This is a genomic window from Streptomyces olivochromogenes (assembly GCF_001514115.1).
GTDB classification, from domain to species: Bacteria; Actinomycetota; Actinomycetes; order Streptomycetales; family Streptomycetaceae; genus Streptomyces; species Streptomyces olivochromogenes.
Genome location: NZ_KQ948458.1, coordinates 273617 through 388959 on the forward strand (window position 1 = coordinate 273617; position 115343 = coordinate 388959).

The 115343-nt window shown below is 71.4% G+C and carries 96 protein-coding genes and 3 pseudogenes (1 of these 99 cut by a window edge); 58 read left to right on the forward strand and 41 right to left on the reverse strand.

What is annotated here, in order from left to right:
• Positions 1-665 carry the final stretch of a PAS domain-containing protein gene (locus AQJ27_RS23255; protein WP_067372478.1) on the forward strand. It extends 721 nt beyond the left edge of the window, so only the last 665 of its 1386 coding nucleotides appear in the window; the start codon falls outside the window, past its left edge; its stop codon occupies positions 663-665.
• A gap of 370 nt (positions 666-1035) precedes the next feature.
• On the opposite strand, the gene AQJ27_RS23260 is transcribed toward AQJ27_RS23255, so the two are convergent.
• Positions 1036-1791 (reverse strand): SIS domain-containing protein, encoded by a 756-nt coding sequence (locus AQJ27_RS23260; protein ID WP_067371967.1) that lies wholly within the window; start codon positions 1789-1791, stop codon positions 1036-1038.
• A 275-nt stretch (positions 1792-2066) separates the two neighbouring features.
• Here AQJ27_RS23260 and AQJ27_RS23265 point away from each other — a divergent pair, with 275 nt between their 5' ends.
• Complete coding sequence (locus tag AQJ27_RS23265) at positions 2067-2759, forward strand: iron-dependent transcriptional repressor DtxR (protein ID WP_054235646.1); 693 nt, start codon at positions 2067-2069, stop codon at positions 2757-2759.
• A gap of 989 nt (positions 2760-3748) precedes the next feature.
• On the forward strand, positions 3749-4624 hold the full coding sequence (locus AQJ27_RS23270; RefSeq protein WP_067371977.1) for an alpha/beta fold hydrolase: 876 nt from the start codon (positions 3749-3751) through the stop codon (positions 4622-4624).
• A gap of 186 nt (positions 4625-4810) precedes the next feature.
• Here AQJ27_RS23270 and AQJ27_RS23275 read toward each other — a convergent pair whose 3' ends face one another.
• The 3 genes from AQJ27_RS23275 to AQJ27_RS23285 all read right to left on the reverse strand — a co-directional run bounded on the left by AQJ27_RS23275 (position 4811) and on the right by AQJ27_RS23285 (position 7991).
• Positions 4811-6433 carry a transporter gene (locus tag AQJ27_RS23275; protein WP_067371980.1) on the reverse strand — a complete coding sequence of 541 codons (1623 nt, stop codon included), beginning with the start codon at positions 6431-6433 and terminating at the stop codon, positions 4811-4813.
• Positions 6430-7224: an ABC transporter ATP-binding protein gene (locus AQJ27_RS23280; RefSeq protein ID WP_067371983.1), complete on the reverse strand. Its 795-nt coding sequence runs from the start codon at positions 7222-7224 to the stop codon at positions 6430-6432. The genes AQJ27_RS23275 and AQJ27_RS23280 overlap by 4 nt, the downstream gene beginning before the upstream one ends.
• 104 nt (positions 7225-7328) lie before the next feature.
• Positions 7329-7991, reverse strand: coding sequence for a bifunctional DNA primase/polymerase (locus AQJ27_RS23285; protein WP_067371986.1), 663 nt, complete (start codon positions 7989-7991; stop codon positions 7329-7331).
• A gap of 298 nt (positions 7992-8289) precedes the next feature.
• Here AQJ27_RS23285 and AQJ27_RS23290 point away from each other — a divergent pair, with 298 nt between their 5' ends.
• The gene (locus AQJ27_RS23290; protein WP_067371989.1) at positions 8290-9675 is read left to right on the forward strand and encodes an NsdA family TPR-like regulatory protein; all 1386 of its coding nucleotides are present in this window, start codon (positions 8290-8292) and stop codon (positions 9673-9675) included.
• Between the two features lie 225 nt (positions 9676-9900).
• Positions 9901-11664, forward strand: coding sequence for a hypothetical protein (locus AQJ27_RS23295; RefSeq protein WP_067371992.1), 1764 nt, complete (start codon positions 9901-9903; stop codon positions 11662-11664).
• Positions 11665-11706: 42 nt separating this feature from the next.
• Here the strand turns inward: AQJ27_RS23295 and AQJ27_RS23300 are convergent, their stop codons facing one another.
• The gene (locus AQJ27_RS23300) at positions 11707-13035 is read right to left on the reverse strand and encodes an ABC transporter substrate-binding protein (protein ID WP_079065176.1); all 1329 of its coding nucleotides are present in this window, start codon (positions 13033-13035) and stop codon (positions 11707-11709) included.
• Positions 13036-13206: 171 nt separating this feature from the next.
• Between AQJ27_RS23300 and AQJ27_RS23305 the strand changes: the two genes are divergently transcribed.
• Both AQJ27_RS23305 and purU read left to right on the forward strand, forming a co-directional pair.
• Entirely contained in the window at positions 13207-13653 is a 447-nt protein-coding gene (locus AQJ27_RS23305) for an SCO4402 family protein (RefSeq protein ID WP_067371995.1), read from the forward strand.
• An 86-nt stretch (positions 13654-13739) separates the two neighbouring features.
• Positions 13740-14621: a formyltetrahydrofolate deformylase gene (purU, locus tag AQJ27_RS23310; protein ID WP_067371997.1), complete on the forward strand. Its 882-nt coding sequence runs from the start codon at positions 13740-13742 to the stop codon at positions 14619-14621.
• Positions 14622-14685: 64 nt separating this feature from the next.
• Here the strand turns inward: purU and AQJ27_RS23315 are convergent.
• Together AQJ27_RS23315 and AQJ27_RS23320 are read right to left on the reverse strand one after the other, a co-directional pair.
• Positions 14686-15992, reverse strand: a pseudogene (locus AQJ27_RS23315) (maleylpyruvate isomerase N-terminal domain-containing protein).
• Positions 15993-16195: 203 nt separating this feature from the next.
• Entirely contained in the window at positions 16196-16777 is a 582-nt protein-coding gene (locus AQJ27_RS23320) for a sigma-70 family RNA polymerase sigma factor (protein WP_067372000.1), read from the reverse strand.
• A 395-nt stretch (positions 16778-17172) separates the two neighbouring features.
• On the opposite strand from AQJ27_RS23320, the gene AQJ27_RS23325 reads away from it, so the two are divergent.
• Positions 17173-17556 (forward strand): STAS domain-containing protein, encoded by a 384-nt coding sequence (locus AQJ27_RS23325; protein ID WP_180293995.1) that lies wholly within the window; start codon positions 17173-17175, stop codon positions 17554-17556.
• A 172-nt stretch (positions 17557-17728) separates the two neighbouring features.
• On the forward strand, positions 17729-18241 hold the full coding sequence (locus AQJ27_RS23330; RefSeq protein WP_067372006.1) for an EF-hand domain-containing protein: 513 nt from the start codon (positions 17729-17731) through the stop codon (positions 18239-18241).
• A gap of 19 nt (positions 18242-18260) precedes the next feature.
• Here AQJ27_RS23330 and AQJ27_RS23335 read toward each other — a convergent pair whose 3' ends face one another.
• Complete coding sequence (locus AQJ27_RS23335; RefSeq protein ID WP_067372009.1) at positions 18261-19802, reverse strand: class I adenylate-forming enzyme family protein; 1542 nt, start codon at positions 19800-19802, stop codon at positions 18261-18263.
• A 160-nt stretch (positions 19803-19962) separates the two neighbouring features.
• Between AQJ27_RS23335 and AQJ27_RS23340 the strand changes: the two genes are divergently transcribed.
• From AQJ27_RS23340 to AQJ27_RS23355, 4 genes are all read left to right on the forward strand, one after another.
• Positions 19963-21156, forward strand: coding sequence for an amidohydrolase family protein (locus AQJ27_RS23340; RefSeq protein WP_067372012.1), 1194 nt, complete (start codon positions 19963-19965; stop codon positions 21154-21156).
• Between the two features lie 7 nt (positions 21157-21163).
• On the forward strand, positions 21164-22318 hold the full coding sequence (locus AQJ27_RS23345) for an acyl-CoA dehydrogenase (RefSeq protein ID WP_067372015.1): 1155 nt from the start codon (positions 21164-21166) through the stop codon (positions 22316-22318).
• A 10-nt stretch (positions 22319-22328) separates the two neighbouring features.
• Positions 22329-23258, forward strand: a complete 930-nt coding sequence (locus AQJ27_RS23350; protein ID WP_067372018.1) for an acyl-CoA dehydrogenase family protein — start codon at positions 22329-22331, stop codon at positions 23256-23258.
• A gap of 476 nt (positions 23259-23734) precedes the next feature.
• Positions 23735-24217: an ATP-binding protein gene (locus AQJ27_RS23355; RefSeq protein ID WP_079065178.1), complete on the forward strand. Its 483-nt coding sequence runs from the start codon at positions 23735-23737 to the stop codon at positions 24215-24217.
• Positions 24218-24612: 395 nt separating this feature from the next.
• On the opposite strand, the gene AQJ27_RS23360 is transcribed toward AQJ27_RS23355, so the two are convergent.
• A complete protein-coding gene (locus tag AQJ27_RS23360; protein WP_067372029.1) occupies positions 24613-25539 on the reverse strand; it encodes a cyclase family protein in 927 nt (308 codons plus the stop codon).
• A gap of 98 nt (positions 25540-25637) precedes the next feature.
• Here AQJ27_RS23360 and AQJ27_RS23365 point away from each other — a divergent pair, with 98 nt between their 5' ends.
• From AQJ27_RS23365 to AQJ27_RS23380, 4 genes and pseudogenes are all read left to right on the forward strand, one after another.
• Positions 25638-26552, forward strand: coding sequence for an SDR family NAD(P)-dependent oxidoreductase (locus AQJ27_RS23365; RefSeq protein ID WP_067372032.1), 915 nt, complete (start codon positions 25638-25640; stop codon positions 26550-26552).
• 93 nt (positions 26553-26645) lie between these two features.
• Entirely contained in the window at positions 26646-27791 is a 1146-nt protein-coding gene (locus tag AQJ27_RS23370; protein WP_067372034.1) for an acyl-CoA dehydrogenase family protein, read from the forward strand.
• A 10-nt stretch (positions 27792-27801) separates the two neighbouring features.
• A complete protein-coding gene (locus AQJ27_RS23375) occupies positions 27802-28851 on the forward strand; it encodes a Zn-dependent alcohol dehydrogenase (protein ID WP_067372036.1) in 1050 nt (349 codons plus the stop codon).
• A gap of 211 nt (positions 28852-29062) precedes the next feature.
• A pseudogene (locus AQJ27_RS23380) lies at positions 29063-30214 on the forward strand (MFS transporter); the annotation flags it as partial.
• 42 nt (positions 30215-30256) lie between these two features.
• Here AQJ27_RS23380 and AQJ27_RS23385 read toward each other — a convergent pair.
• Positions 30257-31351, reverse strand: coding sequence for a GlxA family transcriptional regulator (locus tag AQJ27_RS23385; RefSeq protein WP_079065179.1), 1095 nt, complete (start codon positions 31349-31351; stop codon positions 30257-30259).
• A 71-nt stretch (positions 31352-31422) separates the two neighbouring features.
• Here AQJ27_RS23385 and AQJ27_RS23390 point away from each other — a divergent pair, with 71 nt between their 5' ends.
• Positions 31423-32856, forward strand: coding sequence for an MFS transporter (locus AQJ27_RS23390; RefSeq protein WP_067372043.1), 1434 nt, complete (start codon positions 31423-31425; stop codon positions 32854-32856).
• Between the two features lie 37 nt (positions 32857-32893).
• Here AQJ27_RS23390 and AQJ27_RS23395 read toward each other — a convergent pair whose 3' ends face one another.
• On the reverse strand, positions 32894-33511 hold the full coding sequence (locus AQJ27_RS23395; protein WP_079065180.1) for a flavin reductase family protein: 618 nt from the start codon (positions 33509-33511) through the stop codon (positions 32894-32896).
• A gap of 103 nt (positions 33512-33614) precedes the next feature.
• Here AQJ27_RS23395 and AQJ27_RS23400 point away from each other — a divergent pair, with 103 nt between their 5' ends.
• Positions 33615-34574, forward strand: a complete 960-nt coding sequence (locus tag AQJ27_RS23400; RefSeq protein WP_067372485.1) for a hypothetical protein — start codon at positions 33615-33617, stop codon at positions 34572-34574.
• A gap of 1 nt (position 34575) precedes the next feature.
• Here AQJ27_RS23400 and AQJ27_RS23405 read toward each other — a convergent pair whose 3' ends face one another.
• On the reverse strand, positions 34576-35433 hold the full coding sequence (locus AQJ27_RS23405; RefSeq protein ID WP_079065181.1) for an enoyl-CoA hydratase/isomerase family protein: 858 nt from the start codon (positions 35431-35433) through the stop codon (positions 34576-34578).
• Positions 35434-35524: 91 nt separating this feature from the next.
• On the reverse strand, positions 35525-37750 hold the full coding sequence (locus AQJ27_RS23410; RefSeq protein WP_067372052.1) for an acetate--CoA ligase family protein: 2226 nt from the start codon (positions 37748-37750) through the stop codon (positions 35525-35527).
• Between the two features lie 395 nt (positions 37751-38145).
• Between AQJ27_RS23410 and AQJ27_RS23415 the strand changes: the two genes are divergently transcribed.
• The gene (locus tag AQJ27_RS23415; protein ID WP_067372055.1) at positions 38146-39489 is read left to right on the forward strand and encodes a COG1361 family protein; all 1344 of its coding nucleotides are present in this window, start codon (positions 38146-38148) and stop codon (positions 39487-39489) included.
• A 43-nt stretch (positions 39490-39532) separates the two neighbouring features.
• On the opposite strand, the gene AQJ27_RS23420 is transcribed toward AQJ27_RS23415, so the two are convergent.
• Positions 39533-40825: a flavin-containing monooxygenase gene (locus tag AQJ27_RS23420; RefSeq protein ID WP_235613642.1), complete on the reverse strand. Its 1293-nt coding sequence runs from the start codon at positions 40823-40825 to the stop codon at positions 39533-39535.
• A 107-nt stretch (positions 40826-40932) separates the two neighbouring features.
• The gene (locus tag AQJ27_RS23425) at positions 40933-42465 is read right to left on the reverse strand and encodes a glycosyltransferase family 39 protein (protein WP_079065207.1); all 1533 of its coding nucleotides are present in this window, start codon (positions 42463-42465) and stop codon (positions 40933-40935) included.
• Positions 42466-42762: 297 nt separating this feature from the next.
• Here AQJ27_RS23425 and AQJ27_RS23430 point away from each other — a divergent pair, with 297 nt between their 5' ends.
• The 3 genes from AQJ27_RS23430 to AQJ27_RS23440 all read left to right on the forward strand — a co-directional run bounded on the left by AQJ27_RS23430 (position 42763) and on the right by AQJ27_RS23440 (position 44431).
• Entirely contained in the window at positions 42763-43215 is a 453-nt protein-coding gene (locus tag AQJ27_RS23430; protein ID WP_067372062.1) for a DoxX family protein, read from the forward strand.
• A gap of 112 nt (positions 43216-43327) precedes the next feature.
• The gene (locus AQJ27_RS23435; protein WP_067372064.1) at positions 43328-43777 is read left to right on the forward strand and encodes a Zn-ribbon domain-containing OB-fold protein; all 450 of its coding nucleotides are present in this window, start codon (positions 43328-43330) and stop codon (positions 43775-43777) included.
• Between the two features lie 30 nt (positions 43778-43807).
• Positions 43808-44431: a GNAT family N-acetyltransferase gene (locus AQJ27_RS23440; protein ID WP_067372066.1), complete on the forward strand. Its 624-nt coding sequence runs from the start codon at positions 43808-43810 to the stop codon at positions 44429-44431.
• Between the two features lie 55 nt (positions 44432-44486).
• Here the strand turns inward: AQJ27_RS23440 and AQJ27_RS23445 are convergent, their stop codons facing one another.
• A complete protein-coding gene (locus AQJ27_RS23445; RefSeq protein ID WP_235613641.1) occupies positions 44487-46019 on the reverse strand; it encodes a metallophosphoesterase family protein in 1533 nt (510 codons plus the stop codon).
• Between the two features lie 176 nt (positions 46020-46195).
• On the opposite strand from AQJ27_RS23445, the gene AQJ27_RS23450 reads away from it, so the two are divergent.
• Positions 46196-47089: a GNAT family N-acetyltransferase gene (locus AQJ27_RS23450; RefSeq protein ID WP_067372493.1), complete on the forward strand. Its 894-nt coding sequence runs from the start codon at positions 46196-46198 to the stop codon at positions 47087-47089.
• Here AQJ27_RS23450 and AQJ27_RS23455 read toward each other — a convergent pair.
• Complete coding sequence (locus AQJ27_RS23455) at positions 47071-47976, reverse strand: SDR family oxidoreductase (RefSeq protein WP_067372068.1); 906 nt, start codon at positions 47974-47976, stop codon at positions 47071-47073. The genes AQJ27_RS23450 and AQJ27_RS23455 overlap by 19 nt on opposite strands.
• A gap of 191 nt (positions 47977-48167) precedes the next feature.
• Here AQJ27_RS23455 and AQJ27_RS23460 point away from each other — a divergent pair, with 191 nt between their 5' ends.
• The gene (locus tag AQJ27_RS23460) at positions 48168-49145 is read left to right on the forward strand and encodes a LysR family transcriptional regulator (RefSeq protein ID WP_067372070.1); all 978 of its coding nucleotides are present in this window, start codon (positions 48168-48170) and stop codon (positions 49143-49145) included.
• On the opposite strand, the gene AQJ27_RS23465 is transcribed toward AQJ27_RS23460, so the two are convergent.
• Positions 49082-49753 carry a pyridoxine/pyridoxamine 5'-phosphate oxidase gene (locus AQJ27_RS23465; RefSeq protein WP_067372072.1) on the reverse strand — a complete coding sequence of 224 codons (672 nt, stop codon included), beginning with the start codon at positions 49751-49753 and terminating at the stop codon, positions 49082-49084. The two genes, AQJ27_RS23460 and AQJ27_RS23465, sit on opposite strands and share 64 nt — an antisense overlap.
• Positions 49754-50427: 674 nt before the next feature.
• On the opposite strand from AQJ27_RS23465, the gene AQJ27_RS23470 reads away from it, so the two are divergent.
• The 3 genes from AQJ27_RS23470 to AQJ27_RS23480 all read left to right on the forward strand — a co-directional run bounded on the left by AQJ27_RS23470 (position 50428) and on the right by AQJ27_RS23480 (position 53129).
• Positions 50428-51381 carry an RNA-guided endonuclease InsQ/TnpB family protein gene (locus tag AQJ27_RS23470; protein WP_235613640.1) on the forward strand — a complete coding sequence of 318 codons (954 nt, stop codon included), beginning with the start codon at positions 50428-50430 and terminating at the stop codon, positions 51379-51381.
• Between the two features lie 374 nt (positions 51382-51755).
• Positions 51756-51986, forward strand: a complete 231-nt coding sequence (locus tag AQJ27_RS57930; RefSeq protein WP_067372074.1) for a hypothetical protein — start codon at positions 51756-51758, stop codon at positions 51984-51986.
• A gap of 168 nt (positions 51987-52154) precedes the next feature.
• A complete protein-coding gene (locus AQJ27_RS23480; RefSeq protein ID WP_079065183.1) occupies positions 52155-53129 on the forward strand; it encodes an AraC family transcriptional regulator ligand-binding domain-containing protein in 975 nt (324 codons plus the stop codon).
• 64 nt (positions 53130-53193) lie between these two features.
• Here AQJ27_RS23480 and AQJ27_RS23485 read toward each other — a convergent pair whose 3' ends face one another.
• Positions 53194-54360, reverse strand: coding sequence for a thiolase C-terminal domain-containing protein (locus tag AQJ27_RS23485; protein ID WP_067372076.1), 1167 nt, complete (start codon positions 54358-54360; stop codon positions 53194-53196).
• A 114-nt stretch (positions 54361-54474) separates the two neighbouring features.
• Between AQJ27_RS23485 and AQJ27_RS23490 the strand changes: the two genes are divergently transcribed.
• Entirely contained in the window at positions 54475-55665 is a 1191-nt protein-coding gene (locus AQJ27_RS23490) for an acyl-CoA dehydrogenase family protein (protein ID WP_067372079.1), read from the forward strand.
• Entirely contained in the window at positions 55665-56186 is a 522-nt protein-coding gene (locus AQJ27_RS23495) for a nitroreductase family deazaflavin-dependent oxidoreductase (RefSeq protein ID WP_067372082.1), read from the forward strand. Before AQJ27_RS23490 ends, AQJ27_RS23495 begins: the two co-directional genes overlap by 1 nt.
• A 56-nt stretch (positions 56187-56242) precedes the next feature.
• Here the strand turns inward: AQJ27_RS23495 and AQJ27_RS23500 are convergent, their stop codons facing one another.
• The gene (locus AQJ27_RS23500) at positions 56243-56878 is read right to left on the reverse strand and encodes a TetR family transcriptional regulator (protein ID WP_054234406.1); all 636 of its coding nucleotides are present in this window, start codon (positions 56876-56878) and stop codon (positions 56243-56245) included.
• 166 nt (positions 56879-57044) lie between these two features.
• Between AQJ27_RS23500 and kbpA the strand changes: the two genes are divergently transcribed.
• Together kbpA and AQJ27_RS23510 are read left to right on the forward strand one after the other, a co-directional pair.
• Positions 57045-57797, forward strand: a complete 753-nt coding sequence (gene kbpA / locus AQJ27_RS23505) for an AfsK-binding protein KbpA (protein WP_067372090.1) — start codon at positions 57045-57047, stop codon at positions 57795-57797.
• A gap of 160 nt (positions 57798-57957) precedes the next feature.
• On the forward strand, positions 57958-60282 hold the full coding sequence (locus AQJ27_RS23510) for a serine/threonine-protein kinase (protein WP_067372093.1): 2325 nt from the start codon (positions 57958-57960) through the stop codon (positions 60280-60282).
• 155 nt (positions 60283-60437) lie between these two features.
• Here AQJ27_RS23510 and AQJ27_RS23515 read toward each other — a convergent pair whose 3' ends face one another.
• From AQJ27_RS23515 to AQJ27_RS23525, 3 genes are read right to left on the reverse strand one after another with little or no spacing between them, the layout of a single operon-like run.
• Positions 60438-61241 carry an enoyl-CoA hydratase/isomerase family protein gene (locus AQJ27_RS23515; protein ID WP_079065184.1) on the reverse strand — a complete coding sequence of 268 codons (804 nt, stop codon included), beginning with the start codon at positions 61239-61241 and terminating at the stop codon, positions 60438-60440.
• A complete protein-coding gene (locus AQJ27_RS23520) occupies positions 61217-61648 on the reverse strand; it encodes a Zn-ribbon domain-containing OB-fold protein (protein ID WP_067372099.1) in 432 nt (143 codons plus the stop codon). The genes AQJ27_RS23515 and AQJ27_RS23520 overlap by 25 nt, the downstream gene beginning before the upstream one ends.
• Positions 61649-61657: 9 nt before the next feature.
• Positions 61658-62806 (reverse strand): lipid-transfer protein, encoded by a 1149-nt coding sequence (locus AQJ27_RS23525; RefSeq protein ID WP_067372101.1) that lies wholly within the window; start codon positions 62804-62806, stop codon positions 61658-61660.
• Positions 62807-62908: 102 nt separating this feature from the next.
• Between AQJ27_RS23525 and AQJ27_RS23530 the strand changes: the two genes are divergently transcribed.
• A complete protein-coding gene (locus AQJ27_RS23530; protein WP_067372104.1) occupies positions 62909-64531 on the forward strand; it encodes a FadD3 family acyl-CoA ligase in 1623 nt (540 codons plus the stop codon).
• 4 nt (positions 64532-64535) lie between these two features.
• Here AQJ27_RS23530 and AQJ27_RS23535 read toward each other — a convergent pair whose 3' ends face one another.
• The 4 genes from AQJ27_RS23535 to afsR form a co-directional block, all read right to left on the reverse strand.
• Entirely contained in the window at positions 64536-64805 is a 270-nt protein-coding gene (locus AQJ27_RS23535) for a hypothetical protein (RefSeq protein WP_067372107.1), read from the reverse strand.
• A complete protein-coding gene (locus AQJ27_RS23540; RefSeq protein ID WP_067372110.1) occupies positions 64798-65157 on the reverse strand; it encodes a hypothetical protein in 360 nt (119 codons plus the stop codon). Before AQJ27_RS23540 ends, AQJ27_RS23535 begins: the two co-directional genes overlap by 8 nt.
• Positions 65158-65318: 161 nt before the next feature.
• The gene (locus AQJ27_RS23545; protein ID WP_054234399.1) at positions 65319-65498 is read right to left on the reverse strand and encodes a hypothetical protein; all 180 of its coding nucleotides are present in this window, start codon (positions 65496-65498) and stop codon (positions 65319-65321) included.
• Positions 65499-65714: 216 nt separating this feature from the next.
• Positions 65715-68672 (reverse strand): SARP-family global regulator AfsR, encoded by a 2958-nt coding sequence (gene afsR / locus AQJ27_RS23550; protein ID WP_067372113.1) that lies wholly within the window; start codon positions 68670-68672, stop codon positions 65715-65717.
• Positions 68673-69057: 385 nt separating this feature from the next.
• Between afsR and AQJ27_RS23555 the strand changes: the two genes are divergently transcribed.
• The 7 genes from AQJ27_RS23555 (at position 69058) to AQJ27_RS23585 (ending at position 77316) form a co-directional block, all read left to right on the forward strand.
• Positions 69058-70329: an amidohydrolase family protein gene (locus AQJ27_RS23555; RefSeq protein ID WP_067372116.1), complete on the forward strand. Its 1272-nt coding sequence runs from the start codon at positions 69058-69060 to the stop codon at positions 70327-70329.
• Positions 70330-70367: 38 nt separating this feature from the next.
• Positions 70368-71273: a TIGR03619 family F420-dependent LLM class oxidoreductase gene (locus AQJ27_RS23560; RefSeq protein ID WP_067372497.1), complete on the forward strand. Its 906-nt coding sequence runs from the start codon at positions 70368-70370 to the stop codon at positions 71271-71273.
• 116 nt (positions 71274-71389) lie between these two features.
• Entirely contained in the window at positions 71390-72166 is a 777-nt protein-coding gene (locus tag AQJ27_RS23565) for an SDR family NAD(P)-dependent oxidoreductase (protein ID WP_067372119.1), read from the forward strand.
• 99 nt (positions 72167-72265) lie between these two features.
• On the forward strand, positions 72266-73384 hold the full coding sequence (locus AQJ27_RS23570) for an LLM class flavin-dependent oxidoreductase (protein ID WP_079065185.1): 1119 nt from the start codon (positions 72266-72268) through the stop codon (positions 73382-73384).
• 13 nt (positions 73385-73397) lie between these two features.
• A complete protein-coding gene (locus AQJ27_RS23575) occupies positions 73398-75128 on the forward strand; it encodes an N-acyl-D-amino-acid deacylase family protein (RefSeq protein WP_067372126.1) in 1731 nt (576 codons plus the stop codon).
• A complete protein-coding gene (locus AQJ27_RS23580) occupies positions 75125-76600 on the forward strand; it encodes an aldehyde dehydrogenase family protein (protein WP_067372130.1) in 1476 nt (491 codons plus the stop codon). The genes AQJ27_RS23575 and AQJ27_RS23580 overlap by 4 nt, the downstream gene beginning before the upstream one ends.
• A gap of 134 nt (positions 76601-76734) precedes the next feature.
• Positions 76735-77316, forward strand: coding sequence for a hypothetical protein (locus AQJ27_RS23585; RefSeq protein WP_096240066.1), 582 nt, complete (start codon positions 76735-76737; stop codon positions 77314-77316).
• Between the two features lie 286 nt (positions 77317-77602).
• Here AQJ27_RS23585 and AQJ27_RS23590 read toward each other — a convergent pair whose 3' ends face one another.
• A complete protein-coding gene (locus tag AQJ27_RS23590) occupies positions 77603-77815 on the reverse strand; it encodes a hypothetical protein (protein WP_159064384.1) in 213 nt (70 codons plus the stop codon).
• Positions 77816-77877: 62 nt separating this feature from the next.
• Positions 77878-78498, reverse strand: coding sequence for a helix-turn-helix domain-containing protein (locus AQJ27_RS23595; protein ID WP_067372139.1), 621 nt, complete (start codon positions 78496-78498; stop codon positions 77878-77880).
• An 85-nt stretch (positions 78499-78583) separates the two neighbouring features.
• Here AQJ27_RS23595 and AQJ27_RS23600 point away from each other — a divergent pair, with 85 nt between their 5' ends.
• The 5 genes from AQJ27_RS23600 (at position 78584) to AQJ27_RS23620 (ending at position 82469) form a co-directional block, all read left to right on the forward strand.
• Positions 78584-79429, forward strand: a complete 846-nt coding sequence (locus AQJ27_RS23600) for an alpha/beta fold hydrolase (RefSeq protein WP_067372142.1) — start codon at positions 78584-78586, stop codon at positions 79427-79429.
• Between the two features lie 95 nt (positions 79430-79524).
• Positions 79525-80283, forward strand: coding sequence for an SDR family oxidoreductase (locus AQJ27_RS23605; protein WP_067372146.1), 759 nt, complete (start codon positions 79525-79527; stop codon positions 80281-80283).
• A 35-nt stretch (positions 80284-80318) separates the two neighbouring features.
• Positions 80319-81260, forward strand: coding sequence for an SDR family NAD(P)-dependent oxidoreductase (locus tag AQJ27_RS23610; RefSeq protein WP_079065186.1), 942 nt, complete (start codon positions 80319-80321; stop codon positions 81258-81260).
• Between the two features lie 29 nt (positions 81261-81289).
• Positions 81290-82060 (forward strand): TetR/AcrR family transcriptional regulator, encoded by a 771-nt coding sequence (locus AQJ27_RS23615; RefSeq protein ID WP_235613639.1) that lies wholly within the window; start codon positions 81290-81292, stop codon positions 82058-82060.
• Positions 82061-82142: 82 nt separating this feature from the next.
• Positions 82143-82469 (forward strand): hypothetical protein, encoded by a 327-nt coding sequence (locus AQJ27_RS23620; RefSeq protein ID WP_067372155.1) that lies wholly within the window; start codon positions 82143-82145, stop codon positions 82467-82469.
• On the opposite strand, the gene AQJ27_RS23625 is transcribed toward AQJ27_RS23620, so the two are convergent.
• Together AQJ27_RS23625 and AQJ27_RS23630 are read right to left on the reverse strand one after the other, a co-directional pair.
• Positions 82449-82805: a winged helix-turn-helix transcriptional regulator gene (locus AQJ27_RS23625; protein WP_067372158.1), complete on the reverse strand. Its 357-nt coding sequence runs from the start codon at positions 82803-82805 to the stop codon at positions 82449-82451. The genes AQJ27_RS23620 and AQJ27_RS23625 overlap by 21 nt on opposite strands.
• A 221-nt stretch (positions 82806-83026) precedes the next feature.
• Complete coding sequence (locus AQJ27_RS23630; RefSeq protein WP_159064385.1) at positions 83027-84175, reverse strand: ABC transporter permease; 1149 nt, start codon at positions 84173-84175, stop codon at positions 83027-83029.
• Between the two features lie 124 nt (positions 84176-84299).
• On the opposite strand from AQJ27_RS23630, the gene AQJ27_RS23635 reads away from it, so the two are divergent.
• Complete coding sequence (locus tag AQJ27_RS23635) at positions 84300-84905, forward strand: TetR/AcrR family transcriptional regulator (protein WP_067372163.1); 606 nt, start codon at positions 84300-84302, stop codon at positions 84903-84905.
• 71 nt (positions 84906-84976) lie between these two features.
• Here AQJ27_RS23635 and AQJ27_RS23640 read toward each other — a convergent pair whose 3' ends face one another.
• On the reverse strand, positions 84977-86512 hold the full coding sequence (locus AQJ27_RS23640) for a CehA/McbA family metallohydrolase (RefSeq protein ID WP_067372166.1): 1536 nt from the start codon (positions 86510-86512) through the stop codon (positions 84977-84979).
• 240 nt (positions 86513-86752) lie between these two features.
• On the opposite strand from AQJ27_RS23640, the gene AQJ27_RS23645 reads away from it, so the two are divergent.
• The 4 genes from AQJ27_RS23645 (at position 86753) to AQJ27_RS23660 (ending at position 93905) form a co-directional block, all read left to right on the forward strand.
• Positions 86753-89338, forward strand: coding sequence for a bifunctional FO biosynthesis protein CofGH (locus AQJ27_RS23645; RefSeq protein ID WP_067372178.1), 2586 nt, complete (start codon positions 86753-86755; stop codon positions 89336-89338).
• A 93-nt stretch (positions 89339-89431) separates the two neighbouring features.
• Complete coding sequence (locus AQJ27_RS23650; RefSeq protein WP_067372181.1) at positions 89432-90007, forward strand: L,D-transpeptidase; 576 nt, start codon at positions 89432-89434, stop codon at positions 90005-90007.
• Positions 90008-90035: 28 nt separating this feature from the next.
• A complete protein-coding gene (locus AQJ27_RS23655; protein WP_067372184.1) occupies positions 90036-92669 on the forward strand; it encodes a tetratricopeptide repeat protein in 2634 nt (877 codons plus the stop codon).
• Positions 92670-92789: 120 nt separating this feature from the next.
• Positions 92790-93905 carry an ADP-ribosylglycohydrolase family protein gene (locus tag AQJ27_RS23660; RefSeq protein WP_067372187.1) on the forward strand — a complete coding sequence of 372 codons (1116 nt, stop codon included), beginning with the start codon at positions 92790-92792 and terminating at the stop codon, positions 93903-93905.
• 250 nt (positions 93906-94155) lie between these two features.
• Here AQJ27_RS23660 and AQJ27_RS23665 read toward each other — a convergent pair whose 3' ends face one another.
• Positions 94156-95730 carry a sodium:solute symporter family protein gene (locus AQJ27_RS23665; RefSeq protein WP_067372193.1) on the reverse strand — a complete coding sequence of 525 codons (1575 nt, stop codon included), beginning with the start codon at positions 95728-95730 and terminating at the stop codon, positions 94156-94158.
• A 358-nt stretch (positions 95731-96088) separates the two neighbouring features.
• Positions 96089-96874: an SDR family oxidoreductase gene (locus tag AQJ27_RS23670; RefSeq protein ID WP_067372203.1), complete on the reverse strand. Its 786-nt coding sequence runs from the start codon at positions 96872-96874 to the stop codon at positions 96089-96091.
• 91 nt (positions 96875-96965) lie between these two features.
• On the opposite strand from AQJ27_RS23670, the gene AQJ27_RS23675 reads away from it, so the two are divergent.
• Positions 96966-97805, forward strand: coding sequence for a hypothetical protein (locus AQJ27_RS23675; protein ID WP_054234377.1), 840 nt, complete (start codon positions 96966-96968; stop codon positions 97803-97805).
• 294 nt (positions 97806-98099) lie between these two features.
• On the opposite strand, the gene AQJ27_RS23680 is transcribed toward AQJ27_RS23675, so the two are convergent.
• The 3 genes from AQJ27_RS23680 to AQJ27_RS23690 form a co-directional block, all read right to left on the reverse strand.
• A complete protein-coding gene (locus AQJ27_RS23680; RefSeq protein WP_067372206.1) occupies positions 98100-98309 on the reverse strand; it encodes a DUF397 domain-containing protein in 210 nt (69 codons plus the stop codon).
• A 248-nt stretch (positions 98310-98557) separates the two neighbouring features.
• Positions 98558-99415 carry a helix-turn-helix domain-containing protein gene (locus tag AQJ27_RS23685; protein ID WP_067372209.1) on the reverse strand — a complete coding sequence of 286 codons (858 nt, stop codon included), beginning with the start codon at positions 99413-99415 and terminating at the stop codon, positions 98558-98560.
• A 406-nt stretch (positions 99416-99821) separates the two neighbouring features.
• The gene (locus AQJ27_RS23690; RefSeq protein ID WP_067372212.1) at positions 99822-100577 is read right to left on the reverse strand and encodes a GOLPH3/VPS74 family protein; all 756 of its coding nucleotides are present in this window, start codon (positions 100575-100577) and stop codon (positions 99822-99824) included.
• Between the two features lie 230 nt (positions 100578-100807).
• Between AQJ27_RS23690 and AQJ27_RS23695 the strand changes: the two genes are divergently transcribed.
• On the forward strand, positions 100808-103501 hold the full coding sequence (locus AQJ27_RS23695) for a D-alanyl-D-alanine carboxypeptidase (protein WP_067372215.1): 2694 nt from the start codon (positions 100808-100810) through the stop codon (positions 103499-103501).
• Positions 103502-103809: 308 nt separating this feature from the next.
• Entirely contained in the window at positions 103810-105888 is a 2079-nt protein-coding gene (locus tag AQJ27_RS23700; protein WP_067372218.1) for a hypothetical protein, read from the forward strand.
• Positions 105889-106213: 325 nt separating this feature from the next.
• Here the strand turns inward: AQJ27_RS23700 and AQJ27_RS23705 are convergent.
• A pseudogene (locus AQJ27_RS23705) lies at positions 106214-107073 on the reverse strand (MerR family transcriptional regulator).
• An 87-nt stretch (positions 107074-107160) separates the two neighbouring features.
• Positions 107161-107667, reverse strand: coding sequence for a glutathione peroxidase (locus AQJ27_RS23710; protein WP_067372221.1), 507 nt, complete (start codon positions 107665-107667; stop codon positions 107161-107163).
• 111 nt (positions 107668-107778) lie between these two features.
• Between AQJ27_RS23710 and AQJ27_RS23715 the strand changes: the two genes are divergently transcribed.
• Positions 107779-108711 carry an SMP-30/gluconolactonase/LRE family protein gene (locus AQJ27_RS23715; protein WP_235613638.1) on the forward strand — a complete coding sequence of 311 codons (933 nt, stop codon included), beginning with the start codon at positions 107779-107781 and terminating at the stop codon, positions 108709-108711.
• 47 nt (positions 108712-108758) lie between these two features.
• Here AQJ27_RS23715 and AQJ27_RS23720 read toward each other — a convergent pair whose 3' ends face one another.
• A complete protein-coding gene (locus tag AQJ27_RS23720; RefSeq protein ID WP_067372223.1) occupies positions 108759-109724 on the reverse strand; it encodes an ArsR/SmtB family transcription factor in 966 nt (321 codons plus the stop codon).
• Between the two features lie 103 nt (positions 109725-109827).
• Between AQJ27_RS23720 and AQJ27_RS23725 the strand changes: the two genes are divergently transcribed.
• Together AQJ27_RS23725 and AQJ27_RS23730 are read left to right on the forward strand one after the other, a co-directional pair.
• Positions 109828-111030, forward strand: coding sequence for an MFS transporter (locus tag AQJ27_RS23725; protein ID WP_067372226.1), 1203 nt, complete (start codon positions 109828-109830; stop codon positions 111028-111030).
• A 149-nt stretch (positions 111031-111179) separates the two neighbouring features.
• Positions 111180-112022 carry a calcium-binding protein gene (locus AQJ27_RS23730; RefSeq protein ID WP_067372232.1) on the forward strand — a complete coding sequence of 281 codons (843 nt, stop codon included), beginning with the start codon at positions 111180-111182 and terminating at the stop codon, positions 112020-112022.
• A 93-nt stretch (positions 112023-112115) separates the two neighbouring features.
• On the opposite strand, the gene AQJ27_RS23735 is transcribed toward AQJ27_RS23730, so the two are convergent.
• The gene (locus tag AQJ27_RS23735; RefSeq protein WP_067372233.1) at positions 112116-112799 is read right to left on the reverse strand and encodes a GntR family transcriptional regulator; all 684 of its coding nucleotides are present in this window, start codon (positions 112797-112799) and stop codon (positions 112116-112118) included.
• Between the two features lie 211 nt (positions 112800-113010).
• Here AQJ27_RS23735 and AQJ27_RS23740 point away from each other — a divergent pair, with 211 nt between their 5' ends.
• Positions 113011-113745: a rhomboid family intramembrane serine protease gene (locus AQJ27_RS23740; protein ID WP_067372236.1), complete on the forward strand. Its 735-nt coding sequence runs from the start codon at positions 113011-113013 to the stop codon at positions 113743-113745.
• Positions 113746-114127: 382 nt separating this feature from the next.
• Positions 114128-115255, forward strand: coding sequence for an acyltransferase family protein (locus AQJ27_RS23745; protein WP_235613637.1), 1128 nt, complete (start codon positions 114128-114130; stop codon positions 115253-115255).
• The last annotated feature ends 88 nt before the right edge of the window (positions 115256-115343 follow it).

Below are 115343 nucleotides of genomic sequence, written 5' to 3' on the forward strand. Positions count from 1 at the left end.
GGTTCGTGCGGCTCGCCTCACCGCTCGCGGAGGAACCGGTTCCGCTCGGGGTCGGGTGGCTCTTCCAGGACGTGACCGAGGCCAAGCACACCGAGCAGGAGGCGAACCTGCTGCGGTTCCGGGCCAACCAGCTGCACCGGGCCGCCCGGGCGGCGGCCGAGTGCGAGGACCCCGGTGAGGCCGCCACCGTCCACCTCGACTTCGCGCTCGCCGGGTTCGCCGACCACGCGCTGATCGACCGGGTCGCGACCGGGTGGTCGGCGGGGGACGACGACGGGCCCGTACGGCTGGTACGCGCCGTCACCACACCCGCCGGGGCGCCCGGGCCGAGCCTGCTCACCGGGAAGGCCGGACTGCCCGTGCGGTACGCCGAGGGGCATCCCGCGCTCCAGTGCGTGGAGCGGGCCGGGTCCGTGCGGGCCAGCTCCGGTGAGAGCACCCCCGAGCGGAAGCGGGAGTGGGCCACGGCCCGCCAGTGGCCGCCGGACTCGGTGCACGCCCTGTGCGCGGTCCTGCGCAGCCGGGGGCGCACGCTGGGCGTCGTGACGTTTCTGCGGGGGGCGGGGCGCAGCCAGTTCGAGCGCACGGACGCGACGTACGCGGAGGACGTGGCGGTACGGATCGCCACGGCGCTGGATCTGGAGGGGCTGGCGGCACGGACGTAGCACCGCCGCGCGCACCCACTCCCCACCCGATCGGCCCAGTGCGGGGGCAGGATTCCAGGTCGGCCCAGCGTGGGTGGAGGACTCCCGGTCGGCTCGGCGGGGTTGGAGGATCCTGGTGGGTCCAGCGAGTGGAGAGTCTCGGTCGGCCCAGTGTCGGTCGAGGATCCGGGTCGGCTCAGCGGCGTGGGGGATCTCGGTCGGCCCAATCACGGTGAAGGATCTCGATCGGCTCAGCCACGGTGAAAGGCCCCGATCGGCCCAGTCACGGTGAAAGGTCCCGGTCGGTCCAGCCGGGCTGAAAGATCCCGGTCGGCCCAACCGCGGTGAAAGATCCCCGTCGGCCCAGTCCCGCTGAAAGATCCCCGTCGCCTCAGCGGCGGTAGAAGATCCGGTCGCCGTACTCCGTCATCACCCGGCCGTTCCACTCGTGGCCGCCGTCGACGTTGCCCGAGCGGAGCAGGGGCGGTTCGATGCCCCGGTCGGCCAGCGCGCCCGCGGCCGTGGCCATGACGGCCTGGAGGAGGGCCGTCGTGACCACCGTGGAGGCGGGAGCGAAGGGCGCCTCGATCGTCTCCAGGGTCAGTTCCGCGTCGCCGACCGCGATCCTCGAGTCGAGGACGATGTCGCAGTGGTCCTTCAGATACGTCCCCGAGACGTGCCGGGACTTCGTCTCCGAGGCGTAGGCGACCGAGGTGACGCCGATGACCTTCACGCCCAGGGCACGCGCGTTCATGGCCATCTCGACCGGGAGCGCGTTGCGGCCGGACAGGGAGATGATCACGAGTACGTCGCCGGCGCGCACCGGGCTGGAGTCCAGGACCGCGCTCGCGAGGCCGTCGACCCGCTCCAGGGCCGAGCCCAGCGTCGCCGGCATGACATCGACACCGACCACGCCCGGCACGGCGAGCAAATTCATCAGGGCGAGGCCACCCGCGCGGTAGACGACGTCCTGCGCGGCGAGCGAGGAGTGCCCGGCGCCGAAGGCGAAGAGCCTGCCGCCGTCCGCGACGGTGTCGGCGATCAGGATGCCGGCCGCCTCGATGTCTCCCGCGTCCTCGTCCCGCACCCGCTGGAGCAGGCCGATCGCCGCGTCGAAGAACTGCCCGGCCAGCTTGCGGTCGCTCATCGGCGAAGCCCCTTAGAAGTCTCGTCGGCGTCGGGTGGGCGCTGGGTCACGCTCCGTGTCGCGGATCACGTTGCGGTCTGGACCAGTGTGCTGTCAATACGGCCTGCGGAGGTGGCCGCGGAGGCCCCCGGTGGGGCGTCCGCGGGGGCACTCGTAACCCTGCGGTTTCAACGGCGAGGCACGCTTGTCAGTGGTATGCGTCAGAATTGGGTTCAGGGCCAGCGCACACGCCGGTGAGCCACCGAGCCTTCGGCAGAGCTAATCAAGGGGCACGTATGTCCGGACTGATCGACACCACGGAGATGTATCTCCGCACCATCCTCGAGCTGGAGGAGGAAGGCGTGGTCCCCATGCGCGCCCGGATCGCGGAGCGGCTCGACCAGAGCGGGCCGACGGTCAGCCAGACGGTGGCGCGCATGGAGCGCGACGGTCTGGTGGCGGTCGCCACCGACCGGCACCTGGAGCTGACCGAGGAGGGCCGTCGTCTCGCCACCCGCGTGATGCGCAAGCACCGCCTCGCGGAGTGCCTGCTCGTCGACGTGATCGGTCTGGAGTGGGAGCAGGTGCACGCCGAGGCGTGTCGCTGGGAGCACGTGATGAGCGAGGCGGTGGAGCGGCGCGTGCTGGAGCTGCTGCGCCATCCGACCGAGTCGCCGTACGGCAACCCGATCCCCGGACTGGAGGAGCTCGGCGAGAAGGACGGCGCCGACCCGTTCCTGGACGAGAGCATGGTGTCGCTGGCCGAGCTCGACCCCGGTCTCGACGGCAAGACCGTCGTCGTACGCCGGATCGGCGAGCCCATCCAGACGGACGCGCAGTTGATGTACACGCTGCGGCGCGCGGGTGTGCAGCCCGGCTCCGTGGTGAGCGTGACGGAGTCGGCGGGCGGCGTGCTCGTCGGCAGCGGTGGTGAGGCGGCGGAGCTGGAGTCGGACGTCGCGTCCCACGTGTTCGTCGCCAAGCGCTGACATCCGGTGATCGTGGGAGGCCTCGCACTCCGGTGCGGGCTTCCCGGCCCTGAGCCCGCGAGGGGCAGCTCCCGGGGGTGGGCCACGGGGTCCGGCATCCGTCGAACCCCGGGTCGACCTCCGGGCGCCCGCCGACCGTCGTGGGCAGGCGTCCCCCGGTCGGCCCACTGCCCGTCGGTGGCGATCCGGCCCGCGCGCAGCGCCGCCGCTCGTCGGTGGCGATTCCGGCTCGCGCGCAGCGCCGCCGCTCGTCGGGGACGACTCGGCGCTCCGTTCGATGCGCCGGGCGCAGGCGTGGGCGCCATGGCGCAGGTCGCTCGCCGTGGAGCGTGTCGTCCGCCCGCGGTGACCCAACACTCCACCCCCTTCCCGTACCTCCGTCGACTCACCTCGGTCATGTCAACTCCCGCGACCACAGGGGCAGTTGTGATGTTTTCGCTACATGGCCGAAACCAAGATTCAGTGTGCGGAATCGCAGCGCCGCGACCGTTTGCGTGCGAGGCTGGCCCGTGAGGCATATGACCTGAGGGCTCTTGACCGTGTCCAAGAGGGATGTCGCACGGTTGGGGAGGGGGCGGGGAGGATGTGCCGTAGATGTGGAGAGGGCCCCGGCACCTTACGGCGCCGGGGCCTGTCCTCCCCTGTGCTGACCCGGAGCCCCGAGCTCCCAGGGTCATCCCCTTCGGACCGATGTCCCCGAGCGGTCCGCCTCCCGCTGAAGATCTCCCCTCGGCGGCGGCGGTCAATCCCCGAGCGTGGTCACTCGAACGAGGGGTGTTGGCACTGAGAGGAGTATTTTCGAATACTCATTCGATAACCTGGCGGCGTATCACAGGCAAATCGGGTACACGTAGAGCAGCACATCAGCAGACTCAACGGCACGAAAGCGCCACGACAGCAGCAGCAAGCGCGGCAGGAAGCGGTACGAGTGGACCGGCCGACTCGAGCGGGAGCGAGCGGTCCGAGCGAGCTAGGGGGGTGCCAGACCTATGGTGCGGCGCATCGACGTGACGGGCGCGGGCGGCCTACGCCTCGCTGCGTGGGAGTTCGCCGATCCTCCCAAGACCGACCCTCCCAGGACCCCGCCGGCCCCCGGCGTGCTGCTTCTGCACGGCCTCATGGGCCGCGCCTCCCACTGGGCGTCCACCGCCCGCTGGCTCTCCGAGCGGCACCGAGCGGTCGCCCTCGACCAGCGCGGCCACGGCCAGAGCGACAAGGCGCCGGAGGGGCAGTACACGCGGGAGGCGTACGTCGAGGACGCCGAGGCCGCTCTCGAGCAGCTGGGTCTCGCCCCGACCGTCCTCATCGGCCACGCGATGGGCGCGCTGACCGGCTGGCAGCTCGCCGCCAAGCGTCCCGACCTCGTCCGCGGGCTGATCATCTGCGACATGCGGGCCTCGGCGTTAGGGGCCGCGTCGCAGCGTGAGTGGGAGGACTGGTTCAAGGCCTGGCCCGTGCCCTTCGCCACGCTCGCCGACGTACGGAAGTGGTTCGGCGAGGACGATCCCTGGGTGGAGCGCCCGAACCCGTCGCGCGGTGAGTTCTACGCCGAGGTGATGCACGAGTCCGCCGACGGCTGGCGCCCGGTCTTCGAACCCGAGCAGATGCTCAAGTCCCGCCAGACCTGGGTGTACGACGCCCACTGGGAGGAGCTCGCCCAGGTCCAGTGCCCCGCACTGGTCGTACGGGGCCTGGACGGCGAGCTCGGCCGGGCCGAGGCCCAGGAGATGGTCCGCGTCCTGCCGCACGGCCAGTACGCGGAGGTGGCCGACGCCGGTCACCTCGTGCACTACGACCAGCCGGAGGCGTGGCGCGCCGCGATCGAGCCCTTCCTCGACGGTGTACTCACCGGCCAGGACCGCTAGGGCCTCCGGCGGATCATGCGGGAGACGCGGGGCTTATGAGGCACCGTAGCTTCCCTCCGACCTGATCCGCCGGACAGGACCTAGGGCCCGTCGTTTGGACCGGGCCTGGGCCGCGGGGCGCCGACCGGGCAGCTCGCCCTCCCCGTCGCCCTTCCCGGCGGCCTCCTCATCGGCCTCCCCGTCGGCTCAGCCCTTGCTGACCGCCGCCAGGATCTCCGGCAGCCGCCGGGCCGTCCGCGGCGCCGCCATCCGCAGCCCGAACGCCGTGATCAGCGCCCCGTATCCGGCCCCCAGCGGCAGCAGCAGCCAGCTCCACCGGTCCCCGTCCGCCGTCACGTTCAGCCAGATCGTGAGGGCGATGACGGGAGCGGTCAGCAGCGCCGCCGAGACCATTCCGCCGAAGATGGCGATCCAGGCGAGGCCCGCCTGCCCGGGGGCCACGTTCTTGTAGCCCTCCTGCGGGATCGAGTACGGGAAGCGGGCCGAGGACCAGGCGCCGGTGGCCAGCATCGCTCCGAGCAGCGCGAAGGACAGGCCGAGCACCTCGGGCAGCTTGGACCAGTCGTCGAGCATCGCCGTCGTCAGCACGGTCACGAGGGTCGCGTACGGCAGGGTGATGACCAGCAGCGCCAGCGCACGCCCGCGCAGTTCGACGTACGCGTCGTGCGGGGACGCGATGGTCATCGCGACCATCCAGAACGCGGAGGTGTCCTGACCGAACTGGTTGTACATCTGGATGCCGAGCATCCCGGCCGCGAAGCACGCGAAGTAGATCGAGCCGGTGCCCTGGAGGGCGTTGAACACAGGCACGATCAGCCCGATCGCCAACGAGGTCACCCACGCGGCCTTCGTCTTCGGGTCGCGCCACACGTACCGCAGGCTGCGCTCCATCACGGTCCCGGTGCGCCCCGAGGGCAGCAGCCGGCGCAGCCCGCCCGTCGGGATCCGCTCCCGCGCCGCACTTTCGCCCGCCTGCAACGTCGACCCGTCCGGGGAGGTCATCAGCTGGGTCAGGTGCCTCGACCAGAGCGCCAGCAGCCCGACCAGCGCCGCCACGCTCAGGACGAGTTGGGCGACCCCCACCCCGTACGAGCCCCTGCTCATCGAGTCCACCGCGCCGATCGCCGACCCGGGCGGCACCCAGCGCAGCACGTCCGCCGCCGGGTCGAGCCGGGACAGTCCGCCCGCCGAACCGAGTCGCTGTGCGCCGAAGTTGACGAGCTGCGCGCCGATCGCGATGACGAGGCCGCTCAGTACGGCCAGGTCGCGGCCCTTGCGGCTGGACAGCAGCCGGATGTTGGCGGCGGCGACGGCCCGCGCGAGGGCCACACAGACGAGCAGCGCGAGCGGCACGGCCACGACACCGGTGACGTACGCCGCCGTGCCGTGCGCCACGGAGATCACGGAACCGACCAGCAGGCACAGGGTGAACAGCGGTCCGATACCGACAAGCGAGGCCACGAGCAGCGCCCGGACCAGCGGGTCCGGTCGCAACGGCAGCATGACGAGCCGGGTCGGGTCGAGGGTCTCGTCGCCGCTGGGGAAGAACAGCGGCATCACGGCCCAGCCGAGCGCCATGACCGCGATCAGCAGGACGGTGACGGACGCGGCGTGCGCGTTGCCGCGCAGGGCGATGAGGCCGAGCAGTTGGAGGGCGGCGAAGAGGAGGACGACGACGACCGAGGTGATGTACGCGGCCCGCCGCCCGGCCGACTGCCGCAGCCCGTTGCGCAGCAGCGACAGCTTCAGCCGTACGACGACGGGGGTGATCGAGGCCTCGGAGGAGACTCCGGAGGTGCTCGTGCTCATCGCATCGCCCCGCCGCCCAGCCAGTCCAGGTCGGACCCGCGGTCGCGACCCTGTGCGCCGACCAGTTCCAGGAACGCCTGCTGGAGGGAGGGCGCGTCGCCGCGGACCTCCGCGAGCGGCCCGTGCGCGCGGATGCGCCCCGCGACCATGACGGCCACCCAGTCGCACAGCGATTCGACGAGTTCCATGACGTGGGAGGAGAAGACGACCGTGGCGCCCGATGCTGTGTAGCGCTCCAGGACGCCGCGGATGGTCTGCGCGGAGACGGGGTCGACGCCCTCGAACGGCTCGTCGAGGAAGAGGACCTCGGGGTTGTGGAGGAGAGCGGCGGCGAGGCCGATCTTCTTGCGCATGCCCGTCGAGTAGTCGACGACGAGTTTGTGCTGGGCGCCCGCGAGGTCGAGGACGTCGAGGAGCTGGGTGGTGCGCTTGTCGACCTCGGCGCCGGGCAGGCCGCGCAACCGGCCGGTGTAGGCGAGGAGCTCACGCCCGGAGAGCCGTTCGAAGAGCCGCAGGCCCTCGGGGAGTATGCCGATCCGGGCCTTCACCGCCGCCGGGTCGCGCCAGACGTCATGGCCGACCACCTCGACGCCGCCCTGGTCGGGCCTGAGCAGCCCGGTCACCATCGAGAGGGTGGTCGTCTTGCCCGCGCCGTTGGGCCCTACGAGCCCGATGAACCGCCCCGCGGGCAACTCCAGGTCGATCCCGGCGACGGCGACCTGCTCCCCGAACCGCTTCCAGAGCCCTTGCACACGTACGGCGGGCGCACTGCCCCCTGCTCCCTCGGCCATACGAGCACCCTAAGGGGAAGCGCCCTGTTTTTGGGTTTTCGGGGGCGCGGGGAACTGCGCGACCAGCCACAACGAACCCGCAGACGAATACGCGCAGACCAGCGTCAGCGATCCCGTCCGCACGCATAGGCGAGCGGCGAGATCAATTCCTCCGCGTCCGGCAGCCACCGGTTCGCCGGCGTCGGCCGGCAGGCCCACTGCACCGCACCCCGCGAACCGAACCGGGTGGGCGGAGCCGCCACGTACGAGCCTTCGCCCAGGGTGACCAGGTCGAGGGAGGCGGGCGGCCAGCCCAGTCGGCGTACCAGGTCGGGGACCTTCACCGCCGCGCCGGGCAGGACGAAGAAGTGCATGCGCCGGTCCGGCGTGCATGTCACCGGCCCCAGCGTCAGCTCCATCCGCTCCATGCGGGCGAGGGCGAGAAACCCGGCCGTCTCCGGCACGTCGATCGCATCGAACGTACGCCCGGTGGGCAGCAGGATCGACGCGTTCGGCTGCTTCGACCACATCCGGCGCGCGACGGTCGCACTGCCCGTCGCCTGCGTGGCCCAGTCCTCGCGCGCCGCGTGCGCGCCCGGCGTGGGGCAGGTGGCCTCACCGCAGGAGCAGCGTTGCATCCCGTCGACGGCCTCCAGCCACGTGCCCGGGAACACGTCCCAATGGCGTTCTTCGGCATATCGCACGGCGGTGTCGAGCAGTGATTCGCCACGTTGCTTCGGGATTTGGACGGCCTCGGGCCCCGCGATGGTCTCTTCCACGATGAACACAACTCTAGTCGCCACAGGGGGTTACGGGGGTCCCGTGCGCGGGGGAGGGGCATCGTTCCCGCGTGTGGGGCGCATGGATGCACGGGTGGGGGCGCGCAGGGGGAACGACAGCGGGTCGTGGGTAACCAGGGGTGGGGTCGAGGCGGCCGCCTTTACCCCGGCAATCCTCACATGTCTCGCATCTTCGGTATGTCGGCGGGGCATTGATCTTCATGGCCGACTTCCTTCGCTGTGGTTGGCCGATGAGGACACGTCAACTCGGTGCGTGGGCAGGCACCGCAGCCACAGGGGGTACGCCATGGCCGCAAGGCCTCTCGTCGCCAGGCAGCCGAACGAACGGCTGCAGGCGCTCATCCAGGAAGCGGGCTGTTCCAACGCCGGCCTGGCCCGCCGGGTCAACATGTGCGGCGCCGAGCACGGACTCGATCTGCGCTACGACAAGACCTCGGTGGCGCGCTGGCTGCGCGGTCAGCAGCCGAGGGGGCGCGCTCCCGCGATCATCGCCGAGGCGCTCGGCCGCAAGCTGGGCCGTACGGTCACGATCGACGAGATCGGCATGGCCAACGGCAAGAACCTCGCGTCGGGCGTGGGGTTGCAGTTCTCGCCGACCGTCCTCGGTGCCATCGAGCAGGTGTGTGAGCTGTGGCGCAGTGACGTCGGGCGCAGGGACTTCCTGTCCGGCTCGTCCGTCGCCGCCTCCGCGCTCGTCGAGCCGAGCCGCGACTGGCTGATCTCCGCACCGGACTCGCAGGTGGCGCGTGCGGCGGGTCCACGGGTCGGGCTCTCGGACGTGGCGGCGGTCCGCGCGATGACCCAGGCGCTCACGGACCTGGACCACCAGTACGGCAGCGGGCATGTGCGCCCGGTCGTCGTGCACTACCTCAACAGCGTGGTCTCCGGGCTGCTCGCGGGTTCGTACCGGGAGGGCGTCGGACGCGAACTCTTCTCGGCGGTCTCGCGGTTGACGGAACTCGCGGGCTACATGGCCATCGACACCGGTCAACCGGGCCTCGCCCAGCGGTACTACATCCAGGCGCTGCGGCTCGCCCAGGCGGCCGGGGACCGGGGATACGGCGGGTACGTGCTGGCCGCCTCCATGAGCCACCTGGCGGCGCAGCTCGGCAACCCGCGTGAGATCGCGCAGTTGGCGCGCGCGGCGCAGGAGGGGGCGCGGGGGCGGGTGACACCGCGCGCGGAGTCGATGTTCCACGCCGCGGAGGCGCGCGGGCACGCCCTGATGGGCGACGCGCGCGCCGCTCAGGTGGCGTCCGGGCGTGCGGTCACCGCGCTCGAGGGCGCCGACGCGGCCTCGGGGGACGACCCGACGTGGATCGCGCACTTCGACGAGGCCTATCTCGCCGACGAGTTGGCGCACTGCCACCGTGACCTGGGTCAGGCGGAGGCCGCCGCGCGCTGCGCGGAGGAGTCCCTCGCCGGGCATCCGGAGTCGCGGGCCCGCCGCCGGGCCATCGGTTACGTCCTGCTGGCCACCGCGCAGGTCCAGCAGCGCGAGGTGGAACAGGCGTGCCACACGGGTCTGCGCGCGGTCGAGCTCCTCGGCACGCTCCGCTCCAACCGCGGCGCCGAGTACCTGGACGACTTCCAGCAGCGCCTGGAGCCGTACCGGGACGAGGCGGTGGTGCGGGAGTTCGGGGCGCGGCTGGAGTTGCAGGCGGCGGCGTGAGTGGATCGTGTGCGCGCCGGTGAACACGCGGTGTGCACGGGCGTGAACGCCGGGCCAACGATGGCGCTTGGAGTGGGAGGAGTCAGATACAGCGCACGGTGGGGCGTATTCGTTACCCCGGTCACAGGGGGCGGGGGTAACGCCCTGTGCTGCGTGGCACGGGCGCGTGGGGACCCGGTAGCGTGAGCCGACGATTCCGAAGGTCCCCCATTAGTAGGAGTCCCGGTGACGCAGAGTGGACAGGGCGAGCAGCCCTCGGCGCGCACGGCGCGCGAAGGCATCGTGCTGCCCTCCGACGGCGGCGAACCGCTGTTGCCGGGCATGACGGGCGACCGGGCCGTTCCGGCGGCCCCGGCGGTCCCGGCGGGCGGTCAGACCTGGGACCAGCCGTGGGGACCGGACCCGTCGGCGGCACCGGCCCCGCAGCCGTCCGAGGGCTGGGGGGCGCCCGTGAACGGCACCCAGACGTGGAGTGGCTCCGAGCCGTCCCCGTCCGGCGCCCCCACCCCGGACTGGGGCGGTCACGACCCGTCCACGCAGACCTGGGCCGCGCCCGAGCAGCCGGCGCAGGGCTGGGGCGCCGCCCCGGCCCAGCAGCAGGGTTTCCCGGCTCAGCAGGCCCCCGGTGGCCCGCTGCCGGCCGAGGGCACCCAGCCGCCGTCGTACGGGGAGCAGCGACCGTACGGGGACCAGCAGCTGCCGTCGTACGGCGGTCAGGAGACTTCCTCCTACGGCGGCCGACAGGATCCGGCGTACGGCGGCCACCAGGGCGGTGCCGTACCCCAGCAGCAGCCGCAGGGCGCGCACGCCGCCGCGCTGCCCCCCGCGGTTCCCGGGGCGTTGCCGCCCGCCGTGGACGAGGGCGCCACGCAGTACATCCCGCCGGTTCCGGCCGCGGCCGAGGGCGCGACCCAGTTCCTGCCGCCCGTCCCCGCCATGCCCGACGAGGGCGCCACGCAGTACATCCCGCCGGTGGGCCCGGGTGCGCTGCCGCCCGAGGTGTCCTCGGGGCCGCTGCCTCCGGCCGCGCACCCCGACGCCGAGGCCACGCAGTACATCGCCCCCGTGCCCGCCGAGCATGGTGCGGCGCAGTACGGGATACGTCCGGGCGGGCCGGAGGACCGGCAGCCGCCCGCGGAGTTCGACAACCTGTTCCGCAGTGCGCCGAGCGCGTCGGAGGGGCCCGCGTCCACGCAGCAGCTGCCGCGGTTCGAGGCTCCTGCCCCGCACGCCCCCCACACTCCGCACGCCCCGTATGCCGCGCAGGCCCCGGGGATGCCCGGAGCGCCGGGCGGGCGGGCCGCCACCCGGCGCGGCGCGGCCGACGACGACGGCGGTGGCCGCGGTGGACGGAACCGCTCGCGTGTCCCGCTGATCGCGGCCGTCGGTATCGGCATCGTCGTGCTCGGTATCGGCGCCGGCGCCCTGCTCAGCGGTGGCGGCGGAGGCAGCGACAGCGGCAAGGACGACAGCAGCAAGAACGTGTCGGCGACGGCCGGGGCCACGGACGGCTCGTCGTCGGCGGGGGCCGACCCGGCCAAGGCGCAGGCCGTCGCGCTGGACAAGCTCCTCGCGGACAGCAACAACAGCCGCGACTCGGTGATCAGCGCCGTGGAGAACGTGAAGGCGTGCAACAACCTGGACCAGGCGGCCAGTGACCTGCGCGACGCGGCCAAGCAGCGGTCCGAACTGGTGACCAGGCTCGGTGGTCTCTCGGTCGACAAGCTTCCGAACAACGCCCAGCTGACCGCCGCGCTGAACAGCGCCTGGCAGGCCTCCGCGTCGGCCGACAACCACTACGCGGCCTGGGCCGACCAGGTCAAGGGCAAGAAGGGCTGCAAGAAGGGCCACGCCCGCACCACCGGTCAGACCGCGGCGGCCAATCAGGCCAGCGGCACCGCGAGCGCGCAGAAGGCGAAGGCCGCCAGGTTGTGGAACTCGATCGCCTCGACGTACGGACTGACGCGGCGCACGACGACCCAGCTGTGACCGGTCGGACCGGTCGGCCGCCGACCGGTCCGAGCCCGCGTCTCAGTTCGAGTCCGCGGTCTCCAGCGTCCTCGACACGTCGATGAACCCGTTGCGCTCCGAGGCCAGCTGCCCCTTGCGTACGACCTGGAAGGTGACGTGGGCGTTGACCAGGCGCGGGAAGTCGACGGCCGCGATCAGGTCCTCGTAGCGCCAGCTGAGGGTCGGGGTGAGCCGGCCGGTGGTCACCTTGAGGCCGTTGTCGAGGGCGTGCCGGATCGCGAGCGAGGTGATCGGGCTGTCGCCCAGTGACTCGACGACCGACTTGAGCACGTTGTACGCGATCCAGGTGGTCTGCACGCCGGCGTCCGCGGGGTCGATCCGGTTGTCGCCGAAGGCCTGCTCCTTGATCACCTTGCGCATCTGGTCCCAGCGCTTGTCGCTCGCCACCGGGTACCAGCCGGTGACGTGCGCGCCCTCGTACGGGCTCGACTGGCCGCCGGTGGAATCGATCAGGGACTGGTCGAGGCTGCCCAGCACCGTGCCCGTGCCGACCTTCGGATAGTCCTGGCGGTCGCGCCGGAACGAGTCCATGAAGGTCTCCGTACGGTCCCCGAGCGCGGACACCACACAGCCCTGCTTCAGCGGGTCCGAACTCGCGCGGCCGAGCGCGAGCTCGGTCTGCCTCGAGTACTCGGTCGCGTCCTCGGCGGCCCGCTGGTCGGTGCCGGCCGCGTGGCCTTCCGCCTTCAGGCCGGCGTTGAGCAGCACCGGGAGCTGGTCGCCCGCGACGGTGTCGGGGCGCACGAGCGCCACCGGGCCGCACTTCTTGCCGAGCTGCTCCCCGAGACCGGCCAGCAGGGCGGGCTCGCCGCCGTTGATCGGATAGGAGAGCGGGCTCGAGAACTCGTCGTCGGTGACGCCGTAGCCGCCGATGTACGGGATGCCGGCGGCCTCCAGCGGGGCCAGGAAGGAACGGCCGTGCTGGCTGTAGGAGCCGACGACCGCGACCACGTTCTCGTCGGCCGCGCGCCGGGCGCACTTCGCCGCGTACACGGTGTCGTTGTGGTCGTTGCAGGTCAGGACCTTGAGCTTGTGGCCGTTGATGCCACCGTTCGCGTTGATCCAGCGCGCGTAGGCCTCGGCCATGGCGGGCATGCCGGGCTTGTTGGTCGCGGGGGTGTCCTGCGGTGCCCATGTCATGACGGTGATGGGGTCGTCCCCGGAGCCCCCCGTGATACCGGGGACGACCCCGCATCCGACAGCGATCGACGCACACGCCACCACCGCGCCCGCAATGAGTGCTCTGGCCTTGACCTTCGTCGAGACTCTGGACCCGGTCCGCTGGGGGCGGACGGGTGGGGTGGTGCTGGTGCGTCGCCTACCGGTCATAGACACGCACGATTCCGTCACATCACTAACCTTCGTGTGACCAGCGGTCAACGTGAGGTGACGCAGAGGTGAATTGCGGGGGCCGATGATCGCATTTTTGCGGGGAACGTACGATCGTCGACTGTGCAAGGTTCGGAGAACTCTTCCCGTCGCGGCCGTCGCTCCCCCACCATGGGCGGCATGCCACTGAACGACATGCCCTGGTGGCGCTGGCGCAGCAATGTGCGCTCCGCGCTGCACATGCTCTCCGACCCCACCTTCCAACGTGACGTCTGGCTCGCCGGGATCGACGGGTACGGGGACGTCACCGACGCCGTGTACCGCCTGGTCGAGGACACCTGGCTGGACAGCTGGTCCGCCGAGAAGTACGTCGGCACGATCTTCCGGGACTCCCAGGAGGCGGCCCTCGTCGACACCGCCGTGCTCCGCGTCCTGCGGATCATGCACCAGGTCGGGCCCGACGCACCCGTCTCCGCCTACCTCGACCACCAGGGGTGGCCGGAGGCACTGCGGGCGGCGCGCGACGCGCACGTACGTCTCGCGGTGAGCGACGGCGAGGATCCGGACGCTCAGCCGCGGACGCTGGAGGTCCTGCGGATCCTGACGCGGTCGGCGTAGCGTCCGCGCGGCGGGACGCCCGGTGCGGCGTCCGCGTGGCGGGACGGTTCGTCCCTCGCGGTGCCTCGTATGGGACCCTGTCCTGCATGAACGATCAGTCCACCGGCGCCGCCGCGCTCGCCGAACAGTATGTCCTGACGCTCTCCTGCCCGGACAAGCAGGGAATCGTGCACGCCGTGTCGAGCTACCTCTTCATGACCGGCTGCAACATCGAGGACAGCCAGCAGTTCGGCGACCACGACACGGGACTGTTCTTCATGCGCGTCCACTTCTCGGCGGAGGCGCCGGTGACCGTGGACAAGCTGCGCGCGAGTTTCGCGGCGATCGGTGACTCCTTCCACATGGACTGGCAGCTCAACCGGGCCGAGGACAAGATGCGGGTCGTGCTGATGGTCAGCAAGTTCGGCCACTGTCTGAACGACCTGCTCTTCCGCGCGCGGACCGGCGCGCTGCGCGTCGACATCGCGGCCGTGGTCTCCAACCACACGGACTTCGCCGAGCTCGTGGCCTCGTACGACGTCCCCTTCCACCACATTCCGGTGACGAGGGACACGAAGGAGCAGGCCGAGGCGCAACTGCTCGAACTGGTCCGCTCCGAAGGGGTCGAACTGGTCGTGCTGGCCCGCTACATGCAGGTGCTCTCGGACGAGCTGTGCAAGCAGCTCAGCGGCCGGATCATCAACATCCACCACTCCTTCCTGCCGAGCTTCAAGGGCGCGAAGCCGTACCACCAGGCGCATGCGCGCGGTGTGAAGCTGATCGGCGCCACGGCGCACTACGTCACCGCCGACCTCGACGAGGGGCCGATCATCGAGCAGGAGGTCGAGCGCGTCGGCCACGACGTGACGCCCGACGGGCTGGTCGCCATCGGGCGGGACGTGGAGTGCCAGGCGCTGGCGCGCGCGGTGAAGTGGCACGCCGAACGCCGGATCCTCCTGAACGGCCGCCGCACGGTGGTGTTCGCGTAGGACACGCGGAGGCTTCGCCCCCGCCCCCGGGGATCGTGTCGGCTGCGGGCGGACGGGGGGCGGCCTACATCCGGCTCAGGGACGCGGCGGCGAAGAGTACGTCTCTGATGGCCTCGCGGTCGCCCACCTGACCCGCCGCCGCTTCTTCCGGCGACACATGCCCCGCCGCCAGCCGGCAGAACTCCACCCCGTCCAGCGCGACATGCGCGACCTCGTGCTCGGCGGAGGCGACGCTCGCCGGGGAGTCGAGCGGGATCAGCCACTCGCCCCCGCCGGAGCCCTCGATCTCCAGACGCAGGCTGCGCCCGGGCGCCCCGGCGGCGACGAGCCTGCGGGGCGCCGGAGCCGACAGCCCCGCCCGCCGCCGCTCGGCGAGCGACACGGGCAGCATCCGCGCCGCCAGGTCGATCATCCGGTGCAGATGACGTGGCGCGGGCGGCTCGTACGGGTAGTCCACGGCGTCCGCGATGTCCCCCGCGTGCACCCAGCACTCGAAGGCGCGATCCAGCATCGAGTCGCTGAGCGGCAGTGCGAAACCGCCGTACGACACGGCGAGCCGCCCGGAACCTCCGCCCGCGAACGACACCGTCCGCACGATGTGGTGGCTCTGCTCCCGCCAGGGCGCGCGCACGGCCCGGGTGGGCGGGAAGTGCGAGGCACGCCAGTACGCCTCGGTGCGCTGCGAAGGGGTCGGGGCGCCCGCCGCCCCCTGCGCGCCTCGGTCCTCTCGGCCGTCGCGCCGCCGAGCGGGTCCTCCAGGCCCAGTGCGACCCCCACCAGCCCGTCCACGGAGAGCAGATGCGCGATGACCCCGGCCACGGTCGTACGCCGGCTCACGGGCCCGTCGCCCTCGAACCAGCGCAACCGCACCGGCGCGTGCCACTCCGCGTCCCCTATGTCCTGCAACAGCGCGTCGAGCCGCGCGGCCTCCGCGTCGTAGGGCGCCGCCCACTCGGGCACCGGGATACGCGCCGGACGCCGGTCCAGGCAGCCCTCCAGGACCCGGGTGCGCAGCGTCGGGTCGAGATCGAGGCTCTCCGGCGGGTGCAGCAGCCCGACCGCCCCGCGCAGCCGCAGCGCCTCGTCCGCGCACGCACCGCACTCCCCGAGGTGCTCCTCGACCGCCGCCGTCTCCTGCGCCGAGCAGGCGGCCAGCGCCCACGCGCCGAGCAGCGACTTCAGCACCCGGTGTTCCAGGACGAGCGGCGCGGGTTCCGGCAGCGGCAGTCCGGTGTCCTCGACGGAGGAACGCGGCATGGGGATGCGCGGCGGCTGCCCCGGCCCCGCGGGTCCGGCGGGACCGCTGAACCCACCGCCGCCGCCACCGCCGCCCCCGCCTCCGGCAGGGCCGTCACCATGACCGCCGTCGATGTCTCGGGGTCCGCCGGAACTCCGGTCGGCCGCCTCCTGCGCGCGCCCGCCTCCGTCCCCGCCGTCCCCCTCACCGCCCTGCTCCTTCGCCTCGTGCTCTTCGTGCTCTTCGCGCTCCTTGTGCTCCTCGTGTTCGTCCAGAGGCCTGTCGAAAGGCTCGTCGAAGGGCTCGTCGAAGGACTCGAACCGGTCCGCTCCTCCGCTCACCGCGCACCTCCGTATTCGGGCGGCGTGCCGGAGAGCCCGGCGTCGTGGGCGGTGGACAGCAGTTGCAGGCCGAGGCGGAGCCGGCGGCGGGCCTCGTCCTCGGTGACGCCGAGGTCGGCGGCGGCCTGGCGGTAGTCGCGGCGCTGGAAGTACGCCAGCTCCAGGGCGGCCCGCAGTGGGGTCGGCATGGACGTGACGATGTAGTCCGCGCGGGCTGCGACGGAGGCGCTGCGCACCTTGCGTTCCAACTCCTCGGTGGTGCCGCCGCAGTCCAGGGCGAGCGCGGCGGTCTCGGTGGCGCGCAGCCGCTGCACGGCGAGCCGGTGGGTCAGCGTGGCGATCCAGGAACGCAGGGGCCCCTGCTTGGGGTCGTAGGACTCGGGGCTCTGCCAGACGTGGGCGAACACCTCGCGGGTGATGTTGTCGGCGGCCCGTTCGTCGCCGAGCACGCGGTGCGCGAGGCCGTGCACGAGCGAGGCGAACCGGTCGTAGAGCTCACCGAGCGCGGCCGCCTCCCCGCGTGCGAGCCGCTGCTGCATCTTGCGGTCCCAGCGGGGCGGTGCGTCCTTCGTCGCCATGCGGCCCCCTCACTCTGCTCCTGCCCGGCGCCTGTCCCTGCGTCCCTGTCCGTACCTGTCGGCGGCCGGCGTCCCCGTCCAGCCTGTGTGCATCGCTGTCTCGAATGTAGTCGGCACGTCCGACAGCGCACGCCCCTTTACGTCAATGTGCGCCCCTGGACGGCGTACGGATGGTAGAAGCCCATCGCTTCCCCCCTTGGATTCGATCGAACTAGACCGTACGTGACCACTAGACGACCGAAACGGCTCGGTCGTCCAGCATTTTCGACCGTAGACCGACGTTTCATCGATCGCTCACCGGTGTTTCATGGAACGACGGTGGGGCAGCCGCGCTGAAAGGAAGCGTAAGAAGTGCTTCCGTTTTTCGGCGGGCGAGGCGAGCGGGAGGCGTTGTGGTGACGCTCAAGGTGACCGACGACGAGTGGGGCGAGTGGGGTGAGTGGGCCGTGCTCCGGGTGTCGGGCGAGATGGATCTCGTGACGTCTCCGGTGCTGCGCCGACGGGTGCACGAGGCGGTGGCGGAGGGTCGCCACAGTCTGGTCCTGGACCTCTCCGAGGTCCTCTTCTGCGACTCCAGCGGCGTCGGCGTCCTCATCGCGACCCGCCGCCTGGTCCGCTCCTGCCAGGGGCGCCTGCGGCTGATCCTGCCGGCCCAGGGCGCGTCCGACGGCTCCCACGTCAACCGCGTGCTCGGGGCTCTCGGTGTGCGCCGCCTCTTCGACGTCTATCCGGACGTCGTCTCGGCCGTCGACGAGGAGTCGAGCCCGCTGTCGGCGTGAGCCCGCGCCACACAGTTGTCCGCGCCATACAGTTGTCCGGGAATTCCCTCGGTCTTGGCACAACCGTCGTTTTCCCGCACCCCCGGTTGCCCGGGCGTCGTACGCTCCGTGCCAGATGAAACCGCAGTCCGGCTGAGAGTCCGGCTGAGTTGTAAGGCGGTCCGAGAAGACCATGGTCAGTACCGAGTACGAGCGCAGGATTGCCGCCCGCTTCGCCGGCTTCGACCAGGACGGCAACGGCTACATCGACCGGGAGGACTTCAACGCCGCGACGAAGGCGGTTCTCGCCGAGTTCGATACGGCGGCACGGTCGGACAAGGGTCAGGCCCTGTACGTCGGCGCGGAGGCGTTCTGGCAGGGCATGGCGGGGATAGCGGATCGTGACGGCGATCAGCGCATCACCCGGGAAGAGTTCGTGAACGGCGCCGTGAAGCGGTTGCGCGACAATCCCGGCCGCTTCGGGGAGATCGCCCGGCCCTTCCTGCACGCGGCCCTCGCCGTCGCGGACACGGACGGGGACGGCGCGGCCACGGTCGAGGAGGCCGTCCGCGTACTCAGGGCCCTGGGCGTGCCCGACGGCGTCGCAGCCCTGGCGGCCGCCGCGCTCGACACCGACGCCGACGGCCGGATCGGCGAAACGGAGGTCGTCACCTCGTTCGCCCGCTACTTCACGGTGCCGGAGTAGGCCTGCTCCGCAGTTGTCTTCACGGTGCCGGGTCCGGCCCTACGGCCCCGGCACCTCCGGCACGCTCCGAAAACCGCTCCCGGAGCTTGTACTTGAGCACCTTCCGGAGCGTCTCGTTGCGGGGGAGGGCGTCCACCACCTCCAGCTGCTCGGGGAGTTTGTGGACGGAGAGTCCTTCCTCGCGCAGGTACGAGACCACGACGGCGAGCGTCAGTTCGCCGGCGCCCGGGGGCTGTTCGACCACGGCGCAGACCCGCTCGCCGCGGTCGGCGTCCGGGAGGCCGATCACCGCGACGTCGCCGACGGCCGGGTGCCGGTGCAGCAGGTCCTCGATCTCCTTCGCCGAGATGTTCTCGCCCTTGCGGATGATGACGTCCTTCAGGCGCCCGGTGAGGACGAGGTGCCCGCTCTCCGTCAGATGTCCGACATCACCGGTGATCAGGAACCCGTCCTCGTCGAAGGCCTCGGCGGACTGCGCCGGGTCCAGATACCCCTGGCAGACGGCCTCCCCACGCAGCCGTACCTCGCCGTCCACGATCCGTATCTCCATGCCCTCCGGCGGCCTGCCCTCCGTCGTCGCGAGGTTCTCGGCCGTGTCGTCCGGCGCCCCCATCGTGATCATCGGGACCTCGGTCATCCCGTACCCGTGGGTGAGCTGCACGCCCATCTCCCGTACGACGGAGTGGTAGACCTCGGGCGGCTTCGGCGCGCCCCCGCCCGCCAGCAGCCGCAGCGTGGGGACGACCGGCTCGGCGGGCCGTTTGCGCTGCTCGGCGAGGAACATCGAGTAGAACGCCGTCGAACCGCCCGCCACCGTCACCCCGTGCCGCCGGTACTCCGCCAGCGCCTCCGGCAGCGCGAAGTGCTCGAACATCACCGCGGGGAAGCCGTACAGCAGCAGCATCACCGTGTAGTCGGGCCCGGCGATGTGCGCGTACGGGAAGGCCATCGAGCCCACGTCGGAGGCCGACAGCCGCAGCGCGTGGGCGAGACACGACCCGCCCGCGATCAGTGAACGGTCCGTGTGGAGGACCCCCTTGGGGTCGGACGTCGTCCCCGAGGTCCAGTAGATCCAGCGGACCGAGGTGCCCTCGGCGGGCGGAGCGGGCAGCACGGCGGGATCGCCGTCCGGCAGCACGTCGTACGCCTCGAAGACACCCTTCGCACCGAGCCGCCGCGCCATCGCCGTGTGGTCGAACCCGCGCCACTCGCCCGGTACGGCGAAGTACTCGGCCTTGGACTCCCTGAGCGCGAAGCCGACCTCGCGGTCGCGGTAGAAGGGGATCACCGGGGACTGCACGGCGCCGAGGCGGGCCAGGGCGAAGGACAGCAGGGCGGTCTCGATACGGGTGGGCAGCTGCCAGGCGACCACCGTGCCGGGGCGTACGCCCATGTCGTACAGGCCCGCCGCCACCCGCTCGGCGCGGTCGCGCAACTCGCCGAAGCTCAGGGTGCGGTCGCCCTGGAGGAGGACCGGGCGGTCGGGGGTGAGGTCGGCCCGGCGGGCGACCAGTTCCCAGAGGGTGCGGGATGCGCTCAGTGCGTGGGCGGTGTCGTTCACGGCGGCGGCCCCCTGTGACCGTGATGGAACTGACGGACAGTCAGATCGTGGGCAGAGCGTAGGGCTCGGCGCCTTGTCGGTCCAGGGGTGCGGGACTAGCCTGCTGGAGAAGTGAGAATCTGACGACCCATCAGATAGGTACGCCAGGCGGAGGGGAACCATGACCGAACTGCCCCGCATCATCAGCGTCGACGACCATGTGATCGAGCCCGCGCACCTCTTCGAGACCTGGCTGCCGAAGAAGTACCAGGACCGGGGACCCAAGCCCCTCACGGCCGGCATCGGTGAACTCGCCTACGTCGGCGGCAAGTACCAGATCACCATGGACCCGGACGGCCCGCCCACCGACTGGTGGATCTACGAGGACCTCAAGTTCCCGTACAAGCGCAACATCGCCGCCGTCGGCTTCGACCGCGACGAGATGACCCTGGAGGGCATCACGCGCGCGGAGATGCGACGCGGCTGCTGGGACCCCGTCGAGCGGCTCAAGGACATGGACCTCAACCACGTCGAGGGAAGCCTCTGCTTCCCGACCTTCCCCCGCTTCTGCGGGCAGACGTTCGCCGAGGCGCACGACAAGGAAGTGGCCCTGGCCTGCGTGCGCGCGTACAACGACTGGATGGTCGAGGAGTGGTGCGGCGACAGCGGCGGCCGGCTGATCCCGCTGTGCCTCATCCCGCTGTGGGACATCGAACTGGCGGTCGCGGAGATCCGGCGCAACGCCGCGCGCGGAGTGAAGGCGGTGACCTTCTCCGAGATCCCCACCCACCTCGGCCTGCCCTCCATCCACTCCGGCTACTGGGATCCGTTCTTCGCGGTCTGCCAGGAGACGGGGACGGTCGTGAACATGCACATCGGTTCCTCGTCGCAGATGCCCGCCGCGTCCCCGGACGCGCCGCCCGCCGTACAGGCCTCGCTGTCCTTCAACAACGCGATGGCCTCGATGATGGACTTCCTCTTCAGCGGGGTGCTGGTGAAGTTCCCACGCCTCAAACTCGCCTACTCGGAGGGGCAGATGGGCTGGATCCCGTACGCCCTGGAGCGCGCCGACGACGTCTGGCAGGAGCACCGCGCCTGGGGTGGCGTCCGGGACCTCATCCCGGAGCCGCCCTCGACGTACTACTACCGGCAGATCTTCTGCTGCTTCTTCCGCGACAAGCACGGCGTCGCCTCGCTGGACGTCGTGGGACGGGACAACGCGACCTTCGAGACCGACTACCCGCACGTCGACTCGACCTTCCCGCACACCAAGGAGGTCGCCCTCGACCATGTGAAGGGCCTCGACGACGAGACCGTCCACAAGCTGATGCGCGGGAACGCCATCCGCATGCTCGACCTGGACCTCGACAAGTAGCGGGCCCATGGACCTCACGTACACCCCCGAGGAGGAGGAGTTCCGCGCCCGGCTGCGGGAGTGGCTCGCCGAGGTGCTCCCGTCGCTGCCCCCGAAACCGTCCCCGGACGACTGGCCGGGCCGGCGGGCGTACGACCTCGGGTGGCAGCGGATGCTGTACGACGCCGGGTACGCCGGGCTGCACTGGCCCGTCGACGCCGGGGGCCGGGGCGCCACGCCGACCCAGCACCTCATCTACCTGGAGGAGACGGAAAAGGCGGGCGCCCCCTACGTAGGGGCCAATTTCGTCGGACTGCTGCACGCCGGGCCGACCATCGCCTCCGAAGGGACCCCCGCACAGCGGGCGCGCTGGCTGCCGCCCGTGCTGCGCGGCGAGGAGGTCTGGTGCCAGGGGTTCAGCGAACCGGACGCCGGCTCGGACCTCGCGGCACTGCGCACCCGCGCGTGGCGGGACGGCGACGACTACGTAGTGAGCGGGTCCAAGATCTGGACCTCCCACGCCGAGGTCGCCGACTGGTGCGAGCTGCTGGTCAGGACCGACCCGGCGGCCCCGAAACACCGCGGGATCTCGTGGCTCGCGATGCCGATGGACGCGCCCGGGATCACCGTCCGGCCACTGCGCACCCTCGCGGGCTCGACCGAGTTCGCGGAGGTCTTCCTCGACGAGGTGCGGGTGCCCGTCACGCACCGGGTCGGCGCCGAGAACGACGGCTGGCGCGTGACCATGGTGACCCTGTCGTACGAGCGCGGTACCGCCTTCGTGGGCGAGGTCGTCGCCTGCCGAAGGGTGCTGGGGGAGGTCGCGCGCGAGGCCCGGAAGAACGGCCGCTGGGACGATCCGGCGCTCCGACGGCGGCTGGGCGGGCTCAACGCCGAGTTCCGCGCACTGTGGCGGCTCACGCAGTGGAACGTGAGCGAGGCACAGAGGAACGGGGGAGTGCCGGGAGTCGGCGGTTCGGTTTTCAAACTGAGGTACTCCCACGCGCGGCAGGAGCTGTACGACGCCGCCGCCGAGGTTCTCGGGCCCGAGGCGCTGGACCTGGGCAGGGAGTGGACCCTCGACCGGCTCAGCTCCCTGTCGTACACCATCGCGGCCGGCACCTCGCAGATCCAGCACAACATCGTGGCCGAGCGCATCCTGGGCCTGCCGAAGGGACGGTGAGTACTTCCCCGTGGACTTCCAACTCACGGACGACCAGCGAGCCTTGAAGGCGGGCGTGCGCGAGCTGCTCGCGGCGCGGTTCGGCCGGGAACGGCTGCGCGCCGCCGTGGACGAGGGGCCGAGGCTCGACCGGGCCCTGTGGCGTGAGCTCGGCGAGGCGGGGTTCTTCGCGCTGCGCCTGCCCGAGGCGGAAGGCGGCGTCGGACTCGGCCTCCCGGAAGCGGTGCTCGCCTTCGAGGAGGCGGGACGGGTCCTGCTGCCCGGCCCGCTGATCGCCACGCATCTCGCGGCGGGCGTGGTGGACGGGGCCGCCACCGGAGAGACGGTGGTGACGGCCGTCGACGGCGGCGGCCTGGTGGAGTGGCTGGCCGAGGCGGACGTCGTACGGGGGGAGGCGACCGGCGCCGAGCCGCTGAGGTCGGTGGACCCACTGACGCCGCTGCACCGGGTACCCGTATCCGGCGGAGCCGGTCTCGCCGACGTACGCCCCATGGGTTCCACCGGCGCACTCCCCACGGCTCCCCTCACCTCGCTCTTCACGGCGGCCGAACAGCTCGGCACCGCCGCCCGCGCCTGCGAGACGGCCGTGCAACACGCCCGGACCCGCGAGCAGTTCGGGCAGCCGATCGGGGCCTTCCAGGCGGTCAAGCACCTGTGCGCGCAGATGCTGGTGCGGGTGGAACTGGCGCGCGCCGCGGTCTACGCCGCCGCCGTCACGGCCGACCCCGTGGACATCGCGGCGGCCCGGCTGCTCGCCGACGAGGCCGCCGTGCGCGGCGCCCGCGACTGCCTCCAGGTGCACGGCGGCATGGGCTTCACCTGGGAGTCCGACGTCCACCTGTGTCTGAAGCGGGCTTGGACACGGACTCAACGTACGGGATCGGCTACGGAGAGTGAGGAGTTGTTGGCGGCCGACCTGGTGTCCGGAGTGGGCCGATAGGGCTCTGTGCAGGCACGCTCCGGAAAGGGGTGCAATGAATGTCGCGGATCGTGGCATACCGGAATTACGGAGCGTTGATATCGGGTTGTGTCCTACGCGTGACTTGTCACGGCCTGGAGTCGGCGGCGGGCTCGGGTACCTTGTGTGAGATGCGAGTGGTTCCGAGATCGAGCGATCCCGGTGTTGCCTCTGAGGCCGCGCCGGATCCGGCGATGCTCGCCGCTCGCAAGGCAGTGCGGACCCCCGCGACTGCCTGTTCGACTCCCCGTGGCGAGCGTCGCACAGTATGCCGCACGCGTACTCCTTCGCGCTGGAATATGCCCGAAGCGCTTGTTGGGGTGACTGTACGTCAACCATGCTGTCTCTCAAGGGAATCACGTTCCGTGATCCTGGTTCTGGTCATGCAGGTCATGGCCACGATCGTGGCCCTCGTGAGGCGCGAGGCGATGTGTCCGCCGGTTCGGATGGTGTGAGCGGTGCAGGTGCTTCAAGTGCAGCTGGAGATCCGGCCCGACCCCGCGGAGGTGGGGCGAGCTCGGAGGTGGGCCCGTTCGCGGCTCGCCGGGTCCGGGATAGCGGTCGATGAACCGCTCGCCGAGACGCTGATCCTGCTCGTCTCCGAACTCGTCACCAACGCCGTGGTGCACACCGGCTGTCCGGCCGTGCTGCGGCTGTCCGTGCCGGGTGTCCTCGGAGAGTCCATCGGCACCGTCCGCTTGGAGGTGGCCGACTCCAGCGCCCGCCCCCCGGTACCCCGGCACGCCGAGGGCGACGAGACCAACGGCCGCGGCCTGGAGCTGGTCGACGGTCTGGCGGACCGCTGGGGCTGGAACCCCGAGGGCGCCGGCAAGAGCATCTGGTGCGAGGTCGACCGCTGTACGCAGGGCGCCCGGGCGGGGGTCGCGTACGCGGCTTCCTCCTATGAGGACTTCGCGTACGAGGCGTACGAGGCGGTCTAGTCCGCGTCCGCACTCGCTCCCGTACCTCTGGTGTCTCCGGTGCGGGAGCACGGTTCGTGCATCTGTGCACGCGTTCCGTTTCCGCGGCCCGGGTCGGGGCCGAGTGCGCCGGGATGTGCTTCCGTGCGCGCCTTCGCAAAGGGTGCGTAAGCGATAATTCCCCGATCGGGTGTTGACGTGGCGTGTCCGTTTGATCACGCTTGTGTTCAGCGATTCGCCGCGAGGGGACGACGAGGGTTTCGGTGACGGGAGCCCTCGGCGAGTGCGGGTCGTGATTCGGCGTCGGTCCCTACAGGGCCAGAGGGAGCAGGGCGAGTACGCCGGAATCGGATGGCGGCGCGCGATGCCGTGCTCGGGGCGCGCAGTGGCGCGCCGCCAGCCGACCCTTTCCCCCCTCAGAGGATGGCCACCGGCGCCACGGGGGTACCCGTGCCGCCCACGAAGGGTTCCGGCATCGCGGACAGCAGGAAGCTGTAGCGATTTTCTTGTCCACAGGCTGTGGACAACTCTTCGAGATTCCAGTTCTGGCCCTGCAACATCCCCATCTCGACCAGGTCGAGCGCGTGCACGGGCAGCCACAGGTCCTCGATTTCGGGAGGAAAGATCTCAAAAGTGAGAGTGTCGTTCGCGACAGCCGCTACATCGCGTGCGTGGAACCACTCGGGCGTACGGATCGACAGCCCGGGCGACGGATACCCGTACGCGTGCTTGTCGCCGGCCAGGTAGACCTGGATCTGCCCGGTCCGCACGAGCACGATGTCCCCGGACCGCACCCGTGTGCCCGCCAACTCCTCCGCCGCGTCCAGGTCTTCGGGGGTCACGGCGTGCCCGCCGTCGAGGCGGTCGACGCCCCGCGCGCGCGGGATGTCGAGCAGGACGCCCCGCGAGACGATGTGCCGGGGCTTGTCGATGCCGCTGAACTCGGCGCCGCCGTGCGGGGTGATCGTGCCGGCCGGGCGGCCGTTGTAGAGCTTCCCGGAGTGTGAGACATGGGTGAGCGCGTCCCAGTGGGTCGCCGCCTGGAGCCCCAGGGTCACGGCGTCGTCGCTGCACGCGACCGTGCCCGGACCGAAGATCTCCTGGTTGATCTGCACCATGACGTGCAGCGGATTGATCCGCCCGGGGATCATCCCGGTCTGCACCCCGTCCTGCTGGAGAGGGAGCGCGAGCGGAACGCGCCGCCCCGTGCGGACGCAGGCGACGGCCTCCCGTACCACCTCGTCGGTGATCAGGTTCAGGGTCCCGATCTCGTCGTCGGCGCCCCAACGCCCCCAGTTGTTCACGCGCTTGGCGATGTCGTGGAACTCGACCGGAAGTGACATGAGTCCTCCGCGGGGCTTGTCTCCGGGTATCTGACGGGTCGTAGAATCCGAGGAGACCGAATCTAACGGACCGTCAGAAACTGCGGGAGGGGCCGGACGTGGGGAACTTCTTGGCAGGAAAGGTCGTCGCCGTGACGGGGGCGGGCCGCGGGATCGGCCGCGCCGTCGCGCTCGCCGCGGCGGCCGAGGGCGCACGGGTCGTCGTCAACGACTACGGGGTGTCCATCGAGGGCGCCGAGCCGACGAGTTCGATCGCCGACGCCGTGGTCAAGGAGATCGAGGCGGCGGGCGGGGAAGCCGTCGCGGTGGCCGACGACATCTCCACGATGGCCGGCGGCCGGCGGGTCGTCGACGCGGCGCTGACCTCGTACGGACGTGTCGACGGAGTGGTGTGCGTGGCCGGCATCCTGCGCGAACGGATGCTCTTCAACATGTCCGAGGAGGAGTGGGACCCCGTCGTCGCCACCCACCTGAAGGGCACGTTCACGGTCTTCCGCGCGGCCTCGGCGGTCATGCGTAAACAGGGCGCGGGCACGCTGATCGGCTTCACCAGCGGCAACCACCAGGGCTCGGTCGCGCAGGCCAACTACAGCGCGGCGAAGGGCGGGATCATCTCACTGGTCCGCAGCGCGGCACTGGGCCTGCACAAGTACGGGGTGACGGCGAACGCGGTGGCACCGGTCGCCCGCACCCGTATGTCGGCCAATGTCCCCATGGAGCTGAAGGAGATCGGCGAACCGGAGGACGTGGCCGCGCTGGTGGTCTACCTCCTCTCCGACCGTGCCCGCGAGGAACGCATCACCGGGCAGGTCTACACGATCGCCGGCCCGAAGATCGCGGTGTGGGCGCAGCCGCGGGAGCTGCGCGCCGGGTACGCGGAGGGCGGCCCCTGGACTCCCGAGCGGATCGCGGACTTCCTGCCGGGGACCGTGGGCGTGGACCCCATGCCCCTGCTGGAACAGGTGGAGGCGATGGCGCGGGCGGCGGCGCGCAAGGCGCGGCCGAACGCGTGAGGTGCAGACGCGTGAGGTGCGGCTGAACGCGTGAGGTGCGGTCGAACGCGTGAGGTGCCGTTGTTCTGTTGGGCCCGTGGGTGAGGGGGACACATGGAGTTCGGATTCGACGCCGAGGACGAGGCCTTCCGGCGCACCGCACGGGACTGGCTGACCGCTCACCCGGTCGGTGAACCGGTCGTCCGCCAGGACTGGGAACGGGAACTGGGCCGGGGCGGCTGGATCGGTCTCGGCTGGGCGGAGGACGGCTACGGCAACCGGCGGGCGAGCCTGACCCAACAGGTCGTCTGGGCCGAGGAGTACGCCCGTTCCAAGGCCCCGGCCCGCTCGGGCCACATCGGCGAGAAGCTCCTCGCCCCCACCCTCATCGCTCACGGGACCCCGGAACAGAAGGCCCGCTTCCTGCCCCCGGTCGCCCGCGGCGAGGAACTCTGGTGTCAGGGATACAGCGAGCCCGGCGCGGGCTCGGACCTGGCGGGGATCCGTACGTCCGCGGCACGGGACGGCGACACGTACCGCGTCAGCGGCCAGAAGATCTGGACCTCGCTCGCCCACGAGGCGGACTGGTGCTTCGTCCTCGCCCGTACGGAACCGGGGTCGACCCGCCACCACGGCCTGTCCTTCCTTCTCGTCCCGATGGACCAGCCCGGCCGTGTCGAGGTCCGCCCGATCCGCCAGCTCACCGGCACGAGCGAGTTCAACGAGGTCTTCTTCGACGGGGCGGTGGCGCGCGCCGAGCACGTGGTCGGCGGTGCGGGCAACGGCTGGCAGGTCGCCATGAGCCTCCTCGGTTTCGAACGAGGGGTCTCGACCCTGGCCCAGCAGATCGGTTTCGCGGAGGAGTTGGGCCGGGTGATCGAGACGGCCGTCGCCACGGGCGCCGCGGCCGACCCCGTCGTCCGCGACCACCTCGTACGCCAGTGGGCGGAGCTGCGCACGATGCGCTGGAACGCGCTGCGGACGCTGGGCGGTTCGGGTGACGCGGGCGCGCCCAGCGTCGCCAAGCTGTTGTGGGGCCGCTGGCACCAGCGGCTCGGTGAACTGGCGGTACGGGTGCGGGGCGCGGAGGCCGCGACCGGCCCTGGGGACTGGTCGGCCGAGGCACCGTACGAACTCGACTCCTCCCAGCACCTGTTCCTGTTCAGCCGGGCCGACACCATCTACGGCGGCTCGGACGAGATCCAGCGCACGATCATCGCCGAGCGCGTGCTCGGCCTGCCGAGGGAACCCAAGGGCTGAGGGAGTCGCGATGCGAGGCGTGGTCTTCGACGGCAAGCGGACCCAGGTCGTGGACGACCTGGAGATACGGGATCCGGGACCCGGAGAGGTGCAGGTCGCGATCTCCGCGGCCGGGCTCTGCCACAGCGACCTGTCGGTCGTGGACGGGACGATCCCCTTTCCCGTCCCCGTGGTCCTGGGGCATGAGGGCGCGGGGGTCGTCGAGGCGGTGGGCGCGGGCGTCGGCCATGTCCGCCCCGGCGACCATGTCGCGCTCTCCACGCTCGCCAACTGCGGGACGTGCGCGGAGTGCGACCGGGGGCGGCCGACGATGTGCCGCAAGGCGATCGGGATGCCACGGCAGCCGTTCACGCGGGGCGGGCGGCCGCTGTACCAGTTCGCGTCCAACTCCGCGTTCGCGGAACGGACGGTGGTGAAGGCCGTCCAGGTCGTCCGCATCCCCAAGGACATCCCCCTCCCGTCCGCCGCGCTGATCGGATGCGGCGTCCTGACGGGAGTGGGCGCGGTCCTGAACCGCGCGAGGGTGGACCGGGGGGACACCGTCCTCGTCATCGGCACCGGCGGAATCGGACTCAACGTCCTCCAGGGCGCGCGGATCGCGGGCGCCCTGAAGATCGTCGCGGTCGACGCCAACCCGGCGAAGGAGGCGGTGGCCCGGCGCTTCGGCGCGACGCACTTCCTGACGTCGACGGAGGCCGTGAAGGACATCCTTCCCACGGGGGCGGACCACGCCTTCGAGTGCGTCGGCCGCGTCGAACTCATCCGCCAGGCCATCGACCTGCTGGACCGCCACGGCCAGGCGGTCCTCCTCGGCGTACCCCCGGCCACGGCCGAGGCGTCCTTCCTCGTCTCCTCCATGTACCTCGACAAGTCCATCCTGGGCTGCCGATACGGCTCCTCCCGCCCCCAGCGTGACATCGCCCTGTACGCCGACCTGTACCGAGAAGGCCGCCTTCTCCTGGACGAACTGGTCACCCGGACCTACCCGGTGGAGGACTTCGAGAAGGCGGCGCAGGATGCGGAAGGGGGGAGGGTGGCGCGGGCGGTGCTGACGTTCTAGGGGTGCGGGGTCCGGGGTGCGGGTTCGGTTCCTTCGCCCGCGGGTGGGTGGGGGCTGGTCGCGCAGTTCCCCGCGCCCCTTAAGGGCGCTGGCGCGCAACTTTCAGCCTGTCCGGCGTTTGAGGGCGAGGCCGTTCAGGCCGGTGCGGGGTTGTCCACAGGGCGGGGAAAACCCGTGGGGTGTTGTCGGACCGGTCCCCTAGCGTCGTCGCATGAGCTACCGAGACGTCGCCACCAAACGGGTCCTGGCCTGGGCCGTCGTGGCCACCGGTGCCCGTATGCCGGTCGCCATGACCCCCCTGGCCCTGGTCTTCCTCGTCCGGGAACGCCCTGCCGGCTACACCCTGGGCGCAACCCTGGCAGCGGCCTACGTGATCGGCGAGATCATCGGCGCCCCCCTCCTCGGCACCCGTATGCACCCCGACAGAGCCCGCCCCCACCTGGCCTGGGGCCTGGCGATCGGCGCGTCCGGCTTCGCCGCCCTGGCCGCGATCCCTCACGCGCCCCCACCCCTGCTCGCCGCGTTCGCCGCCCTGGCCGGCGCCGCCCCCGCCGCGGCCCCCGGCGCCCTCCGCACCCTGCTGACCAGCCTGGTCCCGAAGCGAGCGGCGGCCCAAGCACTGTCCGCCGAGTCGGTGCTGACGTTCGGGATATGGTCCCTGACCCCGGCGGCGGTCACGGGCCTCGCCCTGGGCGTCGCCCCCAGAGTCCCGCTCCTGCTCGCCGCCGCGCTGATGGCCTCGTCGGTCGCGGGCCTGTGGCTGCTCCCCGCGGGCTGGGAGGCCGACGACGGGGACCGCGCGGGCGAGTCGATGCACCGGCTACTCGCCAGAGCGTGGCCGGCGTATGTGACGGGCGCGGCCAGCCTCTCCCTCCTCGCCCTCGCCGAACTCGTCCTGCCCGCCCTGCTCGAACAGCGCGGGACGGCCGTCGGCTGGGCGGGCCCACTGCTCACGGGCCTGTCGCTGGGCTCGGCGGTGGGCGCGTTCCTGTACGGGCTGCGCTCCTGGCCGGGGCAACTGCGTACCCGAAGCGTGGTGTTGATGTGCGGCATGGCGGTCTGTCTGACGCTGGTCGCGCTGATACCGACCCTCGCCGGGATGGCGGCCGCGCTCACCGCCGCGGGCGTTCTGCAGGCGGGCGCGATGCTCACCCGCAACCTGTCGCTGCGCGAGATGCTCCCGCCGAGCGCGCTGGCGGCGGGGTACTCGGTGATGTACGCGGCCGTGGGCGCGGGTTACGCCGCGACGGGCTCCCTCGCGGGCGCGCTCCTCCACTTCGTCGCGCCCTCGACCGCGATCCTGGCCGGCGTCGGCCTCACCCTGCTGCTCACGTTGGTGGGCGCGCTGGGCGAGCACGCCCGGATCAAGCCCCCTGACCCGGCCCCCACCACCACCGGACCGCGCTCAACGCACGGCCCCAAGACGGTCGACGTCACCCCCGCCCAATCCCTCAACCGGACTCCCGCCCAATCCCTCCCCCAGACCCCCGCCGAGGCCCTCGACTGTGGAGGCCCCGGAGCTCCGGAAGGTGCGCCGATACGCGGTGGGGGTGACCCCGAGCACCGCCTGTAGGTGCTGCCGCATCGACTGGGCCGTGCCGAAACCGGCGTCCCGCGCGACCTGGTCGATGGACAGGTCGCTGGTCTCCAGCAGGTGCCGGGCCCGTTCGATGCGCTGCTGGGTCAGCCAATGCCCGGGGCTGACCCCGACCTCCTCGCGGAAGCGGCGCGTGAAGGTGCGTACGGACATGGCTTCCTGTTCGGCCATGTCACGCAGCTGGATCGGCTCGTGGAGGCGGGCCAGCGCCCAGGCACGGGCGGCGGTCGTGGTGGCCGCCTGCGGCTCCGGCACCGGCCGCTGGATGTACTGCGCCTGCCCGCCGTCGCGGTGCGGGGGTACGACGGTGCGGCGGGCCACGTCGTTGGCGACGGCGGTGCCGTGGTCACGGCGTACGAGATGGAGGCACAGGTCGATTCCCGCGGCGACACCGGCGGAGGTGAGGATGTCGCCGTCGTCGACGAAGAGCACTTCGGCGTCGACCTTGATCTTCGGGAAGAGCCGCTGGAAGTGCTCGGCGTGCATCCAGTGGGTGGTGGCGGGCCGGCCGTCGAGGTATCCGGCGGCGGCGAGGACGTAGCCGCCGGTGCAGATGGAGACGAGGCGGGTGCCGGGGCGGACGTGGGCGAGGGCGGCGGTCAGTTCGGGGGTGAGGATGCCTTCCTCGTGGACGGGGCCGAGTTCGTAGGAGGCGGGGATGACGACGGTGTCGGCGGTGGCGAGGGCCTCGGGGCCGTTCGCGACGAGGACGGCGAAGTCGGCGTCCGTCTCGACGGGGCCGGGCGGCCGGACCGAGCAGGTGACGATCTCGTACAGCGGCTGCCCGTCGGTGTCGCGCGCCTTGCCGAAGATGCGCTGCGGGATGCCGAGCTCGAAGGGCAGCAGCCCGTCGAGGGCGAGGACGACGACGCGGTGGGGAGGATGCGTACCCTGAGGGGCCATGGCCCGATCCTAGCGAATGCTGTCCTTCGGGCCACTCGTTCGCGAGAACGGCAGACCCGAAGCTCTATGTCGTGACCCAGACAACCGATGCCGCCTCTCCGGGGGGCGCCGCAGCCGCGGAGGACCCCCGCCCCACCGAGCCGAACGACTCCACCGGCTCGATCGAGCCGGCCGACTCCACCGGGCCGATCGACTCCGCCGAGCCGGCCGACTCCATCGAGCCGGCCCGCGCGTCCACTCCCCGCGTCCGCATCCACCGCGCCTGGTTCGTCGCCGCTGTCACCTTCGTGACGATCATCGGTGCGGCTGCCTTCCGTTCACTGCCGGGTCTGCTGATCGACCCGCTGCACCAGGAGTTCCACTGGTCACGCGGCACGATCGGCGCGGCGGTGTCCATCAACCTCGCGCTGTACGGGCTGACGGCGCCGTTCGCGGCGGCACTGATGGACCGCTTCGGCATCCGGCGCGTGGTGGCGATCGCCCTGATGGTGATCGCGCTCGGTTCCGGACTGACCGTGTGGATGACGGCGGCCTGGCAGCTGCTGCTCTGCTGGGGCCTGTTGGTCGGCCTGGGGTCCGGCTCCATGGCGTTGGCCTTCGCGGCGACGGTCACCAACCGCTGGTTCACGGCGCGCAAGGGCCTGGTCACGGGCATCCTGACGGCGGCCTCGGCGTCCGGCCAGCTGATCTTCCTGCCGCTCCTGTCCTGGATCGTCACGAAGCACGACTGGCGCCCGGCCGCGGTGACGGTGGCCCTCGCGGCGCTCGCGGTCGTCCCCTTCGTATGGCTGCTGCTGCGGGACCACCCGGCGGACGTGGGCGTGAAACCGTACGGGTCGGCGGAGTTCGTACCGAAGCCCGCGCCCGTGCGGGGCGCCGCCCGGCGCGCGGTGACGGTCCTGCTCTCCGCCGTCCGCACCGGACCGTTCTGGCTGCTGGCCGGCACCTTCGCGATCTGCGGTGCCTCGACGAACGGCCTGGTCCAGACGCACTTCGTGCCCGCGGCCCACGACCACGGGATGCCCATCACGGCGGCGGCCTCGCTGCTCGCGGTGATCGGGGTCTTCGACGTGGTCGGAACGGTCGCCTCCGGCTGGTTCACCGACCGCTTCGAACCGCGCCGGCTGCTCGCCGTCTACTACGCGCTGCGCGGCACCTCGCTCCTCTTCCTCCCCATGCTCCTCGCCCCCTCCGTCCATCCCCCGATGATCTTCTTCATCGTCTTCTACGGCCTCGACTGGGTCGCCACCGTCCCGCCCACCCTGGCCCTGTGCCGTGAGCAGTACGGCGAGGACAGCGCCATCGTCTTCGGCTGGGTCCTCGCCTCCCACCAGGTCGGCGCCGCCCTCGTCGCCTTCCTCGGCGGTGTGGCGCGGGACGCGTTCGGCTCGTACGACGTGGTCTGGTACGCCTCGGGCGCCCTGTGCGCGGCGGCGGCCCTGATGGCACTGGTGATCCGACGGCGCCCCGCGACGGGCACCCCCGCGGTTCCGGCGATCGCCTGACGACTCCGGTACCCCGACCGGGCGGCCTGCCACCGAACTAGAGGAACCGCCCCTTGTGGAACAGCAGCGGCGCGACGTCGTCACCGTCGCTCGCGCCGAGTGCGTCCACCCGTCCCACCACGATCAGATGGTCCCCACCGGTGTGCACCGCGTGGATCGTGCAGTCGACCCAGGCCGCGGCGCCCGCGAGACGCGGCGAACCGGAAACGGGCGCCGCGTCGTACACGACCCCGGTGAACTTGTCCGCCCCGCTCACCGCGAACCCGCGGCACAGCTCGCCCTGGTGCGCCCCCAGCACGTTCACGCAGAACACGCCCGCGCGGGCGATCCGCGGCCAGGTCGCCGACGTACGCCCCACCATGAAGCAGACCAGGGGCGGATCGAGCGAGAGCGACGCGAACGACTGACAGGCGAACCCGGCCGGACCCCCGCCACCGGCTTCGCCCTCGACGCCCGGCGCGGTGATGACGGTGACACCCGTCGCGAAGTTCCCCAACACCCGCCGAAACGCCGCCTGATCGACCGGCGCCCGCTCATCGTCCCCCACCGCGCGCAACTCCGGCCGCGGCAGCACCTCGACCTGCCCCGCGACGCTGGAAGCCCCGGCCGACCTGAGATAACGGACGGCGGCGGCCGCCATCCCTGCGTGTCCCATCACACCACCCATTGAAGCTGACGGACTGTCAGATGGGAAGGGCTGGGAGCCGAGGCGAGCCCCGTGGCGACTCCCCGTCCGGCCTGCGCGTATGTTCGCGACCATGGGGTGGGCGGACGCGGGGCGCAAGCCGGGGCGCGCGGGGCTGAAGTGGGCGGACGCCGAGGTGAACGCCGCCGCCGCGGTCTGTGCGGCGCAGCTCCCCGTGGTCGGCGCGTTGCTCTGGCTCGGGACGCTGAACGACGACCCGTACGGCGCGACGTATGACAGTTCCTTCGGCCTGGCGTGTCTGCTCCTCTTCGCGCCGCTGCTCCTCTGGGTCCTGGGCCAGTCGCACGCGGCCGTGCACACGATGCCGGCCGCGACGCTCGCCCGTCTGACGGTGCGGCGCGCGGGCGGCCGGGAGTGGGGCTGGCACCTGGTGTTCATCGGCGTGCTCGGCGCGGTCTGGTCGGTGGTCGGTGCCGCAGTCGGCGGCTGGTCATTCCTGGCCGGGACCTTGTGGATCGTGGCGTTCGGAGTGCTGCCCGCGCTCGGCGTCGCGTACGTCCGCGGGCGTACGCGGACCACGGGGCGGCCACCGCGCGGCCGACGGACGATCTGGCTGGCTTCGGCGCTCGGCTCGACCGGCCTGAGCGTGGTGGTTCTCGTCGCGGGCACGGTGGCGCAGTCCACCGGCCTCATCAAGGAGTACGAGCCGCCGAAGCTCCCGGCCGGAGAGCTCGCCGGAGTCTGGCGGGGCGGCCACGGTGCCGTACTGCGGCTCGGCACCGGCGGGCGGGCCGCTCTCACCAAGGTGGCCGCCGAACCCGGTCACCACGAGCCGGTGACCACGGAATTCAGTGTGTGCGGCGGGACCGGGACCTGGTTCCTCGACACGGACGGCGCCCACGACCACTACTCCGTGAACGGCCCCGAGGAGCGGGACGGCGTGGTCGTCACCGTCCCCGGGTGCGGGGACGCCACCTTCTGGACCATCGGCGGCAGCGAGGACGAGCCCGAGCTGTACGTCCTGTTCGGCGACCCCGACTCGGGGGACCTGCGCAGGCTGAGGCGGGACTGACTCAGCGGCCCCGGTAGTGGGGGGTTCGGCGTTCTGTGAAGGCGGCCACGCCCTCGTTCGCGTCCGTCGTGGTCATGTTGATCTCCTGGGCGGCGGCTTCGGCGGCGAAGGCGGTGGTGCGGTCGGAGTCGAGGGAGGCGTTGACCAGCTGTTTGGTGAGGGCGAGGGCGCGGGTCGGGCCGCTGGCCAGGCGCTCGGCCCAGTCGCGGGCGGTCTTCTCCAGATCGTCCGGTGGTACGACCCTGTTGACGAGCCCGAGCCGGGCCGCGTCCGCCGCCGTCAGCGCGTCGCCGAAGAACATCAGTTCCTTGGCGCGCTGGGGGCCGATGAGCCGGGGCAGCAGATACGCGCCGCCGCCGTCGGGGACCAGGCCGCGGCGTACGAACACCTCGATGAACTTGGCGGAATCGGCGGCGAGTACGAGGTCGCAGGCGAGGGCGAGGTGGGCGCCGAGGCCGGCCGCGGTGCCGTTGACCGCCGCGATCACGGGCTTCTCGCAGTCGAGGACCGCGCCGATCAGACGCTGGGCGCCGAGCCGGATCGTGCGGGCCACGTCCCCGGCCACCCGCTCCCCGGCCACTCGCCCCCCGGCCGACGGTCCCCCGCGCAGGTCCGCGCCCGCGCAGAAACCACGTCCGGTCGCCGTGATCACGACGGCCCGTACGTCCGGGTCGGAGGAGGCGTGGGAGAGGTGCTGGATGAGGCGTTCGCGCTGGTCAGGGGTGATGGCGTTGAGGGCTTCGGGGCGGTTGAGGGTGATCCACGAGACGTGATTGTCAGTGGCGTGCAGTACCAATGAGTCGACGGGATCGGCAGATTCGGCAGATTGCTCGGCAGGTTTCTCGGGGGAGGACGTCATGGGGATGCTCCGGTTTTTACGGGGGATGGTGCGGCGGGGGGTGGGGCTGCGGCCGGCGCCGGCGCCGCGGGGAGCGCTGGAGCGGCGGGGTTCAGCGGCAGACGACCAGCGCGTCCAGCGCCACCGCTCCCTGGCCCCTGGGCAGCACCATCAGCGGGTTGATGTCGAGCTCGGCGATGTCGTCCCCGAGTTCCAGCGCCATCCGCTGTACGCGCATGACGACCTCGATCAGCGCGTCCACATCAACCGGCGGCCCCCCGCGCACGCCCTCCAGAAGGGCCCGCCCGCGCAGCTCGCCGAGCATGCCCCGCGCCTGGTCCTCACCGAACGGCGGCACGCGGACGGCCGCGTCCCGCAGCACCTCGACGAGCACGCCGCCAAGGCCGACGGTCACGGTCGGCCCGAAGAGCTGGTCGTGCGTGACGCCTACGACCATTTCCACACCCCGCTCGACCATCTGGCACACCAGCACCCCGTCGAGCGAGATCCCCTCGTAGCGCGCGATGTCGGTGAGCTCGCGGTAGGCGTCCCTGACCTGGCTGGCGGAGGTCAGTCCGATCTTCACCAGACCCAGTTCGGTCTTGTGGGCGATCTGGGCGCCGGACGCCTTCATGACCACCGGGTAGCCGACGAGACTCGCCGCGCGCACGGCCGCCGCCGCGCTGGTCACCAACTGTTCGCGCGGCACCCGGATCCCATAGGCGCGCAGCAGCTGCTTCGCCGCGTGCTCGCTCAGCTGCTGCCCCGGCCGCATCAGCGCCTGCGTCTTGCGGAAGGACGGCGAGGGAGTGCGGGGAGCCTCGTCGAAGGGGGAGCGGTAGGCGGCGACGAACCGGTGGTGGTCCAGGTAGGCGCGCACGGCCGTGATGCAGTTGGCGAAGGTCCGGAAGGTGGCGACCTTCGACGAGCCGAGCAGCGTCTCGCGGTAGGCGGCCTCGGTGCCGACCGGCGAGCCCCACACCACGCACACCAGCTTGTCCGTCTGTTCCGCCGCGTCCACCAGGTCCTGCGCGAGCTTGTCGCTCATGGGAGGAAAGGGCCCGGTGATCGGACAGATCAGTACGCCGACCTCCGGGTCGGCGAGGATCGCGTCGATGATCTTCCGCCCGCGCCAGTCGCCGACCGGGTGCCCGCCGTTGTCGACGGGATTGGTCACGCTCAGGTACTCGGGTATCCACTGGTGCAGCTCGGCCTGCTTGGGGGCGGAGAGATGCGGCAGCGGCAGCCCCGCCGCCGTCGCCAGGTCGGCGAGGTGCGCCCCCGTGCCGCCCGAGATCGAATAGACGACGACACCCTCGGCCCGCGGGGCGCGGGCGCGGGCCAACAGGGCTGCGGTGTCCTGGAGTTCGTCGAGGCCGTCGACGCGGATCACGCCGTACTGCCGCATCGCCGCGTCCACCACCGTGTCGGCGCCGGTCAGCTTGCCGGTGTGTGAGGCGGCGGTGCGGGCGCCGGTCTCGGTGCGGCCGACCTTGACGGCGACGACGGGCACTCCGCGGCGGGCGGCGCGGTCGGCGGCGAGCAGAAAGGAGCGGCCGTCCTTCAGCCCCTCGACGTAGCAGGCGATCGCGCCGATCTCCGGCTGCTCGGAGAAGTAGGAGATGAAGTCGGCGGTCTCGAGGTCGGCCTCGTTGCCGGTGGGCGCCCAGTGGGAGAGCCGTACGCCCAGCTCCTGCATCGCGAACACCGGCCGGCCCTGGTGTCCGGACTGGGTGATGAGGGCGATCGCGGGACCGTCGAGATCGTCGCGGAACTTCTCGAAGGCGTTGAGGTTGGTGTTGGGCCCGAGAAGCCGGAGGCCGGCGCGGCGGACGGCGGCGGCGAGGTGGGCCTGCGCGGCGGCGCCCTCGGCCCCGGTCTCGGCGAACCCGGAGGCGAACGCGACGGCGAACTTCACCTTGGCCTCGGCCAGTTCCCCGATCACGGGGAGCGGGTCGCCGACGAGGAGCACGGCCAGATCGATCTGCTCGGGCAGGTCGGCGAGGGAAGGGGAGCAGGGGATGCCGAAGACGGACTGACGGGTGGGGTGCACGGGGTGCAGCCGGGCGCCGACCCGCTCGGCCCAGGCGATCAGCTGCCGGGTGATGCCGGTGTTCGGCCGGCCCTCGGCGTCCGAGGCGCCGACGACGGCCACGGACTCGGGACGGAAGAAGCGGTCCAGATCGGGTACGTCGGCGTACAGCGGACGGCCGCTGACGTCCAGGTCGTCGACGTCGGCCGGGCGGCCGTGCACGACGGGTGAGGGCTGCTCGCCGCAGGCGATGACGCGGGCCCGGCGGGAGTCGGTGGTGAGGGTGCCGTGGGTTGATCCAAGCATCGGTCCGCCCGCTCCTGTGTGACAGCCAATTAACTGACGCTCTGTCAGATTACTTAACTGACGCCGCGTCAGGAACCGTCGTGCAAGCAAAAGGCTGGACGGCGGGCGGTTCTCGGAGGTCGGCAGCCGCGCGGCCGGTCGTGCGGAAGGCCATGCGGGGCGTTGTGCGGAACGTTGCGCGGAACCTTGTGTGGAGCCTTGTGTGGAACGTTGCGCGGAACCTTGTGCGGCGGGGACCCGGTTCGTACCCGCCGCGCGAGGGGCCGGAACCCGTCGGGGTGCCGCACAACCATCAACTCCCGCTGATCGTCTATGACATGGCCCTGTCGGCTCGCGCCGGTGAAGCCACCGCACCTGTCCTTTTCCTCGCTTTTCTTCGCACTCTTGGGGATGTCATGAGACCTGTCTCTCTCGGCCGCGCGCTGCGGCTCGGAGCCTGTACGACGCTCGCGGCCGGACTCGTCACCGCGGGGCTCGCCGCCGCCCCCGCGTCGGCCGCGACCGAGTCCGACCAGCTGTGGATCAACGCGCCCTCCACGCAGGCCCTGCCGCTCGGCACGGACGGCGGCGCGCCGCAGAGCCGGACGATCGACGTGGGGATCTACCACGACAACAGCCACTTCACGGTGACCGACGGCAAGGTGACCGTCGACGCCTCCGGGCTGGCCGGGGTCGGAGAGGTGACCTGGCCGGACAACTGCGCGCCGAACGGGACGACCGCGGTGTGCAGCGTGCCGGACGTGCCCGTGATCGGGCCCGACTACAGCCAGCAGATCCACCTCGGGATCCGCGCGGCCGACGGTGCGCAGGCCGGGGCGCAGGGCAGGATCACCTACGGGGCGACGGCCACCGGTGGCCCCGACGGCACGCTCACCGCGCCCGAGGACAGTTTCGAGACCGACTTCACGGTCGCCTCGGGCCCCGACCTGTCCCTCGCCCCCGTGGCCGGCGTCGAGCACGCGCAGCCGGGTGGCACCGCGACGATCCCCTTCGCGCTGACCAACAAGGGCAACGAGAGCGCGCACGGCGTCACGGTGAAGATGACGGCGTCGTACGGGCTGGACTTCCTGAACAAGTACGACGCCTGCACCTACACGCGGTCGGGCGGTGACGAGTACGCGCCGATGACAGGCGCGACCTGCACGTTCGACCAGGTGCTGGCCCCCGGTGACTCCTTCGAGCTGCCCGCGCCGCTGCAGCTGGCGATCGCGCGGCACGCGCTGAACGACCGGCTGGACATCAGTGTCGACCCGGCCGACGGCGCGACCGACCTCGCGAGCCGCGACAACTACGCGGCTCTCCAGATCGGCACGGACAACACCGCCGACTTCTCGGTGACCGGCGCCGCGGTCACCGGTACGGCGGGCCAGACGGTGACCGCCCCGCTCACCTTCAAGAACAACGGTCCGGCCTGGTTCGCGAACCTCGGCTCCGGCGACCCGGCCGCCAAGGTCAGGCTGATCGTCCCGACCGGCACGACGGTCACCGGCGTCCCCGCGGACTGTGTCCCGCACACCCTCACGGGCGGGTACTACGAGAAGCGGACGGGCGCCCCGCGCTACGACTGCGCTCTGCCGTACTGGGTGTCCGAGAACACCGAGCGCACGTACGCCTTCCAGCTGCGGATCGACGCGGCGGTGCCCGGCACGACCGGTGAGGTCAGCATCCACCCCGAGTTCGGCGACTTCGCCTTCGACCCGGACACCACGAACAACACGGCGTCGCTCGCAGTCAACTGACGGTGACTCAGCGGCAGTGAGCAACGCTCAGTGATGCGGTGACTCAGCGCGCGGCGCGGGTGTCCCCCGTGTCGCGCGCTCCCGACTCCGCTCCCGACTTCGCTCCCGTCTTCGCCCCGGCTTTCGACGCCGCCTTCTCCGCCGCCCTCTCCGCCTTCTGCGCGGCCCTCGCGACCGCCTTCGCGATCTTCTCCGCGTCGAGGGCGAGTTCGCGGAACATGCCGCTGATGGGGTTGGTGAAGCCGGTGAAGTAGAGGCCGGGTGCCTTCTTCGGGGTGCGGGCGCCGTGCACGACCGGGCGGCCACGCCCGTCGAGGACGTCGAGGTGGCCGACGATGCCCTCCAGGGCGCGTGCGTACCCCGTCGCGGCGATCACGACGTCCGGGTCGATCCGCTTCCCGTCGGCGAGGACGACCTTGTCCTCCTCGAAACCCTCCACCGCGGCCACGACCTCGACCTGCCCCTTGCGGACGGCGTTGATGAGGCCGACGTCCTGGACGGGGATGGAGCCGTCGTTGACGCGGGAGTAGAGGCCGGTGTCGGGGCGGGGCAGCCCCTGCGCCGCCAGGTCCGGCACGCTGAGCTTGGCCATCGGCCCGGCGAGTGCGTCGACGAGGCGCACCGGCAGCCGCCGTACGAGGATCCCGGTGAACTGGGCGGCCCAGCCCGCCGTGGAGCGGCGCACGATGTGCGGCGCGGTGCGCACGGCGAGCCGTACCCGGGAGGCGCCGCCCTCGACCAGGTCCACGGCGATCTCGGCGCCCGTGTTGCCGACACCGACGACGAGGACGTCACGGCCGGCGTAGGGGGTGGGGTTGCGGTAGTCGCCGGCGTGCAGGAGTTCGCCGGTGTACGTGTCGCGGCCGGGCCAGTCGGGCAGGCGCGGGGTGTGGTTGTGGCCGGTGGCGACGACCACGGCGCTGCCGGTCAGTTCGCGGCCGCCGGTGGCGTGCAACAGCCAGCCGTCGCCGCCCGGGGCGGGCTCGACGCGCGAGACCTCGACGCCCGTGACGATCTCCAGCTGGTGGTACTCGACGTACTTCTCCAGGTAGCGCACCACGTTGTCGCGTGAGACCCACCGCCCGAAGGAGCGCGGCATCGCGAGGCCGGGCAGGCCGGACAGTCGCCGGGTCGTGTGCAGGTGCAGCCGGTCGTAGTGGCGCCGCCAGGACGCTCCGACCTGGTCGGACTTCTCCAGTACGACGGCCCGTACGCCCTGGGCGCGCAGCGCGTACGCCGTCGCGAGTCCCCCGGGGCCGCCGCCGATGACGTACACGGGGCGGTCTTCGTGGGACGGCACCGGGCGGGGTGTCGAGGAAGCAGTCGAGTCGGCCATGTGCGCGAGCGTAATCACGTCGTCACTTGATAGGTCTCGGTCAAGACCGGAATCGGTTGCGAACTGATCACGGCTGTAGGAGGAGTGGGTGGGGCCGGTGGCGTAGGTCACTTGGTTGTGTTCGAAGGATGGTGAGGGGTGAAGGGCACGGGTTCGCAGATTCTGGCAGCGGCCCGGCCGGGAACCCGTTCACCGATCCGGCGTACCCGACGTATGGGGCTGGGGCGGCGCTCGTACACCGTGACCCGGCGGCCGCGTTCGTCGGTTTCGGAGCAGCGGACGAAGTGCGCCTGCAGGACGCGCCGTTTGGCCCGGTCGCGTTCGGTGGTGGCGGATGCGTTCTCGTCGCTGACGACGACGATGCGACGTACGGCCAGCATGGCGTTGGTTATCTGTTCCGGGGTGCCCTCCACGCCGTTCAAGGTGCCGGATTCCAGCGGGTCGCGGACCAGCGCCAGATCTCTGATCCCGGTGAATTCGGCCGGCGAGACGAGGGCGGTGTCACGACGTGCCGCGGGGATGTACAGCACCACGTCTCCCGCCTCACGGACCGCGGCGACGTTCTCGGCGGTGGACAGCACGTCGTCGACTCGGCCGGCCGCACTGCGCAGTGACAGCTCGACGGGCAGCAGCCCGAGAAAGGCGAGAGCCATGACCACGACGATCAGCCGGCGAGGTGGCGTGCGGAGGCGGAACGCGAGTGCGCGGCACGCCGCGCCGATGAGGAGGGCGAGCCCGAGGTGGCCGAACAGGACGTAGCGAGTCAGATAGACGGGATGGGCCAGAGAGACGACGAGCAGCACGAGTGGAGGAAGGGCAAGCAGTGGCAGGGCGACCGCGGTGAGCGGGAGTCGGGCGCCGCTGGGCGTGCGGTGGCGCCCCCTCGGGCGTGCGAACCATGCGCAGAGCGCGCCGGCGAGCAGTGTCAGTAAGAGGCCGAGCAGCTTGCTCTGATTGACCGGGGGGATCCAGGCGACCTGTCCCGACTGCGCCTTGCTGGCGATGACGAGGGGCAGCGCGCCGATCGCGGCGGCGGACGAGACGGCCGCCCATCGCAGGACGATCGCGAGGGGCAGGCGGGCGAGGGCGATCGTCACCGCGTGTGCGAACAGCACCAGGAGCGAGAACCAGTTGAGCAGCGCACCCGTGAGCACAGCCATGCCGTACGCGACCCAGTGGCCGGCGTCCGGGCTGTCGACCGCCGCGACCAGCAGCCGGCAGGCCAGTGCCACACAGGCCGCGACCAGAGCGTAGGGACGTCCCTCCTGCGCATACTGCTGAACCGCGGGGATCAGGGCGAAAGCCAGTCCCGCGGCCAGCCCTGTGCACCGGTCGGCCAGGCGGTCCCCCAGGAGGGTGACCAGGGCGGCGGCCCCGGACATGGCCAGAACGGAGGGCAGTCGCAGGGCGAGGAGGCTGTCTCCGAAGACGGCGAAAACGCCGTGCATGAACAGGTAGTAGAGGCCGTGGACGACATCGACCTGGTCCAGCAGGTGCCAGATCTCGGGAAGGGTCCTGTGGGCCACCTGCCATGTCGCCGCCTCGTCGCGCCACATGCTGTTCTCGCGCCTGATCCCCCACAGACCGAGGAGGAGGGTGAGGGCTGCCGGACCGACCGCGCCGAGTGCTGTTTTGGGCATGACAAATCCCTGGATCGGCGTGAAGGAGGAGGTGAACGGGACGCCAGGCGGCCGCCTGGCGATTCCGATCATGTGCAGCACGCTAGGCGGCGGGCGGGATCGGGGTCGTCACCTGCGATGACGACCCAGGGGGTCCGTCGCGGGAACTACCGCCGACCTGGACAAGGCCGTGGGGCGTAGTCCTTCAGTGCCGGGCCGACCGGGAACCGCAGCACTTCGCGGTCCCACCTCTTGCGCGGGCGTCCTCCGTGCGCTGAACTGACGTACCGTCAGATACCGAAGGGGGCGTGGACTGCCATGGACACGATCTGGCTCGGCGGAGCGGAGTGGCTGGCCGTGCTGCGGATCGGGCTCGGGCTGTGGTGGCTGGAGAGTTGGCGGCACAAGGACAAGAAGGGCTGGTTCGAGCGGGGGACCGGGATCGCGTGGGCGGCGGACGTCGCGGGCAAGCACCGGTGGAACGCGGTGCGCTCCGGCTTCGACGCCGTGGTCGCGCCCCGGCCGCGGACGATGGCGTACGTCGTCGTGTACGCGGAGTTGGCCCTCGGGCTGGGACTGGTGGCCGGGTTCCTGACGCCGATCGCACTGGTCGGCGGACTGCTCCTCAACGTCCTGTACTTCACCCTCATGATCCACGACTGGGCCGAGCAGGGGCAGAACGCGATGATGGCGCTGATCTCGGTCGTCGCCTTCTTCGGGATGGGATGGCAGACGTGGTCGTTGGACAGTGCGATCGGGCTGTTCGCGTGAGGCGCGGGTCGATCGGGGCCGGGGTGCGCTCGTGAGCGGGGAGCGTGCGGCGGACAGGGCGCGTGTATCTGATGGGGCGCGTGTATCGGACGGGGCGCGTGTATCGGACGGGGTGCGATTCGATCTGCCCGAAGTCGATGCCTTCACCCGGCCGTACTGGGACGCGGCGGCGGAGGGCCGACTGCTGATCCGCCACTGCGCGGGCTGCGACCGGGCCCACCACTACCCCCGGGAGTTCTGCCCGCACTGCTGGAGCGAGGACGTGCGCTGGCGGCCCGCGAGCGGGCACGCCACGCTCTACACCTGGTCCGTCGTGCACCGCAACGACCTCCCGCCGTTCGGCGAGCGGGTGCCCTACGTCGCCGCGGTCGTCGACCTCGCGGAGGGGCCGCGGATGATGACCGAGGTGGTGGAGTGCGAGGGCGACGCGCTGCGGATCGGGATGGGGCTGGAGGTCACGTTCAGGGCGGGGGTGCCCGTGTTCCGACCACGGTCCGGCGCTGTCCCACCTCCTTCCTCCGCCGACCCATCACCTTCCTCCGTGTCGAAAATCGCTTCCTGAACCCCTCTGGGCCCCGTGAATAATGGCCGGATGCCCGACGTTCACGAGAAGTCCCTCGCCCATCCCTTTCCCGTGCTCGACGGCCACGGTCTGCGGCTGCGCCCCTGGGACCCGGAGTCCGAGGCCGATGTCGCGACCTGGCTGCGCGGGCTGTCCGACCCGGAGTTCCAGCGCTGGAACACCCCGGTCAAGATCGTCCGGGATCTGGGCAGCGCCCGCGACTCGCTCCGCTCGCGCGCCGAGGCCGTCGCCGACGGCACCGCTGTCACCTTCTGCATCACGGACGCGGCCACCGGTACGACCCTGGGTCACATAGGCGTCAACGACATCAACCACGTCATACGCGTCGGCATCGTCGGCTACTGGGTCCTTCCGGAGGCACGCGGCCGGCAGGTCGCCACCCGTGCCCTCGCCCTCGCCGCCCGCTATGCCTTCGGCGCCGTCCGTCTGCACCGCATCGAACTGGGCCACGCCCTCGGCCACGACGCGTCCTGCCGGATCGCCGAGCGGTGCGGGTTCCCGTACGAGGGGACGCTGCGGGAGGCGATGTTCGAGTCGGGGCGCCACGACGCGTTCCGGGACGTCCACCTGCACGCACGGATCGCGACGGACCCGGAGCCGACGCTGCCGGTGACGGGCTCCGGGCCCCGGTAGGGCCCGGTCCCGACTCTTTGACCTGCCGGTCTGCTCTTTGACCTGTCGGTCTGCCTCAATGGCAGGCGAACGACTTGTTGGTCTTGCTCGCGCTCAGCGCACAGGTCTTGCCCCGTACGGCACCGGCCGTGTCATGGAAGGTGAGGTTCCAGGTCCCGGCGTTGTCGTTGAGGACCGCGTATCCGAAGACCCCTGCCAGGTTTTGCGGCGGGTTCTGTTCCTGGGTGATCGACTGTGTGACGGCCTGCGGGGGCTGCGTGCCGATCAGCTGTCCGACGACCTTGGTGTCGTCCGGGCCGTTGTCGAGTGTTCCGCCCGAGGAGCCCACGGTCAGCTGGGGCGGGCGCGGGGAGTTGAAATCGAGCATCTGGTAGAGATGGATGTGCCCCGACAGCACCAGTCGCACGTTGTCCGCCAGCCGGTGCAGGGAGGTGTCGGCGACGGCCGCGTCGAGGACGCGAGTCAGCCATTCCGCCGAGTTGGGCGGGTTACCGGACGCTTTCACCATCCACAGCGGCTTGTGCGTGACCACGAAGAAGTCGTTGGCGGGGCTCTGGAGCGCGGCCTGGTTCACGGCTTGGAACTGCCTGGCGTAGATGCCCCGCTGGGCTGTGCTTCCGTTGTCGCTCGGGTCGGCGAACGAGGAGTCCACGGACGCGAGGGTCAGGGTGCCGGCAGGGATCAGCGAGGGCGCCGGGTACACGCTGCACGATCCGTTGGAGCGGAGATCGTCGGCGAGGTAGCGGAACCACGCGCCGCCCGCGCCGCCCGGATGCGTCGTGCAGTCTTCGTGGTTGCCCCGGGTCAACGCGATCGGCGCCGCGGCCAGCAGCTTTTCGGCGGGCCTGAAGAAGTCGGCGATCACACAGTCCCAACTGGCTCTGTCGGCGAACGTCGTGCAGCCCGGATTCGCCGCCTTGTCGTTCTCCCTGCTGGGGTCCTCCCGATAGAGGTAGTCGCCGGTGTGGATCACGAGATCCGGCTTCGTCACGGTGGCCGCGCTGTCCGCGATCCGCTGGAAGGGCCAGCCGGTCTGATGGTTCGCGCAGTTCTGCACGGGACCGGTCGCCGGGACCTCGCAGCCCGCGTCGCCGATGACGGCGATCTTGCTGGGACGGGTGTTCGAGGTCCACTTCGGCAAGGGGAGCTGACGGTTCGCGGGATGCACCGTGGCCGCCTGGATCGATGTCTGCTCGAGCACCGCGTTGGAGGCCGTGAGGGGCACCCTCAGCTCACAGACGGTGGTCGGGAACTGTGACGTCGGGCCGGGAGTGCTCACCCGATGCAGGGAGTGCGGATTCCGGTTCACTCCCAGGGTGTAGCGCACGACGGGACACGTCTGGCTGGTGTCCGTGGACACGTACCGGATCTGGGTGCCGTTGCTGGTCAGTTGGGTCCATGCCCAGGCCTCGCCGTTCGGCGCCCCGGGCGGAGGTGTCGTTCCGGGGGGAGGCGTCGGCCCGGGGGGTTTCGGCCCCGCGCTGTCGGGTGCGATCCGTGGGGGAGTCGCGTCGGCCGGGACCGCTATGGCAGGGACCGCCGTGGCCAGTGCGCTCGCCATGACGAGGGCGGCGATTCGATACCGCATGTCCAGTTGCTCCGTTCGCGTGCCCCGGACATACCGATGTATTTCACCGCCGGGGGGCACACCTGGATGGTCACCGACGGTGTCCACCCGTGCACCAGCACGGGAGCGAACGGCCTACACGGTCACGCCGGAAAACCGGAGGCGGCTGGCAGGGGATGAGCGGGATCATGCCCGGCATGACTCGTGACGCGCACGGCTGGGTGTTCACCCACGATCTGGACGAATTCCTCACGAGCGCGGGGGACTTCCTGCGCTCGCGGCCCGCGGCGCACACCGTGGCGCTGTCCGTGACCGACGCGCTGCGCAGACGAGGGCCGGACGTGTACGGGGAGGACGCACCGTTCTTCGGCCGGTTCGCCGACGGGGACGGGGACAGGGAGAACGACGGGGTCGGTGGGGTGTCGGCCGTGCTGTTCCACACCCCGCCGTACCAGCTCAACGTCACCGACCTCCCGGCGGAAGACGTCGACGCGCTGGCCGCGCGGCTCGCGGACGAGGGGTACTCGTTCCCGGGCGTCGGCGGTCCGGTGGACACGGCCGCCGAGTTCGCCGCCGCCTGGGAGCGCCACACCGGCGCGCGGGCCCAACTCAGGAGAAGGGAACGGCTGTACCGGCTCGGTACGCTCACGCCGCCGACGCCCGTTCCGCCGGGCCGCGCCCGGGTGGCCGGCGAGAGCGACCACGCGCTCGTCGCGCGCTGGTACTCCGAGTTCGCCGGGATCTTCGAGCGGAACGAGCGGCAGGACCCGGACCGCTGGGCCGAGAGCCGACTCGCGTACGGCGGTGTCACGCTCTGGGAGACGCCGGACGGTACGCCGGTGGCCATGGCCGGAGCGACCCCCCTGATCGCCGGGCAGATCCGGGTCGCCCCCGTCTACACCCCGGCACCCCTGCGCGGACGCGGCTACGCGGGGGCCGCCACCGCCGAGGTCAGCAGGGCCGCGCTGGCCACCGGAGCGGACGAGGTACTCCTCTTCACCGACCTCGCCAATCCGACGAGCAACGGCCTCTACCAGCGCATCGGTTACCGCCCCGTGGCCGACTTCGCCGTCTACGACTTCGTGAAGTAGTGGCCCTCTTCGAGGTCCTCGACGAGGCCGGGTCGCTCGGGGTGCCATCCCAACTGCTTCTGCGTGAGGGCGCTCGACGCCGGGACGTCCATCGCGAAGAAGTGTCCGAGCCAGCCGAAGTGGTCGGCCGCCTCCTCGCGGGGGACGGCGGCCACCGGCAGCTTCAGGTACCGGCCGACGGCCTCGGCGATGTCGCGGACCGGTACGCCCTCGTCGCCGACCGCGTGCAGCCGCGCGCCGCCGGGCGCCTCCTCCAGGGCCAGCCGGTACAGGTGCGCGGCGTCGAGCCGGTGCCCGGCGGCCCAGCGGTTGGAGCCGTCGCCGGGGTAGGCGGAGACGCCCTTCGCGCGGGCGACGGCGATGATCTGCGGGACGAAACCGTGGTCCTCCTCGCCGTGCACCGACGGCGGCAGCCGCACCACCGAGGCCCGCACCCCGCGCTCGGCGAACGACAGCGCCGCCGCCTCCGCCGGGATCCGGGCCGCCGCGGGCGAGGAGAGATCCTGCTCGTCGTCCTCGGTCGCGACACGGCCCGGCACGAGCGTGAGACCGGCGGTCCCGGAGGTCACGACGAAGGGCCGACCGGACCCCACGAGCGTCTCGCCGAGCGTCTGGACGGCACGGATCTCCGCCCGGGCGGCGGCCGCGAAATCGGAGGAGCCGTGCTGGAACGCCGTGTGGATCACGCCGTCCGCCGCGTCCGCGCCCGCCCCCAGACTGTCGAGGTCGTCGAGGGCGCCGCGGTGCACCTCCGCCCCCGCGGCCGTCAGCGACGCGGCGGCCCGGTCCGAGCGGGCGAGGCCGAGAACCCGGTGTCCCGCGTCCAGCAGTTCGCGTACGACGGCGCTGCCGACGAATCCGGTGGCTCCGGTGACGAACACACGCATGGTGCACTCCAAAAAGGCGATGAGGTCCGGCCCGGCGGTTCTCCGCCCGGTGGTTGCGGATCCACCGTGTGGCCACGTGGGGTTCCGCGTCCAAGGCCTGTTGCGCAACGGCACATGCGTTTCAGGTATCACCGCAGGTCAATGGTGAAGACTTGCGGTCAGTCGCCAGTCGCGGGGAATACCATCAAGGCATGACGTCCGACTCGTCACCGCAGCAGCAGCCTTCGCCTCCGGTCGACCTCGACCTGCGGCTCGTGCGGTATTTCACGGTCGTCGCCGAGCACCGGCACTTCGGCCGTGCCGCCACCGCCCTGTGCATCGCCCAGCCGTCCCTGAGCCGGCAGATCCGCCGCCTCGAACAGCAGCTCGGCGCCCGGCTGCTGGACCGTACCCCGCAGGGCAGTCGGCTCACCGAGGCCGGCGAGGTCTTCCTGCCCCAGGCCAAGGCGCTGCTGCGCTCGGCCACTCAGGCCGCGGCGCGCACCCGGGCCGCCGCCCAGCCCGGCCGTGTCACCATCGGCTACACCTCCGGCATCATCGTCACCCCGGCGGTGCGCGAGATGCGCCGGCTGCACCCGGACGCCGAGGTGGTCGCCCAGCACCTCGTGTGGAACGACGCCCACGCGGCCCTGGTCGAGCACCGGGTGGACGTGGCGGTGACCCGCCTCCCGATGCGGACCGACCGGCTCCACGTCACGATCCTCTACGACGAGCCCCGCGTGCTCCTCGTCCCCGTCGACCACCGCCTGGCCGGCAAGGAATCCGTCACCCTCGACGACATCGCCGACGAACCCCTGCCCCGGGTGTCCGACTCGTCCTGGAACGCGTTCTGGCGCGTCGATCCGCGCCCCGACGGCAGCCGGGCGCCCGACGGTCCGCTCATCGAGGCCCTGGAGGACAAGTTCGAATTCATCGCCTCCGGGCAGGCCGTGGCCATCGTCCCGGCCGACCCGCGCGTCGACAGAATCCGCCCCGACCTCACCACGGTCCCCCTGCACGGCGTCGAACCGAGCCACGTCGTGCTCGCGACCCGCGCCGACGACCGCAGCCGACTCGTGACGGCCTTCCGCAAGTGCGCCCAGGCCCACCTGACCGGTCCCGAGTCTCAGGGCCAGAGCAGTTCCTTGCGCCAGCCTCCGCCCTCCGGGGAAGGTTCCGTACGGCGGTAGACGAGCCGTACGTGCCGACGCCTCGCGTCGCCCTGGAAGAACTCCACCTCTTCCGGCCGGAGGCGGTAGAGGGTCCACGTCGGGGCAGGGGCGTCGGGCTCGCGCTGAGCGCGGTCCCAGGCCTCGTCCGAGACCCGCCCCAACTCCGCTACGGAACCCAGCACTTCACTCTGCCCGCCCACGAGAGCGGCGGCCAGCGCCCCCGTCGAACGGGCGTGCAGATCCGCCTGCCCCTCCTCGGCCGGGGCGACCTCGACCGGCCCCCGCAGCCGGATCTGACGGCCCTGGGCGGGCCAGTAGAACCCCAGAGCCGCGTACGGGCGCGTGGCCAGCTGGCGGCCCTTGCGGCTGGTGACATGGCTCGCGAAGGCCCAGCCGTCCGCGTCCGCGCCGTGCAGCATCACGATCCGGACGTCGGGCAGCCCGTCCTCGTCCGCCGTCGCCAGCGACATCGTGTGCGGTTCGCTCTGCCCCGCCGCGACCGCGTCCGCGAACCACTCCGTGAACAGGGGGAGTGGTTCGGCGGGTGTGGATGCCGGGTCGAAGGAGGGCAGCTCTACGTCCCACACCCGCAGTGACCTGAGCAGCTCGTGAAGATCCGTTCCCATGCCCCGAGTATCACTCGGAGGCCCGGCAAAGCTGCGCCATGAGCACCCCGTGCAGCAGCTCCGCGTCCACCCTGTCTTTCGCGCAGGGTGCCCGGTCCTTCATGGCCGGGGTGAATGCGCGCTCCCGCGGAGCGGGGCAGGGATAGGCGAGTCGCCGTCAGGGCGATTCGTCATCTCCCTCCACGGACTTGAGGGCGATCTCAAGCGGTTGGTGGTGCTGGCGAGTTGAGGGCCCCGTGGTCGGGGGCTGCCCTGGAAGGCAGGGCATGTCGGTCACTCTCACGGGTGATGTTGATCGATGGCGTGCGCGGGAGGAGAACGGGGTGGCTAGGTTCGTGGCATGTCACGTTTCCGGCTGTACCCGACGCCCGTGCAGGCGCAGCAGATGCTGCTGCACTGCGCGCACGCCCGGTACGTGTGGAACCTGGCGGTGGAGCAGCACGCGCACTGGCGCCCCGGCCGCAGGTCCGCGCCCGGTTTTGCGGAGCAGTGCCGCCAGCTGACCGAGGCCCGGCGCGGGAACGAGTGGCTCGCCGCTGGGAACGCGGACGTGCAGCAGCAGGCTCTGAAGGACTTCGCCACAGCCAAGAACGCCCGCTTCACCTCGGGGTTCGGCGAGCCGACCTGGCGCAGGAAGCACGTCCGCGAGGGCTTCCGGGTCATCGGTACCGACCGTGTCCCCGGAGTTCGAGTCGGACGGCAGCCCGAAGCTGAACACCAAGGGCAAGCAGGTCATGGGCCGCTCGGTGGTGGTGCAGAGGCTGAACCGGCGGTGGGCGCGGGTGAAGGTGCCCGGCTGTGGCTGGGTGCGTTTGCGCCTCACCCGTGCTCAACTGCCCGCCGCGAAGACGTTCCGGGTCACCTTCCGTAACGGACAGTGGCATATTGCGTTCGCTGTCGTCCCCGAGCCGATCGAGGCGCCGGCGGCGGGAGAGGTCATCGGCATCGACCGGGGTGTGACCATCACGGCCGCTCTGTCCGACGGCCGGAAGCTGAACTGCCCGCAGCTTACGGTCAGGGAGCGCGCACAGATCCGCAAGCACCAGCGGCGTGCAGCCCGCGCCCCGAAGGGCAGTGAGGCCAAGGCCTCCGAGCACGCGAAGGTAGCCCGGCTGAAGGCGTGCGAGGCGAATCGGCGCAAGGACTGGTGCGAGAAGACCAGCACGATGCTCGCTAGGTCGTGCGGCCTGGTGCGGTTCGAGAAGCTGAACATCAAGAACATGACTCGCTCGGCAAAGGGAACAGTCGAGCAACCTGGCAAGAACGTCCGGCACAAGGCCGGGCTGAACCGGGTCATTCTCGCTCAGGGTTGGGGCCTGCTGAGGCAGCGCACTGAGCAGAAGGCTCCGGGCCGGGTCGAGGATGTGCCCGCACCCTTTTCGTCGCTGCGGTGCAGTGCCTGCGGATGGATCGAGAAGAAGTCGCGCAAGAGCCAAGCCGACTTCGTCTGCGTGTCCTGCGGCTTCACCTGCAACGCCGATGAGAACGCAAGCATCAACGTCGCGGCAGGACAGGGCGGGATCCCCCGCCCCCGGCGAACAGCCGGTGCCGGAGGGGTGACAGCGGCCGCCAGCCGTTCGAGCGCCCGTGAACCTCAACCCGCCTGGGTTGGAATCCCCCTCTTTTAAGAGGGGGAGGATGTCAAATTGCTGGTTGTGGGGAGGATGGTGGTCGTTGTGGGGGCGAATGGTGGGGCGTCTATGGGGCGCAAGTTGGTGGGGGAGCTACTGCGTATCCAACGGGGGCGGTTGGGGCTGACGCAGAAGGAGGCGGGTGAGTTGTTGCTGGTCTCCGAGAGGGGCTTCGGGCCGTACGAGAGGGCAGAACGCATTCCGCCGATCCAGTTCCTCAAGGACGCGGACAATTCGGCGTCGAACTGCGGGGCAGCCCCGGCACGAAGCGCTCGCTGCGGCTCAAGGTCCGCAACAACGGGCCCGGCATCCCCGGCGCCGGTACGAAGCTGCTGTTCACGCCGCCGCCCGGCACCGTGCTGGAAGAACCCATGGAGGCCATCGACGAGGACGCGTACAAGCCGTACTGCGACTCCGACGGCCCGGCGTACAGCTGCCTCGTGGGTCAACTCGACCCCGGCGAGACCCGTGACTTCGAGTTCACCCTGAGCCTCGACGGGCCGGGGCAGGGCAGCGTGGCCCTCCAGGACAGTGAGCCGTCCACCGGCCGCCGCGACCCGACCCCGGTCAACGACACGGCCCCCGTCACCGTCCTGCCCTGACCTCCCGCATCCCTGGCGCACCCCCGTGACGCCAGGGAACGGAAGAGTCTGTCGCGTTTTCCGCTGCCTCTAAGATGTGGCGCGGATCGGCCTGTGCGGGAGGACCGAACGTGTCAGCGACGCGGCTGAACACGCCAGTCACCGCCGCGGTGTTGTGAGGTGCCTGTTTTGTACAGCGTTGCCCTGCCGAAGATGGTGCTCGCGAGAACGGCGGGAACCGGGTACGAGGCCGGCCGCCTCGCCCGGGAAGCGGGGATCCCGGCGTGGGCCATGGACAGTGACGACATCACCGTCGCCAACGACTGCTTCCTGCGGACCCTGGTACTGGCCGAGCACCACCACGATGTGCCCGACGTCGGACTGCGCGTCGGCGCCGACTTCACGCCCGGCCAACTCGGCGTATACGACTACCTGTTCACCACCGCACGGACTCTCGGGGAGGGCTACGCGGCGAGCGGGCGGTATGTGGACCTGATCACCGGCGTGGGGCAGTACGCCGTCGTGGCCGCCACGGAGAGAGTCGTACGGGTGACCTTCTCGCTGGCCGAGGACGAGGACCGGGGGCGGGAGCTGGCCATCCAGACCGGGATGTCCGACCTGATCTCCCGCTCCCGCTGGGCGACCGGACGGCCGATCGGAGCCATGGAGGTCAGCCTGCGGCAGCGCGCACCACGCAGGTCCACCACGTTCAGCGACTTCCTCGGCACCACCCGGATCACGTACGGGGCCGACACCGACAGCGTGACCCTGCGCGCCGCCGATCTGGAGCTGCCGCTGCGCACCGCCGATCCCGCCCTCGCCGCCATCATGGAGCGCCACGCGGCCTCCCTGCCGCGCATCCAGCCGCGCCCCACCAGCTGGCCCGACCGCGTCCAGCAGGCGCTGGCCGCCGCGGTGCTCGCGGAGGCCCCCCTCTCCCTCACCTCCGTCGCGCGACGGCTGGCGACGAGCCCCAGAACTCTCCAGCGCCGGCTCGCCGAGGCGGGCACCACCTGGCGCCATGAGGTCGACCGCGCCCGGCAGGCGCAGTTCGCGCGGCTCCACCGGCACCCGGCCGCGCCCTCCGGCGCCAGGGCCGGTCTCCTCGGCTACTCCGACGCCCGCGCCCTGCGCCGGGCCAGACGCCGCTGGGCCGCACGCTGAACCGCTGCCCGGCCCCTGTCCGCCCCAGCGCCGACGGGGCCGACCGTCGGAGCACCACCGGCCCCTACCGTCCCAGCACCACCGTCCCCGACGAGCAGAACCACCCGCCCGTCCCGGAGGCCACCGCCAGTTCGGGAAGGCGTCCGCCCGTCTTCCTGACCTGGCGGTCCCCGGCCTCCCCGCGCAGTTGACGTACGGCCTCCACGAGGAGGAACAGGCCCCGCATTCCCGGATGCTGGGCCGAGAGCCCGCCGCCGTCCGTGTTCACCGGCAGCTCCCCACCCACCGTCAGACGCCCCTTCTCCACGAACTGACCGCCCTCGCCCTTCGCGCAGAAGCCCAGGTCCTCCAGGGTCACGAGGGTCATGTACGTGAAGGCGTCGTAGAGCTCGGCCACGTCGATCTCGTCGGGCCGCACCCCCGCCCGCTCGAAGGCGAGGCGTCCGCTCACCGCCGCGGGGGAGACGGTGAAGTCCGGCCACTCGGACATCGTCGTGTGCGAGACGTGCTCGCCGGTGCCGAGGATCCACACCGGGGCCGTACGGCAGTCCCGTACGTACTCCTCGGCCGCCAGCAGCACCGCCGCGCCGCCGTCGGAGCGCAGACAGCAGTGCAGCTTGGTGAAGGGGTCGGCGATCATCGGGCCGGACAGGACGTCGTCGGTGGTGATCGGGGCGCGGAACATCGCGTCCGGGTTCAGCGCCGCGTTCGCCCGCGCCTGGACGGCCACCGAGGCGAGCTGTTCGAGTGTCGTGCCGTACGCGTGCATGTGGCGGCGCGCGGCCATCGCGTACTTGGCGATGAGGGTGTGGCCGTAGGGGACCTCGAACTGGAGAGGACCCCGGGCGCCGAAGGAGAGATTGCCGGTGCGGCGGCCCGCCTTGATGTCGGCGCGGGCGGTCGAGCCGTAGACGAGGAGGACGGCCTCGGCGTGACCCGCCGCGATCGCGTCCGCCGCGTGCGCCGCCATGACCTCCCAGGTGGAGCCGCCGACGGCGGTGGAGTCGACCCAGGTGGGGCGCAGGCCCAGGTACTCGGCCACCTCGACCGGCGGCAGCGTGCCGAGGCCCGCCGACGCGAACCCGTCGACCAGTGAGCGGTCCATCCCCGCGTCCGCCAGCGCGCGCCTGGCGGCCTGGGCGTGCAGGGCATAGGGCGTCGCGTCGTCCACGCGACCGCAGTCCGAGAGGGAGACACCCACGACGGCGACCTTGCGCTTCCCCGGAGTCATGAATCTGACGGTACATCAGATGTGGTGGCGTGCGGGAGGCCGTCGTGGCTCTGGGCATCCGTACCGCACGGCGCTAATGTGACGGACCGTCAGATCGGGAGAAGGGGCCTGGCCATGGACGCCCGTTTCACCGCTGAACAGGACGAGATCCGCCGCACCCTGCGGGAGCTCCTGCTCAAGCGCTGCGGTCCGGAGGAGGTGCGGTCGGCCGTGCGCACCGGGGCCGGACACGACGCCGGGCTCTGGGAGACCCTCGCACAGCAGCTCGGGCTGCCGGGGCTCGCCCTGCCCACGGCGTACGGCGGGGTCGGCTGCTCGTTCGCCGACCTCGCCCTCGCCTGCGAGGAGTCGGGGCGGGTCCTCGCGCCCTCGCCGCTGCTCGCCACGGCCGCCCTCGCGGCCCCGCTGATCCTCGCCCTCGGCACCGACGCCCAGCGCGCCGGACTGCTGCCCAGGATCGCGGCCGGTGAGCTGACCGCCGCCCTCGCGGTACCGGGCGCCGGGCTCCCCACCGCGCTCGGCCTGGTCGGCGACAACGGCGGGGACTGGGCGGGCGGCGGCCGGGCCGGGGGCGTACAGGCCCGGCCGGGCGAGGAGGGCGGCTGGCGCCTCTACGGGGAGGTGGAACGCGTCCTCGACGGGCACAGCGCCGGGCTCCTGCTGGTCGCCGCGCACACCGGGGGGTTCGCCCGGGCCCGGACGCGGATCTTCCTGGTGACGGAGGGCGCCCAGGGGCTCGTACGGATGCGGCAGACGTCGTTGGACGAGACGCGGGCCCAGGGTCGGGTGCAACTGCGTCAGGTCCGGGCCGAGTTGCTCGGCGAGGAGGACGGCGACGTGCTCGGCGCGCTCGCCTCCGTCGGGGACACAGCCGCCGCCGTGCTCGCCGTCGAAGCCGTGGGGGCCGCGGACCGGGCGCTGGAGCGGACCGTCGCCTACGTGCGACAGCGGGAGCAGTTCGGGCGGGCGATCGGGTCCTTCCAGGCGGTGAAGCACCGGCTCGCGGACGTGTACGTGCGGGTGCAGGCGGCGCGGTCCGCCGCGTATTACGCCGCCTGGGCCGCAGGGGCCGGGGGTGAGCGGGTCGGCGGGCTCGCGCTCGCCCAGGGCCTGGAGGCGCTGAGCACGGCCGCCGCCGAGGCGATCCAGCTGCACGGTGGCATCGGCTTCACCTGGGAGCACGAGGCCCAGCTGTACTTCAAGCGCGCGGCCGGCGACGAACTGCTCTTCGGGCCCGTGCACCGGCTACGGGCGTACGCCGCCGACGCGGCGCGGCTCTTCGACGGGGCGGAGGTGGCGGTCTGATGGCGCCCGGAATCCGGTCGCGGGCCGTCGTACGGAGTGTGCAGAAGGTCTCCTCGACGCGGGCCTTCGCCCGGATCGCCCCGCACCTCATCCCTGCCATGGACCGCGCGGTGCACCGGCTGACCCGCGGCAAGGTGCTGCTCAGCGCGCAGCTGCTGCCGGGGATCGTGCTGACCGTGCGGGGCGCCCGAAGCGGGCTGGAGCGGCGTACGCCCCTGGCCTGTATGCCGGAGGGGGAGGGCAGCTGGATTCTCGTCGGGTCCAACTTCGGGCGCCCCGATCATCCGGCCTGGACCGCCAACCTTCTCGCCCATCCGGACGCCGTCATCAGCTGGCAGGGCGAGGACATCCCCGTGAGGGCCCGTCTGCTGGAGGGGGAGGAGCGGGACGCGGCCTGGAAGGCGGTGCTGGCGTTCTGGCCGCCGTATGCCACGTACCAGGCGCGGATCGATCGGGAGATCAGGCTGTTTCGCGTCGTGCGCCGCGGCGCACAGCGCAGCGGGCGGCAGTCCACGAAGTGAACTGCCGCCCGCATGACAGGATGTGGGCCGAAAGGACCCCAAGAGATACGGTCGCGCTACTTGGTCGGCTTCTTCCCGGTCACCCCGAGGTGTACCAACAGCGCCAGGTTCGGCTTCAGTTCGGCCTGTTTGACGCCCCAGGTCTGGAAGCCCTTCTGGTGCGAGGCCACCGCGGCGAGCATCGCGACGAGCGAACCGGCGATCGCCGCGGGGTTCACGTCCTTGTCGACCTTGCCCTTGGACTGGAGCTCGGAGACGGAGTCCGCGAGGGAGTTGTTCACCGAGTTCAGGATCTTCATGCGGATCTTGTAGAAGCGTTTGTCGCCCTCGGCGGCGCCCAGGTCGACGACGCGCAGAATCGCCTCGTTCTTCCGCCAGAACTCCAGGAAACCGTCAACGAGTTCCTGCGCGGTCGCCCAGCCGGCCTTGCCGACCCAGGAGCGCCCCTCGAGGAGCTGGGTCAACCCGGCGCCCTCCGCGGCCATTTGCTCGGCGATCTCCAGGACGGCGCCTTCGACGTCCGGAAAGTACTGGTAGAAAGTCGCCGGCGACGTGCCCGCCTTCCGGGCGACATCGATGACTTTGACGTCCCGGTACGGCGACGAGCTGAGCATTTCACTGAGGCAGTCGAGCAGTTTCTGCCTGGTCGCCTGCCCTCGCCGTCCGGCCACGCGGCCGTCGACGGTACGCACTTGTCCTGTCATGCCGTCAGCTTACCGAGGGGTGATCGGAGCGCGATTCGGCCGACTGCAAATGGGGTGCGTGGGGGAGAGCGGGCGGCGAGTGGGGGCCCTGGGAGACGTCTGGGAGTGTCCGGGCCGTCGCGCGGAGTGGATGAAAGGCCGTTAACTTGGCCGCATGGCCGTATCCCGGGCGTCCGACGCAACGCACGCCTACCCGGAGGGCGTCCCCTGCTGGGTCGACGCGCAGCTTCCCGATGTGGAGGCGGGCAGGCGTTTCTACGGTGAGCTGTTCGGCTGGACCTTCGGGGAGGGGTTCGGGCCGCAGGCGGAGGGCGTGTGGGCGCGCCATCACGGGGAGCCCGTCGCCGCCCTCACACCCAAGCGGGACGGGCGGATGCCGACCGTCTGGACGGTGTCCTTCGCGACTCCGGACGCCGCCGCGCTCGCGGCCCGGATCCAGGCGGCGGGCGGGCAGGTGATCACCGCGCCCACCCAACTGGGCCCCTACGGCACGACCGCCCTCGCGACCGACCCCGAGGGCGGGGTCTTCGGCCTGTGGCAGGCGGGCACCCACCCCGGTTTCGGCAAGCGGCACGAGCCGGGCTCCTTCTGCTGGGCCGAGCTGTACGCGCGGGACCCGGAAACCGTCGACCGTTTCTACGGCACCCTGTTCCACGAAGCCCTGTTCGGCCCCGACGCCTCGCCCGACTTCGGCCGCGCCCCGGTCTCCGGTGTCTTCCCGGCCGAGATGCCGCCGCACTTCCTCGTCCACTTCGGAGTGGAGGACGTCGACGCGGTTCTCGGTACGGTGAACCGGCTCGGCGGACGTGTGCAGGCGCCCCCTTTCGGCACCTCGTACGGAAGGGCGGCCGTCGTCACGGACAATCAAGGGGCGTCGTTCGCCGTACTCCAGGTACGGGGCCGGTGATTATGTCCCGAGACACCCCGTTCCGCCCCCGGGTTCGCAACCTGTGGCCCGGACAGGAAGAATCGGGGTGCGTGCCGCCATGGCGGTGCGGTGGTGAGACGCTGCACGGGGCTGCGTTCATACGTGGATGACGTGGCTCGTACGGGGAGGTGGCAGGCAAGTGGTGGATCAGCTGACACAGCACGATCCGCGGCGGATCGGGCCGTTCGAGGTGCTGGGACGGCTGGGTGCCGGTGGCATGGGGCTGGTCTATCTCGCGCGCTCGGCTTCGGGCCGGCGCGTGGCGATCAAGACGGTCAGGACCGAGCTCGCCGAGGACCAGCTGTTCCGGGTCCGCTTCACTCGTGAGGTGGAGGCCGCGCGAGCGGTCTCCGGCTTCTACACGGCGGCCGTGGTCGACGCCGACCCGCGCGCGGCCGTGCCGTGGCTGGCCACCGCGTACGTGCCGGCGCCCTCCCTCGAGGAAATAGTGAACGAGTGCGGGCCGATGCCGGCCCAGGCGGTGCGCTGGCTGGCGGCGGGCGTCGCGGAGGCGCTGCAGTCGATCCACGGCGCCGGGCTCGTCCACCGCGACCTGAAGCCCTCGAACGTGCTGGTGGTGGAGGACGGGCCGCGGGTCATCGACTTCGGTATCGCCTCCGGTGTCTCGAACACCCGTTTGACGATGACGAACGTCGCCGTCGGCACCCCGGCCTACATGTCCCCCGAACAGGCGAAGGACTCGCGCAGCGTGACGGGCGCGAGCGATGTCTTCTCGCTCGGCTCGATGCTGGTGTTCGCCGCCACCGGACACGCGCCCTTCCACGGCGCCAACCCCGTCGAGACGGTCTTCATGCTGCTGCGGGAAGGCCCCGACCTGGAGGGCCTCCCGGACGAGCTGCGCCCTCTCATCGAGTCCTGTATGCAGATGGAGGCGACCGGCCGCCCCAACCCCGCCGACCTCCAGGCCCAGTTGGCACCCCACCTCTTCGGCTCCGGCTCCGACGACAGCGGTACGGCGTCGGCGTGGCTGCCCGAGCGGGCGGTGGGTCTGATCGAGTCACGCCGCGGGGGCCGTCCGGCGCTGAAGCCCCCGTCCTCCGGCGGTCGCAGCGGTGGCGGACGCCCCGCCCTGCCCCCGCCGCCCTCGCACGCTCCCGTGCCCGTCGGAGCGCCCGACACCGGTCCCGTGCGGCTCGCGGGCGGCCAGGTGCCCATCGGTCCCGGGCCGCGCGTCGCCGACGCCCGTGCCGCCGCCGTGAAGGCACCTCCTCCGGAGGCGGGACTCGCCGCCTCCTGGTCCCGCCCGCGCGTCGGCGTCAACGGCGCCGACCCCGCGCCTGCGGTCGCTCCGCCGCCCGCCCCGGACTCCCCGTCCGGCTGGCGACCCTGGCGCTTCCGCATGTCGAACGACGTCTGGGGTACGCCCTCCGTCGCGGGCGACCTCGTCTACGTCACCTCCTTCGAAGTCCACGCCCTGGACGTCGCGACCGGCCGCCGCCGCTTCAAGACGCGGGACGTGGCCTGGTCCATGGCGGTCGCGGACGGCCGCATCCACGCCTCCGACGGCCCCACCCTCTTCGCCCTGAACGCGCGGGAGGGCGCGGACCTGTGGCGTCTGTCCACGGACGCCTGGGTGTACTCCCTGAAGGCCGACCGCGGGACCGTCATCACCGGTACGCGCGGGGGCGGCGTCCAGGCCTGGGAAGCCTCCAACGGCCAGAAACTCTGGGAGATCAACGGCGCCCAGACCGACTTCGAGTCCCCGGAGGCCGGGCCTGCCGTCCACGACGGCACGGTGTACGTCTGGAAGGACGCCCGGCTGCGTGCCCTGGAGGCCCGTACGGGTGAGGAGCGGTGGTCGTACCCGATCGGCGACGCGGCGTCGTGCGGGGGCGTACCCGTACGGATCACGTCCGCCCCCGACGGCTACGTCTACGTCTCCGCGGGCACCCGCGTCCTCGCCGTCGACGTCGCCGGCGGGCACGTCCGCTGGCACTTCGAGGCCCCCGCGGTCTTCCTCTCCCCGCCGACCTTCGTGCCGGGCCCCGCGGTCACGGGAGGCGGCGTCTACCTCGCCGACTACCTCGGCACGGTCTACGCCCTCGACGCGACGGACGGGCGCGACCGCTGGCGCATCGCGACCGAGGCCCGCTCCTCGATCGATCCCGTCCTGGTCGCGGCCGGCCACGTCCACGTCGGCAGCGGCAAGGGGCTGTACACCCTCGACGCCGTCACCGGCACCCCGAAGTGGCGCTTCCAGGCCGGGGGCGACCTCGTGGGCGCGCCCGCGGTCGCCGAGGGCCGCATCCACTTCGGCTCGACGGACCATCTCCTCTACACCCTGAAGGCGGACGACGGCCGGCTCCGCTGGAAGCTGGCGACGGGTGGGGAGATCACCGGTGCGCCGGTGGTCAAGGACGGGGTGGTGTACGCGTGCAGCAAGGACCGGTGCGTGTACGCGCTGGACGCGGAGAAGGGGACGGGCACGGCCCGCACGACGTAGCCCCCGGGGTGCGGTGATTCGACTGCGGCCGAGTGGGGGCTGGTCGCGCAGTTCCCCGCGCCCCTGAGGGGCGGGGCTGCGCCCCGGCCCCCGCATCAGGTGCTTTTAGGGGCGCGGGGAACTGCGCGCCAAGCCCCCACCGTCCCGCAGCCGAATCACCGCACCCGGAACCCGTTCGGTTGTCGCGCGGAGAACAAATCCGTCTGTCGGGCCGGGGGCAGGTTGCCCAGGGAGATGAGGTGCGGCGCCTGGGCGAAGGCGTGGGCGCGGGCCGCCTCGTGCGCTGCCCACAGGGCGCGTACGGTGCCCTGCACCCCCTCGGAGGGGTAGGCGGCGATCACCGTGGCGCAGCGGACGGCGGCCTCCAACGCACCGCCGGGCGGCGTGAGTTCGGACACCCAACCGATGTCGTACGCCCGCCGCGCGGACATCCGTTCGGCGTTCCCCATGAGTGCCATCCGCGCCGCCTCCCCGTACGGCATCCGGTGCGCCGCGTACACGGATTCGTACGCGCTGACCATGCCGTACGTCGTGTGCGGGTCGAAGAAGGTGGCCGTCTCGTCGGCGACGACGAACTCCGCCTCCCCGAGGAGGTAGAAGGCCCCTCCGCACGCCATCCCCCGCACGGCCGCGACGACCGGTTTCCACAGGTCGTTGGCCTTCGGGCCGATGCGCAGGAGCGGGTCGTCCACCATGTAGGGGGAGGTGGGCTGGGGGGTTTCGGTGCTGCGGTCGAGGCCCGTGGAGAAGGCCCGTTCGCCCGCGCCCGTGAGGACGACGGCCCGTACCGAGTCGTCGAAGCGGAACGCCCGCCAGGCGGCGAAGAGTTCGCAGGCCAGGGCCTCGTCGATGGCGTTCAGTTTCTCCGGGCGGTCCAGGGTGAGGACCGCGACGCCCGTGTCCTTGTCGGCCGCGATCCGCAGCGCGCCGCCGTTCACGACCGGCCGTCCAGAACCCACTGCGGCAGCCCCTCCCCGCCGAACACCACCCGTACCCGCGCTCCGATCCGGATCCGGTCCGGGGGGAAGGAGTCGAGCGGGGCGCCCGGCGCCGTGACCAGGTTGCCGACCAGGCGGATGTGCGGGGCCTCGGTGAGTTCGACGACGATCGCGTTGTACGGGGCCAGGGCCGCGTACGCCGGGAGCAGCGGCGGGTGCGGGACGACGTACGACCAGACGCGGCCCAGTCCGCTCATCCGCCGCCACTCGCTGCCGAAGGACCGGCAGTGGGGACAGCAGGGGCGGGGCGGGAAGCGCAGTTCGCCGCAGTCGGCGCACGCCTGGATCCGTAGCTCGCCCTGGGCGGCGTACCCCCAGAAGGGCGCGCCGTCGTCGTCGAGGACGGGGGTGAGAAGGGGCTCGGTCATCTCGGCTCCTCAGTTCCTCAGCAGGATCGCGGAGGTGGGGACGCCCTCCCCCGCCGTGACCAGGCAGGTGGCGGCGCCGGGGACCTGGGCGGTGCTCGTGCCCCGCAACTGCTTCACGCCCTCGTTGATGAGGTTGAAGCCGTGGACGTACGCCTCGCTGAGTCCGCCCCCGCCGGTGTTGAGGGGCAGCCGGCCCCCGATCTCCAGGGCGCCGCCCTCCGTGTAGGCCGCGCCCTCGCCGCGTCCGCAGAAGCCGTAGCCCTCCAGGGAGAGCGGGACGAGAGGGGTGAAGGCGTCGTAGATCTGGGCCACGTCGACGTCGTCCGGGGTGAAGTCGGCGTGTTTCCACAGGTGCCGGGCGGCGGTCCAGGCGGGGCCTGTGAGCGGGTCGTCGTTCCAGTAGTTGACCATGCCGTGGTGCTGGGCGGGCAGACCCTGGGCGGCGGAGTGGACGTACACGGGGCGCTGCCGGCAGTCCCGGGCGCGCTCCGCGGACACGATCACGCACGCCAACGCGCCGTCCGTCTCCAGGCAGTTGTCGAAGAGGCAGAGGGGTTCGCTGATCCAGCGGGAGGTCATGTACATCTCGCGGGTCAGCGGGCGCTCGTACATCATCGCGGCGGGGTTCTGGTTGGCGCGGTTGCGGCAGGCGAGGGCGACGTTGAAGAGGTGGTCGCGGGTGGCGCCGTACTCGTGCATGTAGCGGCGGGCCAGCATGCCTATCTCGTCGGCCGGTCTGAGCAGCCCGAAGGGGCGGGTCCACTGGGCGGGCGTGGGGAGTTGGACGGTGGTGTTCTTCCACGGCCTCGGCCCGCTGCCCCGCTTCCGCGACCGCCAGGCCACGCCCACCGTCGCCTGCCCGGTGGCGACGGCGGCGGCGAGGTGCGCGACGGTGGCGCAGGAGCCGCCGCCCCCGTAGCCCACCTTGCTGAAGAAGGTGAGATCGCCGAGGCCGACCGCCTTCGCGACCTCCACCTCGTCGGTCTCCTCCATGGTGTAGGAGGCGAGCCCGTCGACCTCGGAGGGCGCGATTCCGGCGTCGTCGAGGGCGGCGAGGATCGCGCGACAGGCCAAGGTCTTCTCGGACTCGGGGAGTTGCTTGGCGAAGGGGGTCTGACCGATGCCGACGACGGCGGTGGCGTCCTTGATCCCCGGCATGGGTGCACCTCCACGGAAGGGCCCGACTGCTGACAGGCCGTCAGGCTACAGCTAATCTGACGGGTAGTCAGCTAGTGGGTTCGTGGCTACGGGAGGCGTGAGATGCGCGGAGACCTGGAATGGGGCAGCATCCCGGGGCTGATGCGGTCGGCGGCGACACGCTTCGCGGACCGCGAGGCCGTCGTCGAGGGCCGTACGCGGATCTCCTACGCCGAGCTGGGCGCCCGCGTCGAACGTGCGGCGGCCGCCTGCCTCGCGAACGGCGTACGGCTCGGCGACCGCGTCGCCATCTGGGCGCCGAACACCCTGGACTGGATCGTCTCCGCCCTCGGCGCGGTGTCGGCGGGCGCGGTGCTCGTCCCGCTCAACACCCGCTTCAAGGGCGCCGAGGCGGCGTACGTGCTGTCCCGGAGCCGCGCGCGGCTGCTGTTCGTGACGGGAACGTTCCTGGGGACGTCGTACGTGGCGTCGCTGCGACGGGCGGCGGGGGAGAGGACGGAGACGGGAGAGAGGACGGAGACGGGGGAGGGCGCCGGGAACGGCCCCCTCCCCGGACTCCCGCACCTCGAACAGGTGGTGGTACTGGCGGACGACGCCCCCGCCGACTTCCGCACCTGGAAGGACTTCCTGGCGGACGGGGAGGGCGTCGGGGCGGCGGAGGTACGGGAACGGGCGGCGGCCGTGCCGGGATCGGCGCCGTCGGACATCGTCTTCACCTCGGGCACGACGGGCCGGCCCAAGGGCGCCGTGATCACGCACGAGCAGAGCCTGCGGGCGTACGAGGTGTGGTGCGAGCTGGCCGGTCTGCGCCGGGAGGACCGCTACCTGATCGTGAACCCCTTCTTCCACACCTTCGGCTACAAGGCCGGGGTGCTCGCCTGTCTGATGCGGGGCGCGACGATGATCCCGCAGCCGGTGTTCGACGTGGACACGGTGCTGGCGAACATCGCGTCCGAGCAGGTCACGGTCCTGCCGGGCCCGCCGACCCTCCACCAGTCCCTCCTGGACCACCCGGCGCGGGCGTCGTACGACCTGTCGACGCTGCGTCTGGTGGTCACGGGAGCGGCCGTGGTCCCCCTCCGCCTGGTGGAACGCCTGCGCACCGAACTGGGCGTGGAGACGGTCCTGACGGCGTACGGCCTCTCGGAGGCCAGCGGATTCGTGACGATGTGCCGCCGGGGCGACCCGTCGTCGGTGATCGCGTCGACCTCGGGCCGGGCCATCCCGGGCGTGGAGGTACGAGTGGAAGCGCCCGCGGGTAACCCGGGTGAGGTGCTGGTCCGCGGCTTCAACGTGATGCGGGGCTACTTCGAGGACGCCGTGGAGACCGCCCGCGTCCTGACCCCCGACGGCTGGCTGCGCACCGGCGACGTGGGCGTCCTGGACCCGGCGGGCAACCTTCGCATCACCGACCGCATCAAGGACATGTTCATCGTCGGCGGCTTCAACGCCTACCCCGCCGAGATAGAACAACTCCTCGGCCTCCACCCGGACATCGCGGACGTGGCGGTCATCGGCGTACCGGACGACCGCCTGGGCGAGGTCGGCAAGGCCTACGTCGTCCGCCGCCCGGGATCCGTCCTCACCTCCGACGACCTCATCGCCTGGTCCCGCCGCGAGATGGCGAACTACAAGGTCCCGCGGGCGGTGGAATTCGTACGGGAGCTGCCGCGGAACGCGAGCGGGAAGGTGGTGAAGGGGGAGCTGCGGGGACGGATCGAGTAGGGATTCAGGCGGGCCAGGGGGTGACCTGGAGTACGTAGACGCACTCGTGCCGAGCGACGGTCAGGTAGAGGAACATCCCGCCAGGCACGAAGGCACTCTGCATCCCTTCGCCCGCGCCCTCGTACCTCGTTCCGTCGAGGTGCAGCGCCTCGGCGGCTCGTACGATCTCGTCGGCCCGGTTCTCCACCTCGGCGACGAAGGCTGGTGGGGCCGGTGTTTCGCCACCGATGACGTGGGTTTCGTCGGGGTCGTACTCCCAGCGCCAGTCACTCACGAGCGAGCGACTCCTGGGCCCAGGCGTGGACGGCGTGCAGTTCGTCCATGGCGTCGCGCCAGGCGGCATCGCCCCGGTCGACGCTTTGCGCGGTGTACTCGGCGGCGCGCAGCCGTGCCGCCGACGCCGGAGTCCTGGCGATCTCGATCGCCACGGCCCATGTCTCCAGGAACTGCGTGATGGGGCCGAGGCTGCCCGTCTGCGCGGCCAGCGCGATGGCCTCGTCCTTCTGCCGTTCCATGTCGGCGAGCCGGTGGGGGGCCACCTGTGCCAGAGCGACGCGAAGGGCTGCGGGTGTCCGCTCGGGCCGGGGAACGAGGGGTCCGCCGGGTTCGATGTGCTGTGCGGTCATCCTGATCCTTCCGTGGACCGTGCCACGCCCACGGTACGCCAGTGACCCTCGGTTACGTAGGGTGTTCGGATGAACGCGGACACACGTCGGCCGCGGCGGCTCCCCCTCCGCGCCGCCGCGGCCGATCCCCGTGTGGTGTAAGTCCGCCCCCCCGGTGGGACTTAGACAGGCTCGTCCGTCGCGTGGATGTTGTCCGGAGTCGCGTCGCCGGTGCCGTCGTCCTTGGTGATCAGGTTCTTGGTGGTGAGGGGCTCGCTGGTGGCGTGGATGTTGTCCGTGGTGGCTTCGCCGACCGGCTCGCCCGTGGCGTGGATGTTGTCGGTGCTGTTGGTGTCGCTCATGTGGCTGTCCCCCTGACAGTCTCGGTGCAATGGATGGAGCGGCCCGCCCGGCAACTCCCCCGTGGGCCGCCGGGCGGGCATCTCGGGGCCGCTACCCTAGTGCTACGGCCTCAGGTCGCCCCGTCTGCCCCCCGACGCGACGGATCGACTCGTTGAGAGTGCCGGGCGGCGATAAACGAACGATGAACGTCCAGGCTTGAGCCCTGCCGCGGAGTCCTATGCGACGGCGAGCGGGTTGAGGAGCGCCCTGACCGTGGCGGCCTCGGGTGCCCCCAACGTCTCGAAGATGTCGAGGGATTCGCGCCAGCAGACCTGAGCCCGGCCGGAGTGGCCGATCCCGTTCAGGGCCTGGCCGAGCACGATGAGGACGTTTCCCCTGCGCCACTCGCCACCGATGCCACGCAGGACCGTCAGGGCCATCTCGGCGTTCGCCGCCGCCTGAGCCGGGCGCTGGGCCGCGAGGTCGGCCTCCGCGAGGCGGAACAGGGACATGCCCTCCCAGAGGCGCTGGCGGCTGTTGCGGAAGACCGTGAGCGCCTCGCTCAGGCGTGCGGTGGCCTCGGGAAGGCGGCCGCTCTGGGTGAGTGCCAGGCCGAGCGCGTAGCGCCCGTTGGCGCCCTTCAGGGCATGGCCCATGTCGTCGTACATGTCGGTGCCCTGCTGGGCCAGGGACACGGCACTGCTGGTACGCCCGGCGGCGAGGTGGATACGGGAGAGGTTGCACAGTGCGCTCGCCTCGCCGGGACGGTCGTGGCAGGCCCGGAAGCTCTCGATCGCCCGGGTGAGGTGCGCTTCGCCGGCGTCGTACTGGTTCTGGTAGAGCGCGATCACGCCGAGGGTGTTGGAGGCCCAGCAACTCGTCAGGTGATCCGTCTCGGCGGCCAGTTCGAGGGCCTGCGCGGCTGCCTCGCGGGCGGGGTCGAAGCGTCCGGTGATGTGGTGGACGTAGGCCAGGGTGACCAGGGCCCGTGCTTCCGCGTGCGAGTCCCCGGCCTCCTGGGCCGCTTCCCGCAGAGCGGCGGCGACCCCCTCGTACGTCTTGGAGTTCGTACCGGACTCCGCCAGATCCACGGAGGCCCACAGCGCGTCGACGGTGCGGCGGAGGAATCCCTCCTTGGTGGACTGGCGGACGCAGGCGAGCAGGGAGATCGCCTCCGAGTACAGCCAGTCCTGCGCCCGGTGGCGGTCCTCGAACGACAGCCCCGGGTGCACCGTAGGCTCCAGATGGTCCACCAACCGATCCCCGGGCCGTTCGATCGCGTACACCCCGGCGGCCGTGGCCAAGTAGAAGTCCAGGAGGCGTGACATCGCCGCGTCGCGTTCGCTCGGGGGCTGTTCGTCGCGTTCCGCGCAGGCGCGGGCGTAGAGGCGTACGAGGTCGTGGTAGCGGTAGCGGCCGGGGGCGGCGGATTCCAGGAGGGAGGTGTCGACGAGGGATTCGAGGAGGTCCTCGGTGTCGTCGATCGGGAGGTCGAGGACGGCGGCCGCGGCGGCCAGCGAGATGTCGGGGCCGTCGGCCAGGCCCAGCAGGCGGAAGGCGCGGGCCTGGGCCGGCTCCAGCTGGCCGTAACCGAGTTCGAAGGTGGCCTTGACCGCGAGGTCGCCGGCCTGGAGCTCGTCGAGGCGGCGCCGCTCGTCGCCGAGCTTCGCCGCCAGGACCGAGACGGTCCAGGTGCGGCGGGCGGCCAGCCGGGAGGCCGCGATGCGGATGGCGAGAGGGAGGAAGCCGCAGGCCGCGACGACATCGAGGGCCGCCTCGCGCTCCGACGCCACCCGCTCCTCGCCGACGATCTTCGTGAAGAGCTGGAGGGCCTCCTCCGGGGACATCACGTCGAGGTCGACCAGGTGGGCGCCCGCCAGGTCCACCATCCGCACCCGGGACGTGACGAGGGCCGCGCAGCCCTCCGTGCCGGGCAGGAGCGGGCGGACCTGGGCCGCGTCGCGGGCGTTGTCCAGGAGGACCAGGACCCGGCGGCCGTCCAGGACCGAACGGTAGAGCGCCGAGCGCTCCTCCAGGGAGTCGGGGATGGAGGAGTCCGCCGTGCCCAGGGCACGCAGGAACGCGCCGAGGACCGTCTCCGGCTCCGCCGCCCGCTGGCCCGCGCCCTGCAGGTCGACGTACAGCTGCCCGTCGGGGAACGCCGCGCGCGCCTGGTGGGCCACGTGCACGGCGAGGGTCGTCTTGCCGACGCCGCCGATGCCCGCGAGCGCCGAGACGGCCATGACCTGGCCCTCGCCCTCGGCGGAGGAGGCGGAGGCCAGGACGTCGCTCAGTTCCTGGACGAAGGAGGCGCGGCCCGTGAAGTCCGTGACAGTGGCGGGAAGCTGGGCCGGCCGGACCGGCGCCGCGGCGGGCTCGGCCGCCGGGGCCGAGGGTTCCGCGAGGCCCGGGTCGGCCTGGAGGATCCGCTGCTGGAGCTCCTTCAGGCCCGGGCGCGGGTCCACGCCGAGCTCGTCGGCGAGGAGGCGGCGCGTGTCGGCGTACACGGCGAGCGCCTCGGCCTGCCGCCCGCTGCGGTACAGGGCGAGCATCAGCAGTTCGCGCAGCCGCTCGCGCAGGGGGTGCGCCGCGGTCAGGGCGGTGAGTTCGGAGACCGCCTCCGCGTGGCAGCCCTGTTCCAGGTCCATGTCGAGGCGGGATTCGAGGAGTTGGAGGCGCCACTCGTCGAGGCGGGCCCGCTGGGTCTCCGCGTAGGGCCCGGGAACGCTCGCCAGCGGCTCCCCGTCCCACAGGCCCAGCGCCCGGTTCAGCAGGTCGCGGGCGGAGCACAGGTCGCCGGAGTGCTTGGCCTTCTCGGCGTCGGAGGCGAGTTCCTTGGCCTCGGCGAGGTCGAGGGAACTGTCGGTCGCGGCCAGCCGGATCGCGTAGCCGCCGGACTCACTGATCAGGACGCCGGGGTCCAGGGCCTTGCGGAGCCGGGAGGCGTACGTCCGCACGGCGGCCAGCGCCTGGGGCGGGGACTCCTCGCCCCACAGGGCGTCGATCAGCTCGCCGGACGTGGCCGTCCGGCCCTCCCGCAGCAACAGCGCGGCCAGCAGGGCGCGTTGCTGCGGGGACCCCGTGGGCAAGGAATCCTCGCCGCGCCAGGCGCGCACCGGGCCGAGCACGCTGAAGCGCAACGCCGCCGATTCCCCGGCACGTCGCTGCTCCGGCACTCGCGGTACACCGTCCATCGCCGTCCCCCTGCCGAACCGTCAGTACTACGAGGCCAGTTTGCCTTGTTCATGGCGGATGCGTCAGCCGTGCGAGACGGCGATCACAGGCGCGCACACCGTACAGGCACGGGGAATCACAGGGCTCTCACAACCTCTGCGCACATCTCCGCACAGAGTCGCCCATTCCGGAGGCGTGCGGGGGTGTACGGCGGCGGGGCGGGCGGCCGATGTCGGCGACGGGCAGGCGATGAGTTGGGGGTGGGTGGCCTGTTAGTTGGCGGAGGGCGGCCGATGAGTTGGCGGCGGAGGGGCGATTGGCGGGCGGCGGGCAGCCGATGGGTGGCTTACGGATAGCTGACGGGGATAGCTGACGGGTCGTCAGATCGGCGCTACCGTGAGCCGTATGGAGACCACGAGGACCACTGAGGCCGCCCAGGCGTCCACGAACCCGTTCCCGAAGATCATCTCCGTGGACGACCACACCGTGGAGCCACCCGGCGTCTGGCGCGACCGCCTCCCCGCGAAGTACCGGGACACCGGACCCCGTATCGTCCGCGCGCCGCTGAAGGAGATGACCTTCCTCGGCGGCAGGTTCGCCCCGGTGATGGGCGGGCCCGGCGACGACGGACCCATCGGCGACTGGTGGGTCTACGAGGACCTGCACCGGCCCCTCACCCGCCTCGACACCGCCGTCGGCTACGACAGGGACGAGATACGGCTGGAGATCATCACGTACGAGCAGATGCGCCCCGGCTCGTACGACGTCCCCCAGCGTCTCGCCGACATGGACGTCAACCACGTCCAGTCCGCGCTCTGTTTCCCGACCTTCCCGCGCTTCTGCGGCCAGACCTTCACCGAGGCCAAGGACCGTGAGCTGGGGCTGCTCGGAGTGAAGGCCTACAACGACTGGATGGTGGAGGAGTGGTGCGGCCCGGCGGCCCACGGCCGGCTCGTCCCGCTCACCCTCGTACCCCTCTGGGACCCGGAACTCGCCGCCGCGGAGGTGCGCCGCAACGCCGCCCGTGGCGTCCGCGCGGTCGCCTTCTCCGAGATCCCGCCCCACCTCGGGCTGCCCTCCGTCCACACCGACGACTGGGACCCCTTCCTCGCCGCCTGCGACGAGACCGGCACGGTCATCGCCATGCACATCGGCTCCAGCAGCAAGATGCCCTCGACCTCGGCCGACGCGCCGCCCGCCGTCGGCTCCACGATCACCTTCGCCAACTGCTGCTTCTCGATGGTCGACTGGCTGATGAGCGGCAAGTTCGAACGCTTCCCGAACCTCAAGGTCATGTACGCGGAGGGCCAGATCGGCTGGATCCCCTACATCCTGGAGCGCGCCGACGTGGTCTGGGAGGAGAACCGCGGCTGGGGCGGCGTCGCCGACAAGGTCCACCGCCCGCCGTCCGAACTCTTCGCCGGCCACGTCTACGGCTGCTTCTTCGACGACGCGTTCGGCCTGCGGAACCTCGACGACATCGGGGTCCCGAACGTCCTCTACGAGACCGACTACCCCCACTCCGACTCCACCTGGCCCAAGTCCCGCGAGGTCGGCGAGGCCCAGATGGGGCACCTGGACGCGGACGTGGTGGAACGGATCGTCCGGGGCAACGCCATCGAGCTGCTGGGGCTGACGAAGGACGGGCTGTGGCCCGGACCTGGAGGCCCCCGTTGAACCAGTCCCCGTCGAACCCCGCGCCCCTGCTCTACGGGATGCAGCTCCCGATCCAGTCCCAGAGCACCCTCTACGCCGAACCCTGGGAGGCGGAGGCCGGTCCCGGCGAGCTCGTCGCCGTCGCCCGCGCCGCCGACCGCGCAGGCTTCGCCTACGTGGCGAGCTGCGACCACGTGGCCGTCCCGCGCCGTCTCGCGGGCGCCATGAGCACGATCTGGTACGACCCCGTCGCCACCCTCGCCTACCTCGCGGGCGTGACCGAGCGCGTACGGCTGCTCAGTCATGTCGCGGTCGTCGGGCTGCGACATCCGCTGGTCACGGCCAAGCAGTACGCGACCCTCGACCACCTCTCCGGTGGGCGGCTGATCCTCGGGGTGGGCGCCGGGCACGTGGAGGAGGAGTTCGCGGCGGTGGGCGCCGACTTCGCGCGGCGGGGGGCGGTGCTCGACGAGTCCATCGACGCCCTGCGCGCCGCCCTCGGAGCGGACGAGTTCCCCGTGCACCACGGGAAGCTGTACGACTTCGAAGGGCTCGGGCAGCGGCCCCGGCCCGCGCAGGAGCGCGTGCCCGTGTGGGTGGGCGGCTCCTCGCCCGCCGCCGTGCGCCGGGCCGCGCTGCGGGGTGACGGCTGGCTGCCGCAGGGGGATCCGCGCGAGCGGCTGCCGGAGCAGATCGCCCTCCTGTACCGGATCAGGGAGGAGGCGGGGATCTCCGCGCCTCTCGTCGTGGGGGCCATCACCGAGCCCCTGTACGTCGGCACGCCGGACTGGCATGTCGGGCGGCGCACCGTGACCGGGTCCCCGGAGGCGGTCGCCGAGTCGTTGCGGGCGTACCGGGCGATGGGGGTGCACCAGATCCAGGTGCGGTTCCGGGCGCGGGGGCTGAGTGAGCTCGTCGACCAGATATCGGCGTTCGGCGCCGACGTCGCGCCCCACCTCAACTAGACCGCATCCCAAATCAACCAGATCGCACCTCACCTCAACCAGACCGCACCCGACCTCAACCGGATCGCACCTCACCTCAATCAGACCGCACCTCACCTCAACCAGGGAGTCAGGGCATGGGCAAGCTGGACGGACGCGTCGTCATCGTCACCGGGGCGGCGCGCGGGCAGGGCGAGCAGGAGGCGCGGCTGTTCGCCGCGGAGGGTGCCAGGGTCGTCGTCGCCGACGTGCTCGACGACCGGGGCGAGGACGTGGCCAAGGAGCTGGACGCGCTCTATGTCCACCTCGACGTGGGCCGGGAGGACGACTGGGGGGCCGCCGTCGCCGCCGTGAAGGGCGCGTACGGGCGCATCGACGGGCTGGTCAACAACGCGGGCATCCTGCGCTTCAACGCCCTCGTCGACACCCCGTTGGACGAGTTCCTCCAGGTCGTGCAGGTCAACCAGGTCGGCTGCTTCCTCGGCATCAAGACCGTCGCGGGGGAGATCGCCGCGGCCGGCGGGGGCACGATCGTCAACACCGCCTCGTACACCGCGATGACCGGGATGGCGGCCGTGGGCACGTACACGGCGACCAAGCACGCCATCCTCGGCCTCACCCGGGTCGCCGCCCTGGAGCTGGCGCACCAGAGGATACGGGTCAACGCCATCTGTCCTGGTGCCGTCGACACCCCCATGTCGAACCCGGCTCAGCTCGACCCGACGGCCGATCCCGAGGAGATGTCCAGGGCCCTGGACGAGCTGTACAGCAAGCTCGTACCGCTCGGGCGGGTGGGCAGGCCCGAGGAGGTCGCCCGGCTCGCCCTGTTCCTGACCTCCGAGGACTCCTCGTACATCACCGGGCAGCCGTTCGTGATCGACGGGGGGTGGCTGGCGGGGGTCAGCGTGATCTGACGGCCAGTCAGCTATTGACGGTGCAGGCCCGTGGTGCAACAGTCGGCGGCAAGTCAATCTGACGGATAGTCAGAAACATACTGGGGACGGTGAACCTCCTTGGAATTCGGGCTCTTTGTACAGGGATACGTGGGCAAGCGCGCCGAGACCGACCCGCTCGCGGAGCACAAGGCGCTGATGGAGGAGACCGAGTACGTCATCCAGGCGGACAAGTCCGGCTTCAAGTACGCCTGGGCGTCCGAGCACCACTTCCTGGAGGAGTACTCGCACCTCTCGGCGAACGACGTCTACCTCGGCTATCTCGCCCACGCCACGGACCGCATCCACCTCGGCTCGGGCATCTTCAACCCGCTCGCCCAGGTCAACCATCCGGTGAAGGTCGCCGAGAAGGTCGCCATGCTCGACCACCTCAGCGAGAACCGCTTCGAGTTCGGCAGCGGGCGCGGCGCGGGCAGCCACGAGATCCTCGGCTTCCTCCCCGGCATCACCGACATGAACTACACCAAGGAGATCTGGGAAGAGACCATCGCCGAGTTCCCGAAGATGTGGCTCCAGGAGGAGTACGTCGGGTTCCAGGGCAAGCACTGGCAGCTCCCGCCCCGCAAGGTGCTTCCCAAGCCGTACGGGAAGGCGCACCCCGCGATGTGGTACGCCGCCGGGTCGCCGCCCTCGTACGCCATGGCCGCCCGCAAGGGCCTGGGCGTGCTCGGCTTCAGCGTGCAGAAGGTCTCCGACATGGAGTGGGTGCTCCAGCAGTACAAGACCGCCATCGTGGACGCCGAGCCCGTCGGGGCCTTCGTCAACGACAACGTGATGGTGACGACCACCGCCATCTGCGCGCCGACGCACGAGGAGGCGATACGGATCGCGGTCGCCGGCGAGCTGCACTACCTGCCCTCCCTCGTCTTCCGCTACCACGACACCTTCCCGCGCCCCGAGGGCTTCCCCGTCTGGCCGGAGACGCTCCCCGAGTACAACGCCGAGTTCGTCGAACTCCTCATCGAGGAGGAGCTGTTGATCTGCGGCGACCCGGACGAGGTGCTCACCCAGTGCAAGCGCTGGGAGCAGGCGGGCGCCGACCAGCTCTCCTTCGGGCTGCCGGTCGGGGTCCCGAAGGAGGAGACCCTGCAGACGATCCGGCTGATCGGGGAGCACGTGATCCCGAAGATCGACACGGATCCGGTGCACCGGACGACCCGTTTCCGCCAAGCGGTCTGAGGAGGGTGCGGCCATGCTCGACCACGTCATCAAGGGCGCGACCGTCGTGGACGGCACGGGCGCGCCCGGCTACACCGCCGACGTCGCCGTCCGCGACGGCCGTATCGCCGCGATCGGCACGGTCACGGAGGCGTCCCGCACCAGCGAGGACGCCTCCGGTCTCGTCCTCGCCCCCGGATTCGTCGACCCGCACACGCACTACGACGCCCAGCTCTTCTGGGACCCCTACGCCACCCCGTCCCTGAACCACGGGGTGACGACGGTCGCGGGCGGCAACTGCGGCTTCACCCTCGCCCCGCTGGACCCGGCACGGCCCGAGGACGCCGACTACACCCGCCGCATGATGTCCAAGGTCGAGGGGATGTCGCTGGTCGCCCTGGAGGAAGGGGCGCCCTGGAACTGGCACAGCTTCGGCGACTACCTCGACGCCCTGGAGGGGCGGATCGCCGTCAACGCGGGCTTCATGGTGGGGCACTGCGCGCTGCGGCGGTACGTCATGGGCGCGGACGCGGTGGGCGGGCAGCCGACCGGGGAGCAGCTGGAGCAGATGCTCGCCCTCTTCCACGAGGCGATGGACGCCGGCGCCTGGGGCCTGTCCACCACCCAGTCCTCCACCCACTCCGACGGCGACGGGAAACCGGTCGCCTCCCGGCACGCGAAGCCCGCGGAGCTGCTGGCTTTGAGCAGGGCCGTCGGCGAGCACGAGGGCACCCAGATCGAGGCGATCGTCGCCGGCTGCCTCGACCAGTTCAGCGACGACGAGATCGACCTCTTCGTCGAGATGAGCGCGGCTGCGGGCCGCCCGCTCAACTGGAACGTGCTGACCATCGACGCCGCCGTCCCCGAGCGCGTACCGAGGCAACTGGTCGCGAGCGAACGGGCGCGGAAGGCGGGCGGCCGGGTGGTGGCCCTCACCATGCCGATCCTCACCCCCATGAACATGTCCCTGGGCACGTTCTGCGCGCTGAACCTGATCCCCGGGTGGGGCCCGATCCTCGCCCTGCCCGTCCCGGAGCGCATCGCACGCCTCAGGGACCCCTCCGTGCGCGCCGAGATGCTGGCCCGGGCGAACAGCAAGGAGGCGGGCGTCTTCCGCCGCCTCGCCAACTTCGGCCGGTACGTCATCGGGGACACCTACAGCCCGGCGAACGACGGCCTCACCGGGCAGGTCGTGAAGGACATCGCGGCCCGGCGCCGCCAGGAGCCCTTCGAGTGCCTGGTCGAGATCTGCGCGCACGACGACCTGCGAACGGTGCTGTGGCCCATGCCCACCGACAACGACACCGACTCCTGGACGCTGCGCGCCGAGACCTGGCAGCACCCGGACGTCATGCTCGGCGGCTCGGACGCGGGCGCCCATCTCGACCGCATGTGCGGGGCCCCGTACACGACCCGGTTCCTCGGGGACTGTCTGCGCGGGCGGAAGCTGACCACGCTGGAGGCGGCCGTGAAGATGCTCACGGACGACCCGGCGCGCCTCTTCGGACTGAGGGAACGCGGGCGGATCGCGGAGGGCTTCCATGCGGACCTCGTGCTGTTCGACCCGGAGCGCATCGACGCCGGCAAGGCCACCCTGGTGCACGACCTGCCGGGAGAAAGCCCCCGGCTCGACTCCAGGGCGATCGGCATCACGGCGGTCTGGGTCAACGGGGTCGAGTCGATCCGGGGGGACGTGGTGACGGGCGCCGTACCGGGGAAGGTGCTGCGCTCCGGCCGGGACACCGGGACGGTGAGTACGAGGTGACCGACGTGCGGGGGGCGGGCGACGAACAGCGGCTGTTCGTCGGCGGCTCGTGGGTGGAGCCCGACGACGGGTACTACGAGGTGATCGACCCGGCGACGGAGGGTGTCGTCGGGATGGCGCCGGAGGCCTCGCGGGGGCAGGTGCACGCGGCCGCCGCCGCGGCCCGCGAGGCCTTCGGACCGTGGTCGCGGACGCCCCCCGAGGAGCGCGCGGCGCTCCTCGGCCGGGCGGCGGACATCATCCGGCGCAACTTCCTCTCCTACGCCGATCTCGCGCAGGCCGAGAGCGGTGCCACGACCGGTACGGCGCGCGGGATGCAGGTGGGGGTGGGCGCGGCCCGTTTCCGGCGCTACGCGCGCGTGGAGCCCGTCGAGCAGCCGCTGCCGCCGCAGATCAACGAGGCCGGGCCGTTCGGGAAGGCGGCGGTCATGGGCGCGCTCGCCGTCCGCCAGCCGGTCGGTGTCGTCACCTGCGTCACTTCCTACAACAACCCGTGGGCCAATCCGGCAGGCAAGATCGCCCCCGCCCTGGCCATGGGCAACACGGTGGTCGTGAAACCCGCCCCGCAGGACCCGCTCTCCGTGTACCGGATGGCTCAGGCCCTGGAGGCGGCGGGCGTACCGCCGGGTGTCGTGAACGTGGTGAGCGGTTCGCGCGCGGAGGTCGGCGAGGCGGCCGTGGACTGCGAGGACGTGGACATGGTCAGCTTCACCGGCTCGACGGCGGTGGGGCAGCGCATCGCCGAGGTGTGCGGGCGCGGGATGAAACGCCAGCTGATGGAGCTGGGCGGGAAGGGCGCGGCGGTCGTCTTCGACGACGCGGACGTGGAGTCGGCGGCGCTCGGCATCGGCACGACGTTCTCCTTCTACAGCGGGCAGATCTGTACGGCGCCGACGAGGGTGATCGCGCAGAAGGGGATCTACGGCCGCCTGGTCGAGCAACTGGCCGCGTATGCGGGGAGGTTGACGGTCGGGGACCCACGGGAGCCGGGGACGGTGGTCGGGCCGGTCATCTCGGCGGCCCACCGTGACCGGGTCGAGGCCTATGTCGAACTCGGCCGCAAGGAGGGCGCGCGGATCGTCACGGGCGGCACGCGCCCCCCGTACGACCGCGGCTTCTACGTCGCCCCGACCCTCCTCGCGGACTGCACCCCCGACATGCGGGTGGTCCGCGAGGAGATCTTCGGGCCCGTCGTCGTGGTCGTCCCCTTCGACGACGAGGAGGAAGGCATCGCTCTCGCGAACGACAGCGACTACGGGTTGATCGACTACGTCTGGTCGGGCGACGTCGCCCGCGCCTTCCGCGTCGCCCGCGCGCTGCGTGCGGGCGGGGTGGGCGTCAACACGGTCGGCCGCAACATGGAGGCACCGTTCGGCGGCTTCAAGAAGAGCGGGGTGGGACGGGACGTGGGGTCGTACGCACTGCACGCGTACAGCGAGGTGCAGGCGATCGTCTGGCCGTCGGGGAACTAGGGGCAGGCCCTGGGCCTGTCCGGACCGGCAGGGTGGGTCATCCGAGCGGGGGTGTCGTGACCGTCCGGCATGGCGCCGGGGGTCGCGGCGGCACGCGGCGGATGCTGATGGCTCCCGCCCCGCAGGAGAGGCCCGTGAACGACCCCAGCCCGCAAGGAACCCGCAAGCCGGCATCCACCGCAGCCGGATACGACTCGGCCGGCCAGGCCGGGGTCATCGGCATCGGACTCGCCGCCGTGCTGACGTTCGCACTCGCGCAGGGTTCCTGGCAGTGGTTCTCCACGTACATCGGGGTGACGCTTCTTGCCGTGATCTTCGCCTTCCAGCGACGACCGGCATGGACGCCCGGCATCCGATCGGCGTACATGCGCGGCCTGGTCGCGTATTCGCTGGTCGTCGGCCTGTGCGTGGCGCTCGCACTGGCCCCCATGATGCAGCGCTGGGCCTGGCTGTTTCCGATGTCGGGCACGCGGAGCGGGTGCGAGGGGACGGGCAGGTACGAGGCCATCCGGTCGAGGGCCGCGCTGGCGAACCTGGCCGACAGCGACGGCGCCGCCCTGGCGTACGCACAAGTGACCCAGAGCGGCAAGGCCGTTGCCGACTGCCTGGCAGCCACGACGACCCTGTGGCTGCCCGTGTACGGAGCTGGGGCCGCCGTGCTGGTGGGCGCGGGCGCGTGGGCCCGCGACCGCGCTCGGGCGACCACGGGGACCTAGGGCCTGTCCGACCTCGGCTCGATCACCCCGAGGCCGGCTTCCAAGCTCTTCCTCGGCTACGACCGGCCGGGGTCTACAGGTCGAACACGGCCCGGAGGCCGATCTCGACGGCCCCCATGACCCGTTCGTCGACAGGGCCCAGCTCTTTGGTGAAGCGAGGGCCGACCGGGTCCGGAACTCGCCGAGCACGACGGTGCCCGAGGAAGGGACGTCGACCGGGATGTCGACATCACCAGGGCGTACGCGGGACTTCCGGCGAACGACAGCTCGTAGACGTGGGCGTGCTTCACCTGCCCGCGACCCGCGCCCAGCGCTCCAGGGTGGCGTCCTCGCTCTCGGCGGGTTCCGAGGCTGTGGTCACGATTCCGGCCTCGGCCCGCATCCGCGCGGACTTCTCCCATTCCTCGGCGAAGTTCTGCCGTCGCAGGATCCGGGCGGTGTACGAGGAGACGTTCCCCTCGGCCTTCACGAATGCGTCCATATCCCCGGGCAGGTTCATGGTGTTGAGTATGGCGGCTGCAGGAACACCGGCCCCGGTGCGGCGGGTGAGCGAGCGTCGGCTCAGGCGTCCTCCCTGAGGCCGGCGCGCTGGATCTGGCGGGCCAGGGTGCGGCGGGCGGAGGGGGATTCGGCGGGGGTGGGCGCCGAGGGGGCGGCGGTGTCGAGGGCGCGGCTGATCTCGTCGTAGGCGTGCCGGTGGCCGTCGGGCAGGGCGGTCCGGTGCAGCCGCAGGTCCGCTTCGACCAGGCGTCGGAGCTCGTCGACGTTCTGAGGCGTGAAGTGTTTCCGGCCCCGGGCGACGGCGTTGACGTAACGCGTGCAGTGGGCGGTGTCGTGGAGGGTCTCGGAGATCTCCTCGGCGAGGCCCCAGAGGCGTCCCTCGAGCCAGGGGGCGTCGTGCTGGTCGAGGGAGAGGCGCGGCGGGGGCGACGGGTCGTCCCCCTTGTGCTTGGTGACCTGCTTCGACACGGCGGGCTGACTCATGCCGGTGAGGCGGGCGATCCTGTCCTGGGTCCAGCCGAGGTCGGCGAAGAGCCTGATCATCTCGGCGCGCAGCCGGCGCATCTCCTCGCCCGCGCGGATGACGTCGTTCATGTCGGCGAACATCCGCTCGGCCTGCGCCTCGGTCAGGGGCCCGGTCGGGGGCTCGGGGGTTCGACGCGTGTCCTCTTCGACTGCCATAGCTCGGTTATATACCCAGGCCGAGTGTCCCAACGCGGCCATAACCCGGTTGTATAACCCGGTTATTACTGTCATGATCCGCGTCATGCCCACCTTCACCGCACCTGACGGAACCCGCCTCGCCTACCGCCTGATGGGAGGCGGGAGCGGAGACGGCGGCGGCGATCCGGTCCTCTGCGTCCCCGGCGGCCCCACGGACTCCCGCTACCTCGGCGACCTCGGAGGCCTCTCCCGGCACCGCCGGCTGGCCGTCCTGGATCTGCGCGGTACCGGCCGCTCCGCGCTCCCGCACGACACCGCCGGCTACCGCTGCGACCGCCTGGTCGACGACGTCGAGGCGCTGCGCGCGCACCTCGGGCCGGCCCGGCTCGACCTGCTCGGCCACTCCGCCGGAGCGAACGTCGCGACGCAGTACGCGGCCCGGTATCCGGAGCGCGTCGGCAGGCTCGCCCTGATCGGCCCCGGTACCCGAGCCGTCGGCATCGAGGTCACGGGGGAGGCGCGGCGCGCACTCGCGCGGCTCAGGGAGGGTGAGCCGTGGTTCCCGGCGGCGTTCGCCGCGCTGGAGGCGATCGGTGCAGGGACGGGCAGCGACTGGGAGGCCATCGCCCCCTTCTTCTGGGGCCGTTGGGACGCCGCGGCGCGGCGGCATCATGCGGCCGCCCGGCCGGGCAACGAGGAGGCCGTGGCCTTCTTCGGGGCCGAGGGCGCCTTCGATCCGCCCGCGACCCGCGCGGCGCTCGCCGCCTGCCGGGCTCCCGTCCTGCTGCTCACCGGGGAGTTCGATCTGAACAGCCCGCCCGGGGTGACGGCCGAGTTCGCGGGGCTGTTCCCCGACGCGCGGCTCGTCGTGCAGCCGGGTGCCGGTCATTACCCGTGGCTCGACGACGCCGGGCGGTTCGTGGCGACCGTAGCGGCGTTCCTGGGCTGAGCACGGCGCCCGTAGCGTTGCTACCGGAATGGTGTTAGCGTTGCTCTCATCGGGTGGTGAACACCGCTACCCCCGCCCCATCGAGGAGCATCGTCATGACCGAGCACTCCAGCACGTCTCACACGCCCCGCCGGGTGGCCGTCGTCACCGGCGGATCCCGCGGAATCGGCAGGGAGAGCGCCGAGCGCCTCGCGGCCGACGGTTACGCCGTCGTCGTGAACTACGCCGGCAACGAGGCCGAGGCCGACAAGACCGTCGCCGCGATCACCGAGGCGGGCGGAGAGGCGATCGCCGTCCGCGCCGACGTGGCCGACGAGACCGAGGTGGCCGCCCTCTTCGACGCCACCGAATCCGCGTTCGGCGGGGTGGACGTCGTCGTCCACGCGGCCGGTGTCATGGCGCTCGCGCCCCTGGTCGACCTCGACCTCGACGCGCTGGACCGCATGCACCGCACCAACATCCGCGGCACGTTCGTCGTCGACCAGCAGGCGGCGCGACGGCTGCGCGCGGGCGGCGCGCTCATCAACTTCTCCAGCTCCGTACTGGCGCTCGCGATCCCGGGATACAGCGCGTACGCCGCCACCAAGGGTGCCGTCGAGGCCATGACCCTGATCGTCGCGCGCGAGCTGCGCGGCCGGGACGTCACCGTCAACGCCGTGGCCCCCGGCCCGACCGCCACCGCCCTCTTCCTGGAGGGCAAGGACGAGGAGACCGTCGCGCGGATGGCGGCCCAGCCGCCGCTGGAGCGCCTCGGCACCCCCCGGGACATCGCCGAGGTGGTGTCCTTCCTCGCCGGTCCCGCAGGCCGCTGGGTCAACGGCCAGGTGCTGCGGGCCAACGGCGGCATCGCGTAACGCACCACGACCCACGACCCAAGAGGAGTTCAGTCATGGAATCAGTCATGGATTCGGCCACGGACGCCGCCGCGCGCAAGACGATCGTCATCACGGGGGCCGGATCCGGCTTCGGCGCGCTGTCCGCCCGTGCCCTCGCCCGTGCCGGGCACACGGTGTACGCCGCGATGCGGGACACCGGCGGGCGCAACGCGGCCCGGGTCGCGGAGGCCGAGGCGTACGCGGCCGAGCACGCGGTGGACCTCCGTACGGTCGAACTCGACGTCCTCTCCCAGGAGTCGGCGGACGCGGCGATCGCCACGGTGCTGGCGCGGGCTGGCGGGCTGGACGTGCTCGTCCACAACGCCGGGCACATGGTGACCGGCCCGACGGAGGCCTTCACGCCCGCCGAACTGGCCGCGGTGTACGACACGAACGTGCTGGGCACCCAGCGGGTCAACCGGGCCGCGCTGCCGCACCTGCGGGCCCAGGGCCACGGTCTGCTGCTGTGGGTCGGCTCCACCTCCACGCGCGGCGGCACCCCGCCGTACCTGGCGCCGTACTTCGCCGCCAAGGCCGCGATGGACGCGCTCGCCGTGTCGTACGCCGCCGAACTGGTCCGCTTCGGCATCGAGACGACGATCGTGGTGCCGGGCGCGTTCACCTCGGGCACGAACCACTTCGCGAGCGGCGGCCACCCCTGCGAACAGGCCGTGCTCCCCGCCTACGAGCAGCACTACGCGGGCCTGATGGACCAGGTCGCGGGACGCCTGGCGGCCCTCACCCCGCCCGACGCGGACGTGTCGCTCGTCGCCGACGCGATCGTCGACGTGGTGGACACCCCGTACGGGAAGCGGCCCTTCCGGGTGCACGTCGACCCGGCGGACGACGGTTCGCAGGAGGTCAGCCTGGTCGCGGACCGTGTCCGCGCCGAGTTCCTGACCCGGATCGGCCTGGCGGACCTGCTGTCCCCCGTGGCGCGGAAGGGGACGGCGTGACCTCGGACGACTCGGATAACGTCGCTACCGTGAGCACGTCCGTGAGCAGTACGAAAGCGCGCATCCTCGAAGTGGCGGCCGAGCTGGTGGCGAACTCCCCCGACGGGGACGTCTCCACCCGGGCGGTCTGCGAGGCGGCGGGGGTCGGCGCCCCGGCCCTCTACCGCCACTTCGGGGACAAGGAGGGCCTGCTGTCGGCGGTGGTCGACCACGGATACGAGAAGTACCTGACGACCAAGCGCAACCGCGGGCCCGGCACGGACCCCGTCCAGGACCTGCGCGACGGCTGGGACACCCACACCGACTTCGCCCTGCGCAACCCGAACCTGTACCGCCTGATGAACTCCCCGGCGATGCGTACGCCACCGGCCGCCGCCCTGGAGTCCCACCGCATCCTCACCGCGGACCTCCGGCGCGCGGCCGAACAGGGCAAGCTGCGCCTGGCCCCCGAACTCGCCGCCCAGATGATCATGTCCGCCAACGTCGGCGTCTCCCTGATGCTGGTCTCCCGCCCGACGACCTTCACGGACGAGACCCTCTCCCGGCGCATCCGGGACGCGGTGCACGCGGTGGTCTTCATCCCGGAGGTGATGGGGCCGGAGACCACGTCCGCCGGCGACGAGGAAGCGGGAGCGGAAGAAGCGCGAGCGGAACAAGCGGGGGCGGAAGAAGTACTCCCCGCCACCGCCACCCACCTCGCCGCCCTCCTCCGCCGGACCCCGAGGCCGGACTTCACCCCGGGCGAGTCCGCTCTCCTGGGGGAGTGGCTGGACCGCCTCTCCAACACGACGCCGGAGTAGCCGTACTCAGGGCACGGCCTCACGGTGACCTGAGTACGACATCGGATGCCGGCCGGTCGACACCCTTCGTAACGTCGGCCGCATGGCGAACACCCACACCACCGGCTCCCGGCGCACTCCCCTCGACTGGGCCGGCCTGACCGCCCTCGCGATGCTGGTACTCGTCACCGGAGGCCTGGTCGCCACCTTCGGCCCGCTCCTCGCCATCGCCTGCGACACCTGCCAGGACGGCGTCCGCACGCCCCACTTCGAGAACGCGCTCGTCCTGGTCGCCTGGCTCGGCGTACCGCTCACCACGCTGCTGACGGTCGCCGGGATCTTCCTCCCCCGGGGTGGCGCGAAGGCGGGCGGAATCGGCCTGGGCGTACTGACGGTCCTCATGGTGACGCTACTGGCCCTCGGCCAGTGAGCCGCTCGCCGGAAGGTGGTCCTCCGCCCACACGAGCAAGGCGGCCAGCGGGATGAGGAAGGCGTTGCCGTGCGGAGAGAGTGCGTAACGGGTTCGCGAGGACGGGCCGGGCCGGACGTCTCGAGCGACGAGGCCGACCGCGGTCAGTTCCTGGAGGCGCTGGGCGAGCATGCGGTCGCTGATGCCGGGGACGCGCTCGCGAACCTGCGCGAAGGGGGCCGGGCCTTTGGCCAGGGCCGCGAGGATCAGGCCGTTCCAGCGTCTGCCCAGCAGGGCGAAGGCCCGAGCGGCGGCCGGAGGGGGCCCGGCCGGCTGCGGGCGCTGTGAGGTGGTCATGGTGTGTGTCCGTTCCGGTACGGCGCGAGGCATCGCGGTTCCGCGCCTCGCGCCGTAGGTCGTACGCGTGGCGACGGCGGGAGTCGGCTCCTGTGGCGTCCGGGCAGCGCCTCCCAGGTGGCGGTGCGGCCCGCCTGGAAGGGGCCGCCCCCTTCCTGAGGTCAGCTCATGGGGACGGCCGCGATCACCGTCGCGCATGAAGCGTTCGTCATCAGCCGTCATCAGTCGTCATCGTCGTTGCGACGTGCGTGCGCGTGAGCGTGCGCGTGACGCCGGTCCGGCGATGCGGCGCCGGACGTCGGCAAGGAGGAGACCGACGCTCCGGAAGCCGTCGCACCGGTCTTGGCACCGGTCTCAGTACCGGTCTTCGCGCCGGGTGCCCGCCCGGTGATCAGTCGGCCGAACATCACTGCCGTGAACCCGCAGACGCTCCACAGGGCGAGGACGGCAAGGTGGCCGGAGCCGCCGTTGCCGTCGAAGTACGCGGTGTCGCGAAGCAGACTGGCTCCGGCGCCGGGGGGCAGCCACTGGCCGACGTGGTCCACTCCCTCGGGGAGCATCTCCGGAGCGGAGGCGGCGCCGGAGAAGGGGTTCCCGACGAAGACCATGAGCGCGGCGCTGAGCCCGAGGCCCGCCTGCCCGAGGAGTCGGATCAGCCCGGCGGCGGTGGCGCTGATGGAGATCAGGACGAGCGACAGGACCGCCCACGTGGCCACGTGATCGTGGGGCAGCGCCCCGAGGAAACCCTGGGCCACGAGGTAGGCGCCGAGCCCCGCGGCGGCGCACGCGACGAGAAGTGTCAGCAATCGGTGCCATGGGCGTCGCAGGCCACGAGCCGTCGCGACGAACGCCCCGATCAGGATGCCGCAGATCGTGAGCGGGAAGACCGCCGAGCTGAACACCACTCCCCTGGGGTCCTCCGCGGCGACGGGCACCACGTCGAGTGCCGTCACGTGGATCCTGGCCGAGGGGTGAGGACCGGCGGCCCCCTGCTGGGCGGCCCGATCGGCCAGCTGCTGTCCGACCTCACCCAGAAGCTGGGCCACGGAGGCGCTGGCGCCAGAGGCCTTCAGCACGGTGATGTCGTGGGACGAGATGGCCAGGGCGCCGTAGACGTCCCGGTTCTCGATCGCCGACCTCGCGGCCTGCTGGTCGGGATAGAGGTGGAAGTCGAACGCGCCGGGCTTCTCCTGGACCAGCCCCTCCACCGCGTGCTGACTGGCCGCCCCGGTGCCCACGATTCCGACCGGGACATCGCGCGGCGCGATCCGTCCCGCCGGCCAGGCGAACAACAGCACCACCAGGGTGATCACCAGGGGCAACACCACGGCGGCGACAGCCGCTTCCCGCCCTGCCGGGTGTCCTGACAACGGGCTCCTCACGGTCAGCCCCTCTCATAAAAAAAGAAATGATCGTTCTATTAATTCCCCAGTCTGGCCCGCTGTCCGAGTAAACGTCAACACGAATGTTCGTTTTTTTTGGTAGAGTGGCCCCATGCCCAAGGTCACCCAGCAGTACATGGACGCCCGCCGCGAGCAGATCCTGGACGCGGCACGCCGCTGTTTCCTTCGCGACGGTTTCCACTCCGCGTCCATGCAGGACCTGTTCACGGAGGCGGGGCTGTCCGCGGGAGCGGTGTACCGGCACTTCACCAGCAAGGACGAGATGATCCTCGCGATCGCCGAGGAGAACATGCGTGAGGTCCTCGACATCACGCTCACCGTCGCCACGGACCGGCAGGGCCAGTCCATGGGGGCGGTCATGGCGGAACTTCTCGACGTGATCCGGGTCAAGTCCGCCGAGGGGAACCTGGCCGGGCTCGCGGTTCTGGTCTGGGGAGAGGCCATGCGCAACCCCTCGGTGGCTCACAAGCTCGACCAGCTCATGGGCCGCATGCGCGCCGACCTGGCCATCATGGTCCGTGACCACCAGGACCACGGCGACCTGCCCACGAGTGTGACGGCCGAGGCGATCGCTTCGGCGATGCTCTCCGTCCTCCCGGGCTACATCCTCCAACTGGCCGTGCTCGACCCGGCTGTTGTGGCCGAGGTGCCTGAAGCGGTGCAGGCGTTGTGGCCGGAGCCGGCCGGTGAGCGCTGAGCGGTCCCGCCCCTTCTCGCTCAGCGGCACCGGTCGGCCGACGGCCCCATCAGGACGTCAGACCAGCTGACTCATGTCCCGAGGAAAATCGGGTTGGTGAACGCCGCCAACGCCCCGGGTACCGGACCCGCCGCCGTCTCGTGGCGCAACTCCGCGCGTACGTAGGCCGCGTACTGCGCCGTCGTGTTCCACTCCACCGTCCCGGAACCCGAGACCGGCAAGGGGGCGCTCGTGAAGAGGACGCCCTGGTCGGTGACGAAGCGGACCGTGCAGCGGGGGACACCGGTGGCCTCCAGGCGGACGGTGACCGGGGTGTCGGGGGCGACCCGCAGACGTTCGCCGATGCCCGCGTGCTGGCCCTTCGCACCGGCTGCCGAAAACGTCAGGGACACCAGCTTCGACTCCGCCACGTACGAGCGGCCCGCGCGCAGGCCCTCCTGGATGGCCTCGCGGGTCAGGTCGTCGGCGAGGACGACCGTCTGCGGGGTGCCGACCGGGTCGGGGTCGCGATGGGCGTCGCTGTTGCCCATCGCCGGGAGCCAGGAGCGGTCGGCGTCGCCCGAACGGACGGCCGCCACCAGCGTGTTGTCCCAGTCGGCGAGGGTCACCTCGTCGTCGGGGGTGTACGGGCCGTTCCACACCTCCACCGCGTCCGCCTCGCCGAAGCCGAACTTCCAGCCGCAGCCGACGCAGGTGGCGTGCGGGTGGGCGGGGACGACGAGGCCGCCCGCGCGGCGTATCTGGCGGGCGAAACGGCCGAAACGGTTGTCACGGGCCCGGTAGCGCCAGTCGACGAACGTGCCGGGGTCCGTACCGAGGGCCACCACGTGACCGTTGCGGGTCGTGACCTCCTCGCCCAGCATGATCAGCAGGTCGTCCCCCGCCTGGTCCGCCCAGTGGGGGTGCGAGCTGTGCGTGTTGTGGTCCGAGGTGTTGATGAAGTCCAGGCCCGCGGCGCGCGCCAGCGCGGCGATCTCCGCGGGGGTGCGGCGGCCGTCCGAGTACCAGGAGTGGAGATGGCAGTCACCCCGGTACCAGGCGCGGCCCCGGCCCTTCGCACGGGACGGCGGGTACGCCGGGACCGGGGTGGCGTCCTGCTCCCCGTACGTCAGCGTGATCGTGATCTCGTACGGCAGGCCCTGCGGCGCCACCGTGTAGGGGCCGAGCGCGATGTGCCAGGTGCCGGGGCGGATCCGGCCGGGGACGTAGCCCGGCGTCGCGTCGTCCGCGCGGACGAAGAACTCGGTGCGCGCGCCGCCCGACCAGCCCCGGAAGCCCTCGCCGCCCAGTGCCGTGCCGCGCTCGTCGAAGAGGCCGATGTCGAGCGCGTTGCCCGCGGTGCCGGCCGGGACGGACGGCTTGTCGTAGGTGTACGCGACGTGGATCTCCCGTACCCCGCGCGGGACCTCCACCGGGAGGTACACGAAGTCCGGTGAACCGGTGGGCAGGGTGCCGGACACCGTACGGGTCTCGGTACGGTCGGTCGCGTCGGAGCCGCTCGCGAAGGTCACGCTTCCCAACGTAAGGGCGGCTGCCGCCCCCGTCACGAACAGCGCGCGTCTGCCGATGCCGTCGAAGCTTTCGATGCCGTGCTCGTCCTCGCACATGCTGCTGCTCCCAGGGTGTCGTGAGAGTGACATGGGTGGTGCACGTTGGCACGTACAACCCTGGTAGTCGGCTGTGAACTGCGGGGCAAGAGAAGGAAATCGACAGCTTTCGGGGAGGCGGCGCGCCTGCCGGGGCCCGGCCCGCGCGGGGCGCCAGTGGCACCCTGTAACGATCTGTGGCCCCGGAGGAATACGGGCACGCCCTGTAACGCCTGATCACCGCGATCGTATGCTCGAAGGATGACGACCACCGCGACCTCCGGAACCGGCCCGACCGAGAACTCCATGCGTCGCGCGCTCAAACGCGCCCGTGACGGCGTCGCCCTCGACATGGCCGAGGCCGCGGTGCTGCTCCAGGCGCGCGGCGAGGCCCTCGACGACCTCGCCTCGTCCGCCGCCCGGGTGCGGGACGCGGGCCTGGAAGCGGCCGGCCGGCCCGGCGTCATCACGTACTCCAAGAGCGTCTTCATCCCCCTCACCCGCCTCTGCCGCGACAAGTGCCACTACTGCACCTTCGTCACCGTGCCGGGCAAGCTGCGCCGCGCCGGGCACGGGATGTTCATGTCGCCGGACGAGGTCCTCGACGTCGCCCGGCGCGGCGCGGAACTCGGCTGCAAGGAAGCCCTCATCACGCTGGGCGACAAGCCCGAGGACCGCTGGCCCGAGGCCCGGGAGTGGCTGGACGCGCACGGGTACGACGACACGATCGCGTACGTCCGTGCCATCTCCATCCGGATCCTGGAGGAGACGGGACTGCTGCCCCACCTCAACCCGGGGGTGATGTCCTGGACCGACTTCCAGCGGCTCAAGCCCGTCGCGCCGAGCATGGGCATGATGCTGGAGACGACGGCGACGCGGCTGTGGAGCGAGCCCGGCGGTCCGCACCACGGCTCTCCGGACAAGGAGCCCGCCGTACGGCTGCGGGTCCTGGAGGACGCGGGGCGGTCGTCCGTCCCGTTCACCAGCGGGCTGCTGATCGGGATCGGGGAGACGTACGAGGAGCGCGCCGACTCGCTGTTCGCGCTGCGGCGCGTGGCCCGGTCGTACCACGGCATCCAGGAACTGATCATCCAGAACTTCCGCGCCAAGCCGGACACGGCGATGCGCGGGATGCCGGACGCCGAACTGGACGAACTGGTCGCCACGGTGGCCGTCGCCCGGCACATCATGGGACCGGCCGCCTGCCTCCAGGCCCCGCCGAACCTGGTGGACAGTGAGTACGGGCGGCTGATCGGCGCGGGCATCGACGACTGGGGCGGGGTCTCGCCGCTCACCATCGACCACGTCAACCCCGAGCGGCCCTGGCCGCAGATCGAGCAGCTGGCCGAGCAGTCGCGCGCCGTCGGCTTCGAACTGCGCGAGCGGCTGTGTGTGTACCCCGAGTTCGTGCAGCGCGGGGAGCCCTGGCTCGACCCGCGGCTGCTGCCGCACGTACGGGCGCTGGCCGACCCGGAGACGGGGCTCGCCCGCGAGGACGCCGTCGTCGAGGGGCACCCCTGGCAGGAGCCGGAGGAGGCCTTCACGGCGTCGGGGCGCACCGATCTGCACCGCACCATCGACACGGAGGGGCGCACCGGCGACCGCCGGGACGACTTCGACCTCGTGTACGGCGACTGGGAGGCGCTGCGGGAGGCGGCGGCGCCCGGGATGCTGCCCTCCCGCATCGACACCGACGTGAGGGCGGCCCTCGCGACCGCCGCCGACGACCCGACGAAGCTCACCGACGACGAGGCGCTCGCGCTGCTGCACGCGGACGGTCCGGCGCTCGACGCCCTCTGCCGGATCGCGGACGACGTGCGCAGGTCCGCCGTCGGTGACGACGTCACGTACATCGTCACCCGGAACATCAACTTCACCAACGTCTGCTACACCGGCTGCCGTTTCTGCGCCTTCGCCCAGCGCCGCACGGACGCCGACGCGTACACGCTGTCGCTGGACCAGGTGGCCGACCGCGCCCAGCAGGCCTGGGAGCTCGGGGCCGTCGAGGTCTGCATGCAGGGCGGCATCCACCCGGACCTCCCGGGCAGCGCCTACTTCGACATCGCGAAGGCGGTGAAGGAGCGCGTCCCCGGCATGCACGTGCACGCCTTCTCCCCGATGGAGGTCGTCAACGGCGCGACGCGTACGGGGATGTCCATCCGCGAGTGGCTGACCGCCGCGAAGGAGGCGGGCCTCGACACCATCCCCGGCACGGCGGCCGAGATCCTCGACGACGAGGTCCGCTGGGTCCTGACGAAGGGCAAGCTGCCCACGGCGACCTGGATCGACGTCGTCACGACCGCGCACGAGCTCGGCATCCGCTCCTCGTCCACGATGATGTACGGGCATGTGGACCAGCCCCGCCACTGGCTCGGCCACTTCCGCACGCTCTCTCGCATCCAGCAGCAGACCGGCGGTTTCACCGAGTTCGTCACGCTCCCGTTCATCCACACCAACGCGCCGGTGTACCTGGCGGGCATCTCCCGCCCGGGCCCGACCACCCGCGACAACCGCGCGGTGGTGGCCATGGCCCGCCTCCTGCTCCACCCGCACATCCCCAACATCCAGACCAGCTGGGTGAAGCTGGGCACCGAGGGCGCGGCGGAGATGCTCCGCTCCGGCGCCAACGACCTCGGCGGCACGCTGATGGAGGAGACCATCTCCCGGATGGCCGGCTCCTCGTACGGCTCGTACAAGTCCGTCAAGGACCTCATCGCCGTCGCGGAGGCGGCCGGGCGTCCGGCGAGGCCGCGGACGACCCTGTACGGGGAGGTCTCCGAGGAGCGGCAGCGGGCGGCGGAGGCGTCGGACGGGCACCTGCCGGAGCTGCTGCCGGTCCTGGAGTGACGGCCGAACCGTGCGGTGGCCCCGGGCGCGTCGGAGTACGATGATCCGACCCTCGGTGGAGGGCCCAGAAGCCCGGTGAATCCGAGGAGTTGCGTGTCCGTGCCCGCCCGACGGCTTCCCTCCTGGATCTGGGTCACCGGACTGACCACGGCGGCGATCGTGGCCGTCACCGCTCTCGCCGCGCAGGCCGACCAGGGGGCACACCCGACCGCCGCCCACGCCGCCGGGGCGAAACCCTCCGCGTCGGCGAGCCCGCGGCCCTCCGCCTCGGCCAAGAAGAACGAGCCGGTCGCCGTGCCCGACGGCTCGGGCACCGGACGGCGGATCGTCTACTCGCTCGCCCAGCGGCGCGTGTGGCTGGTCGACACCGGCGAGGCCGTCCGCCGCACCTTCGCGGTGTGGCCGGGCACGGTGAGCCCGGCGCCCGGCCGGTACGCGGTGTCGACCACCGTCCCCTCCACCACGGGAACGGACGGCACGAAGGTCGAGAACATCGTCTACTTCACCGTCGCGTCCGGCGTGAACATCGCGTTCTCCAACGCCCAGGACGGTTCCTCGCCACAGCCCGCGGCGGGCGTGAAGACCGGCGGGATCCGGATGCACAGCGCGGACGGGGACGCGGTCTGGGCCTTCGGCACCAAGGGTACGAAGGTCACCGTGACGAAGTAGCGGCCAGGGCGATGGAGGGGGCGGACGGATGGGGCGTGCGCGGCCGTCGATGCAGGACCTGATCCAACAGCGCAGACGGCACGGGTTCGTCGGCCGCGGTGCCGAACGCGCCGCGTTCCGGCAGAACCTCGACCTCCCGCCGGAGGACGAGCGGCACCGTTTCCTCTTCCACGTCCACGGCAACGCGGGCGTCGGAAAGACCTTTCTCGTACGGGAGCTGGAGCAGGTCGCCCGGGCCCGCGGGGCGCTGACGGCGTACGTCGACGACGGCATCGGCAGCCTGCCCGAGGCGATGGCGGCGATCAGCGCGCGGTTCGCCCGGCAGGGGCACCGGTTCAAGGACCTCGACCGCCTGCTGGCCACCCACCGGGAGCGGAGCCACGAGGCCGAGTCGGCAGCGGCGGCGGCAGCTCAGACCTCTGAACTCCAGCCGTCGCCACCGTCGGCCGCGAGTCTGACCGCCGCCCGGGCGAGTCTGGTCGGGCTCGGTCTCGTACCCGGTGTCGGTGCCTTCGCCGGTGCCGTCGACCCGGCCCAACTCGCCCACGGGGCCGACCGGTTGAGGGACGGAATCGGGGCCCGCCTGCGCAGCCGACAGGACGCGCAACTCGTCCTGTCGCCCGAGCGGGTGCTCACCCCCGTGCTGCTCGACGAGCTGGCCGGGGTCGCCACCGAAGCCCCCTGGCTCGTCCTGATCTTCGACACGTACGAGCGGACCGCGCCCCTGCTCGACGGCTGGCTGCACGACGTGATGACGAGCGACCGGCACGGCGCCCTGCCCGCGAACGTCGTGGTCGTGACGGCGGGGCAGCGCCCCCTCGACACCGCCCGCTGGGGCGGCCTCGCCGACTTCGTGGCGGACGTGCCGCTGGCGCCCTTCACGGCGGCCGAGACACGCGGCCTGCTCGCCGACAAGGGAGTCGTGGCCGAACCCGTCGTCGAGGAGGTGCTGCGGCTGACCGGCGGACTGCCCGTCCTCGTCTCCACCCTCGCCGAGTCCCGGCCCGGTGCCCCGGACGACATCGGCGACCCGAGCGCCACGGCCGTCGAACGCTTCCTCAAATGGGAACAGGACCCCGTCCGCCGCGCCGCCGCCCTCGCCTGCGCCCTGCCCCGCCGACTCGACGCGGACGTCTTCCGCGCCGCCGTGGACTGCCCGGAGACCGAGGCCGACGCCCTCTTCGGCTGGCTCCGCGGACTCCCCTTCGTCACCGAGCGCGGACACCGGATCCAGTACCACGACGTCGTACGGGCCCCGATGCTGCGCCTGCAGCGGCTGCGCTCCCCGCACGGCTGGGCGGGGCGGCACACCCGGCTCGCGGAGACGTTCGGGCGCTGGCGCACGGAGGCCGAAGCCGGCCTGGACGGGGCCGAGGTGTGGGCGGACGGCGGCGGGCGTGACCTACGGCTCGCGGAGTCCTACCACCGGCTGTGCGCGAACCCCCGCACCGCGCTGCCCCTCGTGCTGCGGGACTTCGTGGACGCCTGCGACGGCGTCGACGGCGTCGTCTTCGCCGAACGCTGGGCACGGGTTCTGGCCGAGGCGGGCGAGGACACGGACACGGAGCTCGTACGGACCTGGGGGCGCGACCTGCTGGCGGCGCTCGCGGACGGCGGAGTGGCCGCCGCGCTGGGGCTGCTGCTGAACCGGACCGGGTTCGAGGAGCGCTGGCAGGCCCGGGCCCGGGTGGCCCGGGGACGGGCCCTGCGGCACGCCGGCGCGTACGCGCCCGCGCTCGCGGAGTTCGACCGGGCCCTCGCGCTCGATCCGGAACTGGCGCGGGCGTACCGCGGCAGGGGCTTCAGCCACGGCGGCCTCGGCGACCACGAGGCGGGCCTCGCCGATCTGGACCGGGCCGACGCGCTCGAGCCGGACCACGCCCCGACCGTCTCCGTACGCGGCGAGTACCACCGCATCCTCGGCCACTACGACACGGCGCTCGAAGACCTGGACCGCGGGATCGCGCTCGACCCCTCCCACCACTTCGCCTGGGCCTCCCGGGGAGCCGTCCGCCAGCTGCTGGGGCAACCGGACGAAGCCCTCGCGGACCTCGACCGCGCGCTGGAACTCAAACCGGAGTACCCCTGGGCGCTGATCCGCCGGGCCCGCGTGTGGCGGACCCGCGGCGAGTACGGGCGCCAACTGGCCGACCTCGACGAGGCGGTCCGCCTGTACCCCGACGGGATCTGGGGCCTGTGCGAACGCGGAGACGCCCTGCGCGCCGCAGGCCGCCCGGCGCAGGCCCTCGCCGACTACGACCGGGCCCTCGCCCTCGACGACGGCTACGCCTCGGCGTACGCGAGCCGAGGCGCCTGCCGGGGCGCGCTGGGCCGTCCCGAGGACGCGCTCGCCGACCTCGACCGGGCCCTCGCCCTGCGGCCGGACTACCCCTGGGCGCTGCGCCAACGTGCCGAGCTCCACCTCGAACGCGAATCCCACGACCGCGCCCTGGCCGACCTCGACCGGGCGCGCGCCCTGCGCCCCGACGAGGTGCCGATCCTCGTCTGCCGCGTTCAGGCCCTGCTCGGGCTCGGACGGTTCGAGGAGGCACGCACGGACCTCGACCGAGCCCTCGAACTGAGTTCCGACACCGAGCGGGCCCGTCTCGCCCCGCTCGGGGAGCGGATCGCCGCGGAGAACACGGCCGAACGCCGTTCATAAGCGAGCACTTGGGTCACTCGGGTCACAGTTCGCATACCGATCCGTGCCCTGAACGGACCGTTCCCGGTCGATTACAGTGCTGAGCTGTCGGACGTACGGACAGTGCCTGGGGAGGTCTCGGTGGGTGCGACAGCCGGTGCCGTCTGGGGCCGCGCGGAGCAGCAGGACTTCCGTAGCCGGGTACGCGGGACCCTGCTGGGCGCGGCCGTCGGGGACGCCCTCGGGGCGCCGGTCGACGGGCTCACCCTGGAGGGGATCCGGGAGGCCCACGGCGCGGAGGGACTGGTCGACCTCGCCTTCGGGCACGGCCGGCGCGGCTCCGTCACCCATCTCACCCAGCTGACCCTCTTCTCCCTCGACGGTCTGATACGCGCCCAGGTGCGCCGTGACACCGGCGCCTGGCATCCGCCCACCGACCTCCACCGGGCGTACCGCCGCTGGGCGGCCACCCAGAGCGACTGGGGCCCCGACGAGCGCCGCAAGGACGACGGCTGGCTGGCCCGCGAGGAGTGGCTGTACGCCCGCCGGGACCCGGCCCGCGCCTGCCTGATCGGCTTCGGCGACGACATCATGGGCACGCTGGATGCGCCCAAGAACCCCGGCGAGCTCGGTCCCGAGGCCGCCGCACGCTCGGCGCCCTTCGGGCTGCTCGTCGGCTGGGAGCCGCAGCTCGTGATGCAGCTCGCCGTCGAGTGCGCCGCGCAGACGCACGGGCACCCCACGGCGTACCTCGCGGCGGGCGCGTACGCCGTCATCGTGCACGCGCTGGCCCGCGGCGAGAGCCTCGACGGGGCCGTGCAGCGGGCGCTCGCGATCCTTGCGGCGCGGCCGGGGCAGCAGCCCGTCGCGGACGCGCTCCAGCATGCGCTGGGGGCCGTGCGGCAGGGGATGCCGACGCCGGGGCGGGTGGAGGAACTCGCCGCGGACGGTACGGCGGAGGGGTTGCTCGCGGTCGCCGTGTACTGCGCGCTGGTGGGGGAGGACATCAGGCACGGCCTGTGCCTCGCGGTGAACCAGAGTGGGCCCTCCGGGGTGGCCGGCGCCCTCACCGGGGGGCTGCTCGGGGCCCTGCACGGCGAGACGGCCCTCCCGCCCGCCTGGCTGGCCGAGCTGGAGGGCCGTCCCACGATGCTGGCCCTGGCCGACGACTTCGCTATGGAGATGACCCAGGGCCCGGCCCTGCACGGCCCAGGAGGCTCAGCCCCGGGCTGGCTGGCCCGCTACCCCCGGGCATGAAGCGTCCTTCGCCCCCGCCGCCCCTACCCGTTCCCGTCCCCTGGGGGCTGCGCCCCCAGACCCCGCCAAAAGACCGCGCAGTTCCCCGCGCCCCTGAGGCCTGGTGGGGGCGGGAGGGTGCGGGGCGAAGCCCCGCCCGAGGGGCGCGGGGAACTGCGCGACCAGCCCCCGCCGGTCCGCAGCCGAATGACGGCCCCGCTCGAGAACCCCGTCGGCCGGCAGCCGTACGACTACCGGCCGACGGAGGTTCTCAGACGCCGGACGGGCTGGCGGTGCCGGCCCCGTCCGCGGCTTCCGCCGGGGCCGGAACCACCGCGGCAGCGGCCCCGTCGTCATCCGTGTTGATCTTCTCGATGATCGCGTCCCGCTCCGGCGTGTCCTCGGGCTTCAGGAAGCCGATGAGGATGTACAGGACGAGGGATATGACCATCGGGACGGAGACCTGGTACTCCAGCTTCACATCGGTGCGCTGGGAGAAGTCCAGGTTGTAGTTGACGAAGAAGAACGCGAGCAGACCACAGGCCCAGCTGGTGAGCGCCGCCGTCGGGCCGGACTTACGGAACGGTCGCAGCAGACCCAGGATGAACGGGATCGCGATCGGCCCCATGAGCCCCGCCACCCACTTGATGACGACCGTGATGATGTCCTTGAAGGTGGGGGAGTTGACCTGCGTCGCCACCGCCATCGAGAACCCGAGGAAGGCGACGGTCGTGATCCGCCCCGCGATGAGGCCGGTCCGGGTGTCCCAGGCACGCGCTGCCTTGGAGAGAACCGGGGCCACGTCCCGGGTGAACACCGCGGCGATCGCGTTCGCGTCCGACGAGCACATGGCCATCGTGTGCGAGAAGAAGCCGACCACGACCAGACCCAGCAGCCCGTGGGGGAGAAGCTGTTCGGTCATCAGACCGTACGCGTCCGAGCCGTCCGGCTTCTTCGCCGTGACGAGGAGCGGCGACAGCCACATCGGGATGAACAGGATCACCGGCCACACGAACCAGAGCCCGGCGGACAGGAAGGCGGACTTCGTGGCCTGCTTGGCGCTGCCCGTCGCCATGTAGCGCTGGGCCTGGTTCCACATCCCGCCGTTGTACTCGAACAGCTTGATGAACAGGTACGCGATGAAGAACACCGTCAGATACGGGCCCGCGAATCCGTTCGCGTGACCGTGCAGCTTCGGCGAGTCGAGAGCCTTGGACAGGCCACCCTGGTCGGAGATCTTGTTCAGCACGATGATCAGCATCGAGAGCCCCGCCAGCAACTGGATCACGAACTGACCCAGTTCCGTCAGCGCGTCCGCCCACAGACCGCCGATCGTGCAGTACACGGCCGTGATGCCACCGGTGATGAGGATGCCCTGGGTGAGGGTGACCCCGGTGAAGACGCTCAGCAGGGTCGCGATCGCCGCCCACTTCGCACCGACGTCCACGATCTTCAGCAGGATGCCCGACCAGGCGAGCGCCTGCTGCGTCGGCACGTTGTAGCGATCCTTGAGGTATTCGAGCGGTGAGGCCACGTGCAACCGGGAGCGCAGCCGGTTGAGCCGGGGCGCGAACAGTTTCGCGCCGAGCAGCACGCCGATGGCGATGGGCAGCGCCCAGGTGACGTACGAGGTGATGCCGTACGTGTACGCGATACCGGCGTACCCGGTGAACATCACCGCGCTGTAGCCCGACATGTGGTGCGAGATGCCGGACAGCCACCAGGGCATCTTGCCGCCCGCGGTGAAGAAGTCGCTGACGTCGTCCACACGCTTGTGGGACCAGACACCGATCGCGGTCATGACGCCGAAGTACGCGACCAGGACGGCCCAGTCGAAGCCGTTCATGTGCCCCCTCCAGGGGTCCGCCTTGTGAACCTGTAGATACCGGACGGCACTTCGCCAGTACGTACATGGGCGGCGCCCCCGTGCGGGAGCGGGGACTTTGGGGATTGAACCGCCGTTCGGAGGGGGCGGTCAAGACCTTTCCCGGTCACAGATATGAACACAGATCAGAAAGCAGAACGATTTTGCCTCCACTTTACCCGTACGGCTGTTGTCGTGCTCGTGACGTGGACCACACCATGAGCGGGCACTTCGTCAGACCACACAGGCAGGTTCACACCGACAAGTCGATCAGGCGTACGGGATGCGGGTCCCGCACGGCTGGGAGGGGACAGCCGACTCGAATCCACCACCGGTTCCGCTAGCGCATGAGTTCGCCGGCGTTCACGAGCAGCGACTGCCCCGTGATCGCCCGTGCCCGGTCGGACGCCAGGAACACCGCGGCGTCCGCCACATCCCCGTCCGTGGCCAGTTCGGGCAGCGCCATCCGCTCGGTGAGCCGCTGCAGGACGTCCGCCTCCGGCACGCCCTCGGTGTGCGCCGTGAACTGGACGTACGCCTCGACGGGCGGCCCCCACATCCACCCCGGCAGCACGGTGTTCACGCGGACGCGATGGGGGCCCAGCTCCCTCGCCAGCGAGTACATCGCGCTCGTCAGCGCGCCCTTGGACGCCGCGTACGCCGCCTGCCGCACCTGGCTCGGCGCGGCCACCGACGACTGCGTCCCGATGATGACGACCGAGCCGCCGCACACCTTCAGTGCGGGCAGACAGGCCCGGGTCATCCGCAGGGTGCCGAGCAGGTTCACGTCGATGACCGACTGCCAGGTGGTGAAATCCGCGTCCTCCAGGCCGCCGAAGTAGCTGTCCCAGGCCGCCACGTGCACGACCGCGTCGATCCGCCCGAACCGCTCCGCCGCGAGCTCCGCGAGCGCCTCGCACTGCTTCTCGTCCGTGATGTCCGTGGCCCGGTAGGCCGTGTGCGCGCCGTCCGGGTCGAGCTCGGCCGCGGACGAGGCGAGATTGGCCTCCGTGCGCGCCCCCAGTACCGCGTTGCCCCCGTCCCGCACGACGGCCGCCGCGACCTGATGGCCGAGCCCGGCCCCGACCCCCGAGACGACGACCGTCTTCCCCACGAGCAGTGACATCGGAAGCCTCCCCAGCTCTGGCGCATTGTCTGACGGGGCGTCAGAGTATGGGCGTCCGGCGGAGGAAGGAAGAGCGAGGAAGGGGATCGTCATGTCGGAGGAGACCCGTAGCGAGGTGTACGCGGAACTGGCCGCCCTCGGCCCGTACGGCGTCCACCCGGGCCACGCCCTGATCACCATGGTCGAGCCGCACCCGGGCCACGAGTACGCGTACAACCGCTGGTACGAGGACGATCACTACTACGCCGGCGCGATGGCCATGCCCTGGATGTACGCGGGCCGCCGCTGGGTCGCCACCCGCGACCTCCAACTCCTGCGGTACCCCGAGAAGTCGGCGGTCGCCCAGCCGGTCACCGCCGGCTGCTACCTCTCCACGTACTGGGTCACCGAGGGCCGCTACGACGACCACATGAGGTGGACCGTCGGCATCAACAAACGGCTGAATCGCGACGGCCGTGTGTACCAGGACCGGACACACGTCTTCACGGCCTTCCAGGACCACGCGGCCACGGTGTACCGCGACGGCGCCGCCGGCCCCCGCGACTTCCACGCCCTGGACCACCCCTACGCGGGCCTCGTCCTCCAGGTCGTCGACGCCGACTCCGCCGACCGGCGCGCGGAACTGCTGGAGTGGCTGCGCGCCCGCCACCTCCCCCGGCGCCTGGCGGGCTCCCCGGCCGCGATGGTGACCGTCTTCCGCCCCACCCCGCTCCCCGGCGACCGTATGACGTACGTGAAGCAGGTCGAGGGCGTCGACACCCGGCTGACCCTCCTGTGGTTCCTGGAGACGGACCCGAGGGAGTGCTGGGAGGACCACTTCGGCGGACTGGAGGAGGCGGTGGCGGAAGGGGGCTTGGGGAAGGTGGAACTGGTGGCCCCGTTCATTCCGACGGTGCCGGGAACGGATCGCTACGTGGACACCTTGCGTTGAACAGGCGGCGCCCTACGGCGAGTGAGCCGAAGGGGCGCGCCTGTGTCGAGACGGCATGGGGGTCCCCCTGCTCGAACGAAGTTGAGAGCTTGGGGGAGCGCGGAGGCCCGACGAAGGAGGGTCGAGCACGATCGCCGTCTCGACACAGGCTTTTGCGCCCCGGAGGCGAACCGAGCCCCAAAAAAGGGGGATAGCCCCCTCGGCCAGGACGGCGGGCCAGTCGAGAGGGCTATTTCGGTGGTGCGTATGCGGTTGGTCGGTGCAGTTGTGGTGGTGGATGCAGGTGTCGACGCATCAGGCGAGGTCGAAAGCCCCCCGGCTGACCTCGGCCACGAAGGCGTTCCACGAGTCCGCGGGGAACGCCAGCGTGGGGCCCGCGGGCACCTTGGAGTCCCGTACGGCCATCGCCGCGAGAACCGGGGACTTGACCTCGACACATGCGCCGTTGCCGGTGGAGTAGGAGGACTTGGTCCACGTGTCCGTGGCGCCTTGCTGGATTGCCATGTTCTCTCCGGATAGCCAGTTGTTGAGAGTTGCTGTCACCGCGCTGCGGGTTCGCTACGGAACTCGCCGCGCGGTTTGCGCCAACGTTGTTGCTCGATGGCGTGATCGACGCTACTCGCCAACATCGGCGGGCGAAGTGACCGTTCACTCGTCCGAGTGGCATATTCCAATGGAGTCTTACGCCCCGGCGTGGTGAGGGTGTAGTGTCCGGCACTTTCCCGCCGGGGGCCTGTTCTCCGGGGTATACGTCAGCGCGCGTACTCCTTGGCGATGTCCGCGATGAACTGCCGCGACTGCTCCACGTTCAGGGCCTGTGCCCGCAGATGCTCGTACATCACGCTGTATTTCTGGACGTCGTTCGCCTTCTCCAGATACAGGTCGCTGGTGACGCCCTCGATGTAGACCACGCTGGAGTCCGCCGCGTCCGGGAACTCCAGGATCGCGTACTGCCCGTTGAGCCCCGGGTGCGCGCCCATGTCGAAGGGGATCACCTGCACGGTGACGTGCGGGAGCTGCGACTGTTCGACGAGGTGTTCCAGCTGGTCGCGCATGAGGGAGCGGTTGCCGACGACGCGGCGCAGGGCGGCCTCGTCGAGGACGGTCCACAGTCGGAGCGGGTTCTCCGGGGCGGAGATACGTTCCTGTCGACGCAGCCGAACCTGGACGCGCTTGTCGATGTCGCCGGAAGCGGTCTCCGGCAGCGCGCCCGCGATCAATGCCTCGGCGTACGGCCGGGTCTGCAGGAGACCGGGGACGACCTGGGGATCGTAGACGCGAAGTGACGCGGCGTCGGTTTCCAGCCCGATGTAGACGCTGTACGGGATGTCGCCGAAGGAGTGCCACCAGCCCTGCTGGCGCGAGTCCTTGGCCATCTGCATCAGGGAGTCGACGATCCGGTGGTCCTCGACCTCGTAGACCCCGCACAGATCGCGGACGTCACGCTGGCTGATACTGCGCCGTCCGTTCTCCAGCCGGCTGATCTTCGACTGCGAGACCAGCAGACGCTCGGCGACCTCTTCGGCCGTCATGCCCTTGAGCTCGCGGAGCCGGCGCAGCTCCTGGCCCAGCCGGCGCCGCCGGACGGTGGGATTGACACTTGACGCCACGGGACGTGCACCTCCGGCTGCGGGCCTCTACTTTGCGTATCTGCTGTTGAGCAGACTGCCACCAAGGTGAGTTCTACCGCTGGGAAACACCGGATATGCGCTGGGTACACGCCAGTTCGGAGAACTGGCGTGGATATCGCGCGGATCGCGTAAGCGTACGTCGCCTTCACTCGTACCGTCCGCATATGCGCGACACCCGCGAAATGCGGCCGCGCGGGGCGGTGGGGCCGTGTCGTCGTCCGGACGTACGGCCCCACCGCCCCGCGCGAGCCAGCGGCTCCCGAACCGGGTCTTGGGGACTGCGGTGCGGCGCTGGGGTCGTGCTGGCGGTGCTCTTTGTGGTGCGTGGCGGTGCTGTTGTGCGTGGTGGTGCGTACGGTGCCTGGTGGCGCCGTGGGACTGCGGCTCAGTGGACCACGGCGCGCGCCATGGAACCGTGGCGCGGCTGCATCGGAACACCGCGGGCGGGTTCCGGTGCGGACCTGACGCCGGCGGTGGCCGGACGGCCTGCCGGTGCCGGGTTGCGGCGTGGCTGTGCACCCACACCGTTCTGAACGTCCATGACCGCGTGGGCCACGAGGCCGCCCATGGGGTCATGCCTGATCAGGTCCCGTAGCCGGGAGCGGGACGAGCGTCCCTCGTTGCCCGGATACAGGTGCTTGCCGAGACCGACCGCATGGGCCAGCGCGGCGAGCGCCGCGGTCCGCGGGTCCGGCGGTACGCCGGTGCGGATCGCGCTGTCCAGCCGGGACCTGATCTCCCGGCTGATCTCCGTGTCCGTCGCTTGGTAGCGAGTCGTCGGAAGCACCCCGCACATCTGGCCGGCCACGGCATGGACCATGCCGCACCTCTCCAGATGCGAGAGGTAGGTCTGGCGAAGCCCCAGTCGGGGTCCGCCAATCCAGTTGACCGCGCGTACGGGTGCTCCGCGTCGGCGAAGCAGTTCCAACGCACAGTCCAGTGTTGGATCTCCAGTCGGCCGTGGCTGCACCACGGCGATACGATCCCCGTCTGGGGCTATCCGTCCGGCCAGCGCCAGCTCTACTAGCTGTGCTCCGGCCAGACCGAGGTCGAGCGACTGCGGCTGTGCAGTGGTACCCGTGGTCGGGTCCAACGCCAGCAGCAGAAGCTCTTCCGGAAGAGTTCTGCGGCTCCTGCCCATCCATGCCTCCCCGCGTGGATGAATGACAGGGTGACCCCTCTCACATTGGTCTGTCGAGAGTGCCTGACCGGTTCGTGATGGAACCAGCAGGTATGTCGTTCTCGTCTACCGCAGGGGTTAAGCCCGCACACAGGACACTGGTACATGGTTCGGACAGCGATGTCCGGGCGGCGGGTCAAGGGTTCACGGTTCGTTGGGCGCCCGGTGGGTGGCGCACGGAGGAGGCATCGGTGGCGGGCGAGTCCCCCGACAGGTCGAAGCAGCACGAGTCGTCGGCGTCGTCGGCAGAAGCGACGCCGGGGACCCCGGCCGCGGTTCCGGGCCCGAACCGGGCCGCCGCCGGGGCGGCGGCCGACCCTCGTCTGGCGGTGGCCCGCGAACGGGCCGCCACGGTGAGGGTGGATCAGGCGACGGCGGTGTTCTCGACGCGGGCGTTGGCGGAAGGTTCCGCCGGGTCCGGCGGGAAGGGTCCCGTGGAGGACGCGCGACTGCGCGAGGCCGTGGCCGCCTGGGTCGCTGGGGCGGACGAGAAGGCCCCTGAGGGGGAGTCCGAGGTTCCGGAAGCCTCCAAGGGCCCGGAGGGCCCCGACAAGGCCTCCAAGGGCGCGGAGGAGGCCGGTACGGCGGCGGAGGCCGCGACCGGGACCGGGGCTGAGGCTGAGACCGAGGCTGGGGCCGAGGCCGAGGCTGAGGGTGCGGCTGGGGCTGAGGCTGACGGGGAGTCGGCTTCGGGGTCCGGCGCCGACGCCGGCGCCGACATCGATGCCACCGCTGATGCCGACTCCGACTCTGACTCCGACGCGGACTCTGACGCCAAGTCCGAGTCCGAGTCCGAGGCTGAAGTTGAGGCCGAGGGAACGGCGGCGGATGACGCCGCCACCAACACCGATGCCGACACCGAGCCGAAGACGGACGCGAAGTCCACGTCGGACGCGGAGTCCGAGACGGCGCCCGAGCCCGAGACCGAGCCCGAGGACGCGAAGCCGGCGGAGACGAAGGACTCTCCGGAGGACGCGTCCGAAACATCTGAATCCTCGGAGAAGTCCCCGGAGAAGACTTCCGAGACCTCCGAGACCTCCGAGACCTCCGAGACCTCCGAGACCTCCGAAGGTCCCGAAGATTCCGCGAGCCCCGAAGCCCCCTCGGACGTCGAGGACTCCAAGGACGCGGCGGCGCAGAAGGACTCCAAGGACACCCCGCCCGCCGACGGTTCGACGTCCGCCGACGACTCGCCGTCCGCGAAGGACGCCCCGGACACCGACGACGCGCCCGAGGCTCCCGTCGACCAGCCCACCGCCATCTTCAAGGCGCCGAAGCGCCCGGCGGTGGACCAGCCCACCACCATGCTCAAGCTGGGCGGTGCCAAGCCGGCCACCGACAAGCCCGCCGACCAGCCGAAGGCCGAGCAGTCCAAGGCCGACGAGTCCAAGGCGGACCGGCCGAAGCCCGAGTCCCCGTCCGAGCGCACCAGCAAATTCGTAGCCCTCAAGCCCCTCGACGAACCCGTGTCGAGGGTGAAGCCGAAGGCCACCGCGACCCCGTCCGTTCCCGCCGCCTCCTCGTCCACCAGGGTGGCCCCCGCCGACGCCACAGCCGCCCTCCCGCAGGTCGGCCCCGAGCGCACCACGCAGCAGCCGCTGCCGCCGAAGCCGCCGCTGGACCTGCTGGCCGAGCTGACGAACACGCCGCCGCCCCCGCAGACCCCGGTGCGGACGCTGGCGCGCCGGGTGAAGATCTGGACGCCGCTGGTCCTGCTGCTCGCGGTGGTCTTTGCGGTCGCACAGTCGCTCCGGCCGCTGCCGACCCCGACACTCGACCTCACCGCCGAGTCCAGCTACACCTTCGGCGGCGGTGATGCCTCCATCCCGTGGCCGTCCTCCGGTCAGGGCGCGCTCGACGTCCAGGGCATCGGTTCGTTCGGCACGTCCGGCGCGCAGAAGGCGGCGCCGATCGCGAGCGTCGCCAAGGTGATGACGGCGTACCTGATCCTGCGCGACCACCCGATCAAGTCCGGCGACGGCGCGAAGATCGAGGTGGACCAGAAGGCTCAGGACCAGTCGGACGCAGGCGACGAGTCGACGGTCAACGTGCACGCGGGCGACACCATCACGCAGAAGGAGGCCCTGGAGGGCGTCCTGATCGCGTCGGCGAACAACGTGGCCCGGCTGCTGGCCCGCTGGGACGCCGGTTCCGAGTCGGCCTTCGTCGCCAAGATGAACGCCGCCGCCAAGGACCTCGGGATGACGAACACGACGTACACCGACCCGTCCGGCCTCCAGAAGACGACCGTCAGCACGGCCGCGGACCAGGTGAAGCTGGCCAAGGCCGCGATGAAGGAAGCCTCCTTCCGCGAGGTCGCCCGGATGATGGAGTACACCGACTACAAGGGCACCAAGCACAGCAACTGGAACCACCTCGTCGGCTCGAACAACGTCATCGGCATCAAGACCGGCACCACCACCGCGGCCGGCGGCAACCTCGTCTTCGCGGCGACCAAGGAGATCGGCGGCGAGGTGCGGACCATCGTCGGCGCGGTGATCAGCCAGGGCCCCGGCGGCAATGACAACACCATCCTCGGCGGCGCCCTGGCCGCGGGCGACAAGCTGATCCGCGCCGCGCAGGCCTCGCTGAAGTCCGCGACGATCCTGAAGAAGGGCGATGTCGTCGGTTACGTCGACGACGGGCTCGGCGGCCGTACGCCGGTCGTGATCACCAAGGACGTCACGGCGGTCGGCTGGGCCGGACTCAAGGTCAAGCTGTCCTTCGTCTCCTCGGAGCTGCCGCACTCCGCGAAGGCCGGCACCAAGGTGGGTTCGCTCACCGTGGGTGACGGTGGCAGCAGCAGTGCCGTGCAGGTTCCCGTCGAGCTCCAGAAGGACCTCGCCGAGCCGGGCTTCGGCGCCAAGCTGACCCGCGTGAGCTGAGCGGCCGTACACAGTGGGCTGAGTGGATGTACGCAGGAAGGTACGGGCGTACGGGTACGGGTACGGGCGTACGAGTGGGACGCGCTTCCGGCAGGGGGCGTATCCCCCGTACGCCGGAAGCGTCCCGAACGCCGTGTGAACGCGCCGTGAGCCCGCCGTGAGCGCGGCACGAACGCACCGCACCCCGTCGGGGCGCCCCACCCGGGAGCTCCCCGGCGGGGCTGCGTGCTAGCGTCGCGAGATCGGGGCAGGTCGCGGGCCGCGGGTCCCGGGCCGAACACGAGAAAACGGGACACGGGAGCCTTGCAGTGGCGACAGCGGAGCCGACACACGCCGACGACGCCGATCCTGGCCCTGGCCCTGGCCCTGGCCCTGGCCCTGGACCAGGTCCTGAACCGGATTGCGGGCCGGGCTCGCGAATACGGCTGCCCGCACGCGCCACCGACGACGCCGCTGACGGCGACCTCACGGACGACGAGCCGCGGGAGCCCGTGACGCGGGAGCCCGTGACACCGGAATCCAAGACACCGGAATCCAAGACACCGGAATCCAAGACGTCGGAATCCAAGACGTCGGAATCCGAGCCGTCGGAGTCCAAGCCGTCGGAGTCCAAGCCGTCGGAGTCCAAGCCGTCGGAGTCCAAGACCTCGGAGTCCGAGGCGCAGGGCCGACGTACTCGCCTCAAGGCCTTCGCCCGGCGCCACCCCGTCGCCTTCGTCACCGTCGTGGCGGGCCTCCTGCACGTGGTCTGGTTCTTCACCTTCGCGAACAGCGGCGGAGACCTCGCGGCGCAGGACGCGTGGGCGGAGTTCGTCGGACGGCACCCGGACTCGGCGTACAACCTCGCCTGGTACGGCGGTATGCACCCGGTGTCGTACAGCGTGGTGTCGCCGTATCTGATGTCGGTCCTCGGCGTCCGCACGACGATGATGATCGCCGGGACGATCTCGGCGGGTCTGCTGACGATGATCCTCATCCGCAGCCGTGCGATACGACAGCCGCTGACGCCCGCCTTCGCGGGTGTCTTCGCGCTCATCTGCAACGCGATCTCGGGGCGGGTGACGTACGGCCTCGGCATGGTCTTCGGGCTCGCCGCGGCCGCCGTGGTCTTCTGCTGGCCGTACCGCTGGCGCTACAAGCGCTGGGCGAAGGCCCTGTGCGCGGCGCCGCTCGCCGCGCTGGCGACGGCCGCGTCGCCGGTGGCCGGACTGTTCGTGGGCCTGGTCGCGGCGGCCCTCTTCCTCCAGAAGCGCCGCCCCGGCGCGTACGCGCTCGGCATCGCGCCGACCATCGTCGTCGCGCTCTCGGCCTGGCTGTTCCCCTTCTCCGGCACCCAGCCGATGTCCTTCGGCTCGGCCTCGCTGCCGCTGATCTCCGCCGGGCTGGTCTTCGCGCTCGTTCCCAAGGAGTGGAAGACGGTCCGGATCACGGCGGCGGTGTACGGCCTCGCCGTGCTCCTCGTGTGGCTGATCAGCTCGCAGATCGGCTCGAACATCACCCGCCTTGCGATGCTGCTCGAGGGCGTCGTGCTGCTCGCCGCGCTCCCCTTCACCGTGCCGAAGTCACGCAAGTGGTACGTGACCGTCCTGGCCTTCACCGGATTCGTCGGGTGGATCGGCTTCAAGTCGGTCGACGACATCATCCATACGACACCGGCGGCGTCCTGGGCCCGCGAGCTCGCTCCGCTGGTGAACCAGCTCCAGGTCGTCGGTGCCGAGAAGGGCCGCGTGGAGGTGGTCCCCGCCCGCTCCCACCGCGAGGCGTCCGCGCTCGCTCCGTACGTGAACCTCGCCCGCGGCTGGAACCGCCAGGCCGACATGGAGCGCAACCCGCTCTTCTACGACGACACCCTCAACTCCGCGAACTACCACGAGTGGCTGCAGCGCTGGGCCGTCCACTACGTGGTGCTGCCCAAGGGCGAACCGGACGGGGACGGCGGCGAACGCGAGCGTCAGCTGGTCCAGCGCGGCATGCCCTACCTCCGCCAGATCTGGGGCGACGCGAACTGGCAGCTCTTCTCGGTCACGGATCCCACGCCGCTGGCCGATCCGCCGGCCGTCGTCGACCGGGCGGAGCAGGGTGAGCTGACCATCGAGGTGAAGAAGGCGGGCCGCGTTCTCATCCGCATTCCGTACTCGCCGTGGCTCGGGCTCGTCGACGCCAAGGGCAAGAGCGTGAAGGCTCCGCAGGAGACGCAGAAGTCCAAGCACCGTGCGGAGGGTACGCCGAAGACGTACGACAACCTCAACGGCTGCCTCATGGAAACCGCGGAGAACGCCTCCGGCGACAAGTGGACCGAACTCCTGGCCCCGGCCCCCGGCACCTACCGCCTGGCGGCCCCCTACCAACTCCCCCGGGGAACCCCGTGCCCCGAGGAACTGCGCTGACCTGACGGATGCGCCGGAGGCTCTCCGGCTGCGGCCCGGTGGGGGTTGCTCGCGCAGTTCCCCGCGCCCCCAAGGGTGGGGGCTGCGCCCCACATCCTTCGCCCGCCGGAGGTTCTTCGGCCGCGGGCCGGTGGGGGCGGGCCGCGCAGTTCCCCGCGCCCCTTAGGAGCGCTGGCGCGCATCTTTCAGCCCGTCCGGCGTTTGAGGACGAGGCCGTTCAGGCCGATGGGGGGGCCTGGGGGCGGAGCCCCCGGGGATGGGACGGGTAGGGGCGGCGGGGGCGAGAACCCTCCGGTGCTCGCCCCGCCCCCGCCCGCGTCTCACCTCACCGCACCGGAAACGCCACGTCACACACCGCGTCCTCCGGCCCCGCCGCATCCCAGTCCGCGAAGTAGACCTCCCGGCAGGGACCGTCGTACGACAGCCCCCGCTCCCCGATCCACGCCTCGACCGCCTCGAACGCGGCGATGATCTGCGGATGAGCCACCTGCGCCTTGGTGATCCGCGCGTACGCGAGCCGTCGCGCCGGCTCCACCCGCACCCCGATCCCCGCCCCCGCTTCTCGGCCCACGCCCGCGCAGCCTCCTCGTCGGCGACCGGCACGCACGACTCGGCGGGCCCGTCACTCTCCATGCTGACCTCGGCGTAGTAGACGACGAAGGGCGAGCCGGTCGTCCCGCCGCACTCCCGCGCCCCGTCCTCCAGCCGCGCCAGCGAGGCCGGAATCCAGACCGGCAGCTCATCCGCCAGCGTGTGCCGCTTCTCCGTCAGCACCACCCGCTCCGGCACATCCACCGTCTCGACCACGAACTTCCCGTACATCTCGGTACTCCTCCCGGACAGCCGTCCACGGAGGTACTCGGCGAGCGTCCGCTGCGAAGCGAACCGGACCTCGGCATCCGCCCAGTACGTGGCGAGGAGCACGGCGCCCTGCGCCGCCCCGGCCTCCACCACCTCGGCGATCCGCGCGAGCGGCATGTCGAGCTGCCGCAGCAGCGCGACCAGCCGGGCGCGCTCGACCTGGTCGGCGCGGTAGTAGCGGTATCCGCTGACCTCGTCGACATGGGCCGGAGCGAGCAGTCCGAGCCGGTCGTACAGCCGAAGCGCCTTCGGCGAGAGCCGCGCGCGGGCGGCGAACGCGCCGATCGTGAGCAGTTCCAGTCGCACGAGCCCATCCTCCGTCACCGGGCGCCTTCCGCCCGGTGACAAAGGACGCTGCTCCCTGCCCCAGGGGCAAGGTCAACCAACGGCTCTCAAGAGCGGAACCCGGAGTTACGCGAGCGCCTTCTCGACCGCCGCGACGACCTCCGCCGACTCCGGCTCGGTCTGCGGCGAGAACCGCGCCACCACGTCTCCACCCAGCCCGATCAGGAACTTCTCGAAGTTCCAGCGGATGTCACCGGTGTGGCCCTCGCCGTCGGCGGTGTTCACAAGACGCTCGTACAGCTCGTGCCGCGCGTCCCCGTTGACCTCGACCTTCTCGGTCATCGGGAAGGTGACGCCGTAGGTCGCGGAGCAGAACTCGGCGATCTCCTCGGAGGTGCCGGGCTCCTGGCCCATGAACTGGTTGCAGGGCACACCGAGCACGGTGAAGCCCTGCCCCGCGTACCGCTCGTGCAGCCGCTCCAGGCCCGCGTACTGAGGGGTCAGCCCGCACTTGGAGGCCACGTTCACGATGAGCACGGTCTTGCCGCGGTACTGCCCGAGGTCCGCGGTGCCGCCCTGGAGGGAGTCGATCTGGACGTCGAGCACAGAACTGCTTGAACTGTCAGTAGTCATAAACGGATGCTAACTCCGCTTGATGTCGCCCCGGCCGCCGCCCGTCCTCCGCCCCGCGTCCGCCCGGCGTCCGCCCGGCCACGTCCCCGTCCGCTCGGTAAGGTCGCGAACGTGACCACAGCGAACACGATCAAGGGCATCTACGAGGTACTCGACGACCGCTTCGTCACCGGCCGCTGCACGAACGGCGACGGCAGGCTGGAGGTCCTCCACGACGGCTCCCGCTGGGCCGAGGGCCCGCTGTACGTGCCCGCCTGGCGCCAGCTGATCTGGAGCGACATCCCCAACGACCGCATCCTGCGCTGGGACGAGCCCACCGGCACGGTCGGCGTCCTGCGCACCCCCGTGGGCAACACCAACGGCAACACCCTGGACCGCGAGGGCCGCCTGATCAGCTGCGAGCAGGGCAATCGTCGGGTGACCCGGACGGAGCACGACGGATCGATCACCGTCCTCGCCGACCGCTACGACGGCAAGCGGCTCAACAGCCCGAACGACGCGGTCGTACGGTCGGACGGTTCGGTCTGGTTCTCGGACCCGGACTTCGGGATCCTGAGCGACTACGAGGGCCACCGGGCCGAGTCGGAGATCGGCGCGTGCCACGTCTACCGCCTCGACCCGGGGACCGGCGAGGTGCGGCTCGCCGCGGACGGCTTCGACGGGCCCAACGGCGTCGTCTTCTCCCCCGACGAACGGCAGCTGTACGTCTCCGACTCCCGCGCCGCCCGCATCCGCGTCTTCGACGTCCGCGACGACGGCACCCTCACGGACGGGAAGGTGTTCGCGGAAGCAAAGAAGGGTGTTCACTTCGACAACATCCGCTTCGACGACGAGGGCAGGCTGTGGGCGGCCGCCCTGGATGACGGGGTGCACTGCTACGACCCCGACGGCACCCTGATCGGCCGGCTCCTGGTCCCCGAGAGGGTCTCCAACCTCACCTTCGGCGGCCCCAAGAACAACCGCCTCTTCATCACGGCGTCCACGTCCTTGTACTCGCTGATGATGTCGGTGACCGGCGCCCCGCGCATCCAGCGGCACCGGTAGTCCGGGAACCGGGAAACCGCTGACCCGGGGCACCCGCTCCTGCCGGCCTACTCCCGCTGGGCCTTCACGAGTACCTCCCCGGCGGGCGTACGGGAGTACAGCACCGACCGCCCGGCCCGCCCCCTGCGTACCAGCCGGGCGTCCAGCAGCACCTTCAGATGGCGTCCGACCGAGCCGAGACCCTGCCCGGTCAGGGCCACCAACTGGGTCGTGCTCATGGGGGAGTCGAGGAGGACGAGGACCCCGGCGCGGGCGGGTCCGAGCAGCGCGCCCAGGCTCTCCGGCACGGCCTCGGGACCGGTGCCGGCGAGCACGCCCGAGCAGGGGTAGACGACGGCGTACCGGTCCGGCTCCTCCCATGCCACCCAGCCGTGCCGCTGCGGGGTGACCGGTACGAACACCAGCTCGGCGCCGGAGATCTCGCGGGGCGGGTACTCGTGGAGATTGACCTGCAGCCGGTTGTCGCCGAGCCAGCGCGTGCCTGGCCGCAGCGCGTCGAGGGCCGCCGCCCAGCCGCCCTGGCTCAACTGCGCGGTCCGGGCGACGACATCGGCCTCCAGGACGCGCCGCCGCCGGTCCCAGTAGGGGCGTACGGCCTCGGTCCAGACGTGGGTGAGCAGGTCGGCGGCGCGCTCCGGGAGGTCGTCGCGGTGCAGGGCGGCGGGCAGTGGCCTTGCAAGGGAGACGGCGAGATGGGCCCGCGCGTCCACGGCCGACGCCTCCCGCACCCGGGCGACCTCCTCCTCGAAGTCGGCCTCGCCGCGCGGCGTCGGGGTCAGGAAGTCGGCGATCCAGTTCCGCCCGAGCCCGGACCGTATGAGCAGCGCGGTGACGGGATCACCGGCCAGCCGCCTCTTGTACGCGGGCAGATGGGCGTCGAGCCAGGCCCGCTCCCCGGGGTGCGCGGCCGTCCCCGCGTGCAACAGCTTGACGGCGGCGAAGGTCTCGGCGAGCGGCGAGAGCACGAAACGGGTGCGGGCGAGGGTGTCGGCGTTGATCTGCCACCAGCCCATCCGCACCTCCCGCCGCTTCTCTCCCGCCGGCCATGACCCGGCGTGGTTTCGCTTCTCCGCGAAACAATAACGACCACGCCGGGCGCCGTCCGAGACTCCCGGCATGCGCAGCTACTCCGACCTTTTCCGCACCCGGGAGTTCACCCCTCTCTTCCTGTCCTCCGCGCTCAACTCGGCGGCCTCGACGATCGCCGGCCTGGCCGTCGGGACGCTGGTGTACAGGGCGACGGACTCGCCGCTGCTGTCGGCGGTGAGCATGTTCGGGCCGCAGCTCGCCCAGGTGATCGGCGCGACCACCCTGCTGTCGGCGGCGGACCGGCTGGCGCCGCGCGCCACGATGACGGGCATCGCCCTGTCCTTCGCCGTAGGTACGGCGGTGATGGCGACGCCGGGCCTTCCGGTCTGGGGGCTGTTCCTCCTGATCTCCGTCCTCGGTCTGGTCTCGTCCCTCGGCGGCGGTGTCCGCTGGGGTCTGCTGAACGAGATCCTGTCCAAGGACGGCTATCTGCTCGGCCGTTCGGTCTTCAACATGGCGAACGGCCTCACGCAGATCACGGGTTACGCGACGGGTGGCGTCCTGGTGGCGGTGCTCTCGCCGAGGATCACGCTGGCGGGCGCGGCGGCCCTGTATCTCGCGGCGGCCCTGATCACCCGCTTCGGTATGACCCGCCGGGCGCCGAGGGCCACCGGCCGCCCCTCGATCGCGCAGACCTGGCGTACCAACGCGCTGCTGTGGTCCTCGCGCCCGCGCCGGACGACGTACCTGCTCCTGTGGATCCCGAACGGTCTGATCGTCGGCTGCGAGTCCCTGTACGTGTCGTACGCCCCGGACCGGGCGGGTCTGCTCTTCGCCTTCGCGGCGTTCGGCATGTTCGTGGGCGATGTGACGACGGGCCGTTTCATCCCGCCCGCGGTCCGCGGGCGCCTGGGCATCCCGTTCCTGCTGCTCCTGGCGACGCCCTATCTGCTGTTCGCGCTGCGGCCGGGGGTGGCGGTGGCGGCGGGCGCGGTCGCCCTCGCCTCGGTCGGCTTCGGGGCGAGTCTGATCCAGCAGGAACGCCTGATGGCCCTGACCCCGGACGAGCTGAGCGGGCACGCCCTGGGGCTGCACTCCTCCGGCATGCTCACGATGCAGGGGGTGAGCGCGGCGCTGGCGGGGTCGGTCGCCCAACTCACCTCGCTCGCAACGGCGATGACGGTGATGGCGATCGCATCGCTCGCCGCGACGCTGCTGATTTCGGGCCCCCGCCAACGCCCGGAAGTGTCCACACCACAACAGAAGCAACCAGAAGTGAACGCCCTCTGAACGCCGAAAAGTTGTACGGGCGGAGCCACAACTCCTCTGCGGAGGACGTCGTCGAACGGGATGACCACACGCGCACAGACCTACGCGCGGACCTCATCGGCCCCCAGGGCCCCGTTGGGCCCGTCGGGCCCCGTGGAGGAGAACCAACCATGTTCAGTCGCCGCATCACCGCTCTGCCGAGGGCGCTGGCGCTCGCCACCGCCGCCGTGGCCGTCACCCTCGCCGCCCCCGCGGCACAGGCCGCGCCCGCCAAGAGCGCGTCCGCGGTCGTCGTCGGCCAGAAGCTGTTCTACACGGCGGCCGCCGGTCAGACGAACCACCTGTCCATCTCCTGGGCGCTCGGCGCGTTCGACCCGGATTCCCAGCTGAGCGACTTCATCTACACCTTCGACGACACCGTCAAGATCTCCCTCGGCGCGGGCTGCGTCCGCCCGGCCGGCGGCGACGACACCAAGGCCGTCTGCACGGTGACCGAGCCCAACACCTCGGCGTCCGACCTCGACTCCCTGATCGTCGACCTCGGCGACGGCAACGACACCGCGACGACCAGCAACACCAGCGGCGGGTACACGAGGATCTACGGCGGGCCGGGCAACGACACCCTGACCGGCCACGGCGTCGACGTCCTCTACGGCCAGGGCGGCAACGACCGTCTCTCCGGCGGCGGCGGGGTCTACGACGAGGGCGCGAACGGCGGCGCGGGCAACGACACCCTCGTCAACTGCAGCGCCGAGTGCCACGGTGGCGCGGGCAACGACAGCCTGTCGGGCACGAGCGGCGACAACTCGCTGTTCGGCGACGACGGCAACGACAAGCTGTACGGCAACGCGGGCCGCGACCTCCTCCAGGGCGGCCGCGGCAACGACACCCTGTACGGCGGCGCGGGCGACGACAAGCTGTACGGCAACAGCGGCGACGACGTCCTGCACGGAGGCGCCGGCAAGGACTTCCTGTCCGGCGGGCCGGGCCGCAACAAGACGTACCAGAACTGACCCGTTCGCGGGTGGTCGGGCGGGCGTGCGGAACGCCGGCCCGACAGGCTCTCGGTCTCCCTGGTGCCGAGAGCCTGATCGTCCCCCTGAGGTTCAGGCCTTGCCCGTCCCGGACCCCTCGACGGCGCGCAGGGCCTCGATGACGCTGGCCACATGAGCTCGGGCGGCCGTCTCGGCGCGCTGCGGATCGCGCGCGGCGATGGCCTCGACGAGGGCGAGGTGTTCGCCCAGGGAGACCTGGGGGCGCCCGGACTGCAGGGCCAGCCGGAACTGGTGGCGGACGATCTGCGCGTTCAGGCGGGTGAGGAGTTCGGCGGCGGTGTCCTGGCCGGAGATGTCCCGGACGAGGTCGTGCAGTTGGCGGTTGAGCTCGGAGTACTTCAGGGGCTCGGCGGCCTGGACGGCGGCGCGCAACTGCTCGCCGAGTGCGAGGAGTTGCGTGATCTGCGCATCGGTGACCCGCTCGGCGGCCTTGGCCGCACACAGCCCCTCGAGCACCATGCGGCACTCGTAGATCTCCACCGCCTCGCTCACGGACACGGTCCGGACCCGGGCCCCGCGGTTGCGGATCCGCTCCACGAGGCCGTCGGCGGCGAGATCGACCAGCGCGGCCCGCACGCTGGCCCGTGTGACGTCGAACTGCTCGGCCAACTCGGCCTCGACCAGGCGCTGTCCTGGCACCATGTCACCGGCGAGGATGGCCCTGCGCAGTGCGACGAGGGCCTGCTCCTTGGCCGCGGCGCCGCTGCCTTTGGCACTGCCGGTAGCTGGGGGCACGTACGTACTCCTTCGGTCTCGAGCTCCTGGAGCGCCTCGGGCTTCCTCGAGCTCTCCGCTCTCCTGGGAGATGGTTACCGACCGTAGGATGGGCGCACAAAATCGTCAACAATCTGGCCCCGGCAGTTGGGATCCGGGTCCCGGTGGCTGCTGGCATTCTGGGGGTGTGGTCGTGGAGCGGACGCGGGTCCGCCGGGGAGAGGAGCGTGCCATGGGCGGGGCGGAACGGGAACGGGTCGGTACGGGCCCGATGGCTCCCGAGCAGATGATCGCGGAGGCGCGGAAGGCGTTCTTCGTGATGTTCGGGTTCCTGGCGCTGGTCTGGCTGGCGCAGCTCGCGAACTTCGCCGACCACTACGCACTCTCGCGGGACTACGGAGTGGTGTCCGGCGACATCGGCACGCTGCCCAACATCCTCACCGCACCCTTCCTGCACTGGAACTGGGCACACATCGAGAGCAACTCGGGACCGCTGTTCGTCTTCGGATTCCTCGCCGCCTACCGAGGGGTGGTCCGTTTCCTCGGGCTGAGCCTGCTCATCGTGGTGACCAGCGGCCTCACGGTCTGGTTCCTCGAGCAGGGCAACGTGGACACGGTCGGCGCCAGCGGCCTGATCTTCGGGTACTTCGGCTACGTCGTGGTGCGCGGGCTCTTCGACCGGCATCTGATCGACACGCTGATCGGTGTCGTCATGGCGGCCTCCTTCGCCTACATGCTCACCGTGGCGGTGCCCGGGACGCCGGGGGTGAGCTGGCTGGGACACCTCGGCGGCCTGATCGGCGGCCTGGTCGGGGCCTGGCTCTTCCGGGACCGACGCCCCCGTCCCGCCAAGGACACCCACACCGGCGGCGGCACCGGCCCGACCACCCGCGGCGCCCTTCAGCCCCGCGCCGACAACCCACGCGCCGACCTCCACAAGGAACTCGGCGACCTGGGACTGCTCTAGACCCCGCCCTTAGCTCTCCTCCCGGCCCGCAGAGCCCCCGCCCTCGCCTGTCTGCCCGCTGATCCGCGAGACGCCGCACACCGCTGCCCCGGACCCCGCCGTATGCGGCCTGGCTCACACCGATAGGCCCGTATTGCGCGGTGGGCTGTGGGTACGCGCCATCCGTGGGCCTCGGCGGCGCCGTCATCCCCCCTGAAGGGTACAAATCCGGCAACCTTGTCATTTGACCGTCGGGCATGTGATCGGAGGCTTCCGCGGCCTGTCCGAAAGAGAAGGACGACCCTGGAACGGGGGGCGCATGACCCAGGCGGACGATCGCAGGGGACTGGCCGGCGTGGCCACGAGACAGGGGCTCGAGGGAGCGGTCGCAGAGGAAGCGCCGTTGCCGCAGCCGGCCCCCGCGCCGCGGGTGATCCCGGTCGGGCGGGGCGCCCGCGAGGACCGGCTCGCCGCGTTGGACGGGCTGCGATTCCTGGCGGCGCTGTCGGTGGTCCTCTTCCACTTCGTCGGCCAGACCCCCGGGGCGATGGTCGTCGTGTGGGGCCGCCCGTACCAGAGCACCTTCCCCGAGGCGCACGCCTACTTCGCCTTCGGACGGCTCGGCGTCGACCTGTTCTTCCTGATCAGCGGCTTTGTCATCTGCATGAGCGCGTGGGGGCGCACCCCGCGTGACTTCTTCATCTCACGCGTCACCCGTCTGTACCCGATGTACTGGATCGCGATCGTGGTGTCGGCGTGCGTCATCTACTTCGCCGACACCCCGTTCGGACACCCCAACCCCCGGGTGCTCTTCGCGAACTTCACGATGTTGCAGACCCCGCTCGGTGTCTCCAACCTGGACCCGGTCTACTGGACACTCTGGCCGGAACTCTGCTTCTACCTCACGTTCGCGGTCGTGGTGTGGAAGGGCCTCACCCACCAGCGGGTGGTGATCTTCTGCGGGTTGTGGACGGTCGCCGCGGTGCTGGCGCCCAGTGCCCACATCCCGCTGCTCTCACTGATCGTGAATCCGACGTCCGCCCCGTACTTCATCGCGGGCATGGCCTTCTACCTCATGCACCGCTATCGGCCGACGCCGCTGTTGTGGGGGATCGTCGCCATGTCGTGGCTGCTGGCGCTGCACTTCCTGCTGGCGCCCCACGGCGGTCGCGTCAACTGGGCCACGTGGGCGCCGTGGCGCGGCTGGCTGATCCTCGTGACCACGGTGTTCTTCCTGGTGATGGGCGCCATCGCGCTCGGCGGGACCCGTCGGATCCGCTGGCGCGGACTGACCGTCGCGGGTGCGATGACCTTCCCGCTGTACCTGTTGCACGACACGATCGGAATGACCGTCGCCCACCACTACGGCGACAGGATCGGCCCCTTGGCGCTGGTCGTGGCCACGGTGACCGCTCTGATCGTCCTGTCGTACGTCGTGCACCGCTTCGTCGAGCGGCCGATCGCGCTGGCCATGCGGCGCTCGCTGAACACGGCCGCGTTCGACATGCAGCCTCCGACATCGCGCTCTTGACGGGTGCCGGTACGACGGCGCCCCCAGGTGATCGCCCGGTGCCCGCCCGGCGAGTCCGCGTGCCGTGAACGTGCAGGCCAAGCAGGCT

Excerpts from the sequence above, each read along its gene's own strand:
- AQJ27_RS23260 (WP_067371967.1), bottom strand. The coding sequence starts at position 1,791 with ATGAGCGACCGCAAGCTGGCCGGGCAGTTCTTCGACGCGGCGATCGGC.
- AQJ27_RS23265 (WP_054235646.1), top strand. The coding sequence starts at position 2,067 with ATGTCCGGACTGATCGACACCACGGAGATGTATCTCCGCACCATCCTC.
- AQJ27_RS23270 (WP_067371977.1), top strand. The coding sequence starts at position 3,749 with ATGGTGCGGCGCATCGACGTGACGGGCGCGGGCGGCCTACGCCTCGCT.
- AQJ27_RS23275 (WP_067371980.1), bottom strand. The coding sequence starts at position 6,433 with ATGAGCACGAGCACCTCCGGAGTCTCCTCCGAGGCCTCGATCACCCCC.
- AQJ27_RS23280 (WP_067371983.1), bottom strand. The coding sequence starts at position 7,224 with ATGGCCGAGGGAGCAGGGGGCAGTGCGCCCGCCGTACGTGTGCAAGGG.
- AQJ27_RS23290 (WP_067371989.1), top strand. The coding sequence starts at position 8,290 with ATGGCCGCAAGGCCTCTCGTCGCCAGGCAGCCGAACGAACGGCTGCAG.
- AQJ27_RS23300 (WP_079065176.1), bottom strand. The coding sequence starts at position 13,035 with ATGACCGGTAGGCGACGCACCAGCACCACCCCACCCGTCCGCCCCCAG.
- AQJ27_RS23305 (WP_067371995.1), top strand. The coding sequence starts at position 13,207 with ATGGGCGGCATGCCACTGAACGACATGCCCTGGTGGCGCTGGCGCAGC.
- purU (WP_067371997.1), top strand. The coding sequence starts at position 13,740 with ATGAACGATCAGTCCACCGGCGCCGCCGCGCTCGCCGAACAGTATGTC.
- AQJ27_RS23320 (WP_067372000.1), bottom strand. The coding sequence starts at position 16,777 with ATGGCGACGAAGGACGCACCGCCCCGCTGGGACCGCAAGATGCAGCAG.
- AQJ27_RS23330 (WP_067372006.1), top strand. The coding sequence starts at position 17,729 with ATGGTCAGTACCGAGTACGAGCGCAGGATTGCCGCCCGCTTCGCCGGC.
- AQJ27_RS23340 (WP_067372012.1), top strand. The coding sequence starts at position 19,963 with ATGACCGAACTGCCCCGCATCATCAGCGTCGACGACCATGTGATCGAG.
- AQJ27_RS23345 (WP_067372015.1), top strand. The coding sequence starts at position 21,164 with ATGGACCTCACGTACACCCCCGAGGAGGAGGAGTTCCGCGCCCGGCTG.
- AQJ27_RS23360 (WP_067372029.1), bottom strand. The coding sequence starts at position 25,539 with ATGTCACTTCCGGTCGAGTTCCACGACATCGCCAAGCGCGTGAACAAC.
- AQJ27_RS23370 (WP_067372034.1), top strand. The coding sequence starts at position 26,646 with ATGGAGTTCGGATTCGACGCCGAGGACGAGGCCTTCCGGCGCACCGCA.
- AQJ27_RS23375 (WP_067372036.1), top strand. The coding sequence starts at position 27,802 with ATGCGAGGCGTGGTCTTCGACGGCAAGCGGACCCAGGTCGTGGACGAC.
- AQJ27_RS23385 (WP_079065179.1), bottom strand. The coding sequence starts at position 31,351 with ATGGCCCCTCAGGGTACGCATCCTCCCCACCGCGTCGTCGTCCTCGCC.
- AQJ27_RS23395 (WP_079065180.1), bottom strand. The coding sequence starts at position 33,511 with ATGGGACACGCAGGGATGGCGGCCGCCGCCGTCCGTTATCTCAGGTCG.
- AQJ27_RS23400 (WP_067372485.1), top strand. The coding sequence starts at position 33,615 with ATGGGGTGGGCGGACGCGGGGCGCAAGCCGGGGCGCGCGGGGCTGAAG.
- AQJ27_RS23405 (WP_079065181.1), bottom strand. The coding sequence starts at position 35,433 with ATGACGTCCTCCCCCGAGAAACCTGCCGAGCAATCTGCCGAATCTGCC.
- AQJ27_RS23410 (WP_067372052.1), bottom strand. The coding sequence starts at position 37,750 with ATGCTTGGATCAACCCACGGCACCCTCACCACCGACTCCCGCCGGGCC.
- AQJ27_RS23415 (WP_067372055.1), top strand. The coding sequence starts at position 38,146 with ATGAGACCTGTCTCTCTCGGCCGCGCGCTGCGGCTCGGAGCCTGTACG.
- AQJ27_RS23420 (WP_235613642.1), bottom strand. The coding sequence starts at position 40,825 with ATGGCCGACTCGACTGCTTCCTCGACACCCCGCCCGGTGCCGTCCCAC.
- AQJ27_RS23425 (WP_079065207.1), bottom strand. The coding sequence starts at position 42,465 with ATGCCCAAAACAGCACTCGGCGCGGTCGGTCCGGCAGCCCTCACCCTC.
- AQJ27_RS23430 (WP_067372062.1), top strand. The coding sequence starts at position 42,763 with ATGGACACGATCTGGCTCGGCGGAGCGGAGTGGCTGGCCGTGCTGCGG.
- AQJ27_RS23440 (WP_067372066.1), top strand. The coding sequence starts at position 43,808 with ATGCCCGACGTTCACGAGAAGTCCCTCGCCCATCCCTTTCCCGTGCTC.
- AQJ27_RS23445 (WP_235613641.1), bottom strand. The coding sequence starts at position 46,019 with ATGCGGTATCGAATCGCCGCCCTCGTCATGGCGAGCGCACTGGCCACG.
- AQJ27_RS23450 (WP_067372493.1), top strand. The coding sequence starts at position 46,196 with ATGACTCGTGACGCGCACGGCTGGGTGTTCACCCACGATCTGGACGAA.
- AQJ27_RS23455 (WP_067372068.1), bottom strand. The coding sequence starts at position 47,976 with ATGCGTGTGTTCGTCACCGGAGCCACCGGATTCGTCGGCAGCGCCGTC.
- AQJ27_RS23460 (WP_067372070.1), top strand. The coding sequence starts at position 48,168 with ATGACGTCCGACTCGTCACCGCAGCAGCAGCCTTCGCCTCCGGTCGAC.
- AQJ27_RS23465 (WP_067372072.1), bottom strand. The coding sequence starts at position 49,753 with ATGGGAACGGATCTTCACGAGCTGCTCAGGTCACTGCGGGTGTGGGAC.
- AQJ27_RS57930 (WP_067372074.1), top strand. The coding sequence starts at position 51,756 with ATGGAGGCCATCGACGAGGACGCGTACAAGCCGTACTGCGACTCCGAC.
- AQJ27_RS23485 (WP_067372076.1), bottom strand. The coding sequence starts at position 54,360 with ATGACTCCGGGGAAGCGCAAGGTCGCCGTCGTGGGTGTCTCCCTCTCG.
- AQJ27_RS23490 (WP_067372079.1), top strand. The coding sequence starts at position 54,475 with ATGGACGCCCGTTTCACCGCTGAACAGGACGAGATCCGCCGCACCCTG.
- AQJ27_RS23495 (WP_067372082.1), top strand. The coding sequence starts at position 55,665 with ATGGCGCCCGGAATCCGGTCGCGGGCCGTCGTACGGAGTGTGCAGAAG.
- kbpA (WP_067372090.1), top strand. The coding sequence starts at position 57,045 with ATGGCCGTATCCCGGGCGTCCGACGCAACGCACGCCTACCCGGAGGGC.
- AQJ27_RS23520 (WP_067372099.1), bottom strand. The coding sequence starts at position 61,648 with ATGACCGAGCCCCTTCTCACCCCCGTCCTCGACGACGACGGCGCGCCC.
- AQJ27_RS23525 (WP_067372101.1), bottom strand. The coding sequence starts at position 62,806 with ATGCCGGGGATCAAGGACGCCACCGCCGTCGTCGGCATCGGTCAGACC.
- AQJ27_RS23530 (WP_067372104.1), top strand. The coding sequence starts at position 62,909 with ATGCGCGGAGACCTGGAATGGGGCAGCATCCCGGGGCTGATGCGGTCG.
- AQJ27_RS23540 (WP_067372110.1), bottom strand. The coding sequence starts at position 65,157 with ATGACCGCACAGCACATCGAACCCGGCGGACCCCTCGTTCCCCGGCCC.
- AQJ27_RS23545 (WP_054234399.1), bottom strand. The coding sequence starts at position 65,498 with ATGAGCGACACCAACAGCACCGACAACATCCACGCCACGGGCGAGCCG.
- afsR (WP_067372113.1), bottom strand. The coding sequence starts at position 68,672 with ATGGACGGTGTACCGCGAGTGCCGGAGCAGCGACGTGCCGGGGAATCG.
- AQJ27_RS23555 (WP_067372116.1), top strand. The coding sequence starts at position 69,058 with ATGGAGACCACGAGGACCACTGAGGCCGCCCAGGCGTCCACGAACCCG.
- AQJ27_RS23560 (WP_067372497.1), top strand. The coding sequence starts at position 70,368 with ATGCAGCTCCCGATCCAGTCCCAGAGCACCCTCTACGCCGAACCCTGG.
- AQJ27_RS23565 (WP_067372119.1), top strand. The coding sequence starts at position 71,390 with ATGGGCAAGCTGGACGGACGCGTCGTCATCGTCACCGGGGCGGCGCGC.
- AQJ27_RS23575 (WP_067372126.1), top strand. The coding sequence starts at position 73,398 with ATGCTCGACCACGTCATCAAGGGCGCGACCGTCGTGGACGGCACGGGC.
- AQJ27_RS23590 (WP_159064384.1), bottom strand. The coding sequence starts at position 77,815 with ATGAACCTGCCCGGGGATATGGACGCATTCGTGAAGGCCGAGGGGAAC.
- AQJ27_RS23595 (WP_067372139.1), bottom strand. The coding sequence starts at position 78,498 with ATGGCAGTCGAAGAGGACACGCGTCGAACCCCCGAGCCCCCGACCGGG.
- AQJ27_RS23600 (WP_067372142.1), top strand. The coding sequence starts at position 78,584 with ATGCCCACCTTCACCGCACCTGACGGAACCCGCCTCGCCTACCGCCTG.
- AQJ27_RS23605 (WP_067372146.1), top strand. The coding sequence starts at position 79,525 with ATGACCGAGCACTCCAGCACGTCTCACACGCCCCGCCGGGTGGCCGTC.
- AQJ27_RS23610 (WP_079065186.1), top strand. The coding sequence starts at position 80,319 with ATGGAATCAGTCATGGATTCGGCCACGGACGCCGCCGCGCGCAAGACG.
- AQJ27_RS23620 (WP_067372155.1), top strand. The coding sequence starts at position 82,143 with ATGGCGAACACCCACACCACCGGCTCCCGGCGCACTCCCCTCGACTGG.
- AQJ27_RS23625 (WP_067372158.1), bottom strand. The coding sequence starts at position 82,805 with ATGACCACCTCACAGCGCCCGCAGCCGGCCGGGCCCCCTCCGGCCGCC.
- AQJ27_RS23635 (WP_067372163.1), top strand. The coding sequence starts at position 84,300 with ATGCCCAAGGTCACCCAGCAGTACATGGACGCCCGCCGCGAGCAGATC.
- AQJ27_RS23640 (WP_067372166.1), bottom strand. The coding sequence starts at position 86,512 with ATGTGCGAGGACGAGCACGGCATCGAAAGCTTCGACGGCATCGGCAGA.
- AQJ27_RS23645 (WP_067372178.1), top strand. The coding sequence starts at position 86,753 with ATGACGACCACCGCGACCTCCGGAACCGGCCCGACCGAGAACTCCATG.
- AQJ27_RS23655 (WP_067372184.1), top strand. The coding sequence starts at position 90,036 with ATGGGGCGTGCGCGGCCGTCGATGCAGGACCTGATCCAACAGCGCAGA.
- AQJ27_RS23665 (WP_067372193.1), bottom strand. The coding sequence starts at position 95,730 with ATGAACGGCTTCGACTGGGCCGTCCTGGTCGCGTACTTCGGCGTCATG.
- AQJ27_RS23670 (WP_067372203.1), bottom strand. The coding sequence starts at position 96,874 with ATGTCACTGCTCGTGGGGAAGACGGTCGTCGTCTCGGGGGTCGGGGCC.
- AQJ27_RS23675 (WP_054234377.1), top strand. The coding sequence starts at position 96,966 with ATGTCGGAGGAGACCCGTAGCGAGGTGTACGCGGAACTGGCCGCCCTC.
- AQJ27_RS23680 (WP_067372206.1), bottom strand. The coding sequence starts at position 98,309 with ATGGCAATCCAGCAAGGCGCCACGGACACGTGGACCAAGTCCTCCTAC.
- AQJ27_RS23690 (WP_067372212.1), bottom strand. The coding sequence starts at position 100,577 with ATGGGCAGGAGCCGCAGAACTCTTCCGGAAGAGCTTCTGCTGCTGGCG.
- AQJ27_RS23710 (WP_067372221.1), bottom strand. The coding sequence starts at position 107,667 with ATGACTACTGACAGTTCAAGCAGTTCTGTGCTCGACGTCCAGATCGAC.
- AQJ27_RS23720 (WP_067372223.1), bottom strand. The coding sequence starts at position 109,724 with ATGGGCTGGTGGCAGATCAACGCCGACACCCTCGCCCGCACCCGTTTC.
- AQJ27_RS23725 (WP_067372226.1), top strand. The coding sequence starts at position 109,828 with ATGCGCAGCTACTCCGACCTTTTCCGCACCCGGGAGTTCACCCCTCTC.
- AQJ27_RS23730 (WP_067372232.1), top strand. The coding sequence starts at position 111,180 with ATGTTCAGTCGCCGCATCACCGCTCTGCCGAGGGCGCTGGCGCTCGCC.
- AQJ27_RS23740 (WP_067372236.1), top strand. The coding sequence starts at position 113,011 with ATGGGCGGGGCGGAACGGGAACGGGTCGGTACGGGCCCGATGGCTCCC.